This is a genomic window from Spongiibacter sp. IMCC21906, assembly GCF_001010805.1.
In the GTDB taxonomy this organism is placed as follows: Bacteria; Pseudomonadota; Gammaproteobacteria; order Pseudomonadales; family Spongiibacteraceae; genus Spongiibacter.
Window position 1 is genome coordinate 1,175,687 of sequence record NZ_CP011477.1, and the last position, 115,343, is coordinate 1,291,029.

Consider the following 115,343-nt stretch of genomic DNA (forward strand, 5'->3'; position numbering starts at 1 on the left):
GTCGCAGGTCTTAATGCACGTCAAAAACCGATTGACGGTCGGAATTTGTTTGTGCAGTATCTGTGTCATTAGCTAAGAGGGTCAAAGCGTGCGATTGGGGGAACTGGAAAAAGCAGTCTTGCAACACTTTTGGAGTGTGGATTCGGCGGATGTGAAACATGTCCACCAGGCCTTAGATCCGAAGGGACTGCGTTCATTAAATACGGTTCAGAGCGCAATGGATCGCCTGTTCAAAAAAGGCCTGCTCAAGCGTGACAAAGTAGGGCATGCCTTTGTCTACCGGGCAGGCCAGCCACGGAATATTTTTCTGGCAAAATTGATGCGTTCGGTCACTGCTGACTTTATCAGTGAAGAACAGGACTTTCTGGCGGCGTTCAGCTCGCTGGCCGAGAATCTCGATGATGCCCAGCTTGAGGAGCTGGAGCAGTTGATTGAACGGCGGCGCAACGACAGTAAGGCCGGAGGTTAGGCATGATACTGGGAGAGTTGGCGCGCAGTTTAAATGGTGGCTTTATCGCCGTCTCGACATTGTTGTTCTGTGTGTCGGTGCTATCCGTCGCCTATCTCCCTGTCGCGCCGTCATTGCGACGCAGCTCTGCCCGCTGTCGGGAGCATGTACTCTGGGCCTTGTTATTGTTTCCCTGGCTGGCAGCAATGCTTGTCAGCTACCTGGTGTTGTCACCCTCGCTTGCGCCCTACAAGCCGGATTGGATGTCCGCGTTAACGCACTGGCATCACGCTGAGCTGTTTGATACGCGTAGCTGGCATGTTTTGCCACTGGCGGTGTTTGCCGTGGTGTTGGTTCTTGCGTTGATACGAACGGGGCTGGCCTTGATTCGTCACCGACGATCTATGCGATGGTTCCTGCAGTGTCTGGAGGTGAACGCATTGCGTGCAGAGCTCGACTCTCAGTGGCCCAGCGCCTTTACCTACGGTTTTTTACGGCCCCGTATTTTCGTCAGTGCCGCGCTGAAAAAAGCGCTTTCACCCGAAGAATATAGTGCCGTGCTCCATCATGAACAGGCCCATCTGAAGCGCTATGACCCACTGAAAAAGTTTTGTTTTGCCTGCTTATCCCATTTCTTTCCCAGCACGGTGGCGCAAAGGCTAAGGGCCGAATATGCCCTTAGTTTGGAGCAGTCAGCTGATATGAAAGCGGTTGCATCGGGAAATGAAAATGCACTGATCGCAAAAACCTTGCTCAAGGTATATCGCCTTAATCGGAGCACCTTGCCGTCTTATTGCTGCGCTTTTGCCGAGACCAGTCTTGAAGCCAGAGTTCGTTACTTGATGGCTCCTCGACCTGATCCCACTGTCCACTACGTCGCCGCCGCGCTGCTATTTGCTGGGATGCTTGCCCTGAGCCTGTTCGGTGTGGACAGCTACCATCACAGCTTTGAACGCTTCTTTGATCACTGATCTTTATTAGGAACGCCCATGCATAACGTTTCCAGCTCAACACCGTTAAAAATACCGATCTATGGTCGGTTTTTTGTTGCGGTTTGCGCGCCACTACTAATGTATTTAGTCCTGTCCCAGGGCGTTCACGCTGCTGAGCCGGACCTGACCTTAGGGGCCGCGATTCAGCGTAGTTTTGCTTCCCATCCCGATCTGCAGGCCTTCGCTTATCGTCGCGACATTGCGCAGGGTAATCTGCGACAGTCGGGCGTCGGTACACCCCCCAGCCTGGACATGCAGGTGGAGGATGGTTTCGGCTCCGGAGACTACGCCGACACGCAAAATCTGCAATCGACCCTGGCTATTATCAGTTGGGTCGTCGAGGGGGATTTGCTGGATACCCGCCAGCAGAGTGCGCGTCAGCGCCTGTCATTGTTGGACGACGATTATCGAATAAAACGACTGGATGTCGCTGCCGAGACCGGGCGGCGTTTTATGACCTTGCTGGGCTTACAGCGAAAGCGTGAGCTTGCCGCCCAGGTGTTGGAAATGGCAGAGGACACGGCCAGCGAACTGGGCCAGCGTCAGCGAGCCGGAAAAACGTCAGCTGTAGATACCCTTCGCGCGCAGGCAGCACGCGCTCGCGCAGAACTCGCTCTTGAAGATTATGATCATGAAATTCGCAGCCAAGGCCGCAAGCTGGCCGCACTCTGGAATGAGCGACAGTTTGCTGAGTCGGTGTCTGGCGACCTGAGCACGACGCAGCCAACACTGGATTTTAATGCGCTCCGCGCTGCGCTGGCGAGCAACCCTGCAGTGGCCCGTCTGCTTACCCAAGAACGTATGACGCAGTCGGAAATTGCCCTGGCAAAAGCGGAAGCGAAATCGCGCTGGCGCTTCTCTGCAGGGGTGCGCCGCTACGAAGCCAGCGACGATGTTGGACTGGTGGCGGGGGTCAGCATTCCGCTGGGCGGCGAGCGTCGCGCCCGTGGTCAGATTGAGGCGCTGAAGGCCGAAGCCGCATTGCATGCGGTAAACGCTGACAATCTGCGTCTGGAGCTTGAGACCCGCCTGTTTGTATTAGCGCAGGAATACAACCATGCCCTTCACGTGGCGGAGGCATTGCGGGACGACATTATTCCCACCTTGAAACAGGCCCTGGTTGAATCCCGACAAAGCTACCTGCGGGGACGTCACAGCTATCAGGAATGGGCGGCCGTGCGCAATGAGTGGCTGAGTGCAAAGGAGGATTTGCTGGATAGCCAGCTATCGGCCCATTTGACCTATCTGGAAATTGAGCGCCTGACCGGGCTACCAACACAATTAATGAAAGAGGTGAACCCATGATCCGCTGTTACGGGCGTGCTCTGCTGCTGAGCTTTCTGATAGCGGGGCTTTTTCTTCCCGCGCACATGGCCATGGCCGCTGGCGGCGGAAGTAGCGCTGCAGCGGAAGCAGAGCCAGAAAAGGGTCCCCACCGCGGTCGCATGCTGCGCGACGGTGATTTCGCACTGGAGCTGGCGATTGTGGAAGCCGGCGTGCCCCCCGAGTTTCGGGTTTGGATTACGGATGACGGTGAGGCTGTTCCACCAGAGTCCGTGGATCTCACGGTCACGCTGACCCGGCTCGGGGATAAAAAAGACGTGATCAATTTCCGTCCCCAAGAGGATTTTCTGCGGGGGGATATGGAAATTTACGAACCTCATTCCTTTGTCGTTACCATCGTCGCCCGTTACCAAGGGGAGACCCACACTTGGGAATACGATAACTTCGAAGGGCGGGTTCGCATTGCCGACGATGTGGCCAGCGCCATGGGCATTGTCACGGAGCGCGCGGGCTCGGCAACCCTGATCCAACGTATTCCCGCCTTTGGCCGAGTGATTCCGGCAACGAATGCCCAGCAACGCGTCACGGCCCGCTTTGATGGCGAGATCACTGCCATTCATGTGGCTCTCGGTCAGGCGGTGAGCAAGGGCGATGCACTGATCACGGTGGAGAGTAACGAAAGCCTCAAGCCCTATACCCTCCGGGCCCGCCTGAGTGGCGAGGTGGTATCCCTGCCAGTGAACGTTGGTGAGAGCACGGCGGGCAGAGCGCTTCTTCACATCGTCGATCCCACCGCCCTGCTCGCGGAGTTACAGGTGTTTCCCGCAGATTTGTCGCGGCTCGCCATTGGTAACAGCGCCGAATTGCGTGCAGGCAGCGCCAGTTTGAACGGCAATATCAGCTATATCCCCCGGCAGCTAAGCGCGGCGCAATCGGCGCCGGTGAGAGTGGCTATCGCTCAGTCGACGAGCCGTTTGCAAAGTGGCCAGTTTATTCAGGGCGACTTGGAGGTGGATCGGTTTGAGGTGCCGCTGGCGGTAAAGCGCAGCGGTTTGCAGGGCTTCCGCGATTTTACCGTGGTCTACGCCAAGGTCGGTGATCAATACGAAGTGCGCATGCTGGAACTGGGTCGTGAGGCGGGTGAATGGGTCGAGGTGCTCGGCGGCCTTGAACCCGGCACCGAATACGTCAGCGAAAACAGCTTTCTTATCAAAGCCGATATTGAAAAATCCGGCGCCTCCCACGACCACTAAGGACTGATCATGTTAGATGCGATACTGCGATTTTCCCTCGCCAGACGCTCGCTGGTCATGGTGTTGGTGCTGGGGCTCTGCGGCTTGGGGCTGTGGAATTTTCAGCGGCTGCCCATTGATGCCGTGCCGGACATTACCAATGTTCAGGTGATGATTAATACCGAGGCGCCAGGCTACACCCCGCTGGAAGTTGAGCAACGGGTCACCTACGCCATCGAGACGGCCATGGCGGGTCTGCCCGCCTTGGAATACACCCGTTCGGTGTCCCGCTACGGCCTGTCTCAGGTGACGGTCGTTTTTGAAGAAAGTACCGATATTTACTTCGCCCGCCAATTGGTGAACGAGCGCCTGGCCTCGGCCCGCTCGCGATTGCCTGCCGCGCTGGAGCCGGAGTTGGGCCCCATTGCCACCGGGCTGGGTGAAATTTTTATGTTTACCGTCGATGCGGAGCCGGGTGCGGTCGATAACAAGGGCAACACGATTACCCCAACCGACCTGCGCAGCGCTCACGACTGGATTATTCGCCCTCAGTTGCTGCGGGTGCCGGGGGTGGCGGAGGTCAATCCCATCGGCGGCTATAAGCGGGAAATTCTGATCGGCCTGCAGCCGGAGAAGTTGCTGGCTTTTGGCGTCACCCAGGACGAATTGTTGTCCGCCGTGGCCGCCAATAACCAGAATCGCGGTGCGGGCTTTGTCGAGCAGCGCGGCGCACAACGACTGCTCCGGGTGCCAGGCCAGGCAGAGTCTCTTGAGGATATTGGCAATATTGTGGTCAAGACCCGCAACGGTGCCCCCGTGAAAGTGAGCGACCTCGCCACTGTGGGCGAAGGTCAGGAGCTGCGCACCGGCGCGGCCACCCAGAACGGCCGTGAAGTGGTGATGAGCACGGTGTTTATGCTGGTGGGGGAAAACAGCCGTAGAGTTGCCAAGGCTGTGGCGGAAAAGCTTAAGGAGGTAAACGCCAGCTTGCCTGAAGGCATCACAGCGACCGCGGTGTATGACCGCACCAAATTGGTGGACAAGACCCTGCAGACCGTGCGCACCAATCTGCTGGAAGGGGCGCTGCTGGTCATTGTGATTCTGTTTTTATTGTTGGGGAACCTTCGCGCGGCCCTGCTTACGGCCATGGTGATACCCATCGCCATGCTCATCACCATTAGCGGCATGGTGCAGACGCGGGTCTCCGCCAACTTGATGAGTCTCGGGGCATTAGACTTCGGCTTGCTGGTCGATGGTGCCATTATCATTGTGGAAAACTGCCTGCGGCGCCTGTCTGAGGCGGCCCGTGGTCGTGAGCTGGCGCTTCGCGAGCGGTTGGAACTGGTGTTCAATGCCACCCGTGAAGTGATTCGCCCAGCCTTGTTTGGCGTGTTTATTATTACCGCCGTCTATCTGCCGATTTTCTCGCTGGATGGTGTTGAAGGGAAAATGTTTCACCCGATGGCGATCACGGTAGTGATGGCCCTGTCGGCGGCAATGCTGCTGTCGATTACCTTTATCCCGGCGGGGATTGCCTTCCTGTTCAAGGCCCCAGTGGAAGAAAAGCCCCACCGCGCGTTTGACGCGACCCAGCGACTGTATCGCGGCGGACTGGAGTTCGCCTTGGCCCATCGTACTATGGTTGTCACCGGCGCTGCCGTGGCTGTGCTGCTCTGCGGCTGGCAGGCAACCCGCCTGGGCAGTGAGTTTGTGCCCAATCTGGACGAAGGGGATATCGCCATGCACGCCCTGCGTATCCCCGGCACCTCTTTGAGCCAAGCCGTGTCGATGCAGGAAGCCCTGGAGGCAGAGATTAAAAAACTGCCCGAAGTTGAGCGGGTGTTTGCCAAGATTGGTACCGCCGATGTCGCCACCGATGCGGTGCCACCCAGCGTCGCGGATAATTTTATTATTCTCAAACCTCGCGATGAGTGGCCCGACCCCAGCAAACCCAAAGCGCAGGTGGTGGATGAACTGGCGGCCATCGTCGAACCGGTGCCGGGTAGTCGCTATGAATTTCTGCAACCCATACAGATGCGTTTCAACGAGCTGCTGTCGGGTGTGCGCGCCGAGCTGGCAATCAAGGTCTTTGGTGACGACCTTGAGGTGCTTGCGGCTGTGGGGGCAGAAGTTGAAGCAGCAATTGCGGATGTGAACGGCATTGTTGACATCCAGATCGAACAGACCACGGGATTACAATTATTAAGCATGGTTCCTCGTCGGAATGTGTTGGCGCAGTTCGGGCTCACTCTGCAGGATTTACAAACGCAAGTCGCCATGGCCACCGGCGGCGAACATGCCGGCCTGTTCTACGAGGGTGACCGCTTTGCCGATATTGTGGTGCGTTTACCAGAGGCAACGCGTAACGATACCGATCGGTTGGCCTATCTTCCGATTGAGCTGCCCGGCGGTGAATATGCACCCCTGCGCGAACTGGTCGACTTTGAGCTGGTCAATGGGGTTAATCAGGTTAACCGCGAGAACGGCAAGCGCCGAGTGGTGGTCACCGCAAACGTGCGGGGCCGGGATCTGGGCAGTTTCGTGCAGGATGTGCAAAGCGTGGTTGGGCAGCTAGAGATACCCGCGGGGTATTGGGTCGAGTACGGCGGCACCTACCAAAGCCTGCAGTCGGCTTCACAGCGCCTGGCCATTGTGGTGCCGCTAACGCTGGTGATGATAATTGGCCTGCTCCTGCTGGCACTGGGTTCATTGAAGGAATCGCTGATTATCTTTACCGGCATCCCCCTCGCATTAACCGGCGGTATTCTAGCGCTGACCTTGCGAGGCATTCCTTTTTCCATCTCTGCAGCAGTGGGTTTTATTGCCCTGTCTGGGATTGCCATTCTCAATGGCTTGGTGATGGTGTCTTTTATTCGGGAATTACGACGAGACGGCGCGGCGCTGGATACCGCTATACTGGAGGGCGCGCTGACCCGTTTTCGTCCGGTCATTACCACCGCTTTGGTGGCATCGTTAGGCTTTGTGCCGATGGCACTGAATACCGGCATTGGCTCGGAGGTACAGCGGCCCTTGGCCAGTGTGGTGGTCGGCGGCATTGTGTCATCAACACTACTGACCTTGTTTGTTTTGCCCGTCCTGTATCGATTACTGCATAAGGAATCAGATTAATGAGTTTTAAAGGAGTACTTCCGCGTATCGGGCTAGTGGCCTTTGGCCTGCTGGCCAGCACGGCGCTGCTGGCCCACGGTATGTCCGAGGCCGACAAGGCGCGTATTCTCGGTGCGGGCTTCGAGGAGTTTGTCTGGTTGGGTGCCAGCCATATGCTCAGCGGCTACGACCACCTGCTGTTCCTGTTGGGGGTGGTGTTTTTTCTCAAGCGCTTCACCGACATTCTCAAATTTATTACCGCTTTTACCATTGGCCATTCCATTACCCTTGTATTTGCTACCCTCTACGGTATTCAGGCCAATTATTATTTGATTGATGCAGTCATTGCGCTGACGGTCTGCTACAAGGGCTTTGAAAACCTGGGCGGCTTTCAGCGCATTGGTGTTCGCGCGCCCAGTCTGCTGTGGATGGTCTTCGGTTTTGGTTTGATCCACGGTTTTGGCTTGTCCACCCGGCTGCAGCAGCTGCCCTTGGGCGATCATGGCCTGGTGACGAAAATTCTGGCCTTTAATGTTGGCGTTGAGCTGGGTCAGATTATCGCCTTAAGTGTGATGTTGTTTGCGCTGATGCTGTGGCGGAAACACCGCTCCTTCGCTCCCTTCAGCCGCGTCGCCAATGGGGCACTCATTATCATTGGCGGGCTGCTGCTGATTCACCAATTGCACGGCTACCAGCACAGCGTCTACGCCGAGGATTTTCCCATCAGTCGGGATGATCATAACCACGCCCACGAAGATATGCGCAGCAGTGCGCTGGAGTCCTATCCCCGTCGCCTGCAACTCGCACCCGGTTCGGGAAGGGCTGCGCCAGACAATACGCCGGCTCCATCCGCGCCCCCGGAACCAACGCCTGATGATGTTCATGATCACGGCGATGGTCACTTTCACAGCCACTAATTCACGGCGAACCAGTCATAGGGAAAAGTCTAAATGAAAATCGTATTGGCAATGGTATTTAGCGTTTTTCTCGGCCAACAGGCCTTTGCCCACGGTAACCATCAGCCCCCGGTTTCCAATGAACAGGCGATAGCGATTGCCGCGGATATTGCCCGTGGCTTCGCCGGGGTCGACCCCCAGTTGGGTTTTGGGGCACTGGCCCAAAGTTGGGGGCAGGTTGAGGGTGCGGATGCCGCCATCGCCGATCGCGGTCAGGGCTATCTCATTGTGAAAGTCGTTAATGAGGCAGAAGCGCAGGCACTGTATATTCTGATGTCGGAAGAGGGCGAGGTGTTTGACGCTAATCTGACGGGCAAATTTCCAGGAATTAAGTGAGGTCTTATCATGCCCGCTTACGTGTTGCTTGCCAAAATAGCCATCGCCGCGTCGGTCATCGGTTTTGCCTCCTGGCTGGCCGATAAAAAGCCGGTGCTGGCGGGCTTTTTGGTGGCCCTGCCATTGGTTTCAATTCTGGCTATTCTGTTTTCCTATCTGGAACACCGCGATGCTGAAAACAGCATCACCTTTGCCAAAAGTATTATGATTGGGGTGCCGGTATCTTATTTTTTCTTTCTGCCGTTTTTCTTCGCAGAGCGCTTGCAGCTGGGGTTTTGGGGTAGCTATCTCTCCGGCTTGTTGCTTCTGGTAGTGGGCTATTTTGTCCATCGCAGCGTGGTGGCCCTGCTGAACTAATGCTTGGCGTTATTGAGTACAAGTGGGCATGAGCGGCACCGGCAGACTTTGCGGAGCAATTCAGCTAGAATCCAACCTATGAAAAACATTCTCTACAGTTTGTTGATGCTGACGGCCGTTATGTCTGCACTGGCATGCGGGGCATTTGCCTGTGAGAATGTGGTGCCCGCCGCGGCAGAATTGCCCTGTCATGAGCAGTCTGAAAATCAGCATGCGCCAAAAGGGCCGATGCTGTTCAAGGACTGCAGCAATCTGGATCTGCATTACTATCAGGCTGATAAGCCCATCCAGGAACCGGTTCTAAAACTGCTCAACTATTATGTCGTTTTTGATTTTTCTGACAGTGACTATCTGGCCGGTTTACTTCCTCCACAAAAATCCCGAGCCCCACCCGATAGGCTTTACGCCGCTCCAGCCACCGCGATCTACCTGAGTACCCTGCGTATTCGCGTCTAGACATTTCTGTATTTGACAGGGAAGGTCTGCACAACCTCCCTCGTTCATAAAAATACCGCTAAAAATACGCGTTAGTTTCTTGGGCCGCGGTGATTCTCAGCTTTTCCCGGCCTGTAACCAGCCATTTGGCTGATTACAGGCGCACCTTCCCTACGAAGGCAGATATTTCTCCGCTCTCAGCAGGTTGGTAAACGCCGAGAGGACATACAGGCGATTGGTGTTTTTCGCCAGTCCACGGTAGCGAACCTTCCCATAACCAAACTGCTGTTTGATCGTCCGGAACGGATGCTCGACTTTCGCACGCACGCTGGCCTTTATTCCCTCCAGCATTTCCTGTAGCTGGTCAGCCAGCTTGCGCCGGGTGCCGGGGCGTAGCGCGATACGCCAATCGACATCCCGATCTTTAAACTCATCTCGCTTATGGATGCCGGTATAACCCGCATCACCCCAGACCCGCTGCTCTTCTCCGTGAAGAAGCTGATCTGCCGCAGTGAGATCATGCACATTCGCGGCTGTGGTCTCGATGCTGTGAATCAAGCCGTCCCGGTCATCCACGCCAATATGCATCTTCATGCCAAAGTGCCATTCATTGCCTTTCTTTGTCTGGTGCATCTCCGGATCCCGCTCCCCGTCCTGATTCTTGGTTGAGCTGGGCGCGGCGATAATCGTGGCATCAACAATGGTGCCTTCACGCATCATCAGACCCTGCTGGCGCAGCTGGGCGCTCACGGTATCGAAGATCACTTTGCCCAATTTGTAGCGTTCTAAAAAATGACGGAAGCGGAGAATGGTGCTTTCATCCGGTAGCCGATCAGACAAACGGAGCCCGGCAAAGCGGCGCATCGACTCGATCTCGTACAGGGCATCCTCCATCGCCGGATCACTGAGGTTGTAGAACAGCTGCAGGCAGTGAACCCGAAGCATTATCGCCAGCGGGTACGGCGGATTCCCGTTCTCACCCTTGGGATAGTGCTTGCGGAGCTTCTTCTCCAGCTTGGCCCAGGGAATCAAGCCATCCATTTTCTCGAGGAACAGCTCCCGCCGCGTCTTGCGCTTCTTGTTTTGGTATTCGGCTTCGGCGAAAGTCAGTTGGCTCATGCTATATTCCGGTTGAAATGGGTCATCACGAAATTATCTCAAATTTTCGAGGTTGTGCAGAGGTTCCCTAATCCAGTTTGTGTGTCTGGAGTTCTTTTTCCGGGGTTTTGTGTTGCAGGCTCTGAGACCCGCCATTGGCGCCAATGCGGTGTGGGTGATGTGCGTGCCTTATCTAATGATCCATTTTCCCAAACTTTGGCCGGAAGCCGTTGGTGCGATCCTGTTTGGGCTGTTTCTGGGGATTCTGGCGCTGCGATCCCGTTCGATCTGGGGCGGCTTTTTTGTCCATGCCGGGGTGGCGGTGGGCATGGATATGGCGTCGTTGATTCAGCAGGATAAGCTGCCAAGTGTGTTCTGGCCGTTTTGATATTGTTCCGGGGTGGAGTGTCGCGCTGAGGCCGATGGAAATACGCACCGATGTTGGGCTGGCGGGTTTTCGCGGTCAGAGCCCGTTCCTACACGTGATCGGACCCTGTAGGAGGTCGCTCCGAGGCCGATGGAATTACGCATTGATCCCGGCCCGGCGCATCGCGGTCAGAGCCCGCTCCTACACGTGATCGGACCTTGTAGGAGGTCGCTCCGAGGCCGAAAGAATTACGCGCTGATCCCGGTTCGGCGCATCGCGATCAGAGCCCGCTCCTACTGATCTTTTTCATTGCCACGGCTATCCCGACAAACAGCGGGGTGGCCAGGATACCAATACTGACACCAATGTATTTGAACAGCACTGGGGCCTTCATCATCGTCGACATCAGCGATTCTTGATAATAGAAAAACCATTGATGCTCGGGTGGAAACAGCCAGATATGAAACTGGTAAAACACCCGTTCAAAACCAAAGGCCAGCAGAGCTGCCGCCATGCATAGGCTTCCCAACACCACGCCGTAAAGTTGTTGCTGCACAGTCGGCAGCGGCCATTTCCGCCATAAGGCCCCAGCGGTCAAGAGCAGCCAAAGCCCGGAGGCAGCGGCCAAGGTGGACTTCGCCAAGCGGATCAACTGGCTGACATCCTGAAGATGAATGATTTCCGCCCGATGGAGGAGGGCGGTGGGATAGTCCTGTCCCGGCGCCTGATAGCGAATCTCCCGCAAGCCTTCGCCCCCGTGATGTACGGCCTCGACAATTTCCGCAAACAGGCTAATGCGCTGCTGGCGGTCAGTGTCTTCAAAATGCTTCCGGTGGCGATTGAGGGGGCCGTACTCCTCAATATTTTCCGCCAGCCCGCCATGGTCATGCCAGAAGCCGTAGCCGTAATTCATTGACGCCACAGCTGCCCAGGCCAGGGTGACCACGAACAGCAATGTCAGCAATCCGTACAGGGCATTAGAGATCAGGCGAACGGGTGGTGGCACGGGCTGTTCTCGGTTGGAGAGGAGGTCGTTCGATTATCCCTATCACTGCGGCGCTTGGCAAAAGCCGGTCTCGCCTCCTCCCTTGTTGCCGATAGAGCTATGGCAATTGAGGTCATTCCCAGAGTGCTTTGCTCGGTGTTGTTGTCGGTTACCGATCTTTGCTGAGAAGTGTTAAAGGCAAAGCCTGAGGTATCACCAGGTTGTGCAGAGGTTCCACAGACTTTTTCCTTTCAATACAGGACATTGTTATGCGCGCGCTATTTTTAGTTGTGATTTTGTTTATCGCTCCTGCCGCACTGGCTCAGGAGACTTATATCTGCCCCATGCACCCTCATATTCACGGTGAAGAAGGCGAAACCTGCCCTATCTGCGGAATGACGCTGGTGGCACAGGCGCCTCAGGAATTACCGGCAAAACCCTCCAGGTCCAAAGAGGGTGACCAGCCTGCTGTGCAGATTTCCCCGGACTTTATCCAGGCACTGGGGGTGACGACGGCGACAGCGCAAGCGCGCACTTTGGCCGCTCGCGTTCAGGCCTATGGCGAGGTGGTGCCCAGCAGCCGCAATGCGCTGGCCCTGAGCATGCGCAGCGAGGGTTGGATCATCGATCTTGCCGCCGATGCGGTGGGTGATACGGTAAACAAAGGTGATTTGTTGTTCACCTATTACAGCCCGGAAATCATCTCCGCCCAGGTGGATTATCTGACGGTGGCCGCGACGGAATCCCGGGTGGAGAGGGCAGAGCAGCGCCTGCGCCTGTACGGAATGGAAGACAAGGCCATCGCGGAATTTAAAGCCGGTGGCAAGGTGATTGAAAAGATGCCTTTTTACGCTCCCTTCGACGGCACGATCACCGAGCTGCCGATACGTAAAGGGGACTATCTTCAGGCGGGCGAGCTCGCGCTGGGGCTGCAGGATTTCAGTCAGGTCTGGGTGAACGCCGCGATCGCCCTTCGCGACCTGCCCTTGCTGGAGGTCGGTCAGCAGGCCAACATTCGCAACCCCGCCACTGGGCAGCGTTACAGCAGTACCATCGAGTTTATCCACCATGTCGCCGACCCTGAAAGCCGCACCGGCAAGGTCAGGCTGTCACTGCCCCACGACAGGGGGGAACCCAAGCCTGGCAGCTATGTTGATGTTGAGTTTCAGGTGAACCCCGGGGCGCGCTTGGCGGTGCCCAGCCAGGCCCTGTTGTATGACCGCGACGGCGCCTACCTGTTTTTGGACTTGGGCGAAGGGCGCTTTCAGCCCCGTCGAGTGGAAACCGGTGTGACTTCCGAGGGCTACACCGAAATTCTGTCGGGTCTTGAGCAGGGGCAAAACATCGTCACCGCAGGCCAGTTCCTGATCGATGCCGAAAGCCGCCTGCGCTCGGGTATGTCGCGCATGGAGAACATGAGCCATGGCGACGACCGGGGTGAGTCAATGCCGGCAACCGGCATGGAGGCTCATCATGCTCACTGAAGGTCACGATCCGCAAAAAGGCGTGGTCGCCAAGATCATCGAGTGGTCGGTGAACAACCGTTTTCTGGTACTGTTGGCGGCTTTGTTTGTCTTTGTTGCCGGCAGCTTATCCCTGAGCAAAATTCCGCTGGATGCGATTCCGGATCTTTCCGATACTCAGGTGATTGTTCGCACAGAATGGCCGGGGCAGGCACCTCAGGTCATTGAAGATCAAGTCACCTATCCCCTGGCCAGCCAGATGTTGGGCCTGCCCAAAACCAAAAGTGTTCGCGGCGTGTCCATGTTCGGCACCTCCTTTCTGTACGTGGTCTTCGAAGACGATGTGGACCTGTACTGGGCCAGAAGTCGCGTACTGGAAGCCCTGACCCAAACGGCCTCGTCGCTGCCAGCGGGGGCAGAGACGGGCCTTGGGCCTGATGCCACCGGTGTGGGATGGGTATTTCAATACGCCCTGTATGACGCCAGCGGCGGTCACGACCTGCAGCAACTGCGCTCGCTGCAGGACTGGTTTGTGCGTTATGAGCTGCTGTCGGTGGATGGCGTCTCCGAGGTCGCCAGTGTGGGGGGCTATGTAAAGGAATATCAGGTCCTGGTCGACCCGAAAAAATTGCGCGCCTTTGATGTCTCCTTGACTGAGGTGATCAGCGCGGTACGAAGTGCCAACGGCGAGACTGGCGGTCGCACCCTGGAAATGGGCGAGACTGAGTATCTGATCCGTTCATTGGGCTATCTTCAAACAAGCCAGGACCTTGAACAGGCGGTGGTCCGCGCCAGCAATGGCGTGCCGGTGCAGATTGGCGATATCGCCCGGGTGGTGGAAGGCCCGGCCCTGCGCCGGGGCGTTACCGAGCTCAATGGCCAGGGCGAAGCGGTGGGCGGTATTGTGGTGATGCGCTCAGGGGCCAATGCCTTAAAAGTCATTGAGCAGGTCAAGGAAAGGCTGAAAGCCGTGCAGCAGGGACTGCCTGACGGTGTGGAACTGAAGGTCGTCTACGATCGTAGCAAGCTGATCTCCGAATCGGTGGACTACCTCAAGATCAAGCTCATCGAAGAGTGCCTGATGGTGGTGCTGATCAGCTTTGTCTTTCTGCTCCACGCGCGCAGCGCCCTGGTTGCCGTGATCACCCTGCCGCTGGGAATATTGGCCGCCTTTGTGGTGATGCGGGCCCAGGGCCTCAGCGCCAATATTATGTCCTTGGGCGGCATTGCCATTGCCATTGGCGCCATGGTGGACGCCGCCATCGTGATGGTGGAAAACGCCCACCGCAAACTGGCCAGCTTGCCGGCCCAGGCCAGCGCCGCCGATAAAAAGCAGGCTTTGATCACGGCGGCAAAGGAAGTGGGGCCGGGGCTGTTCTTTAGTCTGCTGATCATCACCGTGTCGTTTTTCCCGGTCTTTGCCCTCACCGGGCAATCCGCCCGCCTGTTTGCACCCTTGGCCTTTACCAAAACCTATGCCATGGCGGCGGCCAGCGTGCTGTCGGTCACCCTGGTGCCGGTGTTGATGTTGTTGCTGGTCAGAGGCCGAATTCGCAGCGAAGACAGCAATCCGGTGAATCGCTTTTTTGTCGCCCTGTACCGCCCCAGCCTGAACGCGGCGATCAAATATAAAAAGCTCACGCTGGGGCTGTGCCTGGCGGCGCTGCTCAGCACCGCCATCCCCATCAAACAACTGGGCTCCGAATTTATGCCGCCCCTCTACGAGGGCGGCATTTTGTATATGCCCATGACCCTGCCGGGGGTGTCGGTGACCAAGGCGCGGGAAATACTGCAGGTGACCAACCGCCAGTTAATGGCCATTCCCGAAGTGGTCCACGCCTTTGGCAAGGCGGGCCGCTCGGATTCGGCAACCGACCCCGCGCCCCTGTTGATGATAGAAACCTGGGTAGAGCTCAAGCCCAGAAGTGAGTGGCGGGCAGACATGACCCCGGAAAAACTGATCCGGGAAATGGACGCGGCGGTAGGACTGCCCGGCATGATGAACAGTTGGAACTATCCGATCAAAACTCGGCTTGAAATGCTCACTACCGGCATCCGCACGCCAGTGGGTATTAAGGTATCCGGCCCCGAGCTTGAAGGCATCGACGACATTTCAAGGCAAGTGGAAGCCATTGCCCGGGAGGTGCCCGGCACCCGCAGCGCCATTGCCGATCGCGTCCAGGGCGCCAAGTACGTTGAGATCCAGCCCGACCGTCGCGCACTGGCGCGCTACGGCGTCTCATTGCAGCATTTGCAGACGGTGATTCAAACGGCGCTGGGCGGTATGGCCTTGGATCAGGCTATTGAAGGACGCGAGCGCTACCCGATCATGATTCGCTATGACAGGCCCTTTCGCGAGGGGCTCGATGACCTGAGCGATATTCTGGTGTCAGGCGCCGATGGTCTGCAGGTCCCGCTGGCCGATGTCGCCAGCATTGGCATTGCCAATGGCCCCGCGATGATTCGCTCGGAAGATGCCCGGCTAAACGGCTTCGTTTTCGTCGATATCGACAACCGGGATTTGGGCGGCTATGTTGCCGCGTTACAGAATCGGCTTGGGGAAATCCCACTGCCCCCAGGCTACTCCTTCAAACTGTCTGGCCAGTTTGAGCAAATGCAATTGGCCAGCGAGCGTCTGAAAATTACCATCCCGGCTACGCTGCTGATCATTGTTGTATTGCTGTACCTGTATTTTGGTCAGTGGGACCGAACCCTGATGATTCTGCTGTCGGTACCCTTTGGCCTGATTGGCGGCTTCTGGTGGCTGTGGCTGGCGGATTATCAATTGTCCGTCGCGGTGGCCGTGGGTTTTATTGCCCTGGCGGGGGTCGCCGTAGAAACCGCCCTGGTCATGCTCCTGTTTATCGACCAGCGCATGCGAGAACATCCCCCGGAAAACTATAGCGAGCTAGTCGACAACGTTCGCCAGGGCGCGGTACTACGTCTGCGTCCCAAATTAATGACGGTGGGCACTATCGTTCTGGGATTGACGCCCATCTTTATGACCGAAGGCCCCGGCACGGAAATTATGCGACGCATTGCACTGCCCATGCTGGGCGGCATGCTGTCGACTACGGTGCTAACGCTGATATTGATGCCGGTGTTGTATATTTTGTATTTTGGTCGATCGTTGAGAAAAGATTAAGGCGTCAGGAGTGGCAGGCTCTGGTGCGGGTCAGCTATCAGCAGATCCTTCCCACGACGGCGTTGAATGAATCCTGCTAACGCACCGAATAACAGTGCCCCGGGCACGACATATTGACCGATTAGTCCAAACATTCTGGCAGCTTGTATAAGTACAACTTTGGACAAGTCGTGAAGGCCGGTAGAAACAGGCGGGTCGATCAGGGAGAGCTGGTGCAGGGCGATGGTAAAGCCAATGCTTAACTTCCAGGGAAGTTTTGCGCCCAGAGCAAAGAGGTCATCCATGATGGTGGTTTTAGCCATTGCTTCTTCCTTAGCGGCTAATCAAGAGCGTGTATATTGCGATAAGTTTCAGGTTGCGACAAGCTGGAATTAAGTAAACTGTTCCTGGAATTGTACTTGGTCCGCAGGGCTTTTACCGCATCTACTCTTAGATTTATGGATGACGTAATAGACTGATTGATTGCCAGCGAAAAGGCGAAGCACTAAGGATCAGGCGAGATGTTTTTGACAAAACGGGAAGAGTCAAGACCTGACCCCGAAGACTTGGTTGAGCTGCTCGCGCACCGGCTTTATTTATTTCTTCTGCGGTGATAGTTATAGCAACCGGATCGTTTAATGCCGAACGCCAGACAGACCGTTATCAACGGGCTCTTGCCCATTTAATGGGTCTGTCAGGTGGTTCGATTCTATTTGTTCGACATTAAGAGAACGGTAGCCCTTATTGTTAAACAGGTCACCCAAGTGAGGTTGGCTACTGTGGCCGGCTGAATACCAGCAATAGGCAGTCATTCTCTTGATTGCAGGCGGGAGGCGTTTCGCCGTCATCAATAAAAGCAATACCGGCGATGACGTTGCCAAAATAGGATGCCCCGCCATGGAAGGTGTAGGTTACGCTGCCATCGGCGGAGGTAAATTCTCCAGTGAGATAGTCGGCGTCGTTGGCATTACTGCGGTAGGTGTTGCTACTGGTTTCCGATAGCAACAGTGCATTGTCACCCAGTGTGCAGGCGTCATTATTACAAAATAGTGAGATGTCGCCACTCTGCAGCGGTGTCAGGCGGTCGTCTGGGGAGGTGTAGAAAATACGCCCGTTGTATTCTCCGGTAAGGCTTTCGAACTGTGCCGAGAAGTTGATGGCCTCTTCGCTATAACCACAGCTTTCTGCTGACCGGGTTGGTCGCGCTTCAAAAATATCGAGATAGAAATAGGCCCTGGGAATATCATCGACGATCAGTGTTCGGGCTTTCACGTGGCCAATGTCGTTAAGGACAATATTGAAAACGTATTGATCCTCATCGATGCTGTTCAAGACGACATTCTCAGCAATGGTGTAGCAATACTGGTCGGACAGGCAAAGCGTATCTCCAGTCTGGGAGGACACACTGCGACCATTCAGGAATTCATCGCGAGTTAGGGCCGGGTAGTCAAAGCAGCCGGGCTCGGAGCCAATATAATCCGGATCTGAAAAAGCGTCGATCTCATATATGCCGCCGGTAAGCAGTACTTCGTTGGAGCGGTTGTAGTGAGCCAGGATGCGGTCAATAACGTCACCGTTGTCGCCATTGCTGCTGTTTGAACCGCCGCCACAAGCGGAAAGGACAATGAAAATAATGGGAGTGACTAGGTTTCGAAGGTGGGAATAATTCATTGGGCAGTGCTGTCCTTTGCTGTAGGTCTTATGCTTTTTTATTTAGCAGAGTTAAGTAATAAACTGCTATCGAAAATTGTACGGATAAGCGCAACTTCCATTGTGGCTTCTTGCTAAAGTGGTCTAGTACCTTTGCAGGCAGGGTATGTTCTACAGCCCCAAAACTGAGCTCCAGCTTGAGGACCTTTTTTCGCGATCCGAACTACCATGAGGCTATTGCACAATGGGCAATCTGCTGCTGTGGGAGGCGGTGGCTTTGTAGAAGTTTGAGTCTGACCATTGCTAGCACCGTTTTTGGTCATCTGTCTTTTGAGCTTCTGTCCATCGAGGAGCTCTATGTTTCTTCCTTTAACAAAGCGCTTGGCGTCGGCGGTAAATTGTCCTGTGGTAGCAACAAAGCCGCCCACAGCGCCCTCTGCGGCGATAGCACCGTAAAGCTCCCTCACAACAGGCACGCCAACCTTGAGGGATCGCCAGTGCTTGCATTGCACCAGATACTTCTCGCCGCCTTTCCTCAGTACCAGGTCTACGCCACCGTCGGGGCCTTGCAGTCCGCGCTCTTCTACTTGAAAGCCCTGCTCCCTGAAGATGGCGCCAACGAGCTGTTCAAACTGCTGCCATGAAAGCGTGGCGAGGCCATTGGTCTTTGTTCTCGTTTGGGTTAGCAGGTCCTTCCCTCGACGGCGTTGCATGAATCCTGCTAGCGCACCAAATAGCAGTACGCCGGGCACGATATATTGACCGATCAATCCGATAACCCTGGCGATCTGTATAAACATAACTTTGGACAAGTCGTGAAGGCCGGTAGAAACAGGCGGGTCGATCAGGGAGAGCTGGTGCAGGGCGATGGCAAAGCCAATGGCGAGGACAATGCTTAACTTCCAGGGAAGTTTTGCGCCCAGAGCAAAGAGGTCATCCATGATGGTGGTTTTAGCCATTGCTTCTTCCTTAGCGGCTAATCAAGAGCGTGTATATTGCGATAAGTTTCAGGTTGCGACAAGCTGGAATTAAGTAAACTGTTCCTGGAATTGTACTTGGTCCGCAGGGCTTTTACCGCATCTACTCTTAGATTTATGGATGACGTAATAGACTGATTGATTGCCAGCGAAAAGGCGAAGTACTAAGGATCAGGCGAGATATTTTTGACAAAACGGGAAGAGTCAAGACCTGACCCCGAGGCGTGCGTTTACATGACGAGAAAATTATCTTGCAATACGGGGCGGACCATATATGACCCCGAGGCGTGCGACAAGCTGGAATTAAGTAAACTGTCACCGGAATTGCAAAATGTAAGGCCCTCGTCGCGCTAGGACCTGCCCTTTGCTTCATCCAAACTGTTAGATGGCGGGCTAGGAACTACGATAAAGATTCGAGCCGCAATGATTGCATATAAAAGTGCGACGCCGATCTGATCCCGAGTACATTCCCCAGTTTTTAATGCTTTTTGAGCCGCAGTCACCGCACTGAACGCCATTACTACTTTTGCAGCTGGGATTGTTGTTCAGATATTCGGGGAGTGTTGGGAGCGAATTCCACTTTTTTATTCTCCAAAAGTGGCCTCCGAAAATAATTATTAATGGGATGCCAAAAATTACGATAAATAGTTCCATACTGCATCTTCCCTGTCGTTGGTCATTTCAAGTAGTTTAAATTTGGTTGTGCCGAGAGCTGATTCCTTGCTCCATCAAGAGAATAATATTCCCAATTTTGGGGAGGTTCTAGCCGGGTATTGTGAATTGCCATTAGGTTAATAGGCGCTTCTCATGAACGGCACGGTCTTTGGCAGCTCGATTCAGCGCGGAGAACCCATTGAGTTTGGATTGAATCAGGTGATCAGTGGCTGTACGGAGGGCCTGCAATTGATGACGGTTGGTGAAAAGCGCCGTCTCTATATTCCCCCTGAGCTGGGGGTTATGGCAACCTGAGAGCCGGGTCGATTCCGCCGGGCTCGTTGCTGATATTTGAGGTTGAGTTATTGGCTATTAATGGTGAGGTCGGATAGCCGTTCGCGAAAAAAGCCTGCGTCTTTGCTAACGGTGTATTTCGGGAATTCTGGGGGTGGTTTGCGTAATTGTTTACCCGATGAATTAAGTACACTGTCCCCGGAATTCAAAGTCTGGCAATGCCCGTTATTGCAGAAACTCGTATCCATGATTGGCTTGAAAAGTGTGAATAGATCAGACGTTGCTTGGGATGGTAAAAAAGTACTTATCTGACGTCAGCCAGTCGGAGAGTGTGTCTGCAACCGAGTCGTCCCCTCTTTTATGCTTACCGCGCAGACAGCATTCCCAGACCACCGCAACTCGCCAGCCAGCAACCAGTAGTGCGTTGACATTGCGCTCGTCCCGTTCATAGTTAGCATCCAGCTTCTTGCGCCAGAAGTCCTTGCGGGACGATGGCCAATGAAACATAGAGCAGTTATGTCGGTGCCAGAAGCAGCCATGGACGAAGATCGCTGCGCGGTATTTTGGCAACACAAGATCAGGGGAGCCGGGGAGTTTCTGGCTGTGCAGGCGATAGCGGAACCCTCGGGCATGCAGAGCTCGCCGGATCAGCATTTCTGGCTTTGTGTCTTTACCTCGGATTGCCGACATATTCCGGCTGCGGGTGGCAGGAAGGTGGATGTCTGACATAGTGCTCCCGAATGGAATTAATTAGTGATAAGATGTCACGCAATTGACCTGGAGAACGAAATGGCCACTGAACAACTCGCCCTCATTCATGATGGTTTTGATGATATATCGGATGCCACTCTTATAGGTCAGCTACTTGAGATATACGACCAGAAGGCAATTGCCAGCTTTCTCAATTCGGTTACTCCGGGTCATTGGTGTCGTGAGACAATCAATCGCTGGAGTAAAGGTAAATCAGAGCCCCGCTTGAACGCAAAAGAGTTTAACGCACTGAAAGGTTTACTCCCGAAAGAGAAAGTCAGTCCAGATAACTGTAAGTTCAGGTTTATCGATTTGTTTGCAGGTATCGGCGGAATCCGGAAGGGCTTTGAGGATGAGGGTGGCCTGTGCGTGTTTACAAGCGAATGGAACAAGTTTGCAGCAAGAACATATAAAGCGAACTTTTACAGTCATGGCGACTACCATACCTTTAACGAAGACATCCGGGACGTCACTTTGTCTGCAGATATTTCTGTATCCGAAGATGAAGCGTATACAAATATTGATGAAATGATTCCCGGTCACGATGTTCTGTTAGCTGGCTTTCCTTGCCAGCCATTCTCCATTGCGGGCGTTTCTAAAAAGAATTCTCTGGGACGAGCTCATGGTTTTGAATGTAATACTCAAGGAACTCTGTTTTTTGATGTTGCCAGAATTATTAAAGCGAAGCAGCCAAAAGCCTTTGTTCTTGAAAATGTTAAGAACCTCAAGAGCCATGATAAAGGAAAGACCTTTAAGATTATCATGCAGACTCTTGATGAATTGGGTTACTGGGTTTCGGATGCCGATCACGAAGGGCCAAAAGATCCTAAAGTGATCGATGCAAAAAACTGGGTCCCGCAACATCGGGAGCGCATAGTCTTGGTCGGTTTCCGCAAAGATCTGGAAATTCATGATGGGTTCACGCTTAAGGATATACGCCGTTACTTTCCTAAAAAGAAGATCACTCTCGGTGATATTTTCGAGCAGAACGTAGACCCTAAGTACACGCTAACACCTAAACTGTGGGAATACCTCCATAACTACGCCATCAAGCATAAAGAGAAGGGTAATGGCTTCGGGTTCGGGTTGGTAGGTCCAAATGATGTTGCTCGTACCATGTCAGCGCGATACTACAAAGACGGGTCAGAGATTCTCGTAGACCGAGGATGGGACTTTAGCAAAGGATTCGGTAACGGAAAGAATCTGGAGAACCGACCAAGAAGACTGACTCCGTATGAATGTGCAAGATTAATGGGGTTCACCCGTCATGACCAGAATGATTTCGTCATACCGGTTTCAGACACTCAAGCATATAAACAATTTGGTAACTCTGTCGTAGTCCCGGTTTTCCGAGCAGTCGCAAAACTCGTTGCAAAAAGACTGATTAATTAAGGGCAACTGATATATCCTATGTGTGCCAGACACATATATAAGGATATATTTTGAGCTTTAATGTACTTGATCACTTGGCTATCCGGGATTTATCGCAGGCTATATCTCTTCTGAAGCAGCATGGTTGCGAAAAGGCCCTGCTTAAAAAACTGGCTAAAAACAATAACGACAAGCAGCAAATTTATTTTCATCACGATGCAAGTCTGTTGAACGCCGTATTTGATATGACTTTCTTTACCCGAGAGCGCAGTCAAAGCAAAAAACGCGGTGGTAGTATCAAAGGGAAAAGAATTCTTTCGGCCGTATTCAATAATTTTCAATGGCTTGGCACAGATCACAGTCTGCATGAGGTAACTGCGTGCAAAGGGGTTGTGTATGCTCAGTATCCTGAAGTCAGGCTTTCCGGCTTTAAGGCTGAGACAGGAATAATGCCTCGATCTCTGTCTTTAGATTACGTTAAAGAAAACCTGGATACGGATCGTTATCTTGTCATAGGAGCAACGCCGGAAGGTAAAGCAATCGCTATGATGGTAGTTTCACCCAGCCAAAATTTTGTTGAAGAGTTTCTGAAATTGCCTTTTATGGCTAATTCGAAAATATGCCGCCTTCTTAAGATAAGCGAAGATGCAGGGGCTGAAAAATTGCTGTCGCTTCTTAAATTGCATGTGGGAGGTAAGAGCGTCAAAGGCTGCAGATTAGACGCACATGGCAAAACCCTTCCTTTCACTGGCACCCAAGTGCACGGTTATACACTTGAGCACGAACTGGGAATCAGAACAAATGCGTCAAAAGATGGCGATATATTTGGTATTGAGCTCAAGTGCTTCACCAGTAAAAAGTTAACTCTTTTTACTCCTGAGCCAGATGGAGGTTTATATTCAGAAAGCTTTTCAGACTTTATGCAGAAATATGGCTATGAAAAGGAAGCAGTCTATCGACTAACTGGTCTTCACAGAGCTGGTTCAGTAAGTGAAAAATCCGGACTTTCTCTCCGTGTTCTTTGTACTCCGAAAGATTCTGAGCCGGGCACGATCAAAAACTATAATCCCGAAAAACCTTTGTCACATCAGCTGGAAAATTTGTCTGTAGTTCTCGTGGATGACGGTGAGAATATTGCGGCCAGCTGGTCAGTCGAACGCCTTCTCAATAACTGGGGTGTTAAGCACAATGAGTCCGTCTACGTACCTGCAAAAGTAACGGACAACGATATAAGTCACGAGCTTGATGTCGGCTATACAAGACGCGTTACTTTTGGAAATCAAGTTCTCTGGTGTAAAAAAACGAGTCTTGAAAGAATGATCAGATCAATTGCGAGTGGCGTGATATTTCTTGATCCAGCTCCCAAGTATGACCCCGATAACCCCAGGAACAACAAACGCCGCTCCCAATGGCGCATTAATAATATTTACAGAGACTCCCAACACCTCTACGAAGAGGTTAAGGAGGTCGATATTTGAATAATTCTGTAAGTCATTGTTTTATAGAGACGGCACACTTTTTCATTTGTCAAAAGTGCCCGCTCTAATGGCAACTTACAGGGTTATTAAGTGACGAACATTTTTGTTGCATATTTATGAGTGAATGAGTGAGGTGTTCTATCTACAGTGTCTGGGAAGGTGTGGGTATTCGGATATAACTCGTCGCAGGCCCTGTAGTGTTGCAAAAACATTCGTTTTCGGCCAGATTACAGCAAATACCATTACAGAATGCATCAAGTGTTGGGGGGCAAAAATGCAACAAATCAATTTACGTCTGCCTCCGATCAACCAGAGGCGATTCATTAGACGTGTTGCTGTAGTGTCGATTCGCCGATAAGTAGCCCGATTTGGCCGGCTTTGGATGTGGACGTAGGAATACTTTTTGGGATCGGTAATCCGGGTGTTGTGGGGGCTGAGGGTACCCGATTAAATTGTAATTACTACAAGCTTTACAACAACGATAGAATAAGTGAACCGATTGAAGCTATTGATGCTGCTGTTGGTAAAGAGTTAATTAATGCATTTACGACAACCTTACTCGGCTTTTCATTTTTGCATTGATCTTCTATTGCGCCAACAACCTCTATAGCTTCTGATTTTTCTTGAGCCGATAATTCAAGGCGGTTTATCTCAGCTTTTAAAGCCTCTATACTTTTCGATAAATCATTGTTTATATTTGCAATATTATTAGAGTTATCTGTTGAATTATTATTCACTCTAGCGTTTGGCCCGCTAATATTATAGGTAATAGATTGAATCGCTTTTTCAGCATCAGGCAGCCCAAGTTTTTTTACTTTCATTTGATAGTGAGCAGGAATTGCTCCTCCGGTTCCTTCGTGAAAACCGGGATCAATAACTTGAAACGTTTCTTTGCCGCCATTAGACATAATTCTTTGAATTAAATCACCAGGTTCAACTAAGACATCTGATCTCATTAAGTAAATGCCTTTGCTTTGCACGCTAGCATTCATTTCTGAACTCTTAGTACCATCAGATTTTAAAACTTGAATCTTGTCTTTCATCATACTCGAAAATGGCATGAAGCCCTCCTTTGTAGTTAACGCCGCGTTCACCGGCTTGTCTGGTGGAACGTATTGTTATGGCTTTCTACATAAACCTTCGCTATTCAGTATTCGCTTACGCGAGATACCCCAAAAGGTTAATCTATTTTATTTTAGGTGTAAGTCTATTTCCGCCGCGCTCCTTGATCTGCTGGAACCGAGCGTTGATACCTTCGTACAATTTTTCAAACTTGTTTGCTGTTTCCTCGGTGACAACTGCATCCGCATCATTCGACATCTTGGTCAGTAGCAACCGCGTAGGCCTGGTTTTGTGAAACTCTATTCCTAAATCAGCAAGAGCCAACTCAACCCTCTTGGCAATTCGCGGTATGTTGTCATTTAGCGCCAGTTTTTTACCTTTCAGTTCCTTCGCATAACTCTCGCGCACAAGCTCTTCATAAAATTTCGGGTCTAGTAAATCTTCAATGTCGGCCTCACCTGGAGGGTTTCCGTCAAAGGCTTCCGTGACAAAAACAATATTCCGGTCGCTGATCAATTTGGACTTTGTAAGGTCGTCGCGCGTGGTTCTGGAGTCTTTCTCTTCATCCAATAAAACTACAACATTCAGCTCCTCAGACGAGAGTAACGCCACCATGTAGGAAACCTTTTGAGCTCCACCTGCAGGGGTCATCGTAACTTCTGGGCTCAATCCAGTTTTGCCTTGGTCCGCTAGGTACTCCGAGATTGACGATAGCATCCAATAATCGGTGATACCCTCAACTACCAGGTTATTTGGCCCAACAAACAACGACTGGGCGAGGCTGTATCCAAGTGCTGCTTGGATAGGGAATAAGGTTCTAGAGTCTCCGCTCGGATCATTAGTAACTGTGGTCCCGGCTTTCTCGCCAATGCTGACTGTTCGGATCGAGTCCAATTGACCAGTAGGGACCATGAAGGGGGAATGCGTGGAGTAAAGTATTTGATTCCCGAAATCATCCCTGAAATGGTTTAGTAAGTCTGACTGCGATTTCGCATGCAAATATAAGCCGGGTTCGTCCAGTAACAGAATTGCGTCCTCCGCTACATCGCCGTTGGTGTCTGCGGAGAAACTGATGTAGAAAGCGAAAAACCACTGAAAACCTCGGCTACGCTCATTCAGATTGACCTCTACATCGTACACAGACGTTGGGTCTGAAATCAGCGTATCCATGAAATTTCCGTCAAGGTTGAACCGGACTTTTAAGCTGCGGTCGCTCCAAAGGCGGCGAATTTCTTTAGTGACAACCGCGCTGGCCCGGTTTACGAGTTGGTTCCGTGTTTCCGGGTCATTGACTAAATCCTGAAGACTCTTTGGGTCCATTCCCGCAACTTTACAGAGCTTGGCAAAGTATCGGTCTTCGTCCGTTGGACTATTTTTCTGCTGACGCTGATTATATTCAGCTAAGTTTTGGTGGCCTTCCAATTCTGGATAATCAGCGAGGTACATGAATTTTGGCATTTGCGCGACAATCCAATTTCGGCCAGCGGTGTGGGCCTTTTCATCCCCTGCGATTTGCTTGACCAGTTGATCCATCTCAGTGACTGAGTCATCTATCGCCTCGGGAAGCTCCTTTGAAGCGGCAACCAATGCTTTTTCAAGTGCTGCGATTCCGGTTCCTGAATTTGAAGCCCACTCTTGCAGGTCATCCGTTTGAGCAATCGCGCTATCGAAATTTGAAGCGGCTGTTTTTATTGCTTCTGAATGAGGCTCGTCGCACTCTTCAGCAGCTGTGTCGAGTGCTGCTAATAACTTCCGAACCTTAGATTTTAACCACTTATCGTCGATCTCTAACGGAGGCAGGTCATCAAATGTGACCCAACGCGTCTCCCCTTTGTATCTTCGTCCAACTCTAACAGTAGTTACTTCGGCTGCCCGGGGAAATATTTTTCCCAATTGCTGCTGCTCAAGCTTTGACAGAGTCCAGCTTGATTCCACAACGGGAGTTGTATCGCTGCATTCATCGAGCTTTCTGTCTCGGGGGAAGTCTTTGATAGGGCTTAGTGCCTGGAAGCCCTCGACCGGGTTTAGACTGTGCAACGCTTTGAGAAGATTTGATTTGCCGCTTTCATTTCGCCCAAGTAGTGACGTTATTCGGGAGACTAGGATTTCACCACTGTCGTTGATTGAGCGAAAGTTTCTTGCCCTGAACGATTTTAGCTGCACTAGTATTCTCCTTTTGTTCTTATTTCAGGAATGCCGAAAACAACCACGAGCAAACTCAAACTCTTCAATCAGCTGGAGCCATAACTACTTAGCGTTTATCTGCTGTGCGTAGCACGGCATATAAACGTCTACTGGACTGAGCCGCTTTGTGGTGGTGGCATCTTGTATTGGGGATTGTTTTTAGAACACTGACTTTTACTCGGGTCATTCCTGACCAGCCATCCCTAGTCGTCTGAACCATTTCTGGTATTTCTCTATTGTAGCGTGCCGCTGATGTGCTACTTCCAGCCCTATTTAAGCACTTTTCCAGTAAATGTCCACAAGCCTGCTGATTGGGTTAGGTCTCTGGCGTGCGGAGCTTGGCGGAGAGTGAGAGGTTGATATCAGTGACTGGCCGCTTTTGTGAGAGGCTGTGTTAAAACTCCTATGACCAAGTTAATCACGCGATCTGCCGGGCAGCGCCCACAATTCGCCGTACCAGCACCACAAATCTAACCCAAGGTTTGACCTACAGAGTGGTAAAAGCTAATTTAGCTGCCAATAACATATAACACGTTGAACAGGATGTTCACTTCGCACTCTGGTCGCCCACAACCGCAGTCACAGCGAACAAATGTCGCGTCAGCTATTTAACCCAATGAGGCTTATACCTTTGTTGTTGAAGGAACGTACTACATGAGTGAAAACGGCAGCACACAAACCCCTAATAATCTGGCTGCTTTTTGCTGGTCTATCGCCGATCTTCTGCGGGGTGATTTTAAACAGAGCCAATATGGCCGCATTATCCTGCCCTTTACGCTATTGCGTCGCCTCGAAGGGGTATTAGAAGACTCTAAAGAACAGGTTCTGACTGAGCTGGACAGAATTCAATCCATGGGCCTGCCGGAAGAAGCCCAAGAAAAGCTCTTGTTACGGGCAACCGGTGGGCTGTCGTTTTTTAATACTTCTAAGATGGACTTGTCCAAGCTGGGCGAGTCTGGCATTAAGGCAAACCTGCAAAGTTACATTCAGTGCTTCTCTAAAGACGCCCGTGAAATCTTTGAGTACTTCAACTTCGCTGAATTTATCGGCCAGCTTAACGACGCCAACTTGTTATATAAGGTAGTGCAGCGGGTCAGGCAAACTGACTTAAGCCCTAAGGCCATTTCCAATCATGATATGGGCCTGACCTTTGAAGAGCTGATACGCCGCTTTGCTGAGGGGTCGAATGAAACGGCTGGTGAACACTTTACGCCCCGCGACATCGTGCGCCTTACCACCTCCCTGGTATTTATGGAGGATGATGATGCACTAACCAAACCTGGCATCATTCGCACCATATACGACCCCACAGCGGGCACAGGCGGCTTTTTGTCCTCTGGCATGGAGTATGTGCACGAACTTAACCCCGATGCCAAGATGGTTGCTTACGGGCAGGAGTTAAATCCTGAGAGTTATGCCATTTGTAAGGCCGACATGCTGATCAAAGGGCAGGAGGTGAATAACATTAAGCTGGGTAACACCCTGTCTAATGATCAGCTCTACAGCGACAAGTTTGACTACATGTTATCCAACCCACCGTTTGGAGTGGACTGGAAGAAGATTGAGCAAAGCATCAAGGACGAAAATACCCTCAAGGGGTTTGATGGACGTTTTGGCCCAGGTTTGCCCCGTGTATCCGATGGTTCACTATTGTTCCTCTTGCACCTCATCAGTAAGTTACGGGATAAAGGTACTGGCGATAGTGCTAATAGCGGCGGTGGCCGTATCGGTATTATCCTCAATGGCTCACCTTTGTTTACCGGTGGTGCCGGTTCCGGTGAGTCTGAAATTCGCCGCTATATCCTCGAAGCAGATTTACTCGAAGCCATCGTCGCTCTACCCACAGATATGTTCTACAACACCGGCATTGCTACCTATGTATGGGTGCTGTCGAATAAGAAAGCCACTGAGCGCAAGGGTAATGTACAGCTAATCAACGGGGTTAACCTCTGCGGTAAAATGCGTAAATCCCTTGGCTCTAAACGTAACGAAATGAGCGAGCAGGACATTGCCACCATCACCCGCAGCTTTGGGGCATTTGAAGTGGTAGATGCTCGCGAGTTAGATAAACCAGCCGAGCAAAAAAGTAACCGTGGCCGTCAGGCGGCTAATCCCAAAGCCGAAGTAGCCAAAACCTTCTCTAGTAAAATCTTCGCCACTCATGAATTTGGCTATCGGCGCATTACCATCGAGCGCCCCTTACGAGAGTCGTATCAGTTCAGTGACGACCGCATAGCCGAGCTGCGCTTTGCCAGCAAACCCTTCAATGCCCCGATGAAGTGGGTGTATGAGCAGTTTGGGGACACTTGGTCTGATGATGTTGATTGTGAAAACTACGGTGTGTTGCACGAGCAAGCCATTGAAATAAGGGCCTATATCAAAAGCCATTTTACTGACTTAAAAGAAAAGCAAATTAAAGACCTGCTCGACAGTAAACTTTGGCTGTCACAAAAGCACATCATGCTTAAAGGCAAGCACCTGCAAGCGGCCATCGGCACAACCCAGTGTGACGATATGAATGGCTATGAGGCTACCTTAAAAGCCGCCTGCAAAGCTCAAGGCCTCACCCTTGATACTAAGGAGAAAAAGCAGCTAACTGACGCCGTGAGCTGGAAGAACCCAGCAGCAGAAAAAGTTATTAAAAAAGTCCACACAGCCAAAGCCAATCCCCTTTATGGCTTATTTGAAGTAACGCTTAAGGGCAAGAAGCAAGTCGTGGAATACAAAACAGACGGTGACCTGCGTGACAATGAAAACGTTGCCCTAGACCCCAGTCAGTCTGTCAATGCCCTCAACGAAGCCTACTTTGTAAAGGAGGTACAACCTCATGTACCCGATGCCTGGATAGATGCCAGTAAAAAAGATGCCAAAGATCAGGAAATAGGCATAGTAGGTTACGAGATCCCCTTTAACCGCCACTTTTACCAGTACCAGCCGCCCCGAGACTTAGTCGATATTGATGCGGATTTGGATGCGGTAAGTGCGGAGATCATGGCCCTGCTGCAAGAGGTGCATTCCTGATGGGGAAATATCAGGCTTATGCTCAGTACCAAGAATCGGGTGAAGAATGGTTGGGTAAGGTACCTTACCATTGGGATGTGATTCAAATAAAACATTTGAGCGTTGTAAAGCGTGGAGCATCCCCACGGCCAATAGATGATGCTAAATATTTTGATGAAAATGGTGAATATGCATGGACACGAATAGCTGACGTAACCGCTTCAGATGTGTATTTAACAAGGGCGCCTCAGAGGCTGTCCGATTTAGGAAGTTCGCTGAGTGTAAAGCTTGAGCCAGAATCCCTATTTTTAAGTATCGCGGGCACAGTCGGTAAGCCATGTATTACGGGGATGAAGGCATGTATTCATGATGGATTTGTATATTTTCCTGAGCTAAAAATTCCCAGTAAATTCCTATTCTATGTATTCGCAGGTGAGCAGGCTTACAAAGGCCTCGGTAAATTTGGCACGCAGTTAAATTTAAATACGGATACAGTTGGTGGGATAAAAATCGGTTGCACTACGAATGATGAGCTAGAAGGAATAATCAACTTCCTCGACCATGAAACCGCCAAAATCGACACCCTGATCGACAAACAACAACAACTGATCACACTACTCAAAGAAAAACGTCAGGCCGTTATCAGTCATGCCGTCACCAAAGGCCTCAACCCCAACGCCCCCATGCGCGACTCAGGTGTTGAGTGGTTAGGGGAAGTGCCGGCGCATTGGGAGCTACCAAAGTTAATTCATCGAACATCCAGAATTGGTGATGGGTTGCATTCCACTCCAAAGTATCAGGACAATACTGGATATTATTTTGTAAACGGAAATAACCTAGTAAACGGTCAGATTTCAATTGGAGCAACGGCCAAAGAAGTGCCAGAAGAGGAATATAAAAGTCACTATGTTCATTTGGATGAATCCAGCGTAATGCTATCGATTAATGGCACGATTGGTAATGTTGCTCGATATAATGGTGAAAAAATAATATTGGGTAAGAGTGCTGCCTATATGAATTGTTCAGATAATTTATTACCTGAATATTTATTGCTGTATTTACAAAGCAGTCAGGCACTTCGTTATTTCGATTTGGAAGTTACCGGAACTACCATCTTCAATCTGTCACTTAATTCTATCCGTCAAATGAGGGTTTGCATTCCTTTGAAGGCTGAACAGGTCGAAATCTCCGAATTCTGTACGTTTCAAAGAGACAAATACGATGCACTTATACACAAAGCCCGCTCTGCAATAGCATTAATGTTAGAACGCCGCACAGCTTTAATCTCCGCAGCCGTCACCGGCAAAATAGACATCAGAAACTGGGTCGCGCCAGTCACCACAAATAACAACAAGGAAGTCGCCGAATGAGTACATTGTCAGGGAGCGGAAAAGCCAACGAGTTTACCTTTCAAAACGATATGATCGCGCAGCTAGTCGCCAACGGTTGGCTACTGGGTAAACCCGAGAACTATAACCGTGAACTGGCTTTATACCCTGAAGATCTTCTGGGCTTTGTACAAGAGACACAGGACGAGCAATGGCAGAAGTTTACCGCTCTGTACCCGCATAACGCTGAACAGACCTTTTTAGAGCGGGTAGCCACCCAGCTAAACAAAGCTGACCCCAATGCCGCCAACAAACAAATGCGTACCTTTGGCACCTTAGGAGCATTGCGGCATGAATTGCGCGACCGTGGCACCCGTTTTAGCCTGTGCCAGTTTAAGCCAGAGCATGATCTTAACCCCGATACCTTAGCCGCCTATAAAGCCAACCGTTTACGGGTAGTACCTGAGTTGGTTTACTCGCCTTGGGCCACTGAAGAACATTTAGCAGAAACCGGCACCAAGGCCAAAGCCTGGCGTATTGACCTGGTGCTATTTGTGAACGGCCTGCCAGTGGTCACCCTGGAGTTAAAGTCAGAATTTAAACAGGCGGTGCACAACGCCATTAAGCAGTATAAAACCACTCGCTTTGCGACCGATCCCACCACCAAAAAGCCAGAGCCACTGTTAACCTTTAAACGTGGTGCTTTGGTGCATTTTGCTGTGAGCCAATACGAGGTGTATATGGCCACTCGTTTGGAGGGTAATGACACCTATTTTTTGCCCTTTAACAAAGGCACAAGTGAGGGCGGAGCCGGTAATGATGTACCCGCAGATATCAACCAATATGCCACCGACTATTTGTGGAATGAGGTATTGCTGCCGGATAACCTGCTGAATATTCTTGCCCGTTTTGTGCACTTACAGATTGAAGAAAAAGAAGACTGGGAGGGGCGTAAGTATAAAAAGGAAACTCTTATCTTCCCTCGTTATCATCAGTGGGACGTGGTCTCTAAACTGGTTAATGCCGCCCGTATTGAAGGGCCGGGGCATAAATACCTTATTCAGCACAGCGCAGGGTCGGGCAAGTCCAACTCTATTGCTTGGGTGGCGCATCAGTTGTCGGCCTTACGTGATGAGAATGGCAACAAGAACTTTGACTCGGTGATTATCGTTACCGACAGAACCGTGCTGGACGACCAGCTACAAGATACCATCTATCAGTTTGAACATACTGATGGCGTTGTTGGGCGCATTAACAACAAAGAAGGTGATGGCTCAAAATCTGAAAAGCTTGCTAGCGCGCTAGAAAACTCGCAACCCATTATCATCGTTACGATTCAGACTTTTCCCTTTGTACTAAAGGCCATTGAAAACAGCGTCAGCCTTAAAGAACGTAAGTATGTGGTGATTGCCGATGAGGCCCACAGCTCACAAACCGGCTCTACTGCACGTCAGTTAAAAGAAGTACTGATGGTTGATTCCAGCGACCCAGAAGAAGAGCTGGGTACAGAGGATATACTCGATGCGGCCGTGGCCTCGCGCCGGGCCTCAACTAACCTGAGTTATCTGGCCTTTACTGCCACACCTAAAACCAAGACCCTTGAATTATTTGGCCGCCTGCCTAGACCAGATGAAGCGCCCTCTAAAACCAATAAGCCCGAAGCCTACCATGTGTACAGCATGCGCCAGGCTATTGAAGAAGGCTTTATCCTAGACGTACTAAAGAACTACACCAACTACAAGGTCGCCTATAACCTGGCCATGAAAATAGCCAGTAGCGACCAAGAAGTAGAGAGTAAAAAGGCCAAGGTAAAGCTTAACCAGTGGGTACGTCTGCACGACTACAACATCAGCCAAAAAGTACAGGTGATCGTTGAGCACTTCAAAGACAATGTGATGGGCTTGTTAGGTGGGCAGGCGAAAGCCATGGTGGTGACCAGCTCTCGTAAAGAGGCGGTGCGCTATAAACTGGCCTTCGATAAGTACATCACTGAAAAGGGGTATCAGAAGATCTTTGCCATGGTGGCCTTCTCCGGTGAGGTAGAGTTTACCGATAAAGATCCTAATTCGTCGGGCATGATTGGCGACAAGTTTACCGAAAGCAATATGAACCCCAACCTTAAAGGTCGGGATATGCGTAAGGCTTTTGATAGTGACGATTATCAGGTAATGATCGTCGCTAACAAGTTTCAAACGGGGTTCGATCAGCCCAAGTTATGTGCCATGTACGTAGACAAAAAGCTCGGTGGCGTAGAGTGCGTACAAACCTTGTCACGGCTAAACCGTATCTTCCCCAGCAAGGCCCAGACAGGCACCTTTGTGCTGGACTTTTTTAACGACTCAGAAGAAATTCTTGCTGCCTTTCAGCCTTACTATCAAACAGCTGAATTAGATGACGTATCTGATCCCAACCTTATCTTCGAGTTATTCGACAAACTACGAGAGGTGAAGATATTCAGCTGGTCTGAGGTGGAGCAGTTTTGTGATGCGTTCTTTGTGAAAAACAAGAGTAATGCCGCCATAGCGAATATCTGTAAACCGGCAATACAACGTTGGTCACAGCGGTATAAGTCAGCCGTAGAGGCCTATAAACAAGCTCGGATGATGTTTGAACGTACCAAGAAGACCAATGACGCGGTATTAATTGCCAACGCTGAGAATAGCTTTAAGGACTGCAAGAAAGAAAAGGACGCGCTAGAGATATTCAAAAAGGATCTAGGCACCTTTGTGCGCTTCTATGAGTTCATGTCGCAGATTGTTGATTATGACAACAAAGACCTTGAGAAGCTGAGCCTATACGCCCGCAACCTTCGCCCCATGCTGCGTGAAGCGGTGCTCGATGAAGACGACATAGATTTGAGTAATGTAGAGCTAAGCCACTACCGCCTCTCCAAGATCAAACAGCAGCACCTGATCATGGAGGCTAGTGCTCCGGCTTATTTAGCTCCGGGAGAAGGCTTAGGTACGGCTACCGCCAAAGACAAGAAGGAAGAGTTCTTATCACAGCTGATAAACCGCTTAAACGAGCTGTTCATTACTGACCAATTAACAGAAAAAGACATGGTGAACTACGCCTATACCATCCGCGACAAGGTGAGCGAGAACGACCGAGTAATGCAGCAAATTAGAAATAACAGCTCAGAACAAGCCATGCTAGGCGACTTTAGCACGGCCATTGACGACGCAATCTTAGGCAGCAGCGAAGCTCACCAAAACCAGATGTTGCAACTCCTGTCGGACGCGACAAGAGCCGCTGGATTTTCAAAGCTGGTGTTTGATCTATTGAAACATCGGAATGAGAATCTGTAGTTGCATAGATGCTGCAGGCGGATAAATTTCCCTATCTAGACATATACCTAACCCAAGCCGGATTCTAGAAATGCAATTTAGCCGCAAAGGCGGGCGCTCTTGACACTGAATGGAGCGCTAATGTGTTCCGGCTATTATATGGGTAAAACGTAGTCACGAACTGGAAGCTACATCCCAATAATACTATGTTTTGACCAACATATGGTTCAGCCTTCCGGTCAGATTATGGGTGAATCAACAGTAGTTGAGTTATGAATCAATAGCGATACTGGTTATTCGACTGCAATGCCGTTGAGGGTAAAAATTCGCTGCCTAAATTGCCCGAACACTCCCAGTGTGGATTCGTATGTTTGAGAGAGTGATGGGGCGAAGCATTGGGGCTCAGGTTCTTTGTTGGTATCTTTCTGGAGGAGTCCAAGCTCTAGGTCGTATTCCCCTTCGTCGATTTCGTTGTGGCAAGGTACATGCTTGATTTCCTGCTGGCCAACAGAGCAGATATTAAACTGAACTATGTTGTCGAGGGGAATGTCTTCGGCAACTCTGTGTGAGTATTCATTTAACGTTGGCTCGGCGGGAATGTATATATAGCCGGTTGATGTATTCGCGCTATCTGCTCGTAAGATACGTCCTAAAATTTGGCGGAAGTATAGTTCGGTCTTAACTCTGGTCAGGTGACAGCAGACACGTAGTCTAGGGATATTGGTGCCTTCACTTATCATACCGACAGAAATAATCCACTTCCGGCTGCTGTATTTGTATTCTCTAATCGTTTTTAAAGCATCATCTTCTAGATAAGTGGCAACATCTGAGTCTTCATTATAATGCTGTTTAAGCAGGCGACTTATGTTGTTAGCGTGTATGACTGAAGACGCTACAATTAATCCGCCGGCGTTGGGGAACTGCTTACGAAGACTGTCAAGCTTGCGGTTAGCTTGGCCCAGCATATATTTAATTAGGTCTTCATTTTCAACCACACTTTGATAGCTACAGTTACTGGTTGTTAGTAGATCTTTGAATGATTTGTAGCTGGTGCGCATTCCAGACTCATTTAGAGTGATTTTGTCGTTATCAATTAGTGTGATGCTGGGAATACGACAAACATTATCAGTTATCGCCTGTGGTAGTCCGTAGGAGTAATCACAATGTACCAATCCATTTTCGCAGTAGCTCGAGAGTGCGATAGGAATATTGTCAGAACGCCATGGGGTTCCCGTGAGTGCCAGTGTATAAGCTGCTTTTCCTTGGATCTCAGATATAATCTTACCGCCCCAAGTGTTAGCATTTTTCAAATCGCTACCGGCGCAATGATGAATCTCATCAAAAATCACGAATACGTTATGGCTCTCGAATAAATCCCATATATCACATTCACTGATCATTGCCTGATAAGTTAATACCCGTCCAATCGAGCCAAGTTTGCCATCAAGCTTTCTTCCCATCTGAACTTCAAGTTCCTCGCGAAAGTCGTCGGAAACAATAATTGACGGAGCAATACAGATAACTAAATCAATAAGATCAGCGTCGAAAAGCTGCTTGGCGAGAATTGCCGCCATAAGGGTCTTTCCTGCGCCAGGGGTTGCAAGACAAAGGAAATGGGAATGGCAGTTTTTGTACTGGTAAATGGCCTTCGTTATGCATTCATGCTGCCAGAGTCTAAGCTTCATAATTAAGCCTCTTGGCACTTGGATATGAGAGATTCAATGGCTCTAACTCGGCCTAGTGTTTTTGAGTAGCGGTTGCGTGCGTCATTGTAGAGGTCTTGCAAGTCGTCACGTCGATTGGGTAGCTGACTACTAAGTGCCTCGTACTCTTCTGCTTCGCTGATGGTGGTTAGCAGTTCAAGCTTATGTTTCTTCAGCTGTTCATTTAAGTCGTTTATATAATGATTGTTGGGTTTTGCGCTGACTGTGGTTTTTGGTGTTGGCTTTTTGCGGTGAGGTGAGCCAATTGAGTAATTGGCCGAGTTAAAGCTATTTGTCAAACTGTAGCGAGGGCGGCCGTTAATATTGTTTGATTCTTTAACTGCAAATCCAGCCCAAATCAGTCGATCAATATTTCTTTGAATAAACTGGTGTGCCTGCTTTTTGTTCAAATTTGGACTGCTATCCAGCTTTAAATAGGCGTCTACCAGATCTGCGCAGCTGAATGCCTGAAACTTATTGGAGGTCAGTAGAGAAAGTAACTCGGGTTTGATTTTTAATTTAGGCATGAGGGCTGTGTATCTGAATTAGAGCGAATGTTGATCAATAAACGATCGGCAAATAAAGCTTAGGATTCCTAAGTATACTTTAACGTAATATACTTAGACAATCTAAGTCCTCTAGGCCTATAGAAGATGATTAAAAGTTGGCAAGTATTAGCCCATTACCTCAGCGCCTTTTGGAAGCGCGTACCCTTAAGGGAATTAGTCAGAAAAAATTGGGTATTCAGCTTGGTATGGAGCCTGGGTCAGCCAGTGGTCGAATGAATCATTACGAGAAAGGCCGTCATACGCCTGACTATCCTACCTTAAAACGAATTGCGGCCGAGTTAGATGTGCCCGTTGCCTATTTTTTCTGTGAGAGTCGCATAATCGCCGAGCTTGTCTGTCGTATTGAAAAGCTGTCGGAGAAAGAGCAGAAGGCATTACTGGGCCAGATTAAATGTATAAAAGAAGACCCATCTGCATAGGTTTGTGTTCGGCGACAATTATCTTGGTCGTTGGGGGCAGTACTCTTGCTGAGAGCCATGAATGATCAATAGTTTGTCTATGCGGCATTTATCAGCTATTTGATATGACATCTTATGGCTAACCGATATCATCAGGTCGTGTGAACGCTGGTTGGTAATCGTGGTGGGCTAAAAGGCGGTGAGTTTGGCTGCTAGGTCAGTATTACGCTCCTCGTTGGATGGTCCTCGCTCAACAGCTTTTTGTAACAATACACTGTCTCCCATTATTACGAGGCTATTGACTGCCCTGGTTATGCCTGTGTAGATCAATGTTTGGTCGATCATGTGCTGAGCATAGGTTGGTAGGACAAGGAGGCATGTATCCCATTGTGAGCCCTGTGATTTGTGGATCGTGATGGCGTATCCAAGCTCAAGAATTGGTAAGATATCTATCGTGATTGGAACGGACCTCCCATCAATAGTGAGTTCGCCTAAGCTCTGATCCACCTGCATCTCTGGGTAAACGGCAGTTATTGCTCCTATATCTCCGTTCCGTATATCGGCGTCATACTTGTTCTCTGTGACCATAACCCGGTCTCCCAGCCGAAGCTTTGCGCCGGTCGAGGTTAGCCACGGAATCATTTCCCTCCCTCTGAAAAGATGGTGAATTTCTGGCGCTGGCTGGTCGAATGTTGCTTGAATTAGCTTATTGATTTGATCGGCACCCATCGGTCCTTTTCTTGTAGGCACAAGAATTATCGTTTGTTCGGCGTCAGGGTGAGATCTGAAGTGTTTCACAACGATATTGGGCGAGTCAGTGTATGTGTAGCTAACGTCGCCCGAGGTACTATTGAGCAGGCTGGGGTCGAATACACCGTTGCGTATGTTTGTGGCCAGATGGTGAATGCCTGATGTTGATTTCTGTCGCTGAACAGCTGTGAGTTCGATTAGGGTTAGTTTGTTGCAAGCAATTGCATCATGAAAGATCAAGCCAACGCCGACTGGAGGAAGCTGCGCTGCATCCCCTACGAGAAGTATCCTTGTAGCCTCTGGCAGAGCACCAGCTAGACGGTACATGGATAGGAGGTCAACCATCGATGCTTCGTCGACTATGAGTAGAAGTGCGTCGGGTAGTGGTTCTTTATCTTCTCCGGCATGCATTGCTAATAGTTTTGCAATGGTCAATGCGGGTCGGCCTGTGGCTTCTGACATTCGACGCGCGGCCCGACCTGAAAGCGCTACGAGGTATTGCGGCAATTGATCTACGAGTTTGTCGTACACCTCTAAAATCGCAAGTAGGATGGTAGTTTTCCCCGTTCCGGCACCGCCGCAAATAATTGCTACAGGGTTGATTACGGCCTGCAGGACAGCATCCTTTTGCTCGGGTGTGAGGCTGAAATTTAGCGTCTCTTCAAATGCTGAAATTGCAGCTTTGATTTTTTGCTCTGTCAGATCCTGCTCTTGATAGGAAAGAAGCGCTCCGTCCCCTGGCCTCCTGGAGGCACATCCTGTAATGAGGTTCGCTACTGTATTTTCTTGCACAGCGTAGCCAAGGCTTTGCAGCCCACCGTTGACCCTAAGTAATGCGCCTTCGGTCACGCATAGGTCAATTAGTTTGCTACTGCTCATATCGAGCTCCGGGCTGGCTTCAGCGATCCCTTCTATGAGGGTTTGCTCTAGTATTGCAGTCGACTTCGTTTTTGAGCAGTAGGTTGTACAAACGTGTTCAGCCACTGCTGCGATTCGTCTCTTGGCGGGGTTGTTTGCGGGAGGGGGCGAAATGACACCCTAAGCATCGGGCCAATGGTATTCACCAGTTAGATTGATATGCTCCCACCCCAGAGGGGATACATGGGGCAGTAGATCGGGATTTGGTGCCTCACCGGCATTGGTGAGTGTCTCGACAATTTCCCCCAGCTTTTTGGTGTTCCAATAGATAATGATTGCCGCAATGAGATTCATCCCAGCAATTCGATAGTGTTGTCCCTCAGAGGATCGATCACGAATCTCACCTCGACGATGAAAACTGATTGCGCGCTTTAGGGCGTGGTGTGACTCACCTTTGTTGAGCCCCATCTGTACGCGCTGTTGCAACTCAGCGTCCAACATCCACTGCATCATAAACAACGATCGTTCAACTCGACCGATCTCACGTAGGGCGACAGCCAGTTCATTCTGTCGCGGGTAGGCAGATAGTCGTTTCAAAAGCTGACTGGGTTTCACTGTGTTTGCCGCTGCGCTTGCTGATAGCCGGAGAATGTCGGGCCAATTCCGCACGATCAGATCTTCGTTGATCTTGGCCGCAACCAACGGCCTCAGTGTCTTGTGTACCTCGCTTGGATTAAATGCATACAAGCGTTTCGCCGGTAGATCGCGAATACGAGGTGCAAAACGGTAGCCCAGCAGTGAGCACATGGCGAACACATGATCGGTAAACCCACCGGTATCTGCATATTGTTCCTTCACTCGCCGTCCGGCGTCATTCGACAACAGTCCGTCGAGAATATAAGGCGCTTCGTGTGCTGTTGCCGGAATCGCTTGCGTCGAGAACGGAGCATATTGATCGGAGACATGGGTATACCCCTTTATCCCTGGGTCAATGCCATAGCGTCTGTTCACCACATTCATGGCTTCGCCAGGCCCGGAGGCTCGGAAGAATTGACCATCGGCCGACGCAGACTCTCCGGCGCCCCAAAGTCTGGACATAGGCAGTTGACTTTGCGCGTCCACGATCATGGCGAGTGCTTGCCGATAGCCATCGTCTTGTACGTGCCACCGAGAAATTCTAAGCAACTCCCAGAAAGAATGTGTTGTGGATACGGCACCCATCTTGCGAAGGCCCAAATTCACGCCGTCACTGAGGAGCACCGTTAAAAGCCCGATTTGGTCACGACACGGCGCTCCTGTTCGCAAATCTGTGAAAGCTTCTGTAAACCCGATATCACGATCTACTGACAACAGAATGTCAGTGACCGGTGTTTGCGGTACACGCCGGTACAAATCCATGACTAGCTGATGGGCATTGTCGGGCGCCTGTTTCTCCAATTTGGAGAGTTTGAGTACGCCGTCTTGAATTAGCCCGTTTGGTAGCCGGTCACGGCGTGCGGCTTCGCCTGTGGCTTCAAATGCTTGAGCCAGCACCTGTTTCCGTTGCGTTAACCAGTCGAGAGGGTCCAACGGTACTGCCAGTGCTGATGACGTTGCAACGGCGTTAACCGGTATCAACTCTTTCGATGGCTCTGCATATCGACGGCTATTTTTTAACCAGATGTCGCCTGCCCTAAATGCATCGCGAATAGCGAAAAGAATCGCAGTTTCCCAAGTTCGACGGTCTGTGCGCTGCAACCTCTTTCGCCATTTGGGTCTAGCGAAGGCTATCGGTAGATTGTTTGGTAACCCCCGATTATTCGATCGGTTCAGTTGTTGGAGTGCGTTAATTGCTTTGAGTATCGGTCCTGCTGACTGCGCACCTTCGATCGCGAGTGTGTTCAGAAACCGTGGTGCATAGCGACGAAATCTAGCGTAGCCACTGTTCACAAAATCCAGAGGATCGGCTCCAACTTTGGCATTCACAGCGGTGGCATCTTCGACCAGGCGATTGAATACCTCCCAGCCGCAATCCTGTTCAATGGCTGTGTCGACGGGCTCGCCGGCTTCTCGCGCCGCGATGATCGATGCGCCTACTTCGGAAAAAGTTTTGAGTGTTTGTTGGATGAGCGCACGTTGATCGTTAATTTGATCATCTCTAACACGCTCAGAAGCACGGTACAGCCGACCCACAATTCGATCATGGGTTTCGACGATGGCGTCACCGATTGCGCCATGCCATTCAACACCACAGACGACTAGTATCGCCAGTTTTCTATGCGTAGGTAGATCACGCATGCCATCGGCATAGTAGCGTTCACCCTGGCGACGAAGGCGGGCTACTCTGTGCGAGGGCACACCCTGAAGCAAAGAAGGGCTGAGTTCCAAATCAACGATCCGTTCCAGCCGATCGAGCAACCCATTGACCACCCGTGAGTTGCTGCCCGGTTCGTGTTGGCGCAACCAGACGAATCGGGTGACGCCTGTCACCGTTGTTTCGCTGAGCAATGCGGTGAGTCTGTCCACTGTGGTGTTGTCGAGACGATCCGCGATGCGCCTAGAGATACGATTGTCGGCGGCGACCAGAGCATCTGCACACAATCGTTCAACCGTTGAAGGTGCCGGTACAACAATGCGCCGAAGGCGCATTTGGGCGACCACTTCGCGTGCCAACCCTTCGTTAGAGTGGGCCTGTTCAGCGGCTGATGCCAGCCACTGGGCGAAATCTAGGTCAGAAGCCTGATAAGTTCGATAGCCGTATAGATTCTGGAGCGACACCGAATGCTGATAGCGTGTCTGCCGTCTCTCCGCATAGTCGGCAAGGTCGCTTTTCGACAAACCCAGTTGCGCCCCAATAAATTTGATAATTGGGTCTGGGATGAATTCGCCTGGTTGGAGTAGTCGACCGGGATACCGCAAGGCACATAGCTGCAATGCGAAACCCAATCGGTTGCCGGGGCGTCGCCTTGTTTTGACATGCTGCATGTCCTCGTCACTCAACACGTAGTGGCGGAGCATCGAGTCTTCATCCGCTGGCAATCCGAACAGTGCTTCCCGTTGTCGTTCGGTCAGAATGGTGCGTCTTGGCATGCGATACTGTCCCAGTTAAACTAAAGGCTAAACAGGACACCAATCCAGCCAGTAAACATGCGGCTTTGCAAGCCATGAAGAGAGGTAGGTTTAATTGGGACACCGGGTAGCCATTTATTGTCGAGTGTCGACAGCTGATCAATCGTGTGCGCGGCAGGCACGCGATCTTCGAGCATTCGCTAAACGAGCGAACTACGACGTCATTGGAGTTTTCAAGGAAACGGGGTCAGGTGCGAAATTGGATCGCACAGAACGAAAGAAAATTATGGCCTTGGCGCAACGCCGGGAAATCGATGCGGTAGTCGTGACAGAATTGTCTCGATGGGGTCGATCAACCATCGACCTGCTCAACACGCTCCGCGACCTGGAAAACTGGAAAGTCTCGGTGGTCGCCATAAGCGGCATGACCTTTGATCTATCGACATCCCATGGTCGGATGATGGCAACCTTTCTATCCGGCATCGCAGAATTTGAACGTGATTTAATTAGTGAACGCGTAAAATCCGGTCTTGCTGCAGCAAAAGCTCGCGGCAAAAAGCTGGGCCGAAAGAAGGGCTTCCGCCCAAAATCCGACAAACTTTCACCTAAAGTGCTTCACCTCATTGAACAAGGTAAGAGCTATCGATGGATTGCACGGGATCTCGGTATTAGCAAGAACACGGTCTCTGAGATTGTAAAACGCTCACGCGAGGCGGCCTAGACGCAGGCACTTTTTCTCGGTACCAGACCCTCAGCGACCTCGTTCAAACAGATCGACGAGTTCAACGATCTTATCTCTTTGCTCATCCAAAGAGCCTTCTCTAAGTGCACCTTCAATACAGGAATTTGCATGATCACGTAGAAGTTCGGTTTCAACTTTTTTCAACGCGGCTTTCGTGGCCTGAATTTGTTGCAAGATGTCGACACAGTAGCCCCCTCTGTCAGGATAGTTGTCGTGTCCAATTTTCAATTAATACTCGGGGGGCGCTCAGGAATGAGCAATGAAACAATACCCAGAAGAACGCAAGCAGGCGGTGCTTAGAAGAATGATGCCGCCAGAAAACACCCCGGTACGCGTGCTATCAGAAGAGACGGGAATCTCCGACGTGACCCTGTATCATTGGCGCAAACAAGCCCGATCAGGAGGGATGGTAGTGCCAGGGGATGGAAGGAATCCGGAAGGTTGGTCGCCCGAAGACAAGTTTGCAGTCGTGCTGGAGACCGCCGCTCTGAACGAGGCGGAGGTGGCCGAGTACTGCCGCAAGAAGGGGCTGTATGCGGAGCAGATACTGGCGTGGAAAGAGGTTTGCATGCACGCCAATGCCACGGCAGTAGAACAGGCCAGGTCAGCGCGGGATCAGGCTCGATCGGCGAAGAAAGAGATCAAGGAGCTGAAGCGCGATCTGCGTCATAAAGAGAAGGCGCTGGCGGAAACCGCTGCGTTACTGGTGCTTCGAAAAAAGATGCATGCGATCTGGGGCGAGGGAGAGGACGAATGATTAGCACCCCAGATCGCGAGCGAGCCGTCAGGCTGATCAAGGAAACAACCGATGCTGGTGCCCGGACCTTCAGGGCGTGCGCAGAAATGGGCATAGCCATGCGCACCTATCAGCGCTGGACCCGGGAGGGGGATGTTAAGGCAGATGGTCGCCCTGGTGCGACCCGTCCGCCACCGGTTCACAAACTGACACAGCAAGAGCGCGAGGCCGTGCTGGTCGCCGTGAATAGCCCAGTACACAGAAGCCTGCCACCCAGCCAGATTGTACCGGCCCTGGCGGATGAAGGGTGCTTTATCGCCTCTGAGTCCACGTTCTATCGTGTGCTTCGTGAACAGAGCCAACAGCAGCACCGGGGCCGCAGTAAGGCACCGACCGCCAAGCCACTCAACACGCACTGTGCCACCGGCCCGAATCAGGTGTGGTGTTGGGACGTGACCTGGTTGCCCGGTCCTGCCAAAGGAATCTTCTTCTACCTGTACCTCATCCTCGACCTGTACAGCCGCAAGATTGTGGGCTGGGAAATCCATGAGGGAGAGTCCAGTGAACTGGCGTCAGAACTGGTAACCAAGGCGTATTTACGTGAGGGTATTGCCGGTGTACACCTGGTTCTGCACTCGGACAACGGCAGCCCGATGAAAGGCGCGTCACTGATGGAAACCCTGTACCGACTGGGTATCATGTCGTCCTATAGCCGCCCTCGGGTCAGTAACGATAATGCCTATGCTGAGTCGATCTTCCGAACGTGCAAGTACCGCCCTGATTACCCTTACAAAGGCTTTGCAACACTGGGCGATGCCCGGGCCTGGGTACTCCAATTTGCGACCTGGTATAACCAGGAACACAAGCACAGCGGGTTGAAGTTCATCACTCCGGCGCAACGGCATAGTGGCCAGACGACAGAAGTCATACAACAGCGAAAGGCCGTTTACGAGGCCGCGAAAGCAGCCAATCCGAAGCGCTGGTCGGGGAGAACTCGGAATTGGGATTTGCCAGAAGAGGTCTGGTTGAATCCTGAGAAGGAGAGTCGCAGCTTAGAGGCCGCTGCGTAAAAAACACGACAACTATGCTGACAAACAGCGGTAGCGACCTTGTTCCAGCATTCGATCTACGCCGCGGACTTGACCTTCGATTCGCTTAAGGCGCCTCGAAATCGCTTTTCGAGAGGCGGGCAAATCTGATTTTTCAAGGTTGGACATGGTGTTATCACTCGGTCGACATACTCCTTAGGAGTATACAACGACCATCAGCTTGATATCAGTCTCGAGTTCTCACGTGACCGTTGATGCGCAGCCAAGATTGAATGATTTTAACCCTAATCGCTTGGTCTTGTTAAATACTACCGGGGAGTATATAGTGGCAAGCATGTCGATCCTCCGCCTTTTTATATCTTCGTTTCTGGTCCTCCCCTTGGTCTTAGGCGCGGGTGTCGGGGTGTGCTATGCAAATGCAAGCACAGGGATAGACGAACATGCGCATCATTCAGTCGATGGTGGACCGTGCGATGGTGAGTGTTCTTATGACCATTGCTTTACCCATTGTGCGGTTAATGCCACAGAGCATCTCCAACAGGATGCCCTCCAACCGACGACGCGCATCGATGACCTCGACGACAATCTTGTCGCTGTATTCAAATTCAGTGAATCCATATGGCCTCAAGCGCAGGTCACTTCGAACTCGGCACGCGAGCATGTTCCGCCTCAGAGAACAGTCGATTCGCCAGTTCATCGTTATGATCGCCTGCTGAATTAGCCTGCCAACTTTTTGATGTCAGTGGCCTATCGTCGTCATTGACTGGATAGTGCCAATTTCCAAAACTAAGTTATTCCGCCAGGGCGTGCTTTTTACGCCGGGATAGCGCGCAAGCAACCAAGCTTATTTGTTGGAGCGAACAATGAACAACCAAACGATGTATTCGAAATCAAGACGCCGCTTTATAACGCAAGCGGGTGCTACAGGTGCAATCCTTGGGCTCAATTCTTTGGTCCCGGCTTTTGCCGGAGGAACCTTAGGCTTAAGTCCCGAACAAGCAACCGGCCCGATTGATCTCAATATTACCCGTCAGCCCCTTGATATTGGCGGGCGAATGGGCGATACGGTGACGATCAGTGGTTCCATTCCCGGTCCGCTTGTTCGCCTAAAAGAAGGGCAGGACGCAGTTATTAGGGTCACAAATCAACTGGATGAAGACACTTCCATTCACTGGCATGGCTTACTGCTCCCCTATGAAATGGATGGCGTCCCCGGTGTCAGCTATGCGGGTATCAAGCCAGGTGAGACGTTTCGTTACGCCTTTCCGGTAAAGCAAAGTGGCACGTACTGGTATCACAGTCATTCTGGATTGCAGGAACAGCAAGGTCACTATGGGCCGTTAATTATTGATCCGATTGCCCCCGAACCGTTTGCATACGACCGCGAATATGTGGTCATGCTTTCTGACTGGACGTTTGAGAACCCAATGAGCGTTCTGAAGAAACTGAAGAAGCAAAGCGATTACTACAACTATCAACGCCGAACAGTTCCCGAGTTGTTTAATGATGCTGAAGAAAACGGTTGGGGTAAAACGGTTCGAGAACGCATGGTCTGGGCGCGATCGCGGATGGCGCCTACGGATATCGCCGACGTAAGCGCTGCGACCTATACCTATTTAATGAATGGAATGGCACCAGATTCCAATTGGACAGGCTTGTTTCGGCCGGGAGAGCGCATACGCCTGCGGTTTATCAATGGCGCTGCGATGAGCTACTTCGATGTCCGCATCCCGGGACTGAAAATGACCGTGGTACAAGCAGATGGGCAGAATGTTCAGCCGGTCGCTATTGATGAATTTCGAATTGGCGTGGCGGAAACCTATGACGTCATTGTCGAGCCTGTCGACGAGGCGGCATACACGATTTTCGCAGCCTCCATGGACCGCAGCGGTTATGCGCGCGGAACCCTGGCATCCAAAGCAGGGCTCGAGGCAGCAATACCGCCGCTAGGCAATCCTCCGGTGCGCACAATGAAGGATATGGGCATGGGTGCGATGGCCATGCCGGGTATGACGTCGGCACCCAAAGATGGCGTGCCTGCGATGAACATGAAAGATGGGACTATGGCGATGCCGGGTGAAATGCCTGCTAAGAAGCAGACGATGGACAGTATGGACATGTCACGCAATAGAGGCACTGGCATGTCAACAGCATCATCGCCAGTAAAGCATGGCCCGGACCGTCACGGTAAAGGCAACACAATGGTTGCTGAATTTCCGAGTAATCGCCTGAGCGAACCGGGTGACGGACTGGAGAACAATGGCCGTCGCGTGTTGGTGTACACCGATTTACGCAGCCTGTCGCCGTATCCCGATCAACGGACTCCGGAACGCGAAGTAGAATTGCACCTGACCGGCGTGATGGATCGGTACATGTGGTCGTTCGATGGTAAAAAGTTTTCTGAAGTGGATGGTCCTGTCCACTTTAAGTATGGCGAACGCCTGCGCTTGGTGCTGGTCAACGACACCATGATGGAACATCCGATTCACCTGCACGGTATGTGGATGGAACTCGAGAATGGCGCCGGTGAATACCGGCCACGCAAACACACGCTCAACGTGAAGCCTGGTGAGCGGCTGACCGCGCTGATCAGTGCAGATGCCCCCGGCAACTGGGCCTTCCACTGCCACCTGTTGTATCACTTGGACATGGGTATGTTTCGAGTGGTGTCGGTGACCAATGATGCAGTGTCATCGGAGAACCGCAATGGATAATCAATTGCTCACCACATCCCCCTCGATTCGAATTGTGCTAGGCAGCTTTTTGATTGTTCTCCATACGTTTGCTTTTGCGGAGGAATCCGGTTGGCCGGAACCCGTTGAAGACAACTTACCGCTGGGTATGATCATCGCAGACCAGTTCGAGTATCGCGATAACGACGGCGCAGATACGTTGCGCTGGGATATGCAGGGCTGGTATGGCACCGACACCAACAAACTGTGGATGAAATTTGAAGGTGACGACCAGACTTCAGCAAACGGCGGCGAGTTGGAACTTCAAGCGCTCTATAGCCGAATGATCGCGCCGTTTTGGGATTTGCAGGTCGGCCTGCGCTATGACCGACAGTATGGCTCTGGCCCCGATCAGGATCGCAGTTTTGCGGTGCTGGGCGTCCAAGGTTTAGCGCCTTATCGATTCGAAGTCGAGCCCGCCCTCTTTATCAGCGAGGATGGCGACGTCTCGGCTAGATTAGTAGGCACTTACGACCTGTTGTTCTCGCAACGCCTCATACTGCAACCTCGATTTGAAACCAATATTGCAGCCAGTTCAGTACCTAGATTTGGCGTCGGTAGCGGGTTGAATGATGTGCAACTAGGTCTGCGATTGCGTTACGAAGTTCGTCGAGAATTCGCTCCATATATTGGCGTCAGCTGGAAGCGCCAATATGGCGACACGGCTGATCTGACACGCGCTGAAGGCGGAGACGTTGATAATCTGGCATTGGTTGCCGGCTTTAGAGTGTGGTTCTAACTCGTGCATACCGAACATTCTAATTATTTGATGGGAGTTGTACCCAATGTTACCGATTGAACAAATCCACCCATTGGTCGTGCATTTCCCAATCGTCTTTGCACTATTGCTCGCAATGTTCGATTTGGTCGTTGTTTTTCGAGGGTTGTCCCTCGATGGTCGTGGCGCTATTGCTAATATCTCGGCTGGACTCGGGCTAGGCGCGGGGCTGGCCGCCGCAGTAGCTTTTGTTTTTGGTGACCTTGCGCTCGATGTCGCGCTGGCCAACGGTACGTCCCTTGCAATATTAGAAAGGCATGAGGAGTTGGGAAGTATTACAGCAGGTGTCTTAGTGGCTTGGGGGCTGCTACGCGCAGTTATTTGGTGGCGAGGCACCGTTCTATCGAGGCGCCTCTGCTGGGGTGCAGTGGTATTCGAGCTGGCGATTGCAGGACTGATCGTCACAACTGCTTATTTTGGTGGTCAACTCGTCTATGAATTCGGCGTCGGTGTTTCGTTGCCGTCGGGACTTTAGACTGTTTTGGTTGGGGCATGAGTCTAAATGGTTGGACTTTATTGTCCGCGTTCACTGATATGCGGAACCTGTTAGTCACCTAAGAGGGCGAGTCCTTTCTCACAGACAATACTTGTGAGCTGTGTTGACCATTGAGAGAGGGGGCTGAATATCAATTTGGCTTACATTTATGTCCTATGGCCGATTCCATTTGGATGTCTAAAAAAGATAACTACTGAGGGCATCCTTTTTAATTGAATTTCTGCAATAGACGCTACCCTTCGGGTGTCATTTCGCCCTCTCCCGCAAACGACCCCTTGGCGGGCACGGTAATGCCAAGCGTCGTCACAAGCAGGTCGACTTTCTTGATCGAGATACCGAAGGCCAGAAGCAAAAACGGGTCACCTTCGAGCGTTGATACAGTGTCCTCCCCGTAAATACGAATTAACCTGTCCGCGAGCCCTATCGGCAGGTTTGATGTTTGCAGCCACTCAATAGTGCTGTATAAGCCGTCTGAGGGCCATTTCTCAATGAGTCTTTCTATTATGGTGTCAGACACTCCTGAAACCCTCCTGAGGGCTTCTACGTCCCTTTTAGTCACTATCTCATTTATGTTTGGCAAGGCTCGAACGACGCGCCTAGCTTTTACATCGCCGCACCCTTCTATGTTCTTAGCGATCCATCGTGCCAGTAGTTCTCCTGAGGGTCTGATGAACTTTGCCTTTTTTACCTTGATGCGATCCTCGATTACTTGGAAGTTGTCTTTCTTGTAACTCTCGTGGCTTAGTTCTCCTTGTACTTCCCACACGGATCCAACGGTGGCCACGCCGTTTGTTCGCTTAGGCATTAGGATTGCAAGCCCATGAGGGCGGCTTAGTATCGAGCCGTCGTCGTTGATCTGATAGGCAGTTAGTAGGCCACAGTTTCTTTCCTTGGCGATTTGGATTCTCATCTCGGTAGCATTCCGGTTTGCTGCATGACTTGTTCCATGGCTGCGTACTTGCGTAAACGCGCCCTCAGCTCGGAGTTTTCTGCTTTTACTCGCGCGAGCTCATCCATTAACCTGGATACCTCCATATTGGTTTTCGCAACACGCTTTTCAGACCGCTCTCGAGCTGCCTCGTGCGCCTTTTTATCTTGCTCTTTGGCTCCGTACCAGAGGGATTCAGCCTCTTCGATTAACGCGCGTACAGTTGGATTCTGATTTACGACAGAGCGGCTGAAATCCAACTCAGCACAAAGTGCCTGACGATTGACCTTTCCTTGTCGCTCGTACTCTCCGAAATCCTTCTGAATATTCCTCTCGGTAATCCAGGTAGTTAATCGTTGCACGTTTTCTTGAGCTTTCTGTTGACCGTTGCTCATTCTGCGTACTTCTTCTGCAGGGCAATCCCGAGTGGTGACCCATCAATAAACTCAAGAGGATCAATGCCTTTCCTTCGTGCAACCAGCGCTGCGTAAGCGAGACGTTCACGCTCTCTCGCTAGTTGTTCTTCGAGGGTTTCAATGGTTTTCTTGAGTGTGTCAATTTGGTGTTCAAGCTCGCCCTTGCGAATGCGCTCGCTATTCAGACCTCGCTCCATTTTTTTATGCTTAGCGACCAGCTTCTTTGCGAGCGCGTAATCTTCCTTGATGTTTTGATGACGGTAGAGGGTTGTCCGATTCACACCGACTTCAGACGCAATGAATTCCCAGCTGAACTGGTCGGGAGGGAGGTCTTTATTCTTAAATCGTCGGAGTATTGTTTTTGCGAGTTCAATTTGATCTCGTGACATCGCCATAACTAATCTCCACATCCGAATGGGCAGTCGTTGGGGTCGCTGCCTTCAAGGTAAAACGGTCTTATCTCAGTGCTTTCAATGCTATCTCGACGCGAGTGCGTTTCGAGGATCATCGTGGCGTTCTTGAACGCGGGCGTGCGAGCGTCCAAGTGGACCTGAGCTGCTGTGATACCAAGTTGTTTCTGGTTTTCCAGTCTGGCGAGTTCGCGTTGTTCTCGATCTGCCCATGCTGTTAGTCGTTCGATTTGGCCAGCGTCGCCCAAGTCGATGATGTAGTCCTTGCAGCCTTTGCCATCCTTCCCGCTGAGGCAGTGCATGCTCATTTCACATGGCTTGAGCGCGAGCTCACGTTTGCACATTCCTCGATCTGAGTGGTGAACGGTGACTAGCTCATGGTCGAGAAAATCGTCAATCATTTCCACGTGGAGTTCGTTTTCTTGAAAGTGGCGTAATTTTGCGGGAACGTGGCCTACAAATCGACTTGAGTCTTCTTTCATCGCGGCTTTGACATGTTCCGCGCGTTCACGGTCTGTTCTGTGGTCGTATTGAGCCCCCTGGTTTGGGTCACGGCCCATCCATAAGTTAACCACCTCTGACGACGCGCCACTTCTGAAAAGACTTGTTGTTTTCCAGTGTCTCCCTTTATGGGTTTGAAACTCCGATATTATCTTTTTGTCGTTCGTTATTCCGTAACGCTCGAAAAGGCCTGGGTAATCGTATCTTCCACCACCAACGAAGGAGTAGGTGAGCGTTTTGTAGCCAAGGATTGTAGGAACGAAACGTTGACCTCCTCCATTGCTTGTCTTGCCAGTAAGCATCAGATAGTCAGACACCTTCTGCTTGATATGGAAGCTTTTGGAGTCAATGCGAACGGCAAGTACATTGTTTGTACTTTCATCGATGTTAAGGGCATCTTCGTAAATTTCTGCTTCCGCGTTTAGGTTCGATTCCTTAAACCGCTGTAAGACGAAGTCGTGTATTGACTCCTGTTTGATGAGGTAGCAAGTCTTACTGGTGTATCCAAATAAGTCGGAGTTTGACTTACTATAGGCCGCCTGCTTCTCCGAAATGACAAGTCCGTGTTTATGAAGTCTCTTTCTCTCCTTTGCGTCTACGGCAATGGATGTGGTTGAGTGAAAAATGTCGCCGAGGAAAAGCGTGTTGAATGAGCCGACGTCGATCCATTCGTTGTGGTCGTAGCCACCGAGGCAGTATGTCTCTAAAAGCGTTTCGGCATCCTTCTTCGTCAAGACTTTTCTCATGTAGCCGCGATGATTTTTGGCCTCATGCGTTTTCATAGTGAAAACTCTGAAAGCTGCTCCCTCTCGCTCTTTCTTGAGGAAGATTTTCAGACGAGTGTTTTCTTTCGGGCAATGGTTAATTTCTCGATTATGAACGATCGAGCTGATCTCTAGGTCTGTTAAGTGATTTGCACGGAACGCTATCTCGTAATCGATTCGATCGAGTACGTTTTTGCCAAGCGCTCGGTATCTGACGTGCCTCGTTGTGTCATTAGGGTCGACCTCGAAAATGATTCCGCACTTTTCAAACTGGATGCGAGCTAACCTGTATGCGTAGCGATCGCTCGTAACCTGAAGTGGTAAAAGCTTCTGCAATTCGCTAACGGTGTAGTACTGATCCGGATGGACTGTGCCGCGCATTTTCTCTTGCCATGCTTTACGTGCACACCGTTCCTTCTCGTCAAGGAACGAATGCAGTTGGTGTAATTTCGCAGCGAAGTCATCTTCTTTCTCTTTGCGAAAGCGCGTCAGGGCCTCGTCGACTTCAGTTAGTCGGCCTGTCGTCTCTAGTTCAATCGCACGTTTCCGGTACGGCTCCGTAATCCGTTGAATTTCTCGAATGGACGTCTCAAAGACCTCCTGCCATTCGGTTGGCACATACCGAGCGATGGGTGGCTTGCCTTTCTCTGTCCACACAATAAAGAACATCTTCCCGTCCCTGTATTGGATGGGTTCCTTTGGTAAGCGGAGGGTTTCACCAATACGTAACCCCATTCCGTATTGAAATGATTGGGCCAACACTGAGATCATGTCGTTGGCCCATTGTAGGGTGTCTTCTTCGTTTTCGGCAATTTTCCAGCGAGCTTCGAGCAAGTTCTGGATCAAATTCCGTGAAGGCATCCTGGCCGGAATCGCCGGAAGTTGTGATAGGAGGAAACCCGATGAAAGATCAATTGGAGTAGCTATCAGGTTGCGTTTTTCGAGCCACTTGATCTGTGCATTACACTTATTAATTAGGTCGTTTTGACCCCGAGGTGTGCGGTCGTTGATCTCATTCAGGAACGTGTTGTACGAATCTTGGTTGAGCTGCGAAAGGGTGGTGATCTTCGTGTGTTGAATCAGCTTCCGAAGTCCCTGTGTTTGACCTATTAGGGTGGGGAGGGAACCTTTCAGGCGGTTGTCGTATAAAAGCTCGATGATCTGACACTTCAAGCAACCAATAAGCTCTCCTGCTGCGCGTTCCTCAGTGGTTCTTGCAAATAAAACACTCTCTCCGCCGTTGGCTCGATACCTCCAGGTGTCATGCTCCCATTCTGAGTCTGGATGAAAGAGTTTGGCCTTTTTAATTTCTTCAAATTGTGCTTTCCCACGATCCATGTAATCTGCTAGGCGGTCAGTCGCGGCGAGTGTTCTGGCATTTGGGAAGGTGATTGCGTTAGTCATCTTCAGTCACCAATGCATCCTTCTGTCCGCCCTGAGGCAACGCGTTATGCGCGTTCATGCCGTCATTGATATTGAAAACGGCGTCGCGGTTTTCAGTGTATTTTATGGCAGCTTCTACGCCGGCAAGGGCGTCATCGAGAACATATTGGATTTCACCAGTTGATGATCCTTGCGTGGCTAGATCATGAAACTCAACGATGACTTCTTTGGCTCGCTGGTGGCCTTCTGCGTTGTCATTCGGTTTGAACTCAGGACAGCTGTAGCAGGCAATCGCTGGTTCCAAGTGGCACGGAGAGCCTTTATAGCAACCGCCCACCGTTGTGAAGGTCTTGCGCTCCGTTATTTCCTTTGTATACATATTTGAGGACTCCACATCCTTCGACATGAAGCGAGCCACGAAGTCTTTTTGCTCTACGCGCGCTGATGTCGCACTTTGAATAACCTCCCAGAGATGTTCAGTGTTTTTGAAGTAGTGTTTGACTGTTTCAGGCCCGCTGTGATCAAGCCGTTCAGCTACCTCTTCTGCTGACATTCCCTGTGTTACGGAAGCCGTGCCCAGCGTGTAACGAAAGCGATATACGGTAAGATTGAACCGGCTTTTGGTTTGTGGCGACTTGGGCAAAAACTCCTCGACTTCTTTTACTCTTCGCAGAATGGCGTGTTGGCCTATGTGAAAGCTAAAATGTTTCTTTGCTTTGGGGTAAAGGTGAGTGTTGGGGTTGAGTGCGCTTTTTTGGGCGATGGACGATACACCGTCGCCCTCTTTAAGACCACCAAAGCGCCGTTGTATCAGAGGCATGTCATCCAATCCGAAGTATGCTTTCGTCCATTGGTTAGTTTCGATCATCCGCTCAATCAGGTGGCCCAATCTCTCTGAGAGCATTCGCCTTTTGAATTGCCCTCTCCTTGTTTTTTGCTTCTGCTTCACACGTGGTACGTTGAGCCAATACACACCGTTCTGTGGGTTATAATGGAAGTCAGACTCTTTGAGGAGTGCAATTTGTATTGGTCGCAATCCCCATTCAACACATAGCTGAGTTACTACTCGTGAGTCCAATGGAATAGGTGACCGGTCGTTGTCAAGAGCTTCCCTTATGAGGCCCATTTCTTCGCGTGTAAACGGGCCCGAAATGTTGTCCATCAAATAGAGACGCATATAAGAATTTGATTGTATTCCTACCTTGCTGCCCAGTATTTCTTCTGCTTCGTCGGGAGAAAGACCTGGATATTCATGCGCGATAAGGTAGGTTGTGAGCTGTTTAGCGACCACAACTGTAGTTGATAGATCATGGCCGCCATTCGAATCAAGGGCTAGGCGCGTCAAATGCCCCTTTATTGCATTTGATATAGAATCTTCATTGCTGCGGCATGCATTAACGAGGGAAAGTAGCGCAGGTATGTAATTTCGCAGTGTTAATGGGAGATAGACCTTGAAAGCCCGTTGAGCGATCGTATCAACGATGCCCTCGAAATCATTTTCGTCTCCATTAAGTGTGTTTAGGCCATGGATGTGCTCGGACAACCCGTTGTCATCGACTATCGCTATCCGGTCCAGCCAGCGTCCATATTCGTCGCGGACTTCAACGTGATATCCGAGCCTATTGGTGATGTATCGCTGATCCGCTGGAAAGACAGCACGAAGCGATCGGTTGTCGAGAAACTCGATCTCTGCCGAAGGCTCTAGCTGGAGAGCTGGGTTCTTATTCATCGCTATATTCCCTTAGTGATTGGGTCTGTGCTGACAGTGTCATCTGCCAGACCTTTCGCTCGATAGAGCCGGCTGGATAATGACTTGTCATTTGGCTTCCATGGGCCCAGCCTCCGGCATACTCCTGAATGCTTTTTTTCACAGACTCCCGCATCAGTGGCGACATATGCTGCTGTTCCGCATGTTGTGAATCAATCGCATCGTGAAGAAGGTCATGGAATGTGTTTCGGAGCCGATGTGGACTCAATACCCCTGTGAATGCTGGGTACTTGTCTATGATTTTGCTGGTCATGTGATTGACCGAGCGAAGACTCAATGGCTTCCCGCCTTTGGTGGAGAGGAATAGAAAGTCCGTTGATAAATGCCCCCGGAATTGTGGTCGCTCATGTACGATGTAATGCTTAAATATCTCCGCGATGTCGTTGGTAAGAGCCACCTTCCGTCCCTTTGTCTTAGGCGAAGGGTTTATCTTATGGCCAGTCTTGCGCGGGGCTTTCATTGGGTCCTTGACGACCTCGAAGTATTTTTCGCGACCTGATACTTGTACGTCCTGTAGCCTTAGTAGCACTGATTCGCCGCGCCTGTTTCCGCCTAATCCTAGGGTGAGAAACATCACGTAGTTACGCCACTTGGTCGCTTCGTATTTGAATGGGTTCAGCTCTGAATAAGGATTGATGATTTCCCAAAAGAGCACTCGCAGCTCAGGCTGTAGCCCAATTCGCGTCTTCTGGGTCGCGTTCCAGGGTGTCTTTTCGAGAAGTTGAAAGGACTTCTCCATCACGAGGCGCTTATTTTTAGCATGCTCTAATTTTTGGGCGTTATTCGACGCTCGGCTTTGATAAGTGTCCCACCAAAAGTAGATGAAAGCTTTTGCGGTGACAATCTTCGCGCGGTAGGTCTGTTCAGCAACAAGTTCTCCGGTAGCACGGTTTGCCATTAAGAATGCTGATAACGCTTCGAGTTGTCCGATTTGGAAGTTGGTTAACGATGACATCATGTGAGGGAAGTTGATCCCTTCGCATTCACAGAAGCGATAGAAGTCGATGATTGCAGTTGCTCGAAGCCGAATGGTTCCTATTGTTTGATTCCTATTCAGCAGGCCCAGCAAGTAGGGAGCACTAATTAAGTCGACTTCGCCATTGATTAAGATCAGTGGGATGTCGTGCCCTCCGAGGCTTGTGAATGGCGTTTCTGCAATTTGATACCTAGCTTTCATAGCGCAACATAAAAAAGATCGTCATGTAATATGAATGGTTTAAGTTAGAGGTATATGCGACAAAATGCAACAAATAGTAGATGTGTCAGGTAATAAAAAACCCCGTAAAAAACGCAACACTGAAGTGCTACGCTCCTACGGGGTTATATCGCCTAAAAAGCTTTGAATTATAGGGTTTGAAGAGATTTCTGATTAGTTTTGCAACAAAATTCCCTCTTTGTCACGAATGCAGCGCAGCCCTTACCAACTCAACGCCCCACCAGTCTGATACTCAATCACTCGCGTCTCAAAGAAGTTCTTCTCTTTACGCAAATCCATAATCTCGCTCATCCACGGGAAGGGGTTTTGCGCGCCGGGGAATTGCTCTTTCAGGCCGAGCTGATTGAGGCGGCGGTTGGCGATGAAGTGGAGGTATTCTTCCATCATTGCGGCGTTCATGCCGAGTACGCCTCTGGGCATGGAGTCTTTGGCGTATTCGATTTCTAGCTGGGTGCCTTCGACGATCATTTGGCTGACTTCGTCCTGGAATTTTTCGCTCCACAGGTGTGGGTTTTCCAGTTTGATCTGGTTGATCATGTCGATGCCGAAGTTGAGGTGCATGGACTCGTCCCGGAGGATGTACTGGAACTGTTCAGCCACGCCGGTCATTTTGTTGCGGCGGCCCATGGACAAAATTTGGGTGAAGCCGCAGTAGAAGAAGATGCCTTCGGTGACGCCGTAGAAACCGATCAGGTTACGGAGCAGTTCTTGGTCTGCTTCGGGTGTGCCGGTTTTGAAGTTGGGATCGCCCAATGCTTGGGTGTGCTTGAGGCTCCATGCGGCTTTTCTGGCGATGGAGGGCAGCTCCCGGTACATGTTGAAGACTTCCGCTTCGTCCATGCCCAGTGACTCTACACAGTATTGGTAGGCGTGGGTGTGGATGGCTTCTTCAAAGGCTTGGCGCAACAGGTATTGGCGGCACTCGGGGTTGGTGATGTGGCGGTAGACGGCCAGCACCAGGTTGTTGGCGACCAGTGAGTCGGCTGTTGAGAAGTAACCCAGTGAGCGCATAACAATGCGGCGCTCGTCGTCGCTCAGGCCTTCTGGGTTTTTCCAGCAGGCGATGTCGGCGGTCATGTTGACTTCTTGGGGCATCCAGTGATTGGCGCAACCGTCGAGGTATTTCTGCCAAGCCCAGTCGTATTTAAACGGCACCAGCTGGTTGAGGTCGACGTGGCAGTTGATGATGCGTTTGTCTTCTACCCGCAGGCGGGCGGCACCCATTTCCAGTTCTTCTAAACCGGCGGCAACGTCTAAATTGTCGACAGCGGCTTGGGCTTTTTCGACAATCGCGTTGTCACTGGCTTTTTCTGCCGGTGGATTCTGGCTGGCCACCGCAGGGCGGGGTGCCGTTTCTGCTTGTGGCGCTTCTGCCTGGGGCGCGCTGGCAGCTTTTTGTGCTACTGCTTGCTCTTGCGCTGCTTTGGCCGCGGCTTCCTGGCCCGGTTTGACGGGAGTAATGGGTTCTTCGTTATCAAAATCGTCCCAGCTCAGCATTGTTGACTCACCTCGGTATTCATCTATTTGCGGTTTGCGTCGAATTTTTTATTTGTGCGTATGTGCGTATGCGAGGGCGGCTAGCGCCCTCGCTTAGCCGTTACTGGCAGGCTTCGCAATCTGGGTCGTCCAGAGAGCAGGCTGCCGGTACGGGGGCGGCTTCGGCGACGGCGGCCGCTTGCGAAGACACCTTGTTCATGGAGCTTTGGTCTACCGTCGATTTTTCGGTAGAGCTGGCGGCCAGGGCACGGAGGTAATACGTGGTTTTGAGGCCACGAAACCATGCCATGCGGTAGGTCAGGTCCAGCTTTTTGCCTGAAGCGCCAGCAATGTAAAGGTTCAGGGACTGGGCCTGGTCAATCCATTTTTGGCGGCGGCTGGCGGCATCGACCAACCAGCGAGGTTCCACTTCAAAGGCGGTGGCGTACAGGGCTTTTAGATCGTCGGGTACCCGGTCAATTTTCTGCACTGAGCCTTCGTAGTATTTCAGGTCGTTTACCATAACCGAGTCCCACAGGCCGCGGTCTTTCAGGTCGCGAACCAGATAGGGATTCACGACGGTGAACTCGCCTGACAGGTTCGACTTGACGTACAGGTTTTGATACGTCGGCTCAATGGATTGCGACACGCCGGTAATGTTAGCGATGGTGGCGGTGGGGGCAATGGCCATGACGTTGGAGTTGCGCATGCCTTGGGTTTTGACCGTTTCGCGCAGGCTGTCCCAGTCTAAGGTCTGGCTCTCGTCCATTTCGATGTAGTCGCTGCCACGGGCTTCTTTGAGCAGTTTAATAGAATCGATAGGCAGAGTGCCTTGGCTCCACAAAGAGCCTTCGTAGCTTTGATAGCTGCCGCGTTCTGCCGCCAGGTCGCTGGAGGCTTTTATCGCGTAGTAGCTGATTGCTTCCATAGACGTGTCGGCAAAGGCGACGGCCTCGTCAGAAGAGTAAGCGATATGCTGCTTGTATAGCGCATCTTGAAAGCCCATTAAGCCCAGCCCGACAGGGCGGTGCTTAAAGTTGGAGTTTTGCGCTTGGGGCACACTGTAGTAGTTGATGTCGATAACGTTATCGAGCATCCGCACTGCCGTTTTAATGGTGCGCTCCAGCTTGGCCATATTTAATTGGCCATCGATAATATGCTGGGCCAGGTTGACCGAACCCAGGTTACAGACTGCGATCTCATCCTTGTTGGTGTTCAAGGTGATCTCGGTGCACAGGTTTGAGCTGTGAACCACGCCGGTGTGCTGCTGCGGGCTGCGCAGGTTGCAGGGATCTTTAAAGGTGATCCAGGGGTGGCCGGTTTCAAACAGCATGGACAGTACTTTGCGCCACATGTCAGCCGCTTTAACGCGCTTGTAGAGTTTGATCTCACCTTTGCGGGTCATTTCTTCGTAGTGCTCAAAGCGCTCTTCAAAGGCTTTGCCGTAAAGATCGTGCAGGTCGGGGACATCGTTGGGTGAGAACAGTGTCCATTCGCCGTCTTGGAAAACCCGCTTCATAAACAAGTCGGGAATCCAGTTGGCGGTGTTCATGTCGTGGGTGCGGCGGCGATCATCACCGGTGTTTTTACGCAGCTCGAGAAATTCCTCGATGTCCATGTGCCAGGTTTCTAAGTAGGCACATACCGCGCCCTTACGCTTGCCACCCTGGTTAACTGCTACGGCGGTGTCGTTAACCACTTTTAAGAAGGGCACAACGCCTTGTGATTTGCCGTTGGTGCCTTTGATGTAAGCGCCCAGGCCGCGAACTGGCGTCCAGTCATTACCCAGGCCGCCCGCAAATTTAGACAGCATGGCGTTGTCTTGAATGGCGCCGTAAATACCGTGTAGGTCGTCGGGCACCGTGGTCAGATAGCAGCTGGACAGCTGTGGACGCAGAGTGCCGGCGTTGAACAGGGTGGGGGTGGAGCTCATGTAATCGAAGGAACTGAGCAGGTTGTAGAATTCGATAGCCCGCTCGGTTTTGTTTTCTTCGCGCATGGCCAAGCCCATAGCAACCCGCATAAAGAAGATTTGGGGCAGCTCAATGCGCACTTCATTGCTGTGGATGAAGTAGCGGTCATACAAGGTTTGTAGACCGAGGTAGTGGAACAGGTGGTCGCGCTCAGGTTTGATGGCGGCACCCAGCTCGGCCAAGTTGTAGTCCCGCAGTTCTGGTGAGATCAGTTCCAGCTCAATGCCTTTTTCAATATAGATAGGCAGCGCTTTGGGGTAGTACACGGTCATGTCGTGCTGGGTGGCACTGTCGGCCACACCCATAAAGTTCAGGGCTTCGGCGCGGAGTTTGTCTAACAGTAGGCGAGCGGTGACCAAGCTGTAGTTGTGCTCTTTTTCTACCATGGCGCGGGCGGTAATCACCAGGGAGGTGTTCACTTCGCTTTCTGCTACGCCGTTGTAGAGGTTTTTCAATGCTTCGTTTAATACCGCTTCGGCAGAGACGTCTTTCAGGCCGTCACAGGCTTCGGCCACGATAAATTCTAAGCGGCCCAAGTCCAGTGGCGACTCGCTGCCGTCTGGGCGTTTTACATTAATGCTGGGGTGGGTTTTTTCGGCTTCGGGGGCGGCCTGGGCGCGTTCGTCGGCGCGGGCGGCTCGATACAGAACATAGCCACGGGCAATTTTGTGCTCGCCGCTGCGCATTAATGCCAGCTCGACTTGGTCTTGAATCTCTTCAATATGAATCGTGCCGCCGGAGGGCATGCGACGCTTGAAGGTGGCGCTGACTTGATCGGTGAGCTTGGCCACGGTTTCGTGGATGCGGGTAGAGGCCGCTGCATTGCCGCCTTCCACTGCCAAGAACGCCTTGGTGATGGCGACACTGATTTTGTCATCGGTGTAAGACACTACTGAGCCGTTGCGCTTGATGACCCGAAGTTGACCGGGGGCGGTCGCGGTCAGCTGCTCTTCGTTTTGGGATTGTGGTGGTGTGGTGGTAGTGGTGGTGCCAGTGTCTTGGTAGGTTTGCATGATTTCTCCGGCTCTTGCTTATCCTGTGGGCGATGTTGTTATTTTCCCGGTCGTGTAATGCAACGGAACGGGTAAAAATACGGCGCTTGGTAAGCGCGCGCATCGATTATTTAGGCTGAACAACTGGTTTTGAGGCTGGCATTGACTAGTGTTGCCTCAAGGGTGTAGGCCCTATATATAGGGCTTGGCGACTACAGCTCACAAGATAGTGCGGTTTTGGGCTGGGTGCAAGCACTAGATGCTGTGTTTGCTTTGTGGATAAGTTGTGGGTAAGCCTGGGGGTAAGCGGTGGGTGATTTTGACGCCCCGTATGCTGGGGCTTTCCGCTTGATAAGAGGCGTTGCTTGCCGGGTTTTACGATCTAGATTGAATTTGCATAAAGCCAAATTTTTATAAAACTTCTTGTTTGGGTGTGCTCAGTGGTGCTTCTTCTCGGGGAAAGGCAATAAGGTGTTCAAGCTGGGTGGTGACATTGAGGGCGTCGCCAAGTTGGTAGTCGTGATGGCTGGGAAGCAGGGCTTCTACTAATGAACCAGTGGGTAAACGCAGGGTGTAGAGTGTGGAGCTGCCAGAAAATAGCTTACGTTGTACCTCAGCCGAAATACCGCCGAGTGACGTTAACACGACATCGTCGGGACGCAGCAATACTTCTACCGGAGAGCCCGGTGGCCAGGGGTAGGCGCGGTTGCCAATCAGCAAGCCCAATTCGGTGTCGATTTGATTGCCTTCTTGGCCAATGCTGCCGGGAAGAAAGCTACCCTCACCAATAAAGCGGGCAACCACCGGGTTGACTGGCTCATGGTAGAGGTTGAAGGGGGTGTCCCACTGCTGCAGCTCGCCATCGTATAGCAGGCCTATTTGATCACTAAAAGCAAAGGCCTCCAGCTGATCGTGGGTGACCAAAATAGCGCTGATGCCCAGTTCTTTAAGAATGTCTCTAACTTCAAGGCTCAGGCGTTTTCGCAGATCGGCATCCAGGTTGGAAAAGGGCTCGTCCATCAGCAGCAGTTCTGGGCTGGGGGCCAATGCTCGGGCCAGTGCGACCCGTTGCTGCTGGCCGCCAGAAAGCTCGTGGGGGTAGCGATTTTCGACATTGCTTAAACGTACCAGCTCCAATAAGCGACTGACGGTGGCTTTTTGCTGGGCATTGCTCTGTTTACGTAGGCCAAAGCGGATATTGTCGTAAACGTTTAAATGAGGAAAAAGGGCGTAGTCCTGAAAGACCATGCCGATGTTGCGCTGATCGGGACTGAGGCTCTGGCCCGCGCTGCTCAGGGTTTTTCCGCCCAGTTCTATGTTGCCGCTCGCGATGTTTTGAAAGCCGGCAATGGCGCGCAGAATGGTGGTTTTACCGCAGCCGCTAGGCCCTAACAGGCAGCAAATGTCGCCGTCATTAACATGAAAGCTGACATCTTCGACGACGGTTTCTGCGTCGTATTGGCATTGAATATTGTCGACGACTAACAAGCGTGGCTCCAGTGGATGGTTGTATTGTGGGGCTTGCCTGTGGGCTTGGCTTGGGGTTGGTTCGCGGTGGGCACCCGTTCCCACAGGCTTGAGCTTGTCTGTGGGAGTTTGGGCTTAAGCCATCGCGGCTTGATTGAGTAAGAATTCGATCAAGGCTTTTTGGGCATGAAGGCGATTTTCAGCTTCGTCCCAAATAACGGTGTCGGGTGCATCCATTAATTCTGCGCTGATTTCTTCGCCACGCTTGGCAGGTAGACAATGCATATAGAGGGCGCCGGGGTTGGCCAAGTCCATCAGCGTGCGATTCACTTGGTAGCCAGATAGTTGGCGGCGGCGCTCGGCTTTTTCTTCTTCCTGGCCCATTGATGCCCACACGTCTGTCACCAGCAAGTCGGAGCCTCGGGCGGCATCGACTGGGTCGCGGACGACTTCGACTCGGTCGCCAGCTTCCTCTAGCAGGTCTTGGCGGGGGTCAAAGCCCTCCGGGCAGGCGACTTTTAAATTGAAATCAAACTGAATGGCGGCCTTGATGTAAGACTGGCACATGTTGTTGCCGTCACCAATCCAGGCGACTTGCTTGCCCTGGATACTGCCGCGATGCTCGACAAAGGTTTGAATGTCGGCCAACAGTTGGCAGGGGTGGTAGTCATCCGTCAGTGCGTTGATGACCGGCACGCGTGAGTATTCGGCAAAGCGCTCGATAATGCTGTGCTCAAAGGTGCGAATCATCACAATATCGCAGACCGAGGAGATGACGCGGGCGCTGTCTTCGATAGGTTCACCACGGCCCAGCTGGGTATCTCGGGGAGACAGGAAGATTGCGTGACCACCCAATTGCGCCATGCCAGCTTCGAAGGAGATACGCGTGCGGGTAGAGGCTTTTTCAAAGATCATGCCCATCACGTAGTTAGGAAAGCTGGCGCGGCTACGGCGGGCCTTTTGCTCGGCTTTTAGCTCGATAGCGCGCTGGATCACGTGATCCAGTTCAGCCGGACTCAGGTCCGAAAGGGTTAAAAAATGTCGTAGTGCCATAGCGGCGTTTACCTATCCTTGCATGGGGCTATTTTTATGGAGCTATGTTGGTCATAGCGAGTAGCCAATTTAGCGTGCAATAAACTATGCCGCATCCAACTGGGCTGTCCATTGATTGATCAGCTGGCAGAGTGTGGCGAGTAATTCGTCAATTTCTGATTTGCTAATAATGAGCGGCGGCAGCAAGCGCACAACGTGTTCTGCCGTCACATTGATAAGCAGACCCTGTTCCAGTGCTTTGCCAACCAGCTCGCCGCAGGGGGTATCGAGTTCAATACCTACCATAAAACCTTTTCCGCGCACGGCTTTCAGGTGTTTGTTGTCTGCCAAACGTTCTTTTAAGCCATCGATCAAGTATTGGCTGTTTTCAACAACCTGATCCATCAAGCCGTCGTTGAGGGTATTGACTACCGCGAGTGCTGCGGCGCAGGCCAGCGGGTTGCCGCCAAAGGTGGAACCGTGATTGCCGGGTTTAAACAGGCTGGCCGCTTTGCCGTGGGCCAGGCAGGCGCCAATGGGCACGCCGTTGCCAAGCCCTTTGGCGGTGACGACGACGTCGGGCATGACGTTGCTGTGTTGATAGGCAAAGTATTTTCCGGTGCGGCCGTTGCCAGTTTGGACCTCGTCCAGCATCAGTAGCCAGTCGTGCTCGTCGCAGAGTTTACGCAGGGCTTCTAAAAAACCGTCTGGCATAGGATGAACGCCGCCTTCACCTTGCACGGGCTCGATTAATACCGCGGCGATGCTGTCATTGTTTTTGGCGATGGTTTCCAGCGCTTGGATGTCACCAAATGGCGCGCGAGTAAAGCCCCGTACTAATGGCTCAAACCCTGCCTGAATTTTGCGATTGCCGGAGGCTGTCATGGTGGCTAGCGTCCGGCCATGAAAGGCTTGTTCCATCACCACAACGTGAGGAATTTCAATATTGCGGTTGTGGCCGTGCATTCTAGCGAGTTTAATGGCCGCTTCGTTGCCTTCGGCGCCTGAGTTACAGAAAAAGACGTTTTCCATGCCGCTGATGGCGCACAGCTTTTCTGCCAGCTCAGTTTGTTTTTGCACGTTATACAGGTTTGAGGTGTGAATGAGCTTGCCGGATTGCTCTATCAGCGCCTGAGTCACGGCGGGGTGATTGTGACCCAGCGCGTTTACGGCGATACCACTTACTGCATCCAAATAGCTTTTGTCTTTGTCATCAAACAGTCGTACGCCTTCACCACGCAGAAAAGTGACTGCCTGACGTCCGTATGTGTTCATTACTGCTGACTGTGTCATTAACGATTACTCCGCGCCTCAAGGGGCGCAAAAACGTAAAAAAGCAAAGCTTTGGAATTAAAAACGCAAAAAGGCAGCTAGAGCTGCCCTGTCGGATACGCAATAATATAAGGAACGCCCAGTAAATTCCAGCGCCTGAGGCCCGATAAACCGGGGCTTTGGTAAATGTATCTGCGGTAATCTTTTTATTGCGGCATATTCCTCGACAGTCTGACGAGAACGGAGTCTTCCTGTGTCTCAGCCAACATCGCCATCAACCGCCCCTGCATTAGACGCTGTTCAGCTAGGGCTTTTTGTCAGCCGACTGGAAGCAGTCTGCGATGAAATGGGCGCGGTGCTACAGCGCGCGGCTTTTTCTCCCAATATAAAAGACCGCTTGGATTTTTCCTGCGCGATATTTGACGCCAAGGGCGAGCTTTGCGCCCAAGCGGCACATATCCCGGTACATTTAGGCAGCATGGCCTATGCCATGGCGGATATTGTTGGCGCCTGTGAGTGGCGCCCCGGTGATATGGTGGTGGTGAATGATCCCTATTTGGGCGGCACCCATTTACCTGATGTAACGGTGATAGCGCCCTTCTTTGATAGCGACGGCATATTACAGGCGTTTATCGCCAATCGCGCCCACCATGCCGACATTGGCTCTGACACGCCGGGCTCAATGCCCCTGTCTAAATCGCTGGCTGAAGAGGGTGTGGTTATTCCTCCCAGTTATTTGGTTCGGAACGGCAAACTGGACAGTGCCATGTTGGATAACTGGTTTGAGCCGGGACAGCATGGCGACTTTATTGCGCAGGTGAGTGCCAACCGCAGTGGCTTGACTCGCCTCGCCGAGGTGGTGGCTGCCCTCAAAGTCAGCTTTGTTGATGCGGTGGCCCAGCTGCAGGCTTATGCCGCTCGGCTTGCACTGGCGCAATTTAAAACCTTACCGGCGGGGCGCTTTGAATTTACCGATTATATGGATGATGACGGTTTTGGGCATAGCGATCTGGCGATATCCGTTTGCATCGATTTGTCAGCAGAGGGCGTCAAGGTGGACTTTACTGGCACGGCTGATCAGGTAGAGGGCAATATCAATTGCCCGCTGTCGGTGGCAGCGGCGGCGGTGTTTTATGTCTTCCGTTGTTTAATGCCCGCTGACGTGCCGGTGTGCGCCGGTTTGTTTAGTGCCATTAGCCTGTACGCGCCAGAAGGAAGTTTGCTTAATGCCCGTCGTCCTGCGGCGGTGGCGGCAGGCAATGTCGAAACCTCTATGCGAATCACGGATGTGGTTTTGGGAGCGTTGGCTGGCGCGGTGCCCGATGTCATTCCGGCAGCAAGCCACGGCTCCATGAATAACATTGCTATGGGCGGTGAACGTGGCGACTGGCATTACTACGAAACCATCGCCGGTGGCATGGGTGGGCACAGCATGGGTCGGGGACTGGATGCCGTGCAAAGCCATATGACGAATACCCTGAATACGCCGGTAGAAAGCCTGGAGATGCACTATCCCTTGCGAGTGCGTCGCTACGGTATTCGCCCCGCTTCAGGAGGGGCAGGCAGGCATGCAGGTGGCAATGGCATAGTGCGAGAGTTTGAATTTTTGGCAGACAGTCGCTTTACCTTATTAACAGAGCGCCGTCGTCGTGGACCCTGGGGCATTGCGGGGGGCGATGATGGTCAGCCGGGAGAAAATCGTTTTAACGGGCAGTTATTACCGGGCAAGGTTACGGGAAGCGCGTCGGTGGGCGATGTGTTGAGTATTGAAACGCCGGGCGCGGGTGGCTGGGGGCAGCCTGAGTGACATGCTGAGGGGGCTGTTCGCGGCGCTCGGTGCCTGAGCTGGATCAAGGTCTGCGCGGGGTTGGCTCGCTTAAAATCGCCTGCAGGGCAGTCGCCTCATTACATTTGCTGTATAAATTGCTAAAATGCGGCTTTATGCGCGCAATCGCAGTGGGATCGCCTGTTGAGGCTTTCTGACCCGGTTGCTCGGAATTCATGTTTTTTCCCAAGGCAGGTTCCAATGGATACTATTGAGGCAATCAAGCAGCAAATCGACAGCAACCCGATTATTCTTTATATGAAGGGTTCGCCAAATCAGCCCCAGTGCGGTTTTTCGGCCAAGGCCTCTCAAGCGTTGATGGGTTGTGGTGAGCGTTTCGCCTTCGTTGATATTCTGTCTAACCCCGATATCCGCGCCAAATTGCCTGAAGTGGGTAACTGGCCTACCTTCCCCCAGTTGTGGGTGGCAGGTGAGTTGGTTGGTGGCTGCGACATCATCTGCGAGATGCATGACACTGGCGAACTGCAGACCCTGATCAAAGAGGCGGTGGCGGCTCAGCCCGCCCAGTAAGCTTCTTGTTATGATGGAGAAACCCGGTCAAGTGCCGGGTTTTTTATACCCAAAGCTGCAACTAAGAATGCTTTTCGTTTAGATTTTTGTTTGCTAATATCGTCCCTAACAATAACTGCCGGCCCTAAGGTATTACGCGGTCTCGTCGGCAAAAAAATATCGTTGGGGGTTTTCTTATGCGACGTTTGCTTCTCGCCGCCGGTGCGGTGTCTACGGCTTCTTTGGGTTTGGCTGACACCTCCGGCCAGCAGGGTCGAGAGAATCTCAAGCTTGAACAAATCACCATCGTCGGTGAGCGGGTCGAGGAGATTGCCGGCTCGGCCTATGTGCTCGACCAAGCCGAGCTGGAAAAGTTTGAGTACGTCGATATCCATCGCATGGTGCGCCAGGTGCCTGGTGTCTACTTTCAGGAAGAAGACGGCTACGGGCTGCGGGCCAATATCGGTATCCGTGGCTCCGGCAGTGGCCGGACCTCAAAGATCACCCTGATGGAAGACGGCGTGCTGGTGGCCCCGGCCCCCTATGCCGATCCCGCCGCCTATTACTTTCCCACCAGTGGCCGCATGGCGGGCGTGGAAGTCCTGAAAGGCCCCCAGACATTGCTCTACGGTCCCTACACCGTGGGCGGCGCCCTTAACCTCAAATCCACGCCCATTCCCGAGCAGCGGGAGGGTTTTGTCAATGTTGAGATTGGTGAGAACAGCGCGCAGAAATCTCATGTGCACTATGGTGCTACCGAGGGGCAGTGGGGTTTCTTGTTGGAGAGCTACCAAGAAGAAACCCTTGGCTTCAAGGATATTGATCGCTCCAATCGCGATACCGGTTATGACAAGGAAGACTACGTCGGCAAGCTGCGCTGGCGCAGTGCCGAGGGCGCGACTTATGCCCAGCAGCTTGACCTGAAGGTGAATTACACCGAAGAGCAATCCAATGTCACTTACCTGGGCGTTACCGATGCGCAGTTTGATCGCGACCCCTACCGCCGCTATGGGCTGACCGAGCTTGATCAGATGAATACCCGGCAAGCCGGGGTATCTCTGCGGCACAATATCGAATTCAGTGACACGCTGGCCTTGAGCAGCATGATTTACCGCAACAACTTCAAGCGTAGTTGGTTCAAATTGGACCGAGTTGGCAGTGATAGCATCGGTGGGCTTATTGATAAAGCCAACAACGGCGATGCCCTGGCGTTGGGTATCCTAGAGGGCACTGAGGACGCCACTGATGTGCGGGTCAAGGACAATGCTCGGGAATACTACGGCGAGGGGATTCAGTTTGAGCTTGCCGGCAATGTCGAGGCGGCGGGTGCTGCTCACAACTGGGTAGTGGGTATTCGCCAGCATGAAGACGAGTCAGACCGCTTTCAGCCGGTGAGTGTTTACAATCAAGTTAATGGCAGCCTGCAATTTGATTCAATTATCCAGCCCGGCTCCGGGGATAACCGCGTGGACGAGGCTGAGGCGCTGTCCATTTGGGTAATGGATCGCATCAGTATGGGCCAGCTGGATATCACCCTGTCTCTGCGACATGAAGATATCGACACCGCGCAAACTCGCTACGGCGATCTCGACCGCAACACAGTGGCCAGCACCCGAAGCAATGATGTCGAGGAGACAATGGCCGGTCTGGGCGCTACGTATGTGCTCAATGACAGCTGGCAATTGCTGGCTGGTGTGCACCAGGGTTTTGCGCCTCCCGGCGGTGGCGCCGCCGATGGCACCGGCGCGGAGGAGAGTCTCAATTACGAGTTTGGCGGTCGTTATCGCAGCGAGTACGTGAGCGCGGATATCGTGGCTTTCTTTAGTGATTACGACAACACCGTTAACAACTGCTCCATCGCCAACCCCTGTAGCGACGGCGCCGAATCGGGCACCGAAAGCTTCGGCGAGTCTGAAATCAGAGGCTTGGAGTTGAGTCTGCGCACAGTGCTATTGGAGTCCGCTAGCTTCCAGGTGCCGCTGACCCTGGCCTACACCTATACCGATGCAGAAGTCACCAAGGACGCCGACGGCGGTGATGTGCTGAAGGGTGATAACCTGCCGTACTTACCCGAGAACCTGCTGAACCTGGGTCTGGGTATTGAAGACAACCGCGGTCGCAAGGCCTATCTGTCGGCCACCTATGTAGATGAGATGTGCGTCGACAACCAGTGTGAACGCTCGGTGGATCAGCGCTTTCGCAGCACGGACAGCTATGTGTCGGTGGATTTCGCCGCCAGCATGCCGGTGGCCGAGAACGTGGAGGTTTATACCCGCATCGACAATCTGCTGGATGACGAATCCATTGTCGCGCGCAGCCCAGCCGGTGCTCGGGTGAATCTGCCCCGCACCGCCTACTTGGGTGTTCGCGTAAGTTTCTAGCGCTGACGAGGGCTTGCCTCGAAGGGCGGGCTCAATCCCTTCTTGAGGGGGCTGACGCAAAAAGCCCGGCACAGGGTCCGGGCTTTGACGAGCTTGGTTTGTGAACGCGGTCTTAGCTGTTGATACCGCCCATCATCGACTGCTGATAATTCTGCAGGCCAACCTTGTCGATCAGGCTCAGCTGCGTTTCCAGCCAGTCGATATGCTCTTCTTCCGATTCCAGAATCTCTTCCAGTAATTCCCGGCTGCCGTAGTCGGCGACGGACTCGCAATGCTTGATGCCGTCTTTGAGGTCGGGCACTGCTTTCAGCTCTAAGCTGAGATCGCACTCCAGCATTTCCTTGGTATTTTCGCCAATCATCAGTTTGCCCAAGTCTTGCAGGTTGGGCAGGCCTTCCAAAAACAAAATACGCTCAATCAATTGGTCGGCGTGTTTCATTTCGTCAATGGATTCGTGGTATTCGTAGTCCGCCAGCTCTTTCAGGCCCCAGTCCTTAAACATTCTGGAATGCAAAAAATACTGGTTAATTGCTACCAGCTCGTTGCCGAGGGCTTTGTTGAGGTGGGCGATGACTTGCGGGTCGCCTTTCATAAGTGGGCCGTCCTTTATGGTCTGTGTTTTAAACAGGCATAAGTGTGCGCCCAATATAGGGGGTTGGTCAAGCTAAGTAGCTGATTTGTAAAGTAAATGTAAAGAAAAAGCCAATCGTTCTCAGTGCGGTTTGATAAGAGAAATCACTACCTTTGGCGGGGCTGTCGTGGCCGATATTGTTCAGGCCGCAGCGAAGCAGAGATCGGCGTTAAAATTGTTCAGGTACTCGTCGTACACTTGGCGTGCAAGTGAGCCGCATTTGCCGCATTGGCTAGCAAGATCCAGTTCACGCCTGACTTGACGGAAGCTGTCTGCGCCTTCGTCAATGGCTTCGCGAATTTGCTTGTCAGTAATACCTTTACAAAGACAGACGTACATGTTCGTACAACCCGGTAGATAACGATGTTGATGTAGAAAGTAATGCAAATGAGAATGCTTGTCAATTTGTCTTGAGAGGTATTTTTGTTTGGCTTTATTTGTACCGGTAAAGCTATAGCAAAAAACTATGCAGCCAATTAGAAATATCAATGGGATCAGTTTGGGGCCACGTGTATGATTAATGCCCTGGATTTACACTATATCGCGCGGTTCTCGCGCATTATTAAAGCAAAAATGGAGGTTACACATGGGCGTTTTAGTCGGTAAACCCGCACCAGATTTTACTTGTGCAGCAGTATTGGGCAACGGCGAGATCGTTGACAGCTTTACTCTGAGCGAAGCGATCAAGGGCAAATGCGGCTTGTTGTTCTTCTATCCCTTGGATTTTACCTTCGTGTGTCCTTCAGAGCTGATTGCTCTGGATCACCGTATGGATAAATTCCGTGAGTTGGGTGTGGAAGTCATTAGTGTGTCCATCGATTCTCAGTTCACTCACAATGCATGGCGCAACACCTCTGTGAAAGATGGCGGTATTGGTCCTGTGACTTACACCATGGCTGCTGACGTACGTCACGACATCTGCCGTGCCTACGACGTTGAAGCAGAAGGCGGCGTTGCTTTCCGTGGCGCGTTCCTGATCGATAAAGAAGGCACAGTGCGCTCTCAGCTGATTAACGACCTGCCACTAGGCCGTAACATTGATGAGCTGATCCGCTTGGTTGAAGCGCTGCAGTTCCACGAAGAGCATGGCGAAGTGTGTCCTGCCGGTTGGAACAAAGGTGATAAAGGTATGAGCGCGTCTCCAGAGGGTGTTGCTTCTTACCTGTCAGAGAATTCTGACAAGCTGTAATGATCGATTGATGGGGCCCTGGTGATATTTTTCTTGGTATTTGCTATGAGTACCTTGAGTTAATACCTTGCATTAGCCTCAGTAAACGAAAGCCCGGATATGCGCTGCAGTCCGGGCTTTTTTGTGTCTGCTATATAGGCGATAAGAAAATTGGCGCAATTTAAAATCTTCGACTAGCCTAGAAACAGCGCACATGGAGTGCGCGAATTTTCTATTTCATCTGCAAAAAGGATAATGACGATGAAAATTGCAAAACCTCTGTGGCTGATGACATCGGCCTTGTTTCTGTTCTTTGCCCTCTCTTTTTCTAATGCTTTCGCTCTGGATATCAATACGGCGTCGTCAGAGCAACTGCAAACCCTAAAAGGGGTGGGGCCGAAAAAAGCAGCGGCGATTGTGGAGTATCGTGATGCTAACGGCCCTTTTAGCTCTCTAGAGAGCTTGACGGCAGTGCCTGGCATTGGTCAAAAGGTGATAGCGGACAATGTCAGTGAAATAGAGCTGTCGAAACCTGAAGGTGGCAGTGATACTGAGTAAGCTCCCCTTGCCTGCATGTTATGTGCAGGCTTTTTTATCTCGCCTTTGGGTGGCCTTTCTCGCTAGACTGTTGAAATGCTTAACCAGCCGCTTATGAATATGTCAGCTCAGGGCGTAGGACGAAACGCTTCTATTTTACTACTGGGTCTGCTGCTCGGGCCTTCGGCAATGGCGGACTTTCGCTGTGGCCGTCATCTTGTTGATATCGGCCAGCGTTATTTTGAAGTAGAGGAGCGTTGCGGCAAGGCCGATTATCGGGTGAGCTTCCCGGTTAGGGGCATTGGCGGTCAGGTTCTTGCCGACCACGTTCAGTATTGGTATTACAATCCCGGTCCCCAAGGCTTTATCCATAAGCTGACCTTTCAAAATGCGGAATTAATTAAAGACGATACCCTGGGTCGCGGGTTTTATAAAACCGACACGCCTTCTTGCCGTAGCAGTGAAATCAATCTTGGTATGTCGGAATATGCGCTGTACACAAAGTGCGGCCAGCCAATATCCAAGCGTATTCTTTGGCGGGGTTTTCCTGTTGATGATGGGGAATATATTGGGGTTGGCGGCTATTATCTACCCGTGCAGGAATGGGTGTATGGCTTTGGTCGCAGTCAATTTCGGCGGGCAGTTATAGTAGAGAACGGTCAGGTTTCAGAGATAGAGTTGCTGTCTAAACCCCGTTAGCAGCGCTGGTTTTTCATCGTGGTGTTGTGACGGTTGGTGCAAATTTGTTGCCAAATGCGGTAGCATTCGCAGCAGAAACTGATAAGGCGCCCTATGCAAACCCTCACCATGACCCGCCCCGATGACTGGCACGTGCACCTGCGTGACGGTAACGTTCTTACTCACACTGTTAAAGACATCAGTCGCTACTTTGGTCGGGCTATTATCATGCCCAACCTGACCCCGCCGGTGCGTAATGTAAAAGAAGCCCAGGCATACCGGCAACGCATAGAGCAGGCATTGCCCAGTCGTGGGCATCAATTTCAGCCATTAATGGTGTTGTATCTCACGGATAACACGCAAGTAGAGGACATTCGTGAGGCGGCTGCATCCGATGTGGTTTACGCGGCCAAACTGTATCCCGCTGGGGCGACGACGAATTCTGACTCGGGTGTGACCAGCATCGAGAAGCTGTATCCGGTGTTGGCTGCCATGGAGCAATACGGCCTGCCGCTGCTGGTTCACGGTGAAGTCACGGATAATCACATTGATATCTTTGATCGTGAGGCGCGCTTTTTAGAAGAAAAGCTGAGGCCCATTGTCGACCATTTTCCGGCGCTAAAGCTGGTGTTGGAACATATCACCACTGCCGATTCGGCCGCATTTGTAAAGCAGGCGCCGGAGAATGTTGCGGCGACAATTACTGCGCACCACCTTTTGTATAATCGCAACCATATGCTGGCAGGGGGTATTCGGCCACATTTTTATTGTCTGCCTATTTTAAAGCGCAATACGCATCAACAGGCGTTAATCGACGCCGCGGTATCGGGCAGCCCCAAATTTTTTCTGGGAACGGATTCTGCGCCCCACACCAAAGGCAGTAAAGAGACTGACTGTGGTTGCGCAGGTTGTTACACTGCCTACGCGGCAATTGAGTTGTATGCGGAGGCGTTTGAAGCTGCGGGTGCTCTGGACAAGTTAGAAGCATTTGCTAGTTTTTACGGCCCCGATTTTTACGGTTTACCGCGAAACACCGATACCATCACCTTAACTCGGCAGGATTGGACCGCACCCTTGGAGCTTCCCTTTGGGAGCGATATTGTTCGGCCACTGCGGGCTGGTGAAACCTTACATTGGCAGTTGGGCAAGTGATGCTGGATGATGACGGAAAATCTATGATTGCCCAGCGTTTTCGGGGATTCTTGCCCGTAGTCGTGGACATTGAAACCGGTGGCTTTAACGCTAAAACCGATGGCATATTGGAAATTGCCGCGACTTTTTTGCGAATGGACGACGCTGGCAATATCGAGCCAGATGAGACCATCGACTACCATGTGGAGCCGTTTCCCGGTGCAAATTTGGAGCAGTCAGCTCTTGAATTTACCGGTATAGACCCCCATAACCCTTTAAGGCAGGCACAAAAAGAAGTGACTGTCATGGGCGAATTGCTAAAGCGCATTCGTCAGCAAGTAAAAGCCCATGATTGTACTCGGGCGGTTTTGGTGGGGCATAACGCACATTTTGATTTGGGTTTTATGATGTCGGCGGTCGAGCGCTGTGGCATCAAACGCAACCCCTTCCACCCGTTTTCGGTCATGGATACCGCCAGTTTGGCAGGGCTAGCATACGGTCATACGGTGTTAGCTAAGGCCTGCCAATTGGCAGATATTGATTTTGACAACAATTCTGCACACAGCGCAGCCTACGATGCGGAGAAAACTGCCGAATTGTTTTGTCAGATTGTAAACCGCTGGCAGCAACTTGGCGGCTGGCGCTGGCCCTGAGGGAGAGGGTGTGGTGCCGGTTTTTGCCACAGCGCTGTTGTAGTGTGGCTTTAAACGTAACGTTCATTCAAAACTAAAGATCTAGGAGAGACACCATGGCTTTTGAATTACCCAGCTTGCCTTATGAGAAAAATGCTCTGGAGCCCCATATCTCTGCAGAGACTCTGGATTTCCACCACGGTAAACACCACAACGCTTACATCACTAAGCTAAACGACATGGTTCCCGGTACTGAGTACGAAGGGAAATCTTTGGAAGACATCATCAAAACCTCCAGCGGTGGTTTGTTTAACCAAGCTGCTCAAGTGTGGAATCACACGTTTTACTGGAACAGCCTGAGCCCCAATGGCGGTGGTGCACCTTCTGGTGACTTGGCAGCCGCTATTGATAAAGCGTTTGGTTCTTTTGATAAATTCAAAGAAGACTTTAATGCTAAAGCCGTAGGCAACTTCGGTTCTGGTTGGACTTGGCTGGTAAAAAACAGCGATGGCAGTGTTGAAATTGTGAATACCGATGATGCTGATACCCCAGTCGCAAAAGGCGCTCAAACGCCGCTGATTACTTGCGATGTTTGGGAACACGCTTACTACATTGACTATCGCAATGCGCGTCCTAAGTACCTGGAAGCCTTCTGGGCACTGGCTAACTGGGAATTTGCGGCAGCAAACTTCGCAGCCTAAAGCTGAATCAGCAGTGAGCTGAGCTATTGATAGCTCGTCTTAAAACCCCACTTCGGTGGGGTTTTTTGTGTCTGGAGGTTGTTAAATATGCAGGGCGTTATTTCGCGGTTAATTATTTTAGTTTGGGTGTTTGCGACTTTAAGCGTTCTACCCACATGGCAGTGCCGCCGCAAACGGCGGCGGGCATAATAATCAAGTTCAAAATGGGGACCATGGTGCCAAGCATGACCAGGGCGCCAAAACTAAAGCTCGTGCTGCGCTGGCTGCCAATGCGACGGCGGGCTTCTTTAAAACTCAGTTTGTGGTTGTCCATGGGGTAATCACAGTATTCAACTGCCATCATCCAGGCATTGAGGCAAAACCACAGTACTGGCGCGGCGGGAGAGAATACAAAGGTGGCGACCAGTGTTAATAACGCAAAAATCAGGTAATAAAACAGTTTGTGACACTCTCGGCCAATACTGCGAGGAAAGCTGGCAATGGCTTGCAGGATGGTTTCTCTGCCATCCACTTCTTGGCCAGTGAGCCGCTCTTCGACTTTTTCTGCTAGCAGGCCATTAAAGGGCGCGGCAATAATATTGGCGACGGTGCTGAAAACGTACATGACTATCGCTAAGACTAAAATGACCGCTAAAGGCCAGAGAATCCAACGTAGAAAGTCCAGCCAACCCGGTAACCAGAGCATAAACTGATTAATCCACTCGCCAATTTGCCCTAAAGTTAAGGTGCTCAGCAGGCCAAAAATGCTGATGTTGATGAGCAAGGGAATCAGCACGAAGAGTCGCAATCCCGGTTCCATAATCAGCCCAAAACCGAGTTTTAGATATCCGGGGCCGCTGTGTAGGGTGTTTGGCATGGTATTGGCGTATCGTCTGGTGAATAACGGAGCATCAGTTTACGGTGAGGAGCGAATGCTTCCAAGCCTTGGCTGATGCGAATAGAATTTGCTCTGGCGGTGTGATTATTTCGTTACGCTTTACGAGGCCGCTAAAGCGGTGGTGTGATATTCAATCAAAGGGAGAGGATTGCGATGAATAGAATGCAGCTTGGTGGTGGCTTGGTGCTAGCGGGACTGCTTTGTTCTGTGCCGTTGCAAGCGGATGATCTGTCTCAAGAAACGGCTAGGTTATGCGACAGAATGAAGCATTGTGCGTTAAGCAATATTCAAGACAGCGGTTTGCCACCTGAAATGCAAACCATGATACGTCAGCAGTTGGATATGGCTTGTCAGGGAATGGAAGCAAAGTATGGCGTGATGGCGCAATCTCATGAGTTGTATCAACCTGCGCTGGCCTGTGTTAAATCACTTCAGTCACTCAGCTGTGCGGAAATGGAAGAAGACAACGACGACGCCCTTACTCCGGCTTGCGAACGCTATGAGGCGTTGTCCGAAAAATATTAAGCGGCTGGCTCGCGACCACAGGCAGGACAAATGCAGCGGTTGGCGTCGTTTGCTTTTTCTTTCGCTTCTTCGCTGATGGTCGTAGTCATACACCAGCAGTTGGCGGCGGCTTGCCCGGCGGCAATCGCGCACTGGTTGGGTTGTGCGCAGAGGGGGCAGAGTGAGTTTGGCTTTTGCTCGGTCATGGGGAGATAATACGCTTTTTTAGCATTAAAGGGGGCAACCATGAGCGATGAAGATAAGGTCTTCGCCGATGAAATGGTCGGTGTTAAACCCCTCCAGAGCGAGGTTCGCGTTGCCCTGAAGCGGGGCGAAATCAGCCGACTCAGTGTGGATGCCCGGCGCCAAGCTGCGGTGGCCCAAGAGGCGGTCAGTCATAGCCTGAGCACCAGCGATATTCCGATTCTTGATCCTTATTATTTGTTGGAGTTTCGCCGGGACGGGGTGCAGCTCGGCGTGTTTCGCAAATTAAAACAAGGTAAATATACGATTGAGGCTCGGTTGGACCTGCATAAAATGACGGTGGAGCAGGCAAGTCAGCAGGTGTTTAACTTTATTCGCGACGCGATGGCCATGGACTTACGGACAGTGATGATTGTCCACGGCCGGGGTTTTCATAACAAAGAAGGCGGCGCAGTTTTAAAGTCGTATATTAATCACTGGCTACCGGAAATGGCTGATGTGCAGGCCTATAGCAGCGCCCAACCTCAGCACGGCGGTGCTGGCGCTGTGTATATTATGCTGCGTAAAAGTGAGCGTAAAAAGCAGGAAAACCGAGATAAGTTAACGCGGGGTCGCTCGCTCTAGTGAAATAAGGGCTCAGCGAATAAAGATTTAATGATATAGCTGCTGTAGTGAAATAGACGGGCTTCGTGAGGTAAACGACAGCCCGTCACGTCGGTATTATTGCGCGCCGCGTTTTTCCAGGGCGCTGACAAACTCCCCTGAGTGGCGGTGCTCTTTGGCGTAGCTCAATATATTGCGGCCCGCTTTGTCCACAGCATTGATGTCGCCTTTTATTTCAAGAAACATATCCAAAAACAGCTCAAAATCATCAGCGCGCATGCTCTGATAGGCCCTGAGCAATTTATGGAAGTCGGGGTTGGTGCCTGCTTTAGGCTCAACATGGAGAAATTCCCGCACCCGGTCCTCTGTCCAAACTTCGTCTAATACCTTTTCTTTGTCTTTTTTCATCATCTAAACCTTTCTAGTACTTGCCGGGGTGGAGATCAGCCCTTGAGCTTGTCATTCAGAAGCTTGTTGACCATGCCGGGGTTGGCTTGGCCTTTTGAGGCTTTCATTACTTGGCCAACGAAGAAGCCAATCAGTTTTTTCTGCTTACCCTCGTCCGCGGCGCGGAATTGTTCCACTTGCTGAGGGCTGTTGGCAATCACTTCGTCAATCATGGCTTCGAGTGCGCCGCTATCAGAAACCTGTTTGAGGCCTTTTTTGTCGATAATTTCGTCGGCACTGCTGCCCTCTTGATTCCAGAGGGCTTCAAAGACTTGTTTGGCGATTTTGCCAGAGATGCTGTTGTCGATGATTCGAGTAATAAGGCCACCCAGCTGCTCGGCACTAACCGGGCTGTTGGCCAGCTTTAAATCGTCTTTATTCAGGGCGGCAGACAGTTCGACGTTGACCCAGTTGGCGGCCAGCTTGGCATCGCCAGCTGTTTTAGCCACAGTTTCAAAGTAGTCGGCGACGACGCGTTCGCCAGTCAGTTGCGCGGCATCGTAGCTGGACAGCCCGTATTGAGACTCGAAGCGCTGACGTTTGGCGTCGGGTAGCTCGGGCAAATTGGCTTTTAATTGATCGATCAAGGTCTGTTCGATTTTTACCGGCAGCAGATCAGGGCAGGGGAAGTAGCGGTAGTCGTTGGCTTCCTCTTTACTACGCATTGAACGGGTTTCGTTTTTATCGCTGTCGTAGAGGCGGGTCTCTTGAGTGACTTTGCCGCCATCTTCCAGTAAGTCGATCTGACGTTGGGCTTCAACTTTGATGGCCCGGTCAACAAAGCGGAAGGAGTTGATGTTTTTGATTTCGGCGCGGGTGCCGTACTCCTCTTCGCCCTTTAGTCGCACCGAGACATTGGCATCGCAGCGCATGGAACCTTGAGACATTTCACCATCGGAAATACCGAGATAAGTGATGATAGAGTGAATTTTGCGCAGATAGGCAACCGCCTCTTCAGCGCTGCGCAGATCGGGTTCGGAGACAATTTCAATCAAGGGCGTCCCCGCCCGATTTAAGTCGATGCCGCTCATGCCGCTACCATGGTTCTCAAAAAAAGCTTCATGGAGAGATTTGCCTGCATCTTCTTCAAGGTGGGCATGGTGAACCCGAATTTGGCGCTTGCTGCCGTCTTCCAGGGTGATTTCTACAATGCCGGGGCCAACAATGGGGGCGTCCATTTGGCTGGTCTGGTAACCCTTGGGCAAATCGGGATAGAAGTAGTTTTTACGCTCAAATACCGATTCGCGGCAAATGTCGGCGTCGATGGCCAAGCCAAACAGAATGGCGTCTTTTACCGCCTGTTCGTTGAGTACGGGCAGGGTGCCGGGCAAGGCAAGGTCAACTGCACAGGCCTGGCTATTGGGCGCGGCGCCAAAGGCCGTACTGGCGCCGGAAAATATTTTAGATTTGGTGGTGAGCTGGACGTGAATTTCCAGGCCGATTACGGTTTCCCACTGCATGATTACGCTCCCTCCTGGCCGGGGCTGCGACGATGCCAGTCGCTGCGTTGCTGGTATTGATGGGCGGCGGCCAGCAGGGTGGCCTCGTCAAAATCGTTGCCAATAAGTTGCAGGCCAATGGGTTTGCCATTGGTAAAACCTGCGGGCAATGAAATGGCGGGCAGGCCTGCCAGGTTGACGGCGATGGTGTAAATATCTTCTAGATACATCGACAAGGGGTCGCTGGTTTTTTCACCCAAGGCAAAGGCCGGGTTGGGAGTCGTGGGGCCAGCGATAATGTCTACCTCTTTAAATGCATCGATAAAATCTTGTTTGATGAGACGACGAATTTTTTGGGCTTGGCGGTAGTAGGCGTCGTAAAAACCGGCAGACAGGGCGTAAGTGCCAACCAAAATGCGGCGTTTTACTTCTTCGCCAAAACCTTCTGCCCGGCTGCGGGTGTAGAGGTCTTTTAAGTCTTTGGGGTCGTCGCAGCGGTAGCCGTAACGTACGCCGTCAAAGCGGGACAGGTTGCTGGAGGCTTCCGCCGGGGCGATAACGTAGTAACAAGGAACCGCTAGCTGAGTATGGGGGAGACTAATTTCTTTTAGGGTTGCGCCCATGGCCTCGTATTCTTTTAAGGCTGCTTCTACCCCCGCTTGAATATCTGGCGCGAGTCCCGTGCTGAAATACTCTTTTGGCACCCCTATTTTTAGACCGCTGAGGTCTTTGTTTAAGCTGCCCCGGTAGTCTGACAACGGCAAATCCATGCTAGTGCTATCGCGTTCATCAAATCCGGCCATGGCTTGCAGTAACAGGGCACAATCTTCGGCACTGCGGGCCATGGGGCCTGCTTGGTCTAGGCTGGAGGCAAAGGCGATCATGCCGTAGCGGGAGACTCTGCCGTAGGTGGGTTTTAAGCCGGTTAAACCGCAAAGCGCGGCAGGCTGGCGGATGGATCCGCCGGTGTCGGTGCCGGTTGCCGCGGCAGCCAGACCGGCGGCAATAGCTGCCGCTGAACCACCGGATGAGCCACCGGGCACACAGTCTTCTTGCCAGGGGTTGCGCACTGGGCCGTAATAACTGGTTTCATTGGATGAGCCCATGGCGAACTCGTCCAAATTGGTTTTGCCCAGCATTACTGCGCCTTCAGCTGCCATCTTGTCGACGACGGTGGCGTTGTAAGGTGAAATAAAGTTATCCAGCATTTTAGAGGCGCAACTGGTGCGAACGCCTTGGGTGCAAAAAATGTCTTTGTGGGCAATGGGAACGCCGCTGAGCAGACCGGCTTTGCCTTGACTGCGAGCCTTATCGGCTGCTCTGGCTTGCGCCAGTGCCGAGTCGGCAGTGACGGTGATGTAGCTGTTGATACGCTTGTCGTGCTGAGCGATTTCGTCCAGGTATTGCTGGGTGATCTCTTCGCTAGAAAAACGCTTGTCTTCCAGTCCGGCGAGGATGTCGCTTACTGTATGAGTGGGCATGTAAGTGTTTGCTCGTTCAATGATGTGATGGCGATATTGTTGTGTCTATGTCGCAAGGCTTAGTAGCAAGGCTTATTCAATGACCTGTGGCACCAGATACAAACCGTCTTCGGTTTGGGGTGCAATGCTTTGGAATAGCTCCCGCTGATCTGTTTCTGTCACCGCGTCGGCGCGCAAGCGCTGATGTGCATCGTGGGGATTGGCCATCGGCGCAATATTATCGGTATCCACCGCTTGCATGGCGTCCACCATGCTTAAAATGTCACCAATACGCTGGCTTAACTCGACACTTTCGGTTTCGGAAATATCAATGCGAGCCAACAGGGCCAGCTTGGCGATTTCGGATTGCTCAATACTCATCGTTCACCTTGGGGCTATTCATTCTGGGCTATTTATCTTTACGCCCGACTTTAATCAGTCGCCTATCTGTTAGATTGGCGGCAGCGTATAAAAAGGAGGGAGGGAGTCATTAAAATGACAGTCTTTTGCCGCTGCGTTCGCAAGCCGCTAAACTTATCACATTTGCGCCTTGCCCTAAATCCCTGCCGTTGATAGAGTGGCAAAGTTTTTAATTCTGGGCTTTACAGGCCGTACAACGCTTGGGTTCAGCCAGCCTGGCTCTGATCAGAACAGGGCTGCATAAGGTGATAATCGCACATGTTGAAACGTATTCGGGGCATGTTCTCCAATGATCTTTCTATCGATCTGGGAACGGCAAACACTCTTATTTATGTTCGTGGCCAAGGCATTGTTTTGGATGAACCGTCCGTGGTGGCAATTCGCGTTCATAATGGTCAAAAAACCATTGAAGCGGTAGGTATTGAAGCCAAGCGTATGCTGGGTAGAACTCCGGGCAACATTACCGCGATTCGTCCTTTAAAAGACGGTGTTATCGCCGACTTTCAAGTGACCGAAAAAATGCTTCAGCATTTTATCAAGCTGGTTCATCAAAATAGTTTTATTCGCCCCAGTCCTCGGGTATTGGTGAGCGTACCTTGTAAAAGTACTCAAGTAGAACGCCGGGCCATTCGTGAGTCTGTGCTGAGTGCCGGCGCGCGGGAAGTACGTCTTATTGAAGAGCCGATGGCGGCTGCAATTGGTGCGGGTTTACGGGTAGAAGAAGCCTCGGGTTCTATGGTGGTGGATATTGGTGGTGGCACCACTGAAATCGCGATTATCTCGTTGAATGGCGTGGTTTATTCGGATTCTGTTCGTGTGGGCGGTGACCGCTTTGATGAAGCCATTGTCACCCATGTTCGTCGCACTTATGGCAGCTTGATTGGCGACGCGACAGCGGAGCGCATCAAGCAGGAAATCGGTTGTGCCTACCCCGGCTCTGAATTGCTCGAAATTGATGTTCGTGGCCGTAATCTTGCCGAGGGGATTCCCCGTCGCTTTACCTTAAACAGCGATGAAATCCTGGAGGCGCTGCAAGAGCCACTTCAGGTTATTATTCAGGGTGTAAAACGGGCGCTGGAGCAATCTCCCCCAGAGCTGGCCGCAGATATTGCCGAGACCGGTATTGTGTTGACCGGTGGTGGCGCCTTGTTGCGAGGCATTGATCAGTTACTGGCCGACGAAAGTGCCTTACCCGTGATTATCGCCGAGGATCCATTGTCTTGCGTGGCCCGGGGCGGTGGTAAGGCATTAGAAATGATAGATCGCCATCATCTCGATATACTGTCAGCCGAATAGTTTGATCAGAGGAGGAGGCCGCCATTAAACCGGTATTCTCCAATCGATCCTCCTCGTCGGTGGGATCGCGGTTATTGATTTTCGGTGGTTTGGCACTGGTTTTAATCCTGCTTGGCCATAAACTGGAGTTTACCCAGCAGCTGCGCGGGCAGCTCTCGGTGATCTCTACACCCTTCTATTGGCTGGTGGATGTGCCCAGCCGTCTCAGCGAACAATTTACCGGCATGCTCAGCAGTCGTAGTGAGCTGCAGGCTGAAAACGAGCGGCTTCAATCTGAGGCCATGATTCTTAACGCCAAATTGCAAAAATATGTCGAGCTTCGGGCGGAGAATGTGCGCCTACGGGAGTTGATGAACTCTGCCGAACGGCTTAGCGATACGGTGGTGGTGGCAGAAGTGATTGCCGTGGCCACCGACCCCAATCGCCATAAGTTGGTTGTTGATAAGGGCAGCCGCAATGGCGCTTTTGTCGGTCAGCCAGTGATTGATGCCAACGGTTTAGTGGGGCAGATCACCGAAGTGGGTGCCATGCACAGTCGCGTGTTGCTAGTGACCGATAGCGCCCATGCCCTGCCGGTGAGGGTAAGCCGAAATGGTCTTCGGGCGATTGCAGAAGGCACCGGGCTCATCAATGAGTTAACCCTTACCCATGTTGCTGCCACTACGGATATTCAAGTCGGCGATTTGCTTGTGAGTTCAGGCTTGGGTGGCCGCTTTCCTGCAGGTTATCCGGTGGGTGAGGTGACCTCTGTCTTGGTGGATCCGGGCAAGCCGTTTGCGGAAGTGAAAGCCAAGCCGCTGGCCGAGTTGGACCGTAGCCGCAACGTGCTACTGGTGTTTAGCGAACGCCAGACAATTGAAGGCGAATAGTCGTGGATCCCCATGGCCAAGGTAGCTGGTTTATTGCGCTGACGTTGTTGCTGGCGTTGCTACTGAGTATTGTACCCATTGACGGTGTGTTGGCGTGGGCGCGGCCTCATTATTTAATGGTGGTGCTGGCGTATTGGGTGCTGGTTTTGCCCGAACGCATCGGTGTTATCGTCGCCTTTCTGTGCGGATTTCTGCTGGATATTTTGCTGGGTGATGTGCTCGGTGAAAATGCCTTCTCTCTCGCTGTTATCGCTTATATTTTGCAGGTTTCGTATCAGCGCCTACGGATGTTTAGTATTGTTAAACAAGCGGGTTTAATTGCGATGCTTAGCGGTTTTCATGTTTTGGTGGGCCAGTGGGCGCAAGGACTCAATGGGGGAACGCAGTTTCATTGGTTGGCGTTTTTACCGGTGTTTTCCACGGCGTTTTTATGGCTTTTTTCTAAGCCGCTTATGGCTTGGTTTCAGCGTGCGTTGGGGGTGAATTAAGCTATGCCAAAGACGCAGTCGTGCTTGGTGTTGGCGTCCCAGTCGCCCCGGCGCCGGGAATTGCTAGAGCAAATTGGTTTTAAGCCGCTGATTCGTCCCAGTGATATTGACGAAACACCGCTGGCAACAGAAACCGCCAGTGATTATGTGGAGCGAATGGCCAGAGAAAAAGCCTTGGCTTGCAGCATAATGGCTGAATCGGAAGTGATTTTAGCGGCTGATACTGTCGTGGTCCTCGATGGTGAGATTTTGGGTAAACCCTTAAACCGAGCCGATGCGGCCGCCATGTTGGAACGACTGAGTCACCGTAGCCATCAGGTGATGACGGCAGTGGCACTGCGGCGAGGTAATGAATTGAAAGAGCGGCGGGTCGTTAGTGACGTTACCTTTGCCGAGCTGGATGCGGCACAAATTCATCAATATTTGTTGAGTGGCGAGGCTGATGACAAGGCCGGCAGCTACGGTATACAAGGTCGAGCGGCAAAGTTTGTCACTCATGTTTCGGGTAGTTACTCTTCGGTAGTCGGTCTGCCTCTTTACGAGGTGGCGGTGTTACTTCGCGATTGGGGTGTGGTAGAAAGCGACGTGGTGGAAAAATAAGACGATGAGCGAAGAGATTCTGATCAATGTCACCCCGGTGGAAACTCGAGTGGCCACTGTCGAGAATGGTGTGCTGCAAGAAGTCTATATTGAGCGCAGCCGGTCTAAAGGTATTGTCGGCAATATCTATCAGGGCAAAGTAGTGCGGGTTTTACCCGGTATGCAGGCCGCCTTTGTCGATATTGGTTTGGAGCGTACGGCGTTTATTCACGCATCAGATATTGCGGCATTGGACACAGATACCAGCGAGCACGCTGATATCCGCAGTAAAATTCGTGAAGGCCAGCAGTTGACTGTGCAAGTGTCAAAAGACCCCATGGGCACCAAGGGTGCCCGTCTGACGACCCGGTTGTCTGTGTCTTCTCGGTTTTTGGTATTTATGCCTGGTGCGGCACATATTGGTGTTTCTCATCGAATTGATGATGAAACCGAGCGCCAACGTTTGCGGACGTTGGTGGAATCGGTGGCCACAGGTGATGAAGCTGATGGGCCTATCAAAGATGGTTATATTGTTCGTACTGTGGCGGAAGGCATGGGAGATGACGAAGTACGGGCGGATGTCGCCTTTCTTCATCGTCTTTGGGCGGCGGTTGAGCGCCGGATGAAGCGGGATACCGCGCCCAGTATCATCTACGAAGACCTGCCGCTGTTTATGCGAACAATGCGAGATTTGGTGCGACCGGGCTTAGAGAAAATTCGTATCGACTCTCGGGAAAGCTTTCAGCGGGTGAGCCAGTTTGCCCAGGATTATTTGCCAGAGATTAGTGCAGGGCTAGAATATTATCCCGGTGAGCGGCCTATTTTTGACCTCTATAGCGTCGAAGACGAGATTCAAAAAGCGTTGGGACGCAAGGTTGAGCTTAAGTCTGGTGGCTATCTGATTATTGATCAGACGGAAGCTATGACCACCATCGATATTAATACGGGGGCGTTTGTTGGTCACCGCAATCTAGAAGAAACCATCTTTAAAACCAATCTTGAGGCGGCGGCTTCTTTGGCCCGTCAGCTGCGGTTGCGCAATTTGGGCGGCATTATCATTATTGATTTTATCGATATGAAGGATGCGGAACATCGTCGTCAAGTGCTGCGGGCACTGGAAAAGGCGATGGAGAAAGATTACGCCAAGACCAGCATTACCGGCGTCTCTGAGTTGGGCTTGGTGGAAATGACGCGTAAGCGCACCCGTGAGAGCCTGGAACATATACTGTGTGAAACCTGTCGCTACTGCCATGGTCGTGGGTCGCTTAAATCCCCTGAAACTGTGTGTTATGAGGTGTTTCGAGAGATTTTACGAGAAGCGAGAGCCTACGAGAGCAAGCGTCTGTTAGTACTGACGTCTCAAGAGGTAGTCGATCGCTTGTTAGACGAAGAGTCGGCCAATGTTGCTGATCTGGAGGAGTTTATCGGCGCCAGTATTCAGTTTCAGGTTGAGACTATGTACACCCAGGAGCAATTCGATGTGGTTTTGCTCTAGTTTGCGAGTCTAGTTCGAGTATGGTGCAGGCATTTAAAGCCGTTTACCGCTTGGTGTGGGCTATAGCCCTAATCGTGCTGGTACTGCTGGCTCTTTATGCCAGTTTGGGCCGGCAATACATCGGCTTGTTGGCAGACTACCGGCAGCAAATAATTGCTGAAATAGAGACCCGTGCCGGGGTGAAATTACAACTATCTTCGCTCTCTGCGGAATGGTCGGGTTTAGCGCCGGTTATTCAAGTTCAAAATCTGCAAATCGGCGATCAGCAAGCTATTAAAATTGGCTCAGCAAGTATTGAGGTCAATGTCCTTAGCTCCATGCTGTTGCAGCGTCCTCAGTTCAACCAAATTCGAGTGTCAGCCTTGCGACTGGATCTGTATCAGCGCGAGGCAGATGGTAAGTGGTATGTGCCTGGCCTTGAGTCTGACGAATCTACCAGCTCACCTGATTGGCTACTCGACACCGTGTTGGGGATTCGTAATGCGCGTTTGGATACATTAACCCTAGCCTTGCATTACCACAGTGGCATTGAGAAAAAACTGGTGCTGGAGGGGTTCTCCCTTGAAGGTGATGACGGTTTTCGACGTATTTTTGCCCGTCTGAATACTGAACAGCAAGGCACTATCTCACTGCAGTCTGAAACCTATGGTGATCCCCGCGATAAGCAGGGGTTTCATGGCGCAGCGTATCTGCAAATTGATAAAAGTCGCCTTTCCGCGCTAGCGCCATTGTTTCAAGAGGAGGCCTCGCTGATCGATAGTGAGGTCAGCGGCAATCTGTGGCTCAACTGGCGGCGTGACCAACGGGTGAATCTTGTGGCGGAGTTGCGTTCACCTGAGCTGGCGGTGGGGGCCTTGTGGAATGCACCGGATTATCGTCTTCAGAATGTGAATATGCGCTTCACGGGTAATCATGCCGATGATAGCTGGCATCTCAGCTTTGCCGACTTTGATGCCCAGTGGCAGGACCAGCAACTAAATCTGGATGGTATCTCTCTGCATCAATCTGCCTCGGATCAATGGCGATTGTCATTGCCCTCGTTGGCGATGGACGCTTGGGTATCGTTGTTATCTGAGACAAAAGCTTTTCCTGGGCAGTCGGTGTTAACGGATTTATCGCCTCAGGGGGCGTTACGTCACCTCAGAGTAACGTGGCAGCGACCACAATCAGCTGAGCAACAAGTGGCGTTTAAGTTGCGAGCAGAATTGGACAAGGTGGCCGTCTCATCTTGGCGTGGCGCTCCCGGTGCTGAGGGCGTATCGGGGTATATTGAAGTGACGCCGAATGAAGGCCGAGTTGTTTTGAAGTCAGCCCAGGCGCGGTTGTTGTTTCCCAAACTATACGAAAATGTCTTTGCTCTACAGGATGTACAGGGCGAGTTGTCATGGATTTTGGATGAGCACCGTTTATATCTGCGTTCGGGGTTAATCCAAGCCGAAAACGAGGGGCAGCCGTTGAAGGCCTCTTTGGCATTAGACCTGCCGTTAACAAAGGAGGCTGATGAGGAAAAGAGTCCGGCAATGACCTTGGCTATTGCTGCTAAAGAGGCTGATGTGCTGCGGCATGCGCGCTATACCCCAAGCGTTTTGAATGCCAATTTATTACAGTGGCTGGATGCCAGCTTGCTGGGTGGCCGGGTGAGCGAGGCTGCATTTCTCTATCACGGCTCGCTTAAAAAGGAGGAAGACGACAAGCGTTCTATCCAGCTAGCGCTAGCGCTGAGTGAGGGTGAGCTTAAGTTTCTCTCTGATTGGCCTAGCGTAACGGTGAAGGATGCGGTCTTGATATTGGACAATCATCACTTTAAAGCTACAGCCGCACATGCCCAGATGCTGGATGTGGATATTCCCGACGTAGCGGTAGAAATTGTTGAAAACTCGTTAAGTAAACCGGTGCTGCATATTGCCGCAAAAACCGAAGTGGCCTTTGCCGAAGGTAAGCGTCTGCTGTTGAAGACTCCGATTCAGCAGCGTATGGGTCATTTTATGGATGACTGGCATGGAGAGGGCAAGGCCGATGTGGATTTTACGCTGCGTCAGCAATTGTCTGATGGCCAGCAACCTGAGATTGATGTTCGAGTCGATATTGGCTTGGAGCATTTGGCATTGCGTGAGCAAAATTTACGTCTTGGCGATGTTCGTGGTGAGCTTAGCTTCGATACTCGCCGAGGTTTATTTAGCGATAACTTACAGGCCAACTTATTCGGCAAAGCATTTACCGTGGGAGTCAGTCAGCAGGGGACTACAGTCCAGGTTGATGGCCATGGTCGGGTGGCAGCGGTCGATTTGCGACGCTGGTTGAACTTGTCGGTATTGGACGTACTTCAGGGTGAAACCGCGGTTGATATGCGCATTGTGGCAGGTGGCGATACGGCTGCGGATAGCACGGGCGGAGAGGTGTCGAGCCTTGTTTTTCACTCGAATATGAAAGGCCTGTCACTGTTATTACCCCAGCCTTTGTTTAAACCTGAGGAACAGCTTCGTGAACTAAGTGTTGCAATGCCCCTGCAGGCGAACTCAGCGGAAAACAACATCACCATCACGTTGCAGAACTCGGCGCAGTTGGCCTTAACGCTAAGGGACGGAAAGCTGCTGGGTGGCCATGTTGAGCTGGGGAGCAATGCACTGGCGGAGGCCCAGCGGGGACGGTTTTTGGTAGCGGGTCAGTTGGATTTTGCGGCGCTATCTCAGTGGCAAATGGCCATGGAGCGCTATTTATCCAACGACGGTGAAGCATTAAATAATAATGCAAAAGCATCCGGGTTTGATTTGCCGGTACGTTTAGAGCGACTTCAATTGCAAGAGTTAGAGGCTTTTGGGCGTGTCTTTCACTATGTCAGTGTGAGTGCCGATATCGTTAATAAGCGTAGTGATATTGAGATTGTCAGTGATGAGTTGGCTGGAAATATTACGATACCGGCTGATACCGCCCGCGCGCCAATGGTATTAGCGTTGGATAAATTGGTATTGCCGTCATTAACCGGCTCGGGCGGCGGTTCTGGCGGCGGTCTTGCTGAACAGGATCCGCGGACATTTCCGTCAATAAGCTTAGATGTGGCTGAACTGGTGGTTGCAGGGGAGCATTGGGGTAGTCTTGGCTTTGATTTACACAGTGATAGCCGGGGGGCGCACTTCCAAAATCTTCGTGGCCGATTGCGGGGTGTTGGTCTTGGGGGTGACGACGATACCGCTAACCGTTTTGATTGGCTTCGTTCGGCAGGCGGTGATTCGTCCCAGTTACAAGGTGTTTTTTCGATAAGGAATTTCGCCTCGGTACTGTCGCAATGGGGATTTCCTAAAGTTATGGAGGCAGAGCGTGCCAGAGTGGATATTGGCCTAGCCTGGCCGGGCGCGCCGGATACTTGGCAGCTGGCGTCAAGTGAAGGCGATGTCGCCTTTGATTTTGATGATGGACGTTTTTTGCGGGCCTCGGATACTGCCAGCGGAGCATTGCGGATATTGAGTATTTTCAATATGGCCAATATTGTCCGCCGGTTGAAGTTTGATTTTCGAGACGTGTTTAGCAGCGGCATTGCTTTTGACAGCATGAGGGGGCAATTATTGATTGCAGATCAGCATCTGAACCTGCAAACCCCGCTTGTGATCAAGGGGCCATCAAGCGCCTTTCAGATGACTGGTTCGGTCGACATGGAAAACGAAGTGCCTGATTTAAGGTTGGTGGCGACTCTGCCAATTGGCAGTAATTTGCCCTGGCTGGCGGCATTAGTGGGAGGCTTGCCCGCAGCGGCGGGAGTCTATGTGGTGAGTAAAGTCTTTGAGGAAGAGGTCGATAGCTTCTCCAGCGCGGTCTACGACATCTCGGGCACATTGCAGAAACCCGAGCTGACCTTTAAGCAGATTTTTGATGTGGAAGACGTGGTACGGGATGAGACCTTGCGCCATAAGCGGGAGGTTACCCGGTAGCGATGTTGACTCTCCGTAAGCGTCGGTACCGGTGCAGTGCTCTCTTAGGTGTTTGGGCTAGTGTTGAGATTGCTCTTCTTGCAGGCTACGAAGATATTTAAAGAGTTTGCGTTTGGCTGCCGGGGGCTTATTGAGGCTGCTTTCTTTGTTGGCTCTAAGAATTAGTTGACGAAGATGTTGGCGGTCAGCTTGGGGATGACGCTCCATGACTTCTTCAACGGCCTGTACGCCCTTATCTACCAAGCGATCCCGCAGCTCTTCTAGTAAGTGAAATTGCCGCGCCAGTTCCTGGTGGCCTCTTTCTCGCTGGGCCAGTGCCTCGCGAATTGGGCTGGCATCAATCAATCGCATTAATTTACCGATGTATTGCATTTGTCGGCGCAGGCCTTCGCGGCTTTTGATGCGTTTAGCGGTGGCAAGGGCTTCTAGCAGGGCTTCATCTTGTATAGGAATTTTTACAAACTCAGCGTCACTCAGATCAATCAGCTCTTTGCCTAATTCTTGCAGCTCAAGCATTTCTTTTTTGATGACGGTTTTACTGGGCTTTTCGGGGGCGAATTCGTCGGTCACGGTCAATCCAAATTAGGCGTAAAAATAGCTGGCTAGGCCGAGAAAAGACAAAAAACCCACTACGTCGGTGACAGTTGTCAGCACCACGCCGCCAGCCAAGGCGGGGTCAATTTTGAGAGACTTCATTGCCAGAGGCAAGAGCGCACCGGCCAATGCCGCCGTAATTAAGTTGATGACAATGGCGGCGGCGATGATGACGCCGATTAAAGGGTCTTTAAACCATAGGGTGGCCGCAATAGCGATGACCACGGCCCATATCAGGCCGTTGATAGCGCCGACCACCAATTCTCGATTAATGAGCCAGCGGCTGTTGTTACGACTGATGTGCCCCAATGCCATACCGCGAATTACGACGGTGAGTGTTTGGGTGCCGGCGACGCCCCCCATGCTGGCAACAATGGGCATGAGTACAGCCAGGGCAACCACTTTTTCAATGGTGCCTTCAAACATATTGATGACGCCTGAGGCGATAAAGGCGGTGATCAGGTTGATGCCCAGCCATACGGCCCGTCGGGGTGCAGTGGTGAGAACGGCGGCAAAGGTGTCTTCGTCTTCGTCCAGACCGGCCATGCTCATCAGTGAGTGGTCGGACTCTTCACGGATAACATCCACCACGTCATCGATGGTAATTCGGCCCAGTAGATAGTGATTGTCATCGACCACTGGTGCCGATACCCAGTCGTGACGTTGGAAAAGGGTGGCGACTTGGGGTGAAGGTAGGGTGGCGTTAATGGGCTCTACCTCGGTGTCCATAATCTCTCGAACGGTGACATTGAGGTCTGAGACGAGTAGTTTGCGCAGCGACAGCACACCAATGTATTGGTCGTTGCGGTTTACGACAATTAAGCTGTCCGTCATTTCGGGCAGCTGTTCGTGGCGACGTAAATAGCGCAGTGCCACATCCAGCGTAATATTGGGCCGCACGGTGATGGTGTCGGTGTTCATTAGACCACCGGCACTGTCCTCGTCGTAGGACAGGACTTGCTCTACCCGGAGCCGGTCTTGGTGGTCCATCGACTCCAGTACTTCCCGGATAATACGATCGGGGAGCTGCTGGAGAATGTCGGCAATGTCATCGGCTTCCAGGCCTTCGGTAATAGCCGCGACTTCTTCGGCATCCATCTGCCGCAAAAATTGACTCTGCACCTCGTCGTTGAGGTACTGGAGAATATCCCCTTCGTTTTCGGCATCCACCAGCTGCCACAGCAGTGCGCGGACGGTCTGCGGGGTAGATTCGATAAGGTGGGCGGCGTCGGCGGGGGGCAGGCCATTGATCATGCGCCGAATTTGCAAAAAGCCGCCGGTTCCAATTGCGTCATTTAGCGCTTGGAGTTGCTCTTCTGAGTGGTGTTTTTCAGCACTGGCAGCCATGAATCTCTCTGTGCAGACGAGGGGCGAGAGGGCCTCGCCAATACAGCGAGGGTCGCAGTTGGCAATTATCCTTTAAAGCGCCTTGGACAACAATCAATGCTGAGTGCGAAAGGAGAGATTTAGGGCGTCGCTAGCTAATTACAAGGAATCTCGGGTGTACGCGGACAAGTTGTTGTGCGAACAACTGTATGCATGCTGCAAGAAGGATGGAATACGGGAGCCGCTAGCCGGGCTTAAGGCTGGCTAAATCTGAGCTGTCAGCGAATTCATTGGCGGTGTCTGAGATTTTATTCGCCTTCATCAAAGCGGTTATTAATGATGTCGGTGATGGCATTGAGGGCTTTTTGCTCATCGGCACCATCACAGCGAATCGTAATGTCACTGCCTTTGGTGGCTGCTAGCATCATTACCGCCATAATACTTTTGCCGTCAACACTGCGGCCGTCTACTTCGGCTTCTACCTTGGCGCTAAACGCGGAAGCCGTGCTGACGAATTTTGCGGCTGCCCGGGCGTGCAGACCAAGTTTGTTAATTATTGTGAGCTTGGTTTCAACCATCGGGTGTCGTCTATAGTTGCAGTTCGCGATGGCGAACTTGAAGGCCGGGGTACTGGCTTTGGAGGGACGAAGCCAGCGTTTCCGCCATGTATACTGAGCGATGTTGGCCGCCTGTGCAACCAATCGCTACGGTGAAGTAGCTGCGATTACTGGCTTCAATTTTAGGAAGCCAGTGTTGCAGATAGCTTAAAATATCGTCATGCATTTTTTGTACGTCTACTTCGTCTTGAAGAAATGCCACGACTTCTGGGTCACGACCCGTTAGCTTGCGCAGGCTCTCGTTCCAGTGGGGGTTGGGGAGCATGCGTAAATCAAATACCAAGTCGGCATCAATGGGCAAGCCGCGCTTAAAACCAAAGGACTTAAGCTGTATGGCGAGTTGCGCGGCATCGGCGCCAAGAATGCGGTCTCGAATGGCGGCTCTGAGGTCGTGAACGGTCATGTCGCTGCTGTCGATGGTCAGCGATGCCTCAACCACAATCGGCTCTAGCAAGATGGCTTCTAATTTTATGGCTTCTGCCAGGGGCAAGGCCTTGCTGGTCAAAGGGTGTCTGCGACGGGTTTCACTAAACCGTTTTATGAGTTTATCTTCAGCGGCATCGAGAAAAACAATGCTGAGTTTGGCGTATTGCCTGACCTGCTCACAAAGGCTTTTAAAACGTTGGAGTTCGGCCTGTGAGTTGCGGGCATCTATACACACGGCCACCTGTTTGTGAGCTTTAAGTGGATTTTGCGACAGCTCTTGCACCAGTGCTGGCAACAGTGACACCGGGAGGTTGTCGATGGCGTAAAAGCCTTCGTCTTCCAGCTGGTGTAGGGCGGTACTTTTGCCCGAACCTGAGCGCCCACTGATGATGATCAGCTGCATATTAGCCCCGGATGGCCTGTTCAAACAGGGTTTGGTCGCTGTCGGCTTGGCGAAGTCGGCTTCTGAAGCTTTCTTCGTTAAAGGCGGCTGCGAGAGACCCCAGCACTTTCACGTGCTCGTCGTGGGCCTCGGCGGGGACGATCAGGGCAAACACTAAATCTACCGGCTGGTCGTCAATAGATTCAAACTCAATAGCTTTGTCGAGTTTTAACAGTATGCCGGTAATGCGTTGGCAGCGGCTGCTGCGGCAGTGGGGGATGGCAACGCCATGACCTATGCCGGTGCTGCCCAAGCGCTCACGGGCGAGCAAGTCATTAAATAACTCACCTTGATCATAATTCGAGTCGTCTTCGCTAATAAATTGAGCCACTTGCTCAAGAAGGCGTTTTTTGCTGTTAACGGACGTACCACAATGGGTACGTCCTTGGCTGAGTATAGAATCGAAGTTCATGATATTCGCTAAATAAGAGGAGGGTTGCCAGTCCTAACGGACCAGGTTCTTTTCCTTGTGTTTTATGAGTTGCCGGTCCAGTTTGTCGGTGAGGCTATCGATCGCGGCATACATGTCTTGTGATTCACTGGTGGCAAAAAGATCCGCGCCGGCAACGTGTACCGTGGCTTCGGCTTTTTGAATCAGTTTTTCTACAGAGAGTGTGACGTCGCTATTGGTTATGTTGTCAAAATGCCTCTGAAGTTTTGAGAGCTTGTTATTGACATAGTCGCGGAGAGCTGGAGTGACGTCTACGTGATGACCACTAACAGTTATTTGCATATTGTTGCTCCTTCATCGCTGTAAGTAACCAGCGCCTCCCGGCGCGTAAGTGACGGTCGTGATGTAAGATCACGGCCACTAAACTAGTCGTTTCCGCTCGTTGGAGGGGGGGATGACTAGCGATTCTCGGTATTTTGCAATGGTTCGGCGTGCCACCTGTATGCCTTGTTCTCCTAACAGCTCGGTGATTTTGCTATCGCTGAGTGGTTTGCGGGGGTTTTCCGCGGCGATTAGCTTTTTAATCAATGCTCGGATCGCTGTCGAGGAGCATTCTCCGCCGGTATCAGTGGAGACATGGCTGGAGAAGAAAAATTTCAGTTCGTAAATGCCTCTAGGCGTATGCATGTATTTTTGGGTAGTGACGCGAGAGATCGTTGACTCATGCATACCCACTGCCTCGGCAATATCATGAAGTACCAATGGCTTCATGGCCTCTTCACCATACTCTAGAAAGCCACGCTGATATTCAACAATCTTGCTGGCCACTTTCATCAATGTTTCATTGCGACTCTGCAGGCTTTTGATAAACCAGCGTGCTTCCTGCAAATTATCACGAATATAGTTGTTATCGCTGCTGTTACTGCTCTGCCGGGCCATAGAGGCGTACTGGGCGTTGATTTGAATCTTGGGGGCAATATCAGGGTTGAGCTCAACTAGCCAGCGGCCTTCTTTTTTACTGACAAAAACGTCAGGCACGACGTATTCGGTTTCGCTGGCACCCACGGCGTCGCCGGGGGTGGGGTTGAGGCTTTGGATAAGCTTGAGAATGTCTTTTAGCTGCTCTTCTTTAATGCGGCAGCGGCGCATGATTTGATTGTAGTCTCGATTGCCAAGTTGGGCCATGTATTGGCCGACTATCAGCATGGCTTCTTCGCGCCACGGGGTGTCGTGGTGGAGCTGCCTTAACTGAATGAGCAGGCATTCTTGTAGGTCTTGGCCGCCAACGCCAGGTGGATCAAAATTTTGAATGAGATGAAGCACGGCTCGTACTTCTTCAATTTCGGCTTCTTCGTTGTTAAAGCTTTCAACTAAGTCTTCTATAGATAGGGTCAAGCGACCCTTTTCATCAATGGCATCAATCAGGGCGTCGGCAATAAGGCGGTCGACTTCGGACAAGCGACTGACATTGAGCTGCCACCGCAGGTGGTCTTGCAGAGAGTCTGAGCTGCCGTGGCGGTAGTCGTTGTTGTAATCGCTGTCGTCTATGGCGCTGGGAGTACTGCTACCACTGCCGCTGCTTTGATAAACGTCATCCCACTGGCTGTCGACTGGGAGGTCTTCGGGAATGTCACTGCGCTCGGCCCAGCTGTCGTCGGCATCGTTATCTGCTGTGGCTGTAGGTTCTTTTGCTTCTGTGTTGGTTTTTTCGGCCGAATCAGTTTCTGGCTTAGAGGGTGTGTTTTGTTGCTGAGATTCGGTGTCTACTCCTTCGTCCTCACTGATTTCCAGTAAGGGGTTCGAGTCCAGTGCAGATTGGATTTCTTGCTGCAAATCGAGGGTAGAAAGCTGAAGTAAACGGATCGCTTGTTGCAGCTGTGGTGTCATGGTCAGCTGCTGGCCAACCTTGAGCTGGAGCGATTGTTTCATAGGCAGTGGCTTCTACAACATGAAAAGGTAACGCGAGTATTTTCTACTCTACCAACGGGTGGTATACCCTCGCAATTCAGGAAATGATTCTGTATTTGCGTACCTTGAGTGTAGTCGCCTCTATTCGAGCCTGCAATACCTGTGCCGAATCAAAATTTTAATGGCGCTTAAAGTGTAAATTTGTCACCTAGGTAAATTTCCCGCACGATCTCGCTGTTTAGCACCGTGTTAGCATCGCCTTCGGCGACGATACGGCCTTCACCAACAATATAGGCTTTTTCACAAATTTGTAGGGTTTCCCGAACATTGTGGTCGGTAATCAATACGCCGATACCTCGTGCCTGCAGATGGCGGATGATTTGTTGAATATCATTCACCGAAATAGGGTCTACCCCGGCAAAGGGCTCATCAAGCAGAATAAAGCTGGGGTCGGTGGCCAGGGCTCTGGCAATTTCCACTCGGCGGCGTTCGCCCCCAGACAGGGTCATCCCTTTTGAGTCGCGGATATGGGTAATGTGAAACTCTTGTAGCAAGGCTTCTAATTTTTCTTTTCGCTGTTTGCGGTTTAGGTCTTTGCGGGTTTCAAGAATGGCCAAAATGTTATCGGCCACGCTAAGCTTGCGAAATATTGAGGCTTCTTGCGGTAGGTAGCCCAGGCCGTGTTTTGCTCGACCATGTACTGACATTGCTGTGAGATTTTTATCATCGAGAGTAATGTGGCCCTGGTCGGCGTTAACGATGCCGACAATCATATAAAAGCAGGTGGTTTTTCCCGCGCCATTGGGGCCTAGCAGCCCAACGATTTCACCGCTGCGAATACTCAATGAGACATCGCGAATAATTTGGCGACCCTTGTAGGCTTTGGCGAGGTTGCTTGCTTTTAATACCGGCATTAGGGGGTCGCTTTGTTACTGTTAGAGGGCGGGGTGCTTGGCTTGTTTGTTTTGGCCGAAGTCTCGTTTTTCTTGGTTGTGCCGGTTTTGCTTGCGGCGTTAGCGTTGTCGTCGGGGTTTTGTGGTTGCAGTGTCATCTTGACCCGGCCATTTTCTGCCGCGCTGCCGCCATCGGCAACGACGGTTTGTTTTTTGCCGCTATAGACGACGCGATCCCCGCTGATTTTTGAGCCTTGATGGGTGATGCTGGCGTTTTTTTGCAACAAAATTTCTTCATCATTAAGCTTGTATTCGACGGTGTTGGCGCTGGCAATGACAACCCCTTCGCCCTCTCGGGGTTGTTGTTCAAATTTAGCGGGGCGGCCGTGGGCGATGACTTTTTCTACTTTGCGATTAGATTCCACTATTACTAGTTTGTCAGCCTCGATTTTGAGTGAGCCCTGAGACATTTTTACGTTGCCGCTGTAAATGCCTTGATTGTTCTCGTAGGTGGCCCGGTCTGAACTGAGGTTAATGGCCTGGTTGCGGTCATCTGGGAGGCAGTAAGCTGTGCCAGCAATACTGAGGAGGATCGCGGTGATGAGCCCTCTTTGAATGTGGCTCAGCATGTCTGTGAATGTTTTGGTTTTAGCGGGGATCATAATGCCCCCGAACGTTGCTCATCAGCTCCACACGTTCTTCTTTAAGGGAGGCATGCATGCCGGTGGCCTTGGTTTCACCGTTGGGTAAAATCAGGGTCAGGGGCTGGTCGGTGCTCACTTCACTGCTTTCCAAATCTATTTTTAGCACGTCAGTTTTAATTTCCGCTTGTCGAATCAACTCTTGGACTAAGACATTTCTGTCCAAGCTCAAAAGCTGACCCGTGCTGCTAAGGTGGCCTTGTTCCGCCGTGGCTGTCCAGGGGCGTTGCTCGGCGATATTCCCTAAATAAAAGGGTTCTTGCAATGTGACTGCGCCGTCTGAAATATATCGCTCTGCCGATTTGGCCTGCCAGCGATAGGCTACGGCGCCATCGGCCCGGTATTTTATCCCTTCTATGCCCTCAAGATACGATTCGACGTCGGGGGCGGGATCGAAGTGCTCCACTATACTTAATTTGCCGCTCTCACTGAACTGGGTGAGGTATAGATAGGTCCCTGCCAATGCGGCTAGCGCAGACAGCACCGACAGGGCAGCCACGTTTATACGTAGGGCTTTCGCCATTAGAGAAACTGCTCCCAGGCTTGATTGAGCTTACCCTGGGCTTTGAGAATGAGCTCGCAAATTTCCCGCACGGCACCGCTGCCGCCAGCCGCATCGGTTTGCCAGTCGGCATGCCGGGCGACAAAGCTATGACCGTTGGCCACGGTGATGCCTAGGCCAGCTTTTATGATGGCCGATAGGTCGGGAAGGTCATCGCCCACATAGGCGATTTCTGCCATTTCTAGCCCCAAGTCGGCGCGCAATTCTTCAAGAGCAACCAGCTTGTCTTCTCGGCCTTGATAGATCAGGTCGATTTTCAATTCGGCGGCGCGCCTTTCTAGCAATGTTGAGCTGCGACCAGTAATGATGGCAGGGCGTATTCCCGCATCTCTCAACAGTTTAATGCCAAGACCGTCTAATATGCTGAAGGCCTTCATTTCTTCGCCGCTATTACCAAAATAGAGGCTGCCGTTGGTCAGTACCCCGTCAACGTCCATGGCGAGAAGCTTTATCTGCCGCGCTTTTTCAATAATGGATTGCATAGGTTTTTCCGTATTAAGCAACACCGGCCTTGAATAGGTCGTGGGTATGGATGACGCCCACGGGGCGGCGCTGCTCGTCTATCGCTATCAAGACAGTGATTTTGTGGTCTTCCATAATGCGTAAAGCTTCTGCCGCCATCGTACCCGGACGAACAGTGAGACCGGCTTTGGTCATGACTTGTTCAATGGGCGCGTTACGGATGTCAGCGGTGCTGTCTAGTGTACGTCTTAAATCGCCGTCGGTGAAAATTCCCTGCAATACGCCGTGCTCATCTACCACCGTGGTCATGCCTAGAGCTTTGCTGCTCATTTCTAACAGCGCACCACTCACCGTGGTGCCCAAGGTGACGATGGGTATCTCGTTACCGGTGTGCATAATGCTGTCTATTTTTAGCAGCAATCGCCGTCCCAGTGCGCCGCCGGGGTGAGATAAGGCGAAATCGTCGGCGGTAAACCCCCGTGCTTCTAATAATGCGATTGCTAGGGCATCGCCCATTACCAGACTCACGGTGGTGCTAGAAGTAGGCGCTAGGTTCAAGGGGCAGGCTTCTTCGTTGACGCTGACGTTTAGATGCACGTCGGCGCTTTGCGCTAAATCAGAAGCGGGGTTACCTGTCATGGCGATGAGGGGAGCCGCGAGCAATTTTAACAACGGTAATATCGTGACAATTTCTGCGGTAGTTCCCGAGTTGGACAGGGCGATAACCACATCGCCAGCAGTAATCATTCCCATGTCGCCATGGCTGGCTTCGCCGGGATGAACGAAAAATGCCGGGGTGCCGGTGCTGGCTAGTGTGGCGGCAATTTTATTACCGATATGACCGGATTTTCCCATGCCTGTTACCACCACTTTGCCAGAGCAGTTCAGCAGAAGTTCGCAGGCTTGGTTAAAGCTGTCGTCGATTCGCTCAGAGAGGGCGGCCACTGCGGCGCCTTCCATTGCAATCACCCGTTGAGCTGACGCAGTATAACCGTCGGCTGTAGTTGTTGTTTCTTTGATGGTTAAACCCTCGGTTAAGCTTTGGCTAAGTTACGCTGTACCAAAATGATAATCACTGATGCAGGCTGTTCTGGGAGCTGAGCTCCAGAAAACCGACGTTATGATAATTTCCAATGTGAAAAAATAACAGGTTTTGCTGACCCTCTACATAGCAATGACTAACGTAGAATGGTGTCATAAAGGAAGAATAAGCGCTGTGAACCAACGCTTAGCGTGGGGTAGCTCGGTGCTAAATGTCGCAATGAGGATGTTATAGTGAAAAAATATTTTTTAGCTCTTTTGGTTGCTTTCGGGTTTGCCGGTGCTGCGGCTGCGGCAGAAAAGGGCCCTTATGAGGTAGTGGCTTCCACGACTCAGGAATTAATGAGTGTCATTGAGGAGGCTCGTGGCTACGCCGATGAAGACCCTGATCGCTTTAATCGCGAGGTAGAAGCGCTGTTGGATCGTGTCGTAGATTTCCAAAGCTTTGCCCGGGGTGTTATGGGGAAGTACGGTAGCGGTAGTTACTACAAAAGCTTAAGCAGTGATGAAGAGCGCGCCAAGTTTCGCAGTCAGGTTATCCGTTTTACCGAAACCTTTAAAAGCGGCTTAATTAACACCTACTCTAAAGGCTTGTTGACCTTTAACGGTAACCGTATTGAAGTCTTACCTTTGGACGATGATGCCGATTTGTCTGGTAGCGTTGGCGTTACCCAGAAAATCTATGGTGATCGCCCTGAGCCTTATCAGGTCTACTACACCATGAGAAAAGACCGCGACGGTACCTGGAAGGTACGCAACGTGATTATTGAAGGTCTGAATGTGGGTGAGCTTTATCAAAATCAATTTGCTGCAGATGCGCGTAGCTATAAAGGCGATATCGATAAGGTGATTGATAATTGGAGCGTGGTTCCGCAAGAGGCGATGGAAGAGAAGGTGGCTAAATAACCTCGCGCTGCTTCGCTTTTGAGAAGGTCGTCCGTCGTGGCGACCTTCTCGCTATCCCCCCCGGAATTGCGTACAATTCTGCGCCTAAATTGGATACGCTGGAATTGCTAAGCAGATGATTGAAGATATCAAAAATCGCCTTTCAGAACACTTCCCCGACAGCGACATTACTGTGCAAGGAGAAGGTAGTCATTATGATCTCCAGGTGATCAGCAGCGCCTTTGATGGCGTGCGTCCTGTTAAACGTCAGCAGATGGTTTATGCCGCTATCAACGACTGGATTCGTGACGGAGCCCTGCACGCGGTAAATATCAAAGCGATCAGCCCCTCGGAGTAGTCACTTCGGTTTTAGGCGTCATGGGCTGTGCCTGGGCCTTCTGGAGAACCAATGGATAAGCTTTTAATACGTGGCGGCGGACCGCTAAACGGCGAGATTCGTGTATCTGGCTCTAAAAACGCAGCACTTCCTATACTTGCTGCCACTTTGCTGGCGCAGGCGCCAGTCGTGGTTCGCAACCTACCCCATCTTCACGACATTACCACGATGATTGCTCTGCTTCGGAGTATGGGTACGGAAGTGGTGGTGGATGAAAGCATGTGTGTGGAGATTCATGGCAACACCACCGACAAGACCACTGCGCCTTATGAGCTAGTCAAAACCATGCGGGCGTCAATACTGGTGCTGGGGCCGCTGCTGGCACGGTTTGGTCACGCGCGGGTGTCTTTTCCCGGTGGCTGTGCCATCGGTTCTCGTCCGGTCGATCAACACTTGCGCGGGCTGGAAGCGATGGGCGCACATATCGAGGTTGATGAAGGCTATATCACGGCCACAACGCCTAATGGCCGCCTCAAAGGTGCCCATGTGTTTTTTGATATGGTGACTGTTGGTGGTACTGAAAACCTGTTAATGGCCGCGGCATTAGCCGAGGGGCGAACTGTTCTGGAAAATGCGGCCCGAGAACCAGAGATTATTGATTTGGCCAATTTTTTGATTGCCATGGGTGCCAAAATCACTGGCCACGGTAGTGCGACCATTGTGGTGGAGGGCGTGGAAGCGCTCCATGGTTGTGATTACGCAGTGATGCCTGATCGTATTGAGGCCGGGACTTATCTTGTTGCTGCCGCCGCGACCCGGGGGCGGATACGACTAAAAGAAATTAACGCCGACACCCTTGATGCAGTGCTGGTAAAGTTACAAGAAGCGGGCGCGACGATTGAGTGTGGCGACGACTGGATTGATCTGGATATGCACGGCAAACGGCCGAAGGCGGTGAGTATTAAAACGGCACCGTATCCGGGCTTTCCCACCGATATGCAGGCCCAGTTTACGGCGATGAATACAGTCTCGGAGGGAGTTGCCCACGTGACGGAAACCATTTTTGAAAACCGCCTTATTCAAACCCATGAGATGAATCGCATGGGCGCCAAAATCAGTATTGAAGGCAATACGGCCATGATTGTTGGCACCGAGCGCTTAAAAGCTGCGCCAGTGATGGCCAGTGATTTGCGAGCTTCAGCCAGTTTAGTGATTGCCGGTTTGGTTGCAGATGGCGATACCGTGGTGGATCGTATCTACCATATCGATCGTGGTTATGAGTGTATCGAAGAGAAATTTCACTCTCTGGGCGCCGATATTCGCCGCCTGGCTAATTAAGTTATAGGAATTTGCTGTGGATCAGCCAGTCACTATCGCCCTGACCAAGGGCCGTATTTTAAAAGAAACCCTGCCGCTGTTGGCTGAGGCGGGTATTTGGCCGCTGGAAGACATTGGCACCAGTCGTAAGCTGATTTTCGAAACCAATCTTCCCCATGTACGTTTAATTGTTATCAGGGGTACAGATGTACCGACTTACGTCAAACTCGGTTCTGCCGACATGGGCATTGCGGGCAAGGATATGCTGCTGGAGTTTGGTGCCGAGGATATGTACGAGCCGTTGGACTTGGGCATTGCGCGCTGCAAGCTGATGACCGCGGGGCGGGTGAATGAAGCACTGCCGTCGGGACGGGTTCGTGTAGCCACCAAATTTGTGAATGTGGCTCGGCGGCATTTTGCCGAAAGTGGTTTTCAGGTTGAGTTAATCAAATTGTACGGCGCTATGGAATTGGCACCGTTAATGAATTTGGCGGATTTGATCGTGGATATTGTCGACACTGGCAATACTTTGCGGGCTAATGGTATGGAGCCTCGGGAGATGATTGCCGATGTCAGCTCGCGACTGGTGGTTAATAAGGCGGCGATGAAACGTAAGTATCAAAGCATCGAGACCATTGTGGCGAGTTTGTCCGCTGCCGTAGAACGCCGCCAGCAGACTGGGGGGCTAGATAATGCCGGCTGAGGTCGTGCTTAGGCGTTTAAATGCAGCGGCGGCAGGGTTTGATGCAGAACTCGGTCAGTTATTGTCTTGGGATGAGGTGTCCAATCCTCAGGTCGTTGCGTCAGTAACACAAATATTGGCGGCGATTAAAGATCGCGGCGATAGTGCCTTGCTGCAATACAGTCAGCAATTTGATGGGCTTACGGCGACCAGTGTCGCTGAGTTGGAAATCCCGATTGCGCGCTGTCAGCAGGCGTTGGCGAATATCGACCCCGCGCAACGAGACGCGCTTGAGCATGCAGCCCAGCGTATTCGCCAGTATCACGAACATCAACAGCAGTCTTCTTGGAGCTTTACCGAGCCCGATGGCACCGTGCTGGGCCAGCAAATTACCGCGATGGATCGGGTAGGTTTGTATGTGCCTGGTGGCAAGGCCACTTATCCGTCATCGGTGTTGATGAATGCGATCCCGGCCAAAGTGGCGGGTGTGAAAGAGTTGATCATGGTCTCGCCAACACCGGGAGGCTTTGTTAATGAGATGGTGCTGGCGGCGGCGGCAATAGCTGGCGTGGACAAGGTTTTTTGTGTCGGTGGTGCTCAGGCGATTGCTGCGCTGGCTTACGGCACTGACTTGGTTCCCAGGGTGGATAAAATCGTCGGTCCTGGCAATATTTATGTCGCCACCGCCAAGCGTCAGGTTTTTGGTTTGGTGGGGCTGGATATGATTGCCGGGCCTTCGGAAATTTTAGTGATTTGCGATGGCCAAACGGATCCTGACTGGATTGCTATGGATTTGTTTTCTCAAGCAGAACACGATGAAGACGCTCAATCTATTTTGATCAGCCCCGATGTAAACTTTTTGGCGGCGGTAGAGGCCAGCATTGCGCGGCTGCTGCCTGAGGCAGACCGCGTCGATATTATTCGACAATCTCTGATGGGGCGGGGTGCTATGATTGAAGTCGCCGATATGGATGAGGCGATGATGCTGGTTAACCGTATTGCTCCCGAGCACCTTGAGCTGTCAGTTGCCGACCCTGAGTCGCTATTGCCGAAGATACGTCACGCCGGGGCCATTTTTATGGGTCGCCATACTCCTGAAGCGTTGGGAGATTATTGCGCAGGGCCTAATCACGTGCTGCCAACTTCAGGAACCGCGCGATTTTCATCGCCGTTAGGGGTTTACGATTTTCAAAAGCGGTCTTCGATTATTCATTGTTCGCCCGCAGGTGCTGCGGTGCTGGCAAAAACGGCCTCTGTTTTGGCTCGGGGGGAGTCATTGACGGCCCACGCGCTGAGTGCTGAATATCGTTTAAAGGCGGGTGATGATGAGTAGATATTGGAGCCCCTTTGTTAAAGAGTTGGTGCCCTATGTTCCGGGGGAGCAACCTAAGCAGAGTAACTTGGTGAAGCTCAACACCAATGAAAATCCCTTTGGCCCCTCGCCAAAGGCGATTGAGGCGATAAAGCAGGCGGTCGATGAATCGTTGCGGCTTTATCCAGACCCCGATGCCAGCAATCTTAAATCGATGATTGCCTCGTATCACGGTGTAGCCTCGGAGCAAGTTTTTGTCGGTAATGGTTCTGACGAAGTGCTGGCGCATATTTTCCATGGTTTGTTTCAGCAAGGCAGCCGTCAGCCATTGCTATTCCCGGATATCACCTACAGTTTTTATCCGGTGTATTGCGGCCTGTACCAGATTCCCTTTGAAGCGATTCCGCTGGACGATGAGTTTCAGCTGCGGGTAGAAGATTACAAGGGCATAAACGGGGGCATTATTTTTCCCAATCCCAATGCGCCAACTGGGCGGTTTTTGGCGTTGGCTGAAATTGAGCGGTTATTGGCTGTAAATAATGAAACCGTCGTTGTCATTGACGAGGCCTATGTGGATTTTGGTGGTGAATCTGCCATCGCCTTAGTAGATCGCTACCCCAATTTGCTCGTGACCCAAACGCTTTCAAAGTCTCGCTCTTTGGCGGGGTTGCGAGTGGGGTTTGCTATTGGTTCGGCGGAGTTGATTGATGGTCTTGAACGGGTAAAAAATAGCTTTAATTCTTATCCTCTAGATCGCTTGGCGCTTGCGGGTGCTGAGGCTGCTATTGCTGACGACGATTACTTTCAGCAGTGTCGACAAGCGGTGATTGTTGAACGGGAGCGAATGGCCCAGGAGTTGGGGGGACTGGGCTTTGAGGTTTTGCCCTCGTCAGCTAACTTCCTGTTTTGCCAGCATCCAGAGCATGATGCCGCTGCTTTGGCGGCGGCGTTGCGAGAGCGAGGCGTGATTGTGCGCCACTTTTCTGCAGCGCGGATTGATCAGTTTTTGCGGATCACAGTGGGTACGCCTGAACAAAGCGATCGACTGTTTGCTGCTTTAAAAGAAGCGTTGGCTTAAGGCTTGTAGAGCTTAGATCTATGGGGGTATCCATAGATCTTAAGTGTAATGGCTTGGTTTACGTGTTCGGTCTGGCGGCCACATCAGTGGTGACGGCCATAGGCGTTTTGTCTCTTAAAAAACCTATCCTCACGGTTTCACCGGGACGGGTATAGGTAATCAGCTTCATCCCCGCATGACCGTCCCCTACTAGTTCGCCGTTGATATCGGTAAGAATATCTCCGACCCGCAAGCCGGCTTTTGAGGCTGGACCATCCTGAGCTAAGCCGGTAATCACAACACCGTTGGCGCCGGTGGCAAGGGGTTGCACTTCTAAACCCAGCCAGCCTCGCAGAGGGCGACCGTAACGGATCAAATCATCCATGGTGCGTAATGCGAGATCGGTAGGGATGGCGAGACCGATGCCGGTTGAGCCGCCACTTTGGGTGTAAATGGCGGTATTGATGCCCAGTAGGCGACCTTTGGTGTCTATCAGTGCGCCACCTGAATTGCCAGGGTTGATGGCGGCATCGGTCTGGATAAAGTTTTCGTATTGACTGAGGCCTAGCCCGTAGCGGCCGGTAGCGCTGATGATCCCTTGAGTGACAGTTTGGCCGAAACCATAGGGATTGCCGATGGCGAGAACAATATTGCCGACACTGGCACCTTCGGGTTTGGCAACTTTAATGCTGGTCAGGTTTTCAAGGCTGATTTTGAGCACCGCTAAATCGGTGTCAGCGTCGCTGCCAATAACACTGGCTAGAGCTTGTCTGCCGTCGTTGAGCAGGACAAGAATTTCATCGGCGCCTTTTATTACATGGTAGTTTGTTAGCAAATAGCCATCGTCGCTGACAATAACGCCAGACCCTAAACTGCGTTCTAAGTGCTGTTTAACCCGGCCGTTGCGATTGAAAAAATGTTGGAATAGAGGGTCGTTGGCCAAAGGGTGGCGTTGCTGAACAATTTTGGTGGTATAGATATTAGCCACTGCTGGAGCGGCTTGTTTTACCGCGTAAGAAAAATCTTTGTGCTCTTGCGCGCTGAGGTATATCAGTATGCAAAAGCCTAGCAAGAGCCCAAAACTTGTTGGCCACGCCATTTTTTTTAGGTTTTCCAGCAGCAAGATGAATTCCTCAATGGAGGGCGGCTCAGTACCCGCAGGTTTAATTTGCTATCGTTGTTCTTGGTAACGGGCTTTTAGAGGCTGCTAGCCTAGCATGAAATGTTCAATTTTCGAATTCTAGAGAGGTGGTATGACGGTTTCTCGACAAGTCTTTTCTGATGAGCTGGACGCGCTGCTGCAAGTGGCGCGATTTAATGATTATTGTCCAAATGGCTTGCAGGTGCAGGGACGAGAACACATTCGCTGTTTGGTGTCTGGGGTCACGGCATCGATGGCGTTAATTGATGCGGCCATCGAGAAAAAGGCCGATGCGGTTTTGGTGCATCACGGTTTTTTCTGGAAGGGCGAAGATCAGCGCATTGTGGGCATGAAGCATCGCCGCATTGCTAAATTGCTGGCCCATGAAATCAATTTGTTTGCGTATCACCTTCCTTTAGATGCCCATCCGACAATGGGCAATAATGCCCAGCTCGCAGCTAAGCTGGGTATTCATGTCGACGGCGGTATGGAGCCGGGAGACTTGCCAGTGGGGAATATAGGGCATTTGCCAGAGCCGATGACCGCCCAAGATTTTGCTCGGCGCGTTGCGGAGTGTTTGGGGCGGGAGCCATTATTGGAGGCGGTGGGCGATCACCTCATTCGTCGTATTGCGTGGTGTACTGGCGGCGCACAATCCTATATTGATAAGGCTGCTGCGCTGGGAATGGATGCGTACTTAACAGGGGAGGTCTCTGAGCCCACCATTCATAGCGCCCGGGAGCAGGGGGTGCACTTTATTGCCGCAGGGCACCATGCTACAGAGCGCTACGGCGCCAAGGCAGTGGGCAACTATATGGCAGCCACTCACGGTTTGGAACATCACTTTGTCGATATAAACAACCCCGCCTGAAACGGCGGGGTTGGCGGTTTTAGGCGTGGGGTGCGACAGGGGGTTCGGGGTGTTTTTCCCGTTCACTTTTCTCTAGGCCGAACTCCTCGTGGAGTGGTCCCTTGCTACCGGGTTCCCGGGGTGCGTAGTCCAGTGGTTGCTGTGAAGGCGGGATGTTGCTTGGCTGGTTATCCAGCACTGGGCGGCCTTCAGGCAGGGGCTGCAGAGGACTGATGCCGCTGCTGTGAAGAGTTTTTGCACCCTCAGCAATATGGTTGTGGACGCTGCGATAGCTTTCTGCCAAGTCGTTTAGTAACTCGGCGGTGTGGTCAAAGTGATGGTTGACCTGTTGTTGGTAATCCCGTTGTTGCTTCTGGATATCGTTAAACTGTTTTTCAATGGCAGTGCGGCTCTGTTGGCCGGGTTTAAGGCGGCCAAGTAGAAAGTAACCGAGCAATGCGCCAATGATTAAGCAGCTTACTGCAACGATTATAACGGTGGTTTCGTCGTTCACAAAAATTCTCCCTCAGGCGAAAACGGACAGCGGTGCCTTGGTTAAGTATATCCCCTCGCTTGCCGCTGGGCAGTACTTAAAGTCAAAAAATTGCCAAGGATAGTCTGGGCGGGTAAAGTTCTCCGCGTTTTACCTCAGCGGCCAGTCAACTGGCCCACTCTATCTTTATGGTTACAATAGAGTGATTGGGGATCCTGTAGTTCCAGTATCAGTACCAGTAAAAGTGCCCTTGTAAAACAGACCCGTTAGGAAACGTCTATGTCGACTCCTTTGCAGCGTTATCAGAGTGATCTTAATCAAGCTGACTTTAGTTACGACGCTGCTCAAGAGCATGCCGTGCGCTGCTTGCAGCGTCTATACGATGAATTGCTTATCGTTAATGATAAACCCAAGGGGGCACTGGGGCGATTTGCGGCCAAGCTCACCGGCAAGCAGGGTGAGGATAAGCAGGTGTTGGGGCTGTATTTTTGGGGTGGGGTCGGGCGTGGCAAAACCTACCTCATGGACACATTTTACGACACCTTACCGTTTGAAAGAAAAATGCGTGCCCATTTCCATCGGTTTATGCAACGGGTGCACAAAGAGTTAAAAAGTCTGGCGGGGCAGAAAAATCCGCTAGCTATCGTTGCTGATCGTATTGCCGATGAGGCACGGGTTATCTGCTTTGATGAGTTTTTCGTGTCTGATATTACCGATGCGATGATTTTGGCCGGGCTGTTTGAGCGCTTGTTTGAGAGAAAGGTTGTGTTGGTGGCAACGTCCAATATTGTGCCTGACGGCCTATATAAAGACGGCTTGCAGCGGTCGCGGTTTTTACCTGCCATTGCCTTGATTAAAGAAAATGTTCAGGTAGTGAATGTTGATGGCGGGGTGGATTACCGGCTGCGAGCGTTGGAGCAGGCGGAGCTGTATCATCATCCGCTTGATGACGAGGCAGAGCTGAGTTTGCAAAAGAGCTTTCGCAGCTTGGCGCCAGAGCAGGCGGAATCTGATCCGTTGCTGGAGATAGAGGGCCGAGAGATTCGGGCGCGCTATGTGGCTGATGATGTAGCTTGGTTTGATTTTGTTGAGCTTTGTGACGGTCCTCGTAGCCAATACGATTATATTGAAATTGCCAGGGTGTTCCACGCGGTGGTTGTCAGTAACGTTCCTGTTATGGGGGCGGGGCGAGATGATCAGGCTCGGCGGTTTATAAATATGGTCGATGAGTTTTACGACCGCAATGTAAAACTGGTACTCTCTGCGGCTGCGCCGTTGGAGGCGCTATATTCAGGCGGCAGGTTGGACTTTGAGTTTGAACGCACCCAAAGTCGTTTGCTGGAAATGCAATCTACCGAATATTTGGCTGAGGAGCACCGTCCTTAAATAAGGGCTGCTGCATTCTAAAAAGCTGTTAATTCCGCTTGAAAAAGCTTGGGCGCTTATGTAGTATTCGCGCTCTTTGTTCGGTACGGGCCCCATAGGCGAGAAAATGAAAACCTTTAGTGCAAAATCTCAGGATGTGAAACACGACTGGTACGTGGTAGACGCCGCCGAAAAAACATTGGGTCGTTTGGCCAGTGAAATTGCGCATCGCCTGCGCGGTAAGCATAAAGCTGAATTTACGCCACATGTTGATACCGGTGACTATATTGTTGTTGTTAACGCTGAGAAAGTGCGTGTAACGGGCAGCAAAACCACGGACAAAATATACCATCACCACACCGGATACCCCGGCGGCCTGAAATCTATGAGCTTTGAAAAGCTGATTGATAAAGCCCCTGAGCGTGTGATCCAAGGTGCGGTAAAAGGCATGCTGCCTAAAAACCCTCTGGGTCGGGCCATGTTCAAAAAATTAAAAGTCTACGCTGGTACTGAGCACCCCCACACTGCTCAACAACCAGTTGAACTGAATATCTAACGGAAGCGAAATATGTCAGCTAGCCAATATTACGGCACTGGTCGCCGTAAAACTTCATCAGCTCGGGTTTTTCTTAAGTCCGGGACTGGGTCAATTACTGTCAACAAGCGTACGCTGGATCAATACTTCGGTCGCGAAGTGGCGCGTATGATTGTGCGTCAGCCTTTAGAATTGGTTGAGATGACTGAGAAGTTTGATGTTCAGATTACGGTCAGTGGTGGTGGTAGCTTCGGTCAAGCCGGTGCTATTCGTCACGGCATTAGCCGTGCGTTGATGGAATATGACGAAGGCCTGCGCAGCGATTTACGTAAAGCGGGTTATGTTACTCGTGACGCGCGTGAAGTTGAGCGTAAAAAGGTCGGTTTGCGCAAAGCTCGCAAGAAGCCTCAGTTCTCCAAGCGTTAATCGCCACGACCTTACGGTCGATGGAGGCTGCGCAAGTGGCTCTCGAAAAAACGCCCACGACCTTTACGATTGTGGGCGTTTTTTTTTGCCTAAAACATTGCGAGCACGAAACTAGATGCAGCAATGATTGTCAGCGCGGGCCAAGTTAATTACTATTTGGCCCATTTATAATTATAGATGCGGGTTCTTCTTGGTGGAGAGCCCGCCCTGTCTTTCGTGTGTTATGGGGGAATCGTCATGAGTAATGACGGCGTGAATACGGGGCGTCGACGCTTCTTGACGGCAGCAACTTCGGTTGTGGGTGCCGCCGGGGCAGTCGGGATAGCGACGCCATTCGTTGGGTCGTGGAATCCAAGTGCTAAAGCCCGAGCAGCCGGTGCGCCAGTAAAGGCCGATATCGGTAAGCTTCAACCCGGTCAAATGATTGTGGTGGAGTGGCGTGGTAAGCCAGTCTACGTGCTTAAACGTACTGAAAAGCAAGTTGGTGAGCTCGACGAGCTTGGTCAATATCTGAAAGATCCAAAATCAGAGAATGCAGATCAGCCAGAATATATTGAAGGCACTGCACGTGCGATTCGTCCGGATCTTATGGTGTTTGTTGGATTGTGTACCCACTTGGGTTGTGCGCCAAAGTTTCGCCCTGAAGTCGGTACGCCTGATTTGGGTGGCAGTGCTTGGGTCGGTGGTTTCTTCTGTCCTTGTCACGGTTCTCGCTTTGACCTTGCGGGTCGTGTTTATAGCGGTTCTCCTGCCTCGCAAAACCTTATTGTTCCTCCTTACTCTTTTGAGGGTGAGAGTGTACTTGTCATCGGTGTAGACCAGGGGGCTGCGTAATGATTAAGCTGTTAGTTGGATTGCGCGACTGGACTGATGCTCGGCTGCCAATTATGCGTGCGTGGAACACCCATATGGGTAAGTACTATGCGCCTAAAAACTTTAATTTTTGGTACTTCTTTGGTGTGCTCTCACTGGTTGTACTTGTAAACCAGTTGTTGACCGGTGTTTGGTTGACAATGAGCTTCACCCCCAGTTCTGAAGAAGCCTTCCGCTCGGTGGAATACATCATGCGGGATGTGGAATTTGGCTGGATTATCCGCTATATGCATTCCACCGGGGCTTCAGCCTTTTTTGTGGTGGTGTATCTGCATATGTTCCGGGCTTTGCTCTACGGTTCTTATCAAAAGCCTCGTGAGCTGATTTGGATCTTCGGTACGCTGATCTTCTTGGTGCTAATGGCGGAAGCCTTTGTCGGCTACGTGTTGCCCTGGGGGCAGATGTCCTACTGGGGTGCGCAGGTCATTATCTCGCTATTTGGCGCGATTCCTGTAGTTGGTGAAGATATTGTTCAGTGGATTCGTGGTGACTTCCTGATTTCGGGCATTACCCTGAACCGCTTCTTTGCTTTGCATGTAATTGCATTGCCAATCGTCCTATTAGGTTTGGTGGTGCTGCATCTTTTAGCATTGCATGAAGTAGGCTCGAACAACCCAGATGGCGTTGAGATTAAAAAGAACAAGGACGAAAACGGTGTACCTTTGGATGGCATTGCTTTCCATCCTTACTACACGGTTCACGACTTGACGGCGATTGGGGTATTCCTGTTCGTTTTTTGTGCGATTATCTTCTTTGGCCCAGAGATGGGTGGCTACTTCCTTGAGTACGCTAACTTTGAAATTGCTAATGGCTTGAAAACGCCAGAGCATATCGCGCCGGTTTGGTATTTCACGCCCTTCTATTCAGTCTTGCGTGCTGTACCTGATAAGTTGCTGGGCTTTATTGCTTTTGGGGCATCAGTGGCCATTATCTTCTTGTTGCCATGGCTTGATCGTAGTCCTGTAAAGTCGATTCGCTATAAGGGCCGTATCAGTAAAATTGCTATTTTGGTGTTTGTTGCGTCCTTCCTGATCTTGGGTGTGTTGGGTGTGAAGGCTCCAACTGAAGCGCGGACATTGCTGGCGCGTATTTGCTCAGTCCTCTATTTTGGTTTCTTCTTGTTTATGCCGATTTGGACGCGTTTTGAAACGACCAAACCAGTGCCAGAGCGAGTGACCGATGGTGGTATGGGCTTCTGGAAAAGCATGTTAGTGCTGCTGGTGGTGGCATTGTTAACGATATTGCCATTGAAGGCGGCGGGGGCTGAGTCTGCTTTTGATTGCGGTACCGTTGCCTGTGATCAAATCGATCTGGATATTACGGATAAAGCGTCTTTACAGGGCGGTGCTCAGACCTACATGAACTACTGCATGGGGTGCCACTCTTTGCAGTATGGTCGCTACCAGCGGGCTGCCGATGATTTGGGTATTCCTGCGGATTTGTTTGAAGAGCACCTGAAGTTTGACCGGTCAGCTAAGATTGGTGCTCTAATGACGAACTCAATGGCCGCTGAAGATGCAAAGAAGTGGTTTGGCGCTGCGCCTCCAGACTTGACGTTGGTGGCCCGGGCCCGCAGCCCAGAGTGGCTGTACACGTATTTGCGGACATTCCACAAAGACGAGTCTCGTCCTTGGGGTGTTAACAACAAGGTCTTTAAAGATGTGGGGATGCCCCATGTTTTGGCTGAATTACAGGGTATGCCAGAGTGTGCACCGGGTCCGGTTCATGCCGAAAATGGCGGTATTCTCCGTGATCAGTTGACCGGTGAAGATATTCTTTATGGTGATGATGGCGAAGCGCTTAATCCTTGTGGCAGCTTCACTTATTCTCCTGAGGGCGCGCTAAGCCCCGATGAATATGACAAGGTCATCTACGACTTGGTAAACTTTCTTGAATACATGGGTGAGCCCGTGCAGGCCAAGCGTAAGCAAATTGGCGTTTATGTGCTGGCATTCATTGTATTGTTTTTCATATTCGCGTATTTGTTGAATCGCGAGTACTGGAAAGACGTACACTAAAAGGCGTCAGCCTTTACATTCCAGTTTCAATGCGGGCAGCCTGATTTCAGGCCGCCCGTTTGTTTTCTTAGTATATTAATCAGAGGTACAAGCAATGGGCGTGGTTGCCAAACGTTCTACCATGACCTTCTTTTCGGATGCGGCTAGTCACTATAGCCATCGAGTAAGAATTGTTTTGGCCGAGAAAGGCGTGACGGTTGATATTATTGATGTGGACCCGAATAGCCTGCCTGAAGAGGTCACGGAGTTAAACCCTTATAACACGCTGCCAACCCTGGTGGATCGTGATCTTGCGCTCTATGAGTCCAAGGTGATGATGGAGTATCTCGATGAGCGCTTTCCTCATCCGCCTTTGCTGCCAGTGTATCCAGTGGCGCGGGGTGAGAGCCGTCAGTATATTTATCGTATTGAGCGTGACTGGTGTCGTTTGGTTGATGAGATCCTCAGCAACCCGAGCCAGAAAGAGCTGGATAAAGCGAGAAAAGATTTGCGGGATAGCTTGTTAACCATTGCGCCGATCTTTACTGAAAAGCCCTTTTTCATGAATGAAGAGTTCACGCTGGTTGATTGCTGTTTGGCGCCGATTTTGTGGCGGCTTCCTCAGCTGGGTGTTGTTCTTCCGCAAACTCGTCAGTCTAAACCGCTGATAGAGTATATGCAGCGCTTGTTTGATCGTCCCTCTTTTCAAGAAAGTTTGACGGAAAAAGAGCGGGAAATGCGAGATCAAGTTTCGGTCGCCTGAAAGGCTTAAAGTTTTATGGCAATGACATCTAGCCGGCCGTATATGGTCAGGGCCATTTACGAATGGGTCGCGGATAATAACTGTACGCCCTATATTTTGGTGAATGCCGAAATGGAGGGCGTGCAAGTGCCCCAGCAATATATTCAGGATGGGCAAATCATTTTGAATATCTCGTCTTCAGCGGTTGTGGGCTTGGATATCGGAAACGATGAGCTGAGCTTTAATGGCCGTTTTGGCGGGGTGCCCCAAAGTGTGCATGTGCCTCTGGCGGCGGTGTTGGGTATTTACGCAAGGGAAAATGGTCAGGGCATGTTGTTTGATGCTGACGAGCCTCAGCCCCCAATGCCGCCTTCGCCGAGCTCTAGTGATAGCAATAAAAACGATGCTCGGCCCAAGCTGAAAGTTGTGAAGTAAACAAAAAGAAAAAGGGGCTTCGCCATAGCGCAGCCCCTTTTTTGTGCCGGTTTAGTTTCTTTTTGCTTCTGAGATTTTTCTAGCCAGTTCTGCTTTCGATGATTTTGATTAGAAGTTTTGCTTGCTTACCTGCAAGCGGTCGTGCACCGGTCAATCTCGCGCTATGCGGCGCGCCGCGACGTTTTTAGTCTTTAGTAATACTCAAATACGCGCACAACTTTCTGGACACCGCTTGTCTCGCTGGCGACTTTAGACGCGGTTTCTGCTTCGGCTTGAGAGACTAACCCCATTAGGTAAACCGTGCCATTTTCGGTGACTACTTTGATTCGCGAGGCATCGAGCTGGCTGTTTAATGACAGCTTGCTTTTTACCTTGGTGCTAATCCAGGTGTCATTGCTTCGGGCTAGCATGCTGGAGTTTTCTCCAATGCTTATCTCGTTATGTACTTTGCGCACTTTTTTCACGGCTTCAGCGATATCAAAGGCTTGATTCACTAGATCGTTATTCGGCGCCTGACCTGTGAGTAAAACGATGCCGTTGTGGCTGACAGCATTAATGTGAGCGGCCTCTAGCTCGGCACTGGTATTGCGAATGTTGACCGAGATCTTGGTTTCAATAATCTCGTCGTCAATGTAGCTGCCCAGGCTGCGGGTGCTGGGATCTTCCTGCAGAGGTTGCTCTGTTGTTGCGGTAATGACTTGGGTGCAGGCGCTGATAGTAAGGGCGGCAATAATAAGGCTGAGTGATTTAATCATGGCTGTTCAATTCCAAATAATTGGGCGTCAACAAGTTCGCAAATACTGTGTATGGCAATTAATTGCATCTCGATAACCCGGGGTTTGTCTTCTACCGGTATCGCAAGTTCAATATCTTCTGCTGAGAGCAGTGCGCTGGCGTCACCGCCGTTGAGGTTACTGAGCGCAATGACACGCATCCCGCGTTCGTGTGCGGATTGTATGCAGCGCAAGGTGTTGGTGCTGCCGTTTCCTGAGTAAAGTAAAACGAGGCAGTCGCCTTCTTGACCGAGCGCGCGTATCTGGTTGGAAAATATATCATTGTAACCACTGTCCGCAGCAATCGCGGTGAGGGTGGCGGCGTCGGTGTTGAGCGCCATTGCGGGCAGGGATGGTCGTTCACGTTGGAAACGGTTTATCAAATTGCCAGCGAGTTGCTGGGCTAATAAGGCAAAACTGCCTTCGCCGCAGCATAGAATTTTGCGTTCGTTGAGCATGCTGGCAACAATGCACTCGCTGGCAGCGGCAACGCTGGGCCCTATGGCTTCCATGGTGTACATGCAGCTTTCAATATGCCGATGAAAAAGATCGACTACGCTTTCAGAATAATCCACGCCGTCAATTTACTCCTGAAATGCGTTTTGTAACCATGTAAGTTGCCAGTCTCCGTTTGGGTCTACTAACGCTTCAATGACATCGAAGCGACAGGAAGGTTCACGTTTTAGCTTGTGGCTCAGATAGTGCTGTGCTGTCTTTACAAGTCGATTTTGCTTGTTCTTGGTGACGGACTCGGCCCCAGAACCGAAGCGGGGATTTTGCCGTAAGCGAACCTCGACGAACACTAAAAAATTACCGTCTTTGGCAATAATGTCGATCTCGCCATGTCTGCAGCGATAGTTACATTGCAATACCTTTAAACCATGCTGGGATAAATAACGCTGGGCGGCAAGTTCAGCTTGTTGGCCTCGGTCTGCCGCAGGTTTATTCCCAAACCAGTTCATCATTTTTAATGAAGTGTGTCGATTTCTTCAGACATAGGGACGGTTACGGGTTTGCCTTCTTGGATTTCGGCCAGTGACAGCTTTCTCTCAATTTGGCGTTTGTCGTTTAAGCGAAGGGTACCTGTTTCACCAAATAATCTGCCGCTGTCGTTGTGTTGGAGCTGGCTCAGCCGCAATTGTAATCGAAAACTGTCGACCCCTAAGGCATACATGCGCTGATAATTGCCGCTGTGGGGTAATTCGTTGCTGATGGCTTGGCGAAGAGGTGAGGTCTCATTGAGAATCCAGGGGATATCAATAAAGTGCACCCCGTTGATGTCTTGGTCTTTATCGGGGCTGCTGGTGCCTCGATAAATATGAGAGGTGGCGTAGACGGGGATGTCGCCAGCGTAGTGGTAGGCGAGCAGCGGTTTAATGGCGCGACCTTCGTTGGGCCGGGCTACCAAAAAAATAAAGTCTACGTCGGTGCGGCGGTAGGGCTCAAATTGCGGCCGGTTACCAATGATTTGCTGAAGTTGATTGCGGCGATGAATGCTGGCGTCGATTTGCAGCACATCTTTGATCTGTTTTGAGTAATTGTTGCTGTCGGCGTCAAAGTTGGTGCTGGCAACAATGATGCCTCTGTTTTTTTGCCAGTTGTCAGAGAAAGCCTGGGCAACCTTTCCGCCCCAAGCCCCTTCAGGGGTAATAATCATGGCTCGGCGATAGCCTTTGGCGAGCGCGATGTTGGAGATTTGTTCGGCTTCGTCTTCGGGGTTCAGGCCAAATTGATACAGGCCGTTAGGAAAGCGATCACCGGGAATACGGTTAAGGGCCAGCGTGGGGACCGGCATATTACCGCGGCCATTATTTGCCAGGGCGGTTAGATTTTCTTTTTTCAGTGGGCCAACAATCAGGTTATTGCCATCGCGTACTGCTTGCTGATAAACGCTGGCAATGTCGCTACCTTCGGTGTCGTACTGCTTAACTTGCGGCAACCGGGCGCCTTGCTCAAGGGAGGCGTAATAGGCTGCAAAAAAACCATCTCGAATGGCTTTGCCGTAAGCGGCAAGGCGGCCGCTGACAGGAAGCAGTAGGGCTATTTTATCCGGGCGCTCGACAATAAGCTGGTCGAGTTTGTCGAGGCCACCGGGTAGGTTTTTGCGTGCTGGGTGTTGAGGCCAGCGGTTTAACCAGGCATCGCGTTGGCGAACTTGGGATTCGAGGTCGCCTTGATTGTCTTTGGCGACGGAGGCGAGCTCCAGCCAACCTAAATAGTCGCGATTGCTGGCGCTATTATGATGTTGCAGCAATACCTCGGTAGGAACTTGCATCAGCGAGCTC

105 protein-coding genes and 1 pseudogene (1 of these 106 cut by a window edge) are annotated in these 115,343 nt (G+C 51.5%); 55 read left to right on the forward strand and 51 right to left on the reverse strand.

The genetic code is table 11. From position 1 onward, the window contains the following. The first annotated feature begins 88 nt into the window (after window positions 1-88). The 9 genes from IMCC21906_RS05390 to IMCC21906_RS05430 all read left to right on the forward strand — a co-directional run bounded on the left by IMCC21906_RS05390 (window position 89) and on the right by IMCC21906_RS05430 (window position 9,169). Window positions 89-469 carry a BlaI/MecI/CopY family transcriptional regulator gene (locus tag IMCC21906_RS05390; RefSeq protein WP_047011312.1) on the forward strand — a complete coding sequence of 127 codons (381 nt, stop codon included), beginning with the start codon at window positions 89-91 and terminating at the stop codon, window positions 467-469. Window positions 470-471: 2 nt separating this feature from the next. Then, entirely contained in the window at window positions 472-1,419 is a 948-nt protein-coding gene (locus IMCC21906_RS05395) for a M56 family metallopeptidase (RefSeq protein ID WP_047011313.1), read from the forward strand. An 18-nt stretch (window positions 1,420-1,437) separates the two neighbouring features. Next, window positions 1,438-2,745, forward strand: a complete 1,308-nt coding sequence (locus IMCC21906_RS05400) for a TolC family protein (protein ID WP_047011314.1) — start codon at window positions 1,438-1,440, stop codon at window positions 2,743-2,745. Further along, window positions 2,742-3,977, forward strand: a complete 1,236-nt coding sequence (locus IMCC21906_RS05405) for an efflux RND transporter periplasmic adaptor subunit (protein ID WP_047011315.1) — start codon at window positions 2,742-2,744, stop codon at window positions 3,975-3,977. Before IMCC21906_RS05400 ends, IMCC21906_RS05405 begins: the two co-directional genes overlap by 4 nt. 9 nt (window positions 3,978-3,986) lie before the next feature. Continuing rightward, window positions 3,987-7,085, forward strand: coding sequence for an efflux RND transporter permease subunit (locus tag IMCC21906_RS05410; protein ID WP_047011316.1), 3,099 nt, complete (start codon window positions 3,987-3,989; stop codon window positions 7,083-7,085). Then, complete coding sequence (locus IMCC21906_RS05415) at window positions 7,085-7,981, forward strand: HupE/UreJ family protein (protein ID WP_197085958.1); 897 nt, start codon at window positions 7,085-7,087, stop codon at window positions 7,979-7,981. The genes IMCC21906_RS05410 and IMCC21906_RS05415 overlap by 1 nt, the downstream gene beginning before the upstream one ends. 33 nt (window positions 7,982-8,014) lie before the next feature. Beyond that, window positions 8,015-8,356 carry a DUF6488 family protein gene (locus IMCC21906_RS16260; protein ID WP_052763382.1) on the forward strand — a complete coding sequence of 114 codons (342 nt, stop codon included), beginning with the start codon at window positions 8,015-8,017 and terminating at the stop codon, window positions 8,354-8,356. A 9-nt stretch (window positions 8,357-8,365) separates the two neighbouring features. Next, window positions 8,366-8,713: a hypothetical protein gene (locus tag IMCC21906_RS05425; protein WP_047011317.1), complete on the forward strand. Its 348-nt coding sequence runs from the start codon at window positions 8,366-8,368 to the stop codon at window positions 8,711-8,713. Window positions 8,714-8,791: 78 nt separating this feature from the next. After that, the gene (locus IMCC21906_RS05430) at window positions 8,792-9,169 is read left to right on the forward strand and encodes a hypothetical protein (RefSeq protein ID WP_047011318.1); all 378 of its coding nucleotides are present in this window, start codon (window positions 8,792-8,794) and stop codon (window positions 9,167-9,169) included. Window positions 9,170-9,319: 150 nt separating this feature from the next. On the opposite strand, the gene IMCC21906_RS05435 is transcribed toward IMCC21906_RS05430, so the two are convergent. After that, window positions 9,320-10,267, reverse strand: coding sequence for an IS5 family transposase (locus IMCC21906_RS05435; protein ID WP_047011319.1), 948 nt, complete (start codon window positions 10,265-10,267; stop codon window positions 9,320-9,322). A 67-nt stretch (window positions 10,268-10,334) separates the two neighbouring features. Here IMCC21906_RS05435 and IMCC21906_RS05440 point away from each other — a divergent pair. Continuing rightward, window positions 10,335-10,634 (forward strand): annotated as a pseudogene (locus IMCC21906_RS05440) (CPBP family intramembrane glutamic endopeptidase); the annotation flags it as partial. Window positions 10,635-10,893: 259 nt separating this feature from the next. Here the strand turns inward: IMCC21906_RS05440 and IMCC21906_RS05445 are convergent. Next, the gene (locus IMCC21906_RS05445; protein WP_047011320.1) at window positions 10,894-11,619 is read right to left on the reverse strand and encodes a DUF1461 domain-containing protein; all 726 of its coding nucleotides are present in this window, start codon (window positions 11,617-11,619) and stop codon (window positions 10,894-10,896) included. A 200-nt stretch (window positions 11,620-11,819) separates the two neighbouring features. On the opposite strand from IMCC21906_RS05445, the gene IMCC21906_RS05450 reads away from it, so the two are divergent. Together IMCC21906_RS05450 and IMCC21906_RS05455 are read left to right on the forward strand one after the other, a co-directional pair. Continuing rightward, a complete protein-coding gene (locus IMCC21906_RS05450; RefSeq protein ID WP_156165995.1) occupies window positions 11,820-13,082 on the forward strand; it encodes an efflux RND transporter periplasmic adaptor subunit in 1,263 nt (420 codons plus the stop codon). Window positions 13,083-13,104: 22 nt separating this feature from the next. Next, the gene (locus tag IMCC21906_RS05455; protein ID WP_047013167.1) at window positions 13,105-16,206 is read left to right on the forward strand and encodes an efflux RND transporter permease subunit; all 3,102 of its coding nucleotides are present in this window, start codon (window positions 13,105-13,107) and stop codon (window positions 16,204-16,206) included. Here the strand turns inward: IMCC21906_RS05455 and IMCC21906_RS05460 are convergent. The 3 genes from IMCC21906_RS05460 to IMCC21906_RS05470 all read right to left on the reverse strand — a co-directional run bounded on the left by IMCC21906_RS05460 (window position 16,203) and on the right by IMCC21906_RS05470 (window position 18,794). Further along, window positions 16,203-16,508, reverse strand: a complete 306-nt coding sequence (locus IMCC21906_RS05460) for a hypothetical protein (protein ID WP_047011321.1) — start codon at window positions 16,506-16,508, stop codon at window positions 16,203-16,205. The genes IMCC21906_RS05455 and IMCC21906_RS05460 overlap by 4 nt on opposite strands. 451 nt (window positions 16,509-16,959) lie before the next feature. Beyond that, the gene (locus tag IMCC21906_RS05465) at window positions 16,960-17,856 is read right to left on the reverse strand and encodes a hypothetical protein (protein ID WP_047011322.1); all 897 of its coding nucleotides are present in this window, start codon (window positions 17,854-17,856) and stop codon (window positions 16,960-16,962) included. A gap of 113 nt (window positions 17,857-17,969) precedes the next feature. After that, the gene (locus IMCC21906_RS05470) at window positions 17,970-18,794 is read right to left on the reverse strand and encodes a restriction endonuclease (protein ID WP_047011323.1); all 825 of its coding nucleotides are present in this window, start codon (window positions 18,792-18,794) and stop codon (window positions 17,970-17,972) included. Between the two features lie 825 nt (window positions 18,795-19,619). Here IMCC21906_RS05470 and IMCC21906_RS05475 point away from each other — a divergent pair. Next, complete coding sequence (locus tag IMCC21906_RS05475; RefSeq protein ID WP_304413504.1) at window positions 19,620-19,781, forward strand: FKBP-type peptidyl-prolyl cis-trans isomerase; 162 nt, start codon at window positions 19,620-19,622, stop codon at window positions 19,779-19,781. A 252-nt stretch (window positions 19,782-20,033) separates the two neighbouring features. Here IMCC21906_RS05475 and IMCC21906_RS16620 read toward each other — a convergent pair whose 3' ends face one another. Continuing rightward, the gene (locus IMCC21906_RS16620) at window positions 20,034-20,489 is read right to left on the reverse strand and encodes a very short patch repair endonuclease (protein WP_082117368.1); all 456 of its coding nucleotides are present in this window, start codon (window positions 20,487-20,489) and stop codon (window positions 20,034-20,036) included. A gap of 60 nt (window positions 20,490-20,549) precedes the next feature. Between IMCC21906_RS16620 and dcm the strand changes: the two genes are divergently transcribed. Further along, window positions 20,550-21,902: a DNA (cytosine-5-)-methyltransferase gene (dcm, locus tag IMCC21906_RS05485; protein WP_047011325.1), complete on the forward strand. Its 1,353-nt coding sequence runs from the start codon at window positions 20,550-20,552 to the stop codon at window positions 21,900-21,902. A 50-nt stretch (window positions 21,903-21,952) separates the two neighbouring features. Then, window positions 21,953-23,359, forward strand: a complete 1,407-nt coding sequence (locus IMCC21906_RS05490; protein ID WP_047011326.1) for an MvaI/BcnI family restriction endonuclease — start codon at window positions 21,953-21,955, stop codon at window positions 23,357-23,359. A 470-nt stretch (window positions 23,360-23,829) separates the two neighbouring features. Here IMCC21906_RS05490 and IMCC21906_RS05495 read toward each other — a convergent pair whose 3' ends face one another. Together IMCC21906_RS05495 and IMCC21906_RS05500 are read right to left on the reverse strand one after the other, a co-directional pair. Next, a complete protein-coding gene (locus IMCC21906_RS05495) occupies window positions 23,830-24,420 on the reverse strand; it encodes a hypothetical protein (RefSeq protein ID WP_047011327.1) in 591 nt (196 codons plus the stop codon). 124 nt (window positions 24,421-24,544) lie between these two features. Next, window positions 24,545-26,584, reverse strand: a complete 2,040-nt coding sequence (locus tag IMCC21906_RS05500) for an AAA family ATPase (protein ID WP_047011328.1) — start codon at window positions 26,582-26,584, stop codon at window positions 24,545-24,547. A gap of 675 nt (window positions 26,585-27,259) precedes the next feature. Between IMCC21906_RS05500 and IMCC21906_RS05505 the strand changes: the two genes are divergently transcribed. Genes IMCC21906_RS05505 through IMCC21906_RS05515 form a run of 3 tightly spaced genes read left to right on the forward strand, consistent with a single transcriptional unit; the run spans window position 27,260 to window position 34,241 of the window. Beyond that, entirely contained in the window at window positions 27,260-29,626 is a 2,367-nt protein-coding gene (locus IMCC21906_RS05505; protein ID WP_047011329.1) for a class I SAM-dependent DNA methyltransferase, read from the forward strand. After that, on the forward strand, window positions 29,626-30,975 hold the full coding sequence (locus IMCC21906_RS05510; protein ID WP_047011330.1) for a restriction endonuclease subunit S: 1,350 nt from the start codon (window positions 29,626-29,628) through the stop codon (window positions 30,973-30,975). Before IMCC21906_RS05505 ends, IMCC21906_RS05510 begins: the two co-directional genes overlap by 1 nt. After that, window positions 30,972-34,241 (forward strand): type I restriction endonuclease subunit R, encoded by a 3,270-nt coding sequence (locus IMCC21906_RS05515; protein WP_047011331.1) that lies wholly within the window; start codon window positions 30,972-30,974, stop codon window positions 34,239-34,241. The genes IMCC21906_RS05510 and IMCC21906_RS05515 overlap by 4 nt, the downstream gene beginning before the upstream one ends. A gap of 272 nt (window positions 34,242-34,513) precedes the next feature. Here IMCC21906_RS05515 and IMCC21906_RS05520 read toward each other — a convergent pair whose 3' ends face one another. Continuing rightward, window positions 34,514-35,905, reverse strand: coding sequence for a DEAD/DEAH box helicase (locus tag IMCC21906_RS05520; protein WP_047011332.1), 1,392 nt, complete (start codon window positions 35,903-35,905; stop codon window positions 34,514-34,516). Between the two features lie 2 nt (window positions 35,906-35,907). Next, the gene (locus IMCC21906_RS05525) at window positions 35,908-36,450 is read right to left on the reverse strand and encodes a hypothetical protein (protein ID WP_047011333.1); all 543 of its coding nucleotides are present in this window, start codon (window positions 36,448-36,450) and stop codon (window positions 35,908-35,910) included. A 137-nt stretch (window positions 36,451-36,587) separates the two neighbouring features. On the opposite strand from IMCC21906_RS05525, the gene IMCC21906_RS05530 reads away from it, so the two are divergent. Further along, a complete protein-coding gene (locus tag IMCC21906_RS05530; protein ID WP_047011334.1) occupies window positions 36,588-36,911 on the forward strand; it encodes a helix-turn-helix domain-containing protein in 324 nt (107 codons plus the stop codon). A 168-nt stretch (window positions 36,912-37,079) separates the two neighbouring features. On the opposite strand, the gene IMCC21906_RS05535 is transcribed toward IMCC21906_RS05530, so the two are convergent. After that, window positions 37,080-38,519, reverse strand: a complete 1,440-nt coding sequence (locus IMCC21906_RS05535; protein WP_156165997.1) for an ATP-dependent RecD-like DNA helicase — start codon at window positions 38,517-38,519, stop codon at window positions 37,080-37,082. 159 nt (window positions 38,520-38,678) lie between these two features. Beyond that, complete coding sequence (locus IMCC21906_RS05540) at window positions 38,679-41,567, reverse strand: Tn3 family transposase (RefSeq protein ID WP_020932521.1); 2,889 nt, start codon at window positions 41,565-41,567, stop codon at window positions 38,679-38,681. 94 nt (window positions 41,568-41,661) lie between these two features. Here IMCC21906_RS05540 and IMCC21906_RS05545 point away from each other — a divergent pair, with 94 nt between their 5' ends. Next, window positions 41,662-42,267, forward strand: a complete 606-nt coding sequence (locus IMCC21906_RS05545) for a recombinase family protein (protein ID WP_041932919.1) — start codon at window positions 41,662-41,664, stop codon at window positions 42,265-42,267. Window positions 42,268-42,297: 30 nt separating this feature from the next. On the opposite strand, the gene IMCC21906_RS16625 is transcribed toward IMCC21906_RS05545, so the two are convergent. Beyond that, window positions 42,298-42,516 (reverse strand): metal-sensitive transcriptional regulator, encoded by a 219-nt coding sequence (locus tag IMCC21906_RS16625; protein WP_047011335.1) that lies wholly within the window; start codon window positions 42,514-42,516, stop codon window positions 42,298-42,300. Between the two features lie 31 nt (window positions 42,517-42,547). On the opposite strand from IMCC21906_RS16625, the gene IMCC21906_RS05560 reads away from it, so the two are divergent. Further along, window positions 42,548-44,094 (forward strand): IS3 family transposase gene (locus IMCC21906_RS05560; RefSeq protein WP_369795754.1). Its coding sequence is split into 2 segments (ribosomal slippage): window positions 42,548-43,010 and window positions 43,010-44,094, totalling 1,548 coding nucleotides; the frame shifts between segments, so codons are not numbered across the junction. 12 nt (window positions 44,095-44,106) lie between these two features. Here the strand turns inward: IMCC21906_RS05560 and IMCC21906_RS17220 are convergent. Then, window positions 44,107-44,241, reverse strand: a complete 135-nt coding sequence (locus IMCC21906_RS17220; RefSeq protein WP_082117369.1) for a metal-sensing transcriptional repressor — start codon at window positions 44,239-44,241, stop codon at window positions 44,107-44,109. A 695-nt stretch (window positions 44,242-44,936) separates the two neighbouring features. On the opposite strand from IMCC21906_RS17220, the gene IMCC21906_RS05570 reads away from it, so the two are divergent. The 3 genes from IMCC21906_RS05570 to IMCC21906_RS05580 are packed head-to-tail and all read left to right on the forward strand — an operon-like array spanning window position 44,937 to window position 48,058. Further along, window positions 44,937-46,787, forward strand: coding sequence for a copper resistance system multicopper oxidase (locus tag IMCC21906_RS05570; RefSeq protein ID WP_082117370.1), 1,851 nt, complete (start codon window positions 44,937-44,939; stop codon window positions 46,785-46,787). Further along, complete coding sequence (locus IMCC21906_RS05575) at window positions 46,780-47,544, forward strand: copper resistance protein B (RefSeq protein WP_082117371.1); 765 nt, start codon at window positions 46,780-46,782, stop codon at window positions 47,542-47,544. The genes IMCC21906_RS05570 and IMCC21906_RS05575 overlap by 8 nt, the downstream gene beginning before the upstream one ends. Window positions 47,545-47,590: 46 nt before the next feature. Beyond that, window positions 47,591-48,058, forward strand: coding sequence for a DUF2231 domain-containing protein (locus IMCC21906_RS05580; RefSeq protein ID WP_052763385.1), 468 nt, complete (start codon window positions 47,591-47,593; stop codon window positions 48,056-48,058). Window positions 48,059-48,311: 253 nt separating this feature from the next. On the opposite strand, the gene IMCC21906_RS05585 is transcribed toward IMCC21906_RS05580, so the two are convergent. From IMCC21906_RS05585 to IMCC21906_RS05635, 11 genes are all read right to left on the reverse strand, one after another. After that, window positions 48,312-48,989, reverse strand: a complete 678-nt coding sequence (locus IMCC21906_RS05585) for a helix-hairpin-helix domain-containing protein (protein WP_047011338.1) — start codon at window positions 48,987-48,989, stop codon at window positions 48,312-48,314. After that, a complete protein-coding gene (locus IMCC21906_RS05590; RefSeq protein ID WP_047011339.1) occupies window positions 48,986-49,402 on the reverse strand; it encodes a hypothetical protein in 417 nt (138 codons plus the stop codon). The genes IMCC21906_RS05585 and IMCC21906_RS05590 overlap by 4 nt, the downstream gene beginning before the upstream one ends. Next, window positions 49,399-49,818 carry a hypothetical protein gene (locus tag IMCC21906_RS05595; RefSeq protein WP_047011340.1) on the reverse strand — a complete coding sequence of 140 codons (420 nt, stop codon included), beginning with the start codon at window positions 49,816-49,818 and terminating at the stop codon, window positions 49,399-49,401. Before IMCC21906_RS05595 ends, IMCC21906_RS05590 begins: the two co-directional genes overlap by 4 nt. Window positions 49,819-49,820: 2 nt before the next feature. Beyond that, window positions 49,821-52,502 (reverse strand): hypothetical protein, encoded by a 2,682-nt coding sequence (locus tag IMCC21906_RS05600; RefSeq protein WP_047011341.1) that lies wholly within the window; start codon window positions 52,500-52,502, stop codon window positions 49,821-49,823. After that, window positions 52,495-54,210 (reverse strand): tyrosine-type recombinase/integrase, encoded by a 1,716-nt coding sequence (locus IMCC21906_RS05605; RefSeq protein ID WP_047011342.1) that lies wholly within the window; start codon window positions 54,208-54,210, stop codon window positions 52,495-52,497. The genes IMCC21906_RS05600 and IMCC21906_RS05605 overlap by 8 nt, the downstream gene beginning before the upstream one ends. Next, the gene (locus IMCC21906_RS05610) at window positions 54,203-55,426 is read right to left on the reverse strand and encodes a tyrosine-type recombinase/integrase (RefSeq protein ID WP_047011343.1); all 1,224 of its coding nucleotides are present in this window, start codon (window positions 55,424-55,426) and stop codon (window positions 54,203-54,205) included. The genes IMCC21906_RS05605 and IMCC21906_RS05610 overlap by 8 nt, the downstream gene beginning before the upstream one ends. A gap of 240 nt (window positions 55,427-55,666) precedes the next feature. Further along, window positions 55,667-56,962, reverse strand: a complete 1,296-nt coding sequence (locus IMCC21906_RS05615; protein ID WP_047011344.1) for a ribonucleotide-diphosphate reductase subunit beta — start codon at window positions 56,960-56,962, stop codon at window positions 55,667-55,669. Window positions 56,963-57,062: 100 nt separating this feature from the next. Next, the gene (locus IMCC21906_RS05620; RefSeq protein ID WP_047011345.1) at window positions 57,063-59,927 is read right to left on the reverse strand and encodes a ribonucleoside-diphosphate reductase subunit alpha; all 2,865 of its coding nucleotides are present in this window, start codon (window positions 59,925-59,927) and stop codon (window positions 57,063-57,065) included. Between the two features lie 390 nt (window positions 59,928-60,317). Then, window positions 60,318-61,394 (reverse strand): ABC transporter ATP-binding protein, encoded by a 1,077-nt coding sequence (locus IMCC21906_RS05625; RefSeq protein WP_082117372.1) that lies wholly within the window; start codon window positions 61,392-61,394, stop codon window positions 60,318-60,320. Between the two features lie 114 nt (window positions 61,395-61,508). Beyond that, complete coding sequence (gene argF, locus IMCC21906_RS05630; RefSeq protein WP_047011346.1) at window positions 61,509-62,426, reverse strand: ornithine carbamoyltransferase; 918 nt, start codon at window positions 62,424-62,426, stop codon at window positions 61,509-61,511. An 84-nt stretch (window positions 62,427-62,510) separates the two neighbouring features. Continuing rightward, entirely contained in the window at window positions 62,511-63,698 is a 1,188-nt protein-coding gene (locus IMCC21906_RS05635; protein ID WP_047011347.1) for an acetylornithine transaminase, read from the reverse strand. 232 nt (window positions 63,699-63,930) lie between these two features. Here IMCC21906_RS05635 and IMCC21906_RS05640 point away from each other — a divergent pair, with 232 nt between their 5' ends. The 3 genes from IMCC21906_RS05640 (at window position 63,931) to IMCC21906_RS05650 (ending at window position 68,393) form a co-directional block, all read left to right on the forward strand. Beyond that, a complete protein-coding gene (locus IMCC21906_RS05640; protein ID WP_082117373.1) occupies window positions 63,931-65,484 on the forward strand; it encodes a hydantoinase B/oxoprolinase family protein in 1,554 nt (517 codons plus the stop codon). A gap of 219 nt (window positions 65,485-65,703) precedes the next feature. Beyond that, window positions 65,704-66,033 (forward strand): Grx4 family monothiol glutaredoxin, encoded by a 330-nt coding sequence (gene grxD, locus IMCC21906_RS05645; protein ID WP_047011348.1) that lies wholly within the window; start codon window positions 65,704-65,706, stop codon window positions 66,031-66,033. A gap of 176 nt (window positions 66,034-66,209) precedes the next feature. After that, a complete protein-coding gene (locus tag IMCC21906_RS05650) occupies window positions 66,210-68,393 on the forward strand; it encodes a TonB-dependent receptor domain-containing protein (protein ID WP_052763386.1) in 2,184 nt (727 codons plus the stop codon). Window positions 68,394-68,505: 112 nt separating this feature from the next. Here the strand turns inward: IMCC21906_RS05650 and bfr are convergent, their stop codons facing one another. Both bfr and IMCC21906_RS05660 read right to left on the reverse strand, forming a co-directional pair. Next, window positions 68,506-68,985 (reverse strand): bacterioferritin, encoded by a 480-nt coding sequence (bfr, locus tag IMCC21906_RS05655; RefSeq protein WP_047011350.1) that lies wholly within the window; start codon window positions 68,983-68,985, stop codon window positions 68,506-68,508. 180 nt (window positions 68,986-69,165) lie between these two features. Further along, the gene (locus tag IMCC21906_RS05660) at window positions 69,166-69,363 is read right to left on the reverse strand and encodes a bacterioferritin-associated ferredoxin (RefSeq protein WP_047011351.1); all 198 of its coding nucleotides are present in this window, start codon (window positions 69,361-69,363) and stop codon (window positions 69,166-69,168) included. Between the two features lie 247 nt (window positions 69,364-69,610). Between IMCC21906_RS05660 and IMCC21906_RS05665 the strand changes: the two genes are divergently transcribed. From IMCC21906_RS05665 to IMCC21906_RS05690, 6 genes are all read left to right on the forward strand, one after another. Further along, window positions 69,611-70,213: a peroxiredoxin gene (locus IMCC21906_RS05665; RefSeq protein ID WP_047011352.1), complete on the forward strand. Its 603-nt coding sequence runs from the start codon at window positions 69,611-69,613 to the stop codon at window positions 70,211-70,213. A gap of 240 nt (window positions 70,214-70,453) precedes the next feature. After that, window positions 70,454-70,750, forward strand: coding sequence for a helix-hairpin-helix domain-containing protein (locus IMCC21906_RS05670; protein ID WP_047011353.1), 297 nt, complete (start codon window positions 70,454-70,456; stop codon window positions 70,748-70,750). Window positions 70,751-70,843: 93 nt separating this feature from the next. After that, the gene (locus IMCC21906_RS05675; RefSeq protein ID WP_197085960.1) at window positions 70,844-71,428 is read left to right on the forward strand and encodes a DUF2845 domain-containing protein; all 585 of its coding nucleotides are present in this window, start codon (window positions 70,844-70,846) and stop codon (window positions 71,426-71,428) included. A 93-nt stretch (window positions 71,429-71,521) separates the two neighbouring features. After that, a complete protein-coding gene (pyrC, locus tag IMCC21906_RS05680) occupies window positions 71,522-72,559 on the forward strand; it encodes a dihydroorotase (protein ID WP_047011354.1) in 1,038 nt (345 codons plus the stop codon). After that, window positions 72,559-73,191: a ribonuclease T gene (rnt, locus tag IMCC21906_RS05685; RefSeq protein WP_047011355.1), complete on the forward strand. Its 633-nt coding sequence runs from the start codon at window positions 72,559-72,561 to the stop codon at window positions 73,189-73,191. The genes pyrC and rnt overlap by 1 nt, the downstream gene beginning before the upstream one ends. 95 nt (window positions 73,192-73,286) lie before the next feature. After that, the gene (locus IMCC21906_RS05690) at window positions 73,287-73,871 is read left to right on the forward strand and encodes a superoxide dismutase (protein ID WP_047011356.1); all 585 of its coding nucleotides are present in this window, start codon (window positions 73,287-73,289) and stop codon (window positions 73,869-73,871) included. A gap of 112 nt (window positions 73,872-73,983) precedes the next feature. Here the strand turns inward: IMCC21906_RS05690 and cysZ are convergent, their stop codons facing one another. Continuing rightward, window positions 73,984-74,727 (reverse strand): sulfate transporter CysZ, encoded by a 744-nt coding sequence (gene cysZ, locus IMCC21906_RS05695; RefSeq protein WP_047011357.1) that lies wholly within the window; start codon window positions 74,725-74,727, stop codon window positions 73,984-73,986. Between the two features lie 174 nt (window positions 74,728-74,901). Here cysZ and IMCC21906_RS05700 point away from each other — a divergent pair, with 174 nt between their 5' ends. Then, the gene (locus IMCC21906_RS05700) at window positions 74,902-75,273 is read left to right on the forward strand and encodes a hypothetical protein (protein ID WP_156165998.1); all 372 of its coding nucleotides are present in this window, start codon (window positions 74,902-74,904) and stop codon (window positions 75,271-75,273) included. On the opposite strand, the gene IMCC21906_RS05705 is transcribed toward IMCC21906_RS05700, so the two are convergent. Then, the gene (locus IMCC21906_RS05705; protein WP_047013174.1) at window positions 75,270-75,458 is read right to left on the reverse strand and encodes a cysteine-rich CWC family protein; all 189 of its coding nucleotides are present in this window, start codon (window positions 75,456-75,458) and stop codon (window positions 75,270-75,272) included. The genes IMCC21906_RS05700 and IMCC21906_RS05705 overlap by 4 nt on opposite strands. A 40-nt stretch (window positions 75,459-75,498) precedes the next feature. On the opposite strand from IMCC21906_RS05705, the gene smrA reads away from it, so the two are divergent. Then, window positions 75,499-76,080, forward strand: a complete 582-nt coding sequence (gene smrA, locus IMCC21906_RS05710) for a DNA endonuclease SmrA (protein ID WP_047011359.1) — start codon at window positions 75,499-75,501, stop codon at window positions 76,078-76,080. A 96-nt stretch (window positions 76,081-76,176) separates the two neighbouring features. Here the strand turns inward: smrA and IMCC21906_RS05715 are convergent, their stop codons facing one another. From IMCC21906_RS05715 to gatC, 4 genes are all read right to left on the reverse strand, one after another. Beyond that, complete coding sequence (locus tag IMCC21906_RS05715) at window positions 76,177-76,470, reverse strand: PA4642 family protein (RefSeq protein ID WP_231580324.1); 294 nt, start codon at window positions 76,468-76,470, stop codon at window positions 76,177-76,179. Between the two features lie 32 nt (window positions 76,471-76,502). Further along, the gene (gene gatB / locus IMCC21906_RS05720; protein WP_047011360.1) at window positions 76,503-77,966 is read right to left on the reverse strand and encodes an Asp-tRNA(Asn)/Glu-tRNA(Gln) amidotransferase subunit GatB; all 1,464 of its coding nucleotides are present in this window, start codon (window positions 77,964-77,966) and stop codon (window positions 76,503-76,505) included. Window positions 77,967-77,968: 2 nt separating this feature from the next. After that, the gene (gene gatA / locus IMCC21906_RS05725) at window positions 77,969-79,426 is read right to left on the reverse strand and encodes an Asp-tRNA(Asn)/Glu-tRNA(Gln) amidotransferase subunit GatA (protein WP_047011361.1); all 1,458 of its coding nucleotides are present in this window, start codon (window positions 79,424-79,426) and stop codon (window positions 77,969-77,971) included. Between the two features lie 72 nt (window positions 79,427-79,498). Continuing rightward, window positions 79,499-79,786, reverse strand: coding sequence for an Asp-tRNA(Asn)/Glu-tRNA(Gln) amidotransferase subunit GatC (gene gatC / locus IMCC21906_RS05730; protein WP_047011362.1), 288 nt, complete (start codon window positions 79,784-79,786; stop codon window positions 79,499-79,501). Window positions 79,787-80,083: 297 nt separating this feature from the next. On the opposite strand from gatC, the gene IMCC21906_RS05735 reads away from it, so the two are divergent. The 6 genes from IMCC21906_RS05735 to IMCC21906_RS05760 are packed head-to-tail and all read left to right on the forward strand — an operon-like array spanning window position 80,084 to window position 88,475. Next, on the forward strand, window positions 80,084-81,121 hold the full coding sequence (locus tag IMCC21906_RS05735; protein ID WP_047011363.1) for a rod shape-determining protein: 1,038 nt from the start codon (window positions 80,084-80,086) through the stop codon (window positions 81,119-81,121). Window positions 81,122-81,180: 59 nt separating this feature from the next. After that, the gene (mreC, locus tag IMCC21906_RS05740) at window positions 81,181-81,990 is read left to right on the forward strand and encodes a rod shape-determining protein MreC (protein ID WP_047011364.1); all 810 of its coding nucleotides are present in this window, start codon (window positions 81,181-81,183) and stop codon (window positions 81,988-81,990) included. A gap of 2 nt (window positions 81,991-81,992) precedes the next feature. After that, entirely contained in the window at window positions 81,993-82,478 is a 486-nt protein-coding gene (gene mreD / locus IMCC21906_RS05745) for a rod shape-determining protein MreD (protein WP_047011365.1), read from the forward strand. Between the two features lie 3 nt (window positions 82,479-82,481). Then, window positions 82,482-83,078 carry a nucleoside triphosphate pyrophosphatase gene (locus IMCC21906_RS05750; RefSeq protein ID WP_047011366.1) on the forward strand — a complete coding sequence of 199 codons (597 nt, stop codon included), beginning with the start codon at window positions 82,482-82,484 and terminating at the stop codon, window positions 83,076-83,078. Window positions 83,079-83,082: 4 nt separating this feature from the next. Then, entirely contained in the window at window positions 83,083-84,552 is a 1,470-nt protein-coding gene (gene rng / locus IMCC21906_RS05755) for a ribonuclease G (protein WP_047011367.1), read from the forward strand. Between the two features lie 20 nt (window positions 84,553-84,572). Then, window positions 84,573-88,475 carry a YhdP family protein gene (locus tag IMCC21906_RS05760; protein ID WP_047011368.1) on the forward strand — a complete coding sequence of 1,301 codons (3,903 nt, stop codon included), beginning with the start codon at window positions 84,573-84,575 and terminating at the stop codon, window positions 88,473-88,475. A gap of 57 nt (window positions 88,476-88,532) precedes the next feature. Here IMCC21906_RS05760 and yjgA read toward each other — a convergent pair whose 3' ends face one another. From yjgA to IMCC21906_RS05820, 12 genes are all read right to left on the reverse strand, one after another. After that, window positions 88,533-89,045 (reverse strand): ribosome biogenesis factor YjgA, encoded by a 513-nt coding sequence (yjgA, locus tag IMCC21906_RS05765; RefSeq protein WP_052763388.1) that lies wholly within the window; start codon window positions 89,043-89,045, stop codon window positions 88,533-88,535. A 12-nt stretch (window positions 89,046-89,057) separates the two neighbouring features. Then, window positions 89,058-90,416, reverse strand: a complete 1,359-nt coding sequence (gene mgtE, locus IMCC21906_RS05770) for a magnesium transporter (RefSeq protein WP_047011370.1) — start codon at window positions 90,414-90,416, stop codon at window positions 89,058-89,060. Between the two features lie 287 nt (window positions 90,417-90,703). Then, window positions 90,704-90,973: an HPr family phosphocarrier protein gene (locus IMCC21906_RS05775; protein WP_047011371.1), complete on the reverse strand. Its 270-nt coding sequence runs from the start codon at window positions 90,971-90,973 to the stop codon at window positions 90,704-90,706. Window positions 90,974-90,983: 10 nt separating this feature from the next. Next, window positions 90,984-91,841, reverse strand: a complete 858-nt coding sequence (gene rapZ / locus IMCC21906_RS05780; protein WP_047011372.1) for an RNase adapter RapZ — start codon at window positions 91,839-91,841, stop codon at window positions 90,984-90,986. Window position 91,842: 1 nt separating this feature from the next. Next, complete coding sequence (locus tag IMCC21906_RS05785; RefSeq protein WP_047011373.1) at window positions 91,843-92,292, reverse strand: PTS sugar transporter subunit IIA; 450 nt, start codon at window positions 92,290-92,292, stop codon at window positions 91,843-91,845. A gap of 33 nt (window positions 92,293-92,325) precedes the next feature. Next, the gene (gene hpf / locus IMCC21906_RS05790; protein ID WP_047011374.1) at window positions 92,326-92,613 is read right to left on the reverse strand and encodes a ribosome hibernation-promoting factor, HPF/YfiA family; all 288 of its coding nucleotides are present in this window, start codon (window positions 92,611-92,613) and stop codon (window positions 92,326-92,328) included. Window positions 92,614-92,691: 78 nt separating this feature from the next. Next, the gene (locus IMCC21906_RS05795) at window positions 92,692-94,200 is read right to left on the reverse strand and encodes an RNA polymerase factor sigma-54 (RefSeq protein ID WP_047011375.1); all 1,509 of its coding nucleotides are present in this window, start codon (window positions 94,198-94,200) and stop codon (window positions 92,692-92,694) included. Window positions 94,201-94,367: 167 nt separating this feature from the next. Next, window positions 94,368-95,093 (reverse strand): LPS export ABC transporter ATP-binding protein, encoded by a 726-nt coding sequence (gene lptB / locus IMCC21906_RS05800; RefSeq protein WP_047011376.1) that lies wholly within the window; start codon window positions 95,091-95,093, stop codon window positions 94,368-94,370. Beyond that, complete coding sequence (gene lptA, locus IMCC21906_RS05805) at window positions 95,093-95,734, reverse strand: lipopolysaccharide transport periplasmic protein LptA (protein WP_047011377.1); 642 nt, start codon at window positions 95,732-95,734, stop codon at window positions 95,093-95,095. The genes lptB and lptA overlap by 1 nt, the downstream gene beginning before the upstream one ends. Further along, window positions 95,721-96,296, reverse strand: coding sequence for an LPS export ABC transporter periplasmic protein LptC (gene lptC / locus IMCC21906_RS05810; protein ID WP_047011378.1), 576 nt, complete (start codon window positions 96,294-96,296; stop codon window positions 95,721-95,723). The genes lptA and lptC overlap by 14 nt, the downstream gene beginning before the upstream one ends. Beyond that, window positions 96,296-96,817 (reverse strand): HAD family hydrolase, encoded by a 522-nt coding sequence (locus IMCC21906_RS05815; RefSeq protein ID WP_047011379.1) that lies wholly within the window; start codon window positions 96,815-96,817, stop codon window positions 96,296-96,298. Before IMCC21906_RS05815 ends, lptC begins: the two co-directional genes overlap by 1 nt. 13 nt (window positions 96,818-96,830) lie before the next feature. Next, window positions 96,831-97,757: a KpsF/GutQ family sugar-phosphate isomerase gene (locus tag IMCC21906_RS05820; RefSeq protein WP_047011380.1), complete on the reverse strand. Its 927-nt coding sequence runs from the start codon at window positions 97,755-97,757 to the stop codon at window positions 96,831-96,833. Window positions 97,758-98,072: 315 nt separating this feature from the next. Between IMCC21906_RS05820 and IMCC21906_RS05825 the strand changes: the two genes are divergently transcribed. The 6 genes from IMCC21906_RS05825 (at window position 98,073) to hisC (ending at window position 103,449) form a co-directional block, all read left to right on the forward strand. Further along, window positions 98,073-98,744, forward strand: a complete 672-nt coding sequence (locus IMCC21906_RS05825) for a phospholipid-binding protein MlaC (RefSeq protein ID WP_231580325.1) — start codon at window positions 98,073-98,075, stop codon at window positions 98,742-98,744. Window positions 98,745-98,859: 115 nt separating this feature from the next. Next, the gene (locus IMCC21906_RS05830; RefSeq protein ID WP_047011381.1) at window positions 98,860-99,081 is read left to right on the forward strand and encodes a BolA family protein; all 222 of its coding nucleotides are present in this window, start codon (window positions 98,860-98,862) and stop codon (window positions 99,079-99,081) included. Between the two features lie 51 nt (window positions 99,082-99,132). Then, window positions 99,133-100,398, forward strand: coding sequence for a UDP-N-acetylglucosamine 1-carboxyvinyltransferase (gene murA / locus IMCC21906_RS05835; RefSeq protein ID WP_047011382.1), 1,266 nt, complete (start codon window positions 99,133-99,135; stop codon window positions 100,396-100,398). Window positions 100,399-100,414: 16 nt separating this feature from the next. Continuing rightward, window positions 100,415-101,080: an ATP phosphoribosyltransferase gene (gene hisG / locus IMCC21906_RS05840; RefSeq protein ID WP_047011383.1), complete on the forward strand. Its 666-nt coding sequence runs from the start codon at window positions 100,415-100,417 to the stop codon at window positions 101,078-101,080. Next, window positions 101,070-102,392 carry a histidinol dehydrogenase gene (gene hisD / locus IMCC21906_RS05845; RefSeq protein ID WP_047011384.1) on the forward strand — a complete coding sequence of 441 codons (1,323 nt, stop codon included), beginning with the start codon at window positions 101,070-101,072 and terminating at the stop codon, window positions 102,390-102,392. Before hisG ends, hisD begins: the two co-directional genes overlap by 11 nt. Further along, the gene (hisC, locus tag IMCC21906_RS05850; RefSeq protein WP_047011385.1) at window positions 102,385-103,449 is read left to right on the forward strand and encodes a histidinol-phosphate transaminase; all 1,065 of its coding nucleotides are present in this window, start codon (window positions 102,385-102,387) and stop codon (window positions 103,447-103,449) included. The genes hisD and hisC overlap by 8 nt, the downstream gene beginning before the upstream one ends. Window positions 103,450-103,507: 58 nt before the next feature. On the opposite strand, the gene IMCC21906_RS05855 is transcribed toward hisC, so the two are convergent. Continuing rightward, window positions 103,508-104,527, reverse strand: coding sequence for a S1C family serine protease (locus tag IMCC21906_RS05855; RefSeq protein ID WP_052763612.1), 1,020 nt, complete (start codon window positions 104,525-104,527; stop codon window positions 103,508-103,510). Between the two features lie 154 nt (window positions 104,528-104,681). Between IMCC21906_RS05855 and IMCC21906_RS05860 the strand changes: the two genes are divergently transcribed. Beyond that, the gene (locus IMCC21906_RS05860) at window positions 104,682-105,440 is read left to right on the forward strand and encodes a Nif3-like dinuclear metal center hexameric protein (protein WP_047011386.1); all 759 of its coding nucleotides are present in this window, start codon (window positions 104,682-104,684) and stop codon (window positions 105,438-105,440) included. A gap of 19 nt (window positions 105,441-105,459) precedes the next feature. On the opposite strand, the gene IMCC21906_RS05865 is transcribed toward IMCC21906_RS05860, so the two are convergent. Continuing rightward, a complete protein-coding gene (locus IMCC21906_RS05865) occupies window positions 105,460-105,933 on the reverse strand; it encodes a YhcB family protein (RefSeq protein ID WP_047011387.1) in 474 nt (157 codons plus the stop codon). 258 nt (window positions 105,934-106,191) lie between these two features. Here IMCC21906_RS05865 and zapE point away from each other — a divergent pair, with 258 nt between their 5' ends. The 7 genes from zapE (at window position 106,192) to IMCC21906_RS05900 (ending at window position 112,285) form a co-directional block, all read left to right on the forward strand. After that, window positions 106,192-107,298, forward strand: coding sequence for a cell division protein ZapE (gene zapE, locus IMCC21906_RS05870; protein WP_047011388.1), 1,107 nt, complete (start codon window positions 106,192-106,194; stop codon window positions 107,296-107,298). A 106-nt stretch (window positions 107,299-107,404) separates the two neighbouring features. Next, window positions 107,405-107,833 (forward strand): 50S ribosomal protein L13, encoded by a 429-nt coding sequence (gene rplM, locus IMCC21906_RS05875; RefSeq protein WP_047011389.1) that lies wholly within the window; start codon window positions 107,405-107,407, stop codon window positions 107,831-107,833. 12 nt (window positions 107,834-107,845) lie between these two features. Then, window positions 107,846-108,238, forward strand: a complete 393-nt coding sequence (gene rpsI / locus IMCC21906_RS05880; RefSeq protein ID WP_047011390.1) for a 30S ribosomal protein S9 — start codon at window positions 107,846-107,848, stop codon at window positions 108,236-108,238. Window positions 108,239-108,475: 237 nt separating this feature from the next. Further along, window positions 108,476-109,072 carry a ubiquinol-cytochrome c reductase iron-sulfur subunit gene (petA, locus tag IMCC21906_RS05885; RefSeq protein WP_047011391.1) on the forward strand — a complete coding sequence of 199 codons (597 nt, stop codon included), beginning with the start codon at window positions 108,476-108,478 and terminating at the stop codon, window positions 109,070-109,072. Further along, on the forward strand, window positions 109,072-111,129 hold the full coding sequence (locus IMCC21906_RS05890) for a ubiquinol-cytochrome c reductase (RefSeq protein WP_047011392.1): 2,058 nt from the start codon (window positions 109,072-109,074) through the stop codon (window positions 111,127-111,129). The genes petA and IMCC21906_RS05890 overlap by 1 nt, the downstream gene beginning before the upstream one ends. Before the next feature lie 94 nt (window positions 111,130-111,223). Continuing rightward, window positions 111,224-111,871, forward strand: coding sequence for a stringent starvation protein SspA (gene sspA, locus IMCC21906_RS05895; protein ID WP_047011393.1), 648 nt, complete (start codon window positions 111,224-111,226; stop codon window positions 111,869-111,871). 15 nt (window positions 111,872-111,886) lie between these two features. Beyond that, a complete protein-coding gene (locus tag IMCC21906_RS05900; RefSeq protein WP_047011394.1) occupies window positions 111,887-112,285 on the forward strand; it encodes a ClpXP protease specificity-enhancing factor in 399 nt (132 codons plus the stop codon). A gap of 191 nt (window positions 112,286-112,476) precedes the next feature. On the opposite strand, the gene IMCC21906_RS05905 is transcribed toward IMCC21906_RS05900, so the two are convergent. The 4 genes in view from IMCC21906_RS05905 to IMCC21906_RS05920 are tightly spaced (at most 9 nt apart) and all read right to left on the reverse strand, a layout consistent with a single transcriptional unit that may run on beyond the window. Further along, on the reverse strand, window positions 112,477-113,040 hold the full coding sequence (locus IMCC21906_RS05905) for a BON domain-containing protein (RefSeq protein WP_047011395.1): 564 nt from the start codon (window positions 113,038-113,040) through the stop codon (window positions 112,477-112,479). Continuing rightward, on the reverse strand, window positions 113,037-113,633 hold the full coding sequence (locus tag IMCC21906_RS05910; RefSeq protein WP_052763390.1) for an SIS domain-containing protein: 597 nt from the start codon (window positions 113,631-113,633) through the stop codon (window positions 113,037-113,039). Before IMCC21906_RS05910 ends, IMCC21906_RS05905 begins: the two co-directional genes overlap by 4 nt. 9 nt (window positions 113,634-113,642) lie before the next feature. Further along, complete coding sequence (locus IMCC21906_RS05915; protein WP_231580326.1) at window positions 113,643-114,023, reverse strand: YraN family protein; 381 nt, start codon at window positions 114,021-114,023, stop codon at window positions 113,643-113,645. Window positions 114,024-114,025: 2 nt separating this feature from the next. Then, on the reverse strand, window positions 114,026-115,343 hold the 3' portion of the coding sequence (locus IMCC21906_RS05920; protein ID WP_052763391.1) for a penicillin-binding protein activator. It continues 629 nt past the right edge of the window; only the last 1,318 of its 1,947 coding nucleotides appear in the window; the start codon falls outside the window, past its right edge — the gene reads right to left on this strand; the stop codon is at window positions 114,026-114,028.

Coding starts and splice junctions, on each gene's coding strand:
- IMCC21906_RS05690 (WP_047011356.1), top strand. CDS start 73,287: ATGGCTTTTGAATTACCCAGCTTGCCTTATGAGAAAAATGCTCTGGAG.
- IMCC21906_RS17220 (WP_082117369.1), bottom strand. CDS start 44,241: ATGTCCAACCTTGAAAAATCAGATTTGCCCGCCTCTCGAAAAGCGATT.
- argF (WP_047011346.1), bottom strand. CDS start 62,426: ATGGCACTACGACATTTTTTAACCCTTTCGGACCTGAGTCCGGCTGAA.
- IMCC21906_RS05660 (WP_047011351.1), bottom strand. CDS start 69,363: ATGTACGTCTGTCTTTGTAAAGGTATTACTGACAAGCAAATTCGCGAA.
- IMCC21906_RS05760 (WP_047011368.1), top strand. CDS start 84,573: ATGGTGCAGGCATTTAAAGCCGTTTACCGCTTGGTGTGGGCTATAGCC.
- mgtE (WP_047011370.1), bottom strand. CDS start 90,416: ATGGCTGCCAGTGCTGAAAAACACCACTCAGAAGAGCAACTCCAAGCG.
- IMCC21906_RS05405 (WP_047011315.1), top strand. CDS start 2,742: ATGATCCGCTGTTACGGGCGTGCTCTGCTGCTGAGCTTTCTGATAGCG.
- IMCC21906_RS05855 (WP_052763612.1), bottom strand. CDS start 104,527: ATGGCGTGGCCAACAAGTTTTGGGCTCTTGCTAGGCTTTTGCATACTG.
- IMCC21906_RS05830 (WP_047011381.1), top strand. CDS start 98,860: ATGATTGAAGATATCAAAAATCGCCTTTCAGAACACTTCCCCGACAGC.
- IMCC21906_RS05435 (WP_047011319.1), bottom strand. CDS start 10,267: ATGAGCCAACTGACTTTCGCCGAAGCCGAATACCAAAACAAGAAGCGC.
- zapE (WP_047011388.1), top strand. CDS start 106,192: ATGTCGACTCCTTTGCAGCGTTATCAGAGTGATCTTAATCAAGCTGAC.
- IMCC21906_RS05590 (WP_047011339.1), bottom strand. CDS start 49,402: ATGAGCAACGGTCAACAGAAAGCTCAAGAAAACGTGCAACGATTAACT.
- IMCC21906_RS16260 (WP_052763382.1), top strand. CDS start 8,015: ATGAAAATCGTATTGGCAATGGTATTTAGCGTTTTTCTCGGCCAACAG.
- IMCC21906_RS05775 (WP_047011371.1), bottom strand. CDS start 90,973: ATGGTTGAAACCAAGCTCACAATAATTAACAAACTTGGTCTGCACGCC.
- petA (WP_047011391.1), top strand. CDS start 108,476: ATGAGTAATGACGGCGTGAATACGGGGCGTCGACGCTTCTTGACGGCA.
- IMCC21906_RS05570 (WP_082117370.1), top strand. CDS start 44,937: ATGAACAACCAAACGATGTATTCGAAATCAAGACGCCGCTTTATAACG.
- IMCC21906_RS05715 (WP_231580324.1), bottom strand. CDS start 76,470: ATGATGAAAAAAGACAAAGAAAAGGTATTAGACGAAGTTTGGACAGAG.
- IMCC21906_RS05820 (WP_047011380.1), bottom strand. CDS start 97,757: ATGGAAGGCGCCGCAGTGGCCGCCCTCTCTGAGCGAATCGACGACAGC.
- IMCC21906_RS05425 (WP_047011317.1), top strand. CDS start 8,366: ATGCCCGCTTACGTGTTGCTTGCCAAAATAGCCATCGCCGCGTCGGTC.
- hpf (WP_047011374.1), bottom strand. CDS start 92,613: ATGCAAATAACTGTTAGTGGTCATCACGTAGACGTCACTCCAGCTCTC.
- IMCC21906_RS05705 (WP_047013174.1), bottom strand. CDS start 75,458: ATGACCGAGCAAAAGCCAAACTCACTCTGCCCCCTCTGCGCACAACCC.
- rapZ (WP_047011372.1), bottom strand. CDS start 91,841: ATGCAGCTGATCATCATCAGTGGGCGCTCAGGTTCGGGCAAAAGTACC.
- IMCC21906_RS05905 (WP_047011395.1), bottom strand. CDS start 113,040: ATGATTAAATCACTCAGCCTTATTATTGCCGCCCTTACTATCAGCGCC.
- IMCC21906_RS05890 (WP_047011392.1), top strand. CDS start 109,072: ATGATTAAGCTGTTAGTTGGATTGCGCGACTGGACTGATGCTCGGCTG.
- IMCC21906_RS05575 (WP_082117371.1), top strand. CDS start 46,780: ATGGATAATCAATTGCTCACCACATCCCCCTCGATTCGAATTGTGCTA.
- IMCC21906_RS05900 (WP_047011394.1), top strand. CDS start 111,887: ATGGCAATGACATCTAGCCGGCCGTATATGGTCAGGGCCATTTACGAA.
- IMCC21906_RS05635 (WP_047011347.1), bottom strand. CDS start 63,698: ATGACACAGTCAGCAGTAATGAACACATACGGACGTCAGGCAGTCACT.
- bfr (WP_047011350.1), bottom strand. CDS start 68,985: ATGAAAGGCGACCCGCAAGTCATCGCCCACCTCAACAAAGCCCTCGGC.
- gatC (WP_047011362.1), bottom strand. CDS start 79,786: ATGAGTATTGAGCAATCCGAAATCGCCAAGCTGGCCCTGTTGGCTCGC.
- IMCC21906_RS16620 (WP_082117368.1), bottom strand. CDS start 20,489: ATGTCAGACATCCACCTTCCTGCCACCCGCAGCCGGAATATGTCGGCA.
- IMCC21906_RS05675 (WP_197085960.1), top strand. CDS start 70,844: ATGAATATGTCAGCTCAGGGCGTAGGACGAAACGCTTCTATTTTACTA.
- IMCC21906_RS05395 (WP_047011313.1), top strand. CDS start 472: ATGATACTGGGAGAGTTGGCGCGCAGTTTAAATGGTGGCTTTATCGCC.
- IMCC21906_RS05520 (WP_047011332.1), bottom strand. CDS start 35,905: ATGAAGCTTAGACTCTGGCAGCATGAATGCATAACGAAGGCCATTTAC.
- grxD (WP_047011348.1), top strand. CDS start 65,704: ATGGATACTATTGAGGCAATCAAGCAGCAAATCGACAGCAACCCGATT.
- IMCC21906_RS05580 (WP_052763385.1), top strand. CDS start 47,591: ATGTTACCGATTGAACAAATCCACCCATTGGTCGTGCATTTCCCAATC.
- rnt (WP_047011355.1), top strand. CDS start 72,559: ATGCTGGATGATGACGGAAAATCTATGATTGCCCAGCGTTTTCGGGGA.
- IMCC21906_RS05410 (WP_047011316.1), top strand. CDS start 3,987: ATGTTAGATGCGATACTGCGATTTTCCCTCGCCAGACGCTCGCTGGTC.
- IMCC21906_RS05540 (WP_020932521.1), bottom strand. CDS start 41,567: ATGCCAAGACGCACCATTCTGACCGAACGACAACGGGAAGCACTGTTC.
- IMCC21906_RS05505 (WP_047011329.1), top strand. CDS start 27,260: ATGAGTGAAAACGGCAGCACACAAACCCCTAATAATCTGGCTGCTTTT.
- lptA (WP_047011377.1), bottom strand. CDS start 95,734: ATGATCCCCGCTAAAACCAAAACATTCACAGACATGCTGAGCCACATT.
- IMCC21906_RS05615 (WP_047011344.1), bottom strand. CDS start 56,962: ATGCTGAGCTGGGACGATTTTGATAACGAAGAACCCATTACTCCCGTC.
- IMCC21906_RS05470 (WP_047011323.1), bottom strand. CDS start 18,794: ATGGCTAAAACCACCATCATGGATGACCTCTTTGCTCTGGGCGCAAAA.
- IMCC21906_RS05460 (WP_047011321.1), bottom strand. CDS start 16,508: ATGGCTAAAACCACCATCATGGATGACCTCTTTGCTCTGGGCGCAAAA.
- IMCC21906_RS05475 (WP_304413504.1), top strand. CDS start 19,620: ATGAACGGCACGGTCTTTGGCAGCTCGATTCAGCGCGGAGAACCCATT.
- lptC (WP_047011378.1), bottom strand. CDS start 96,296: ATGGCGAAAGCCCTACGTATAAACGTGGCTGCCCTGTCGGTGCTGTCT.
- dcm (WP_047011325.1), top strand. CDS start 20,550: ATGGCCACTGAACAACTCGCCCTCATTCATGATGGTTTTGATGATATA.
- IMCC21906_RS05400 (WP_047011314.1), top strand. CDS start 1,438: ATGCATAACGTTTCCAGCTCAACACCGTTAAAAATACCGATCTATGGT.
- IMCC21906_RS05510 (WP_047011330.1), top strand. CDS start 29,626: ATGGGGAAATATCAGGCTTATGCTCAGTACCAAGAATCGGGTGAAGAA.
- IMCC21906_RS05535 (WP_156165997.1), bottom strand. CDS start 38,519: ATGAGCAGTAGCAAACTAATTGACCTATGCGTGACCGAAGGCGCATTA.
- pyrC (WP_047011354.1), top strand. CDS start 71,522: ATGCAAACCCTCACCATGACCCGCCCCGATGACTGGCACGTGCACCTG.
- IMCC21906_RS05600 (WP_047011341.1), bottom strand. CDS start 52,502: ATGACTAACGCAATCACCTTCCCAAATGCCAGAACACTCGCCGCGACT.
- IMCC21906_RS05860 (WP_047011386.1), top strand. CDS start 104,682: ATGACGGTTTCTCGACAAGTCTTTTCTGATGAGCTGGACGCGCTGCTG.
- lptB (WP_047011376.1), bottom strand. CDS start 95,093: ATGCCGGTATTAAAAGCAAGCAACCTCGCCAAAGCCTACAAGGGTCGC.
- rpsI (WP_047011390.1), top strand. CDS start 107,846: ATGTCAGCTAGCCAATATTACGGCACTGGTCGCCGTAAAACTTCATCA.
- IMCC21906_RS05700 (WP_156165998.1), top strand. CDS start 74,902: ATGAATAGAATGCAGCTTGGTGGTGGCTTGGTGCTAGCGGGACTGCTT.
- IMCC21906_RS05815 (WP_047011379.1), bottom strand. CDS start 96,817: ATGCAATCCATTATTGAAAAAGCGCGGCAGATAAAGCTTCTCGCCATG.
- IMCC21906_RS05595 (WP_047011340.1), bottom strand. CDS start 49,818: ATGGCGATGTCACGAGATCAAATTGAACTCGCAAAAACAATACTCCGA.
- IMCC21906_RS05605 (WP_047011342.1), bottom strand. CDS start 54,210: ATGAATAAGAACCCAGCTCTCCAGCTAGAGCCTTCGGCAGAGATCGAG.
- IMCC21906_RS05735 (WP_047011363.1), top strand. CDS start 80,084: ATGTTGAAACGTATTCGGGGCATGTTCTCCAATGATCTTTCTATCGAT.
- IMCC21906_RS05515 (WP_047011331.1), top strand. CDS start 30,972: ATGAGTACATTGTCAGGGAGCGGAAAAGCCAACGAGTTTACCTTTCAA.
- IMCC21906_RS05665 (WP_047011352.1), top strand. CDS start 69,611: ATGGGCGTTTTAGTCGGTAAACCCGCACCAGATTTTACTTGTGCAGCA.
- IMCC21906_RS05465 (WP_047011322.1), bottom strand. CDS start 17,856: ATGAATTATTCCCACCTTCGAAACCTAGTCACTCCCATTATTTTCATT.
- hisD (WP_047011384.1), top strand. CDS start 101,070: ATGCCGGCTGAGGTCGTGCTTAGGCGTTTAAATGCAGCGGCGGCAGGG.
- IMCC21906_RS05525 (WP_047011333.1), bottom strand. CDS start 36,450: ATGCCTAAATTAAAAATCAAACCCGAGTTACTTTCTCTACTGACCTCC.
- IMCC21906_RS05415 (WP_197085958.1), top strand. CDS start 7,085: ATGAGTTTTAAAGGAGTACTTCCGCGTATCGGGCTAGTGGCCTTTGGC.
- gatA (WP_047011361.1), bottom strand. CDS start 79,426: ATGCCCACTCATACAGTAAGCGACATCCTCGCCGGACTGGAAGACAAG.
- IMCC21906_RS05915 (WP_231580326.1), bottom strand. CDS start 114,023: ATGATGAACTGGTTTGGGAATAAACCTGCGGCAGACCGAGGCCAACAA.
- IMCC21906_RS05795 (WP_047011375.1), bottom strand. CDS start 94,200: ATGAAACAATCGCTCCAGCTCAAGGTTGGCCAGCAGCTGACCATGACA.
- IMCC21906_RS05585 (WP_047011338.1), bottom strand. CDS start 48,989: ATGAGAATCCAAATCGCCAAGGAAAGAAACTGTGGCCTACTAACTGCC.
- smrA (WP_047011359.1), top strand. CDS start 75,499: ATGAGCGATGAAGATAAGGTCTTCGCCGATGAAATGGTCGGTGTTAAA.
- murA (WP_047011382.1), top strand. CDS start 99,133: ATGGATAAGCTTTTAATACGTGGCGGCGGACCGCTAAACGGCGAGATT.
- cysZ (WP_047011357.1), bottom strand. CDS start 74,727: ATGCCAAACACCCTACACAGCGGCCCCGGATATCTAAAACTCGGTTTT.
- IMCC21906_RS05670 (WP_047011353.1), top strand. CDS start 70,454: ATGAAAATTGCAAAACCTCTGTGGCTGATGACATCGGCCTTGTTTCTG.
- IMCC21906_RS05495 (WP_047011327.1), bottom strand. CDS start 24,420: ATGCCATTTTCGAGTATGATGAAAGACAAGATTCAAGTTTTAAAATCT.
- IMCC21906_RS05785 (WP_047011373.1), bottom strand. CDS start 92,292: ATGAACTTCGATTCTATACTCAGCCAAGGACGTACCCATTGTGGTACG.
- gatB (WP_047011360.1), bottom strand. CDS start 77,966: ATGCAGTGGGAAACCGTAATCGGCCTGGAAATTCACGTCCAGCTCACC.
- hisC (WP_047011385.1), top strand. CDS start 102,385: ATGAGTAGATATTGGAGCCCCTTTGTTAAAGAGTTGGTGCCCTATGTT.
- IMCC21906_RS05610 (WP_047011343.1), bottom strand. CDS start 55,426: ATGAAAGCTAGGTATCAAATTGCAGAAACGCCATTCACAAGCCTCGGA.
- sspA (WP_047011393.1), top strand. CDS start 111,224: ATGGGCGTGGTTGCCAAACGTTCTACCATGACCTTCTTTTCGGATGCG.
- rplM (WP_047011389.1), top strand. CDS start 107,405: ATGAAAACCTTTAGTGCAAAATCTCAGGATGTGAAACACGACTGGTAC.
- IMCC21906_RS05430 (WP_047011318.1), top strand. CDS start 8,792: ATGAAAAACATTCTCTACAGTTTGTTGATGCTGACGGCCGTTATGTCT.
- IMCC21906_RS05650 (WP_052763386.1), top strand. CDS start 66,210: ATGCGACGTTTGCTTCTCGCCGCCGGTGCGGTGTCTACGGCTTCTTTG.
- IMCC21906_RS05750 (WP_047011366.1), top strand. CDS start 82,482: ATGCCAAAGACGCAGTCGTGCTTGGTGTTGGCGTCCCAGTCGCCCCGG.
- IMCC21906_RS05620 (WP_047011345.1), bottom strand. CDS start 59,927: ATGCAAACCTACCAAGACACTGGCACCACCACTACCACCACACCACCA.
- rng (WP_047011367.1), top strand. CDS start 83,083: ATGAGCGAAGAGATTCTGATCAATGTCACCCCGGTGGAAACTCGAGTG.